This is a genomic window from Promicromonospora sp. MEB111 (genome assembly GCF_030209445.1).
GTDB lineage: Bacteria > Actinomycetota > Actinomycetes > Actinomycetales > Cellulomonadaceae > Promicromonospora.
In genome coordinates this window covers 1-113,191 of the sequence record NZ_JARVSD010000012.1, presented here as the reverse complement: position 1 = coordinate 113,191, position 113,191 = coordinate 1, and the positions used below count along the sequence as shown (strand labels likewise).

Annotated in this window: 101 protein-coding genes, 1 tRNA gene and 1 pseudogene (1 of these 103 cut by a window edge); 48 read left to right on the top strand and 55 right to left on the bottom strand. The window is 71.9% G+C overall.

The features are described 5' to 3' along the window. Positions 1-91, top strand: partial view of a GNAT family N-acetyltransferase gene (locus tag QRN56_RS15085; RefSeq protein ID WP_285104572.1) — the 3' end only. It extends 473 nt beyond the left edge of the window; 91 of the gene's 564 nt are visible here — the last part of the coding sequence; its start codon lies beyond the left edge, outside the window; it ends in the stop codon at positions 89-91. Between the two features lie 54 nt (positions 92-145). Here QRN56_RS15085 and QRN56_RS15080 read toward each other — a convergent pair whose 3' ends face one another. The 4 genes and pseudogenes from QRN56_RS15080 to QRN56_RS15065 all read right to left on the bottom strand — a co-directional run bounded on the left by QRN56_RS15080 (position 146) and on the right by QRN56_RS15065 (position 1,887). Further along, the gene (locus QRN56_RS15080) at positions 146-520 is read right to left on the bottom strand and encodes a GNAT family N-acetyltransferase (protein WP_285104570.1); all 375 of its coding nucleotides are present in this window, start codon (positions 518-520) and stop codon (positions 146-148) included. Between the two features lie 37 nt (positions 521-557). Beyond that, positions 558-1,103, bottom strand: a complete 546-nt coding sequence (gene msrA, locus QRN56_RS15075; RefSeq protein WP_285104568.1) for a peptide-methionine (S)-S-oxide reductase MsrA — start codon at positions 1,101-1,103, stop codon at positions 558-560. Then, the gene (gene msrB / locus QRN56_RS15070; RefSeq protein WP_285104567.1) at positions 1,100-1,573 is read right to left on the bottom strand and encodes a peptide-methionine (R)-S-oxide reductase MsrB; all 474 of its coding nucleotides are present in this window, start codon (positions 1,571-1,573) and stop codon (positions 1,100-1,102) included. Before msrB ends, msrA begins: the two co-directional genes overlap by 4 nt. 88 nt (positions 1,574-1,661) lie before the next feature. After that, positions 1,662-1,887, bottom strand: a pseudogene (locus QRN56_RS15065) (thioredoxin family protein). A 213-nt stretch (positions 1,888-2,100) separates the two neighbouring features. Here QRN56_RS15065 and QRN56_RS15060 point away from each other — a divergent pair. Then, positions 2,101-3,018 (top strand): NADP-dependent oxidoreductase, encoded by a 918-nt coding sequence (locus QRN56_RS15060; RefSeq protein ID WP_285104566.1) that lies wholly within the window; start codon positions 2,101-2,103, stop codon positions 3,016-3,018. Between the two features lie 87 nt (positions 3,019-3,105). Here QRN56_RS15060 and QRN56_RS15055 read toward each other — a convergent pair whose 3' ends face one another. Continuing rightward, complete coding sequence (locus QRN56_RS15055) at positions 3,106-4,044, bottom strand: aldo/keto reductase (protein ID WP_285104564.1); 939 nt, start codon at positions 4,042-4,044, stop codon at positions 3,106-3,108. Positions 4,045-4,196: 152 nt separating this feature from the next. Here QRN56_RS15055 and QRN56_RS15050 point away from each other — a divergent pair, with 152 nt between their 5' ends. Next, positions 4,197-5,999: a galactose-binding domain-containing protein gene (locus tag QRN56_RS15050; protein ID WP_285104563.1), complete on the top strand. Its 1,803-nt coding sequence runs from the start codon at positions 4,197-4,199 to the stop codon at positions 5,997-5,999. Between the two features lie 122 nt (positions 6,000-6,121). Here the strand turns inward: QRN56_RS15050 and QRN56_RS15045 are convergent, their stop codons facing one another. The 9 genes from QRN56_RS15045 to QRN56_RS15005 form a co-directional block, all read right to left on the bottom strand. Further along, positions 6,122-7,081, bottom strand: a complete 960-nt coding sequence (locus tag QRN56_RS15045) for a 3-hydroxyacyl-CoA dehydrogenase family protein (protein WP_285104561.1) — start codon at positions 7,079-7,081, stop codon at positions 6,122-6,124. A 58-nt stretch (positions 7,082-7,139) separates the two neighbouring features. Further along, positions 7,140-7,643, bottom strand: a complete 504-nt coding sequence (locus QRN56_RS15040; RefSeq protein WP_285104559.1) for a ribose-5-phosphate isomerase — start codon at positions 7,641-7,643, stop codon at positions 7,140-7,142. Beyond that, a complete protein-coding gene (locus QRN56_RS15035) occupies positions 7,643-9,385 on the bottom strand; it encodes a dihydroxyacetone kinase family protein (RefSeq protein ID WP_285104557.1) in 1,743 nt (580 codons plus the stop codon). The genes QRN56_RS15040 and QRN56_RS15035 overlap by 1 nt, the downstream gene beginning before the upstream one ends. A gap of 45 nt (positions 9,386-9,430) precedes the next feature. Continuing rightward, positions 9,431-10,360 (bottom strand): sugar phosphate isomerase/epimerase family protein, encoded by a 930-nt coding sequence (locus QRN56_RS15030; RefSeq protein WP_285104555.1) that lies wholly within the window; start codon positions 10,358-10,360, stop codon positions 9,431-9,433. Between the two features lie 105 nt (positions 10,361-10,465). Then, positions 10,466-11,521: a LacI family DNA-binding transcriptional regulator gene (locus tag QRN56_RS15025; protein WP_285104554.1), complete on the bottom strand. Its 1,056-nt coding sequence runs from the start codon at positions 11,519-11,521 to the stop codon at positions 10,466-10,468. Between the two features lie 178 nt (positions 11,522-11,699). Continuing rightward, positions 11,700-13,334 carry a GH39 family glycosyl hydrolase gene (locus tag QRN56_RS15020; protein WP_285104553.1) on the bottom strand — a complete coding sequence of 545 codons (1,635 nt, stop codon included), beginning with the start codon at positions 13,332-13,334 and terminating at the stop codon, positions 11,700-11,702. Between the two features lie 48 nt (positions 13,335-13,382). Beyond that, entirely contained in the window at positions 13,383-14,279 is an 897-nt protein-coding gene (locus tag QRN56_RS15015) for a carbohydrate ABC transporter permease (protein ID WP_285104551.1), read from the bottom strand. A 16-nt stretch (positions 14,280-14,295) separates the two neighbouring features. Next, positions 14,296-15,246 (bottom strand): carbohydrate ABC transporter permease, encoded by a 951-nt coding sequence (locus tag QRN56_RS15010; protein WP_285104549.1) that lies wholly within the window; start codon positions 15,244-15,246, stop codon positions 14,296-14,298. 115 nt (positions 15,247-15,361) lie between these two features. After that, positions 15,362-16,681: an ABC transporter substrate-binding protein gene (locus QRN56_RS15005; protein WP_285104547.1), complete on the bottom strand. Its 1,320-nt coding sequence runs from the start codon at positions 16,679-16,681 to the stop codon at positions 15,362-15,364. A gap of 177 nt (positions 16,682-16,858) precedes the next feature. Between QRN56_RS15005 and QRN56_RS15000 the strand changes: the two genes are divergently transcribed. Together QRN56_RS15000 and QRN56_RS14995 are read left to right on the top strand one after the other, a co-directional pair. Continuing rightward, positions 16,859-17,902 (top strand): LacI family DNA-binding transcriptional regulator, encoded by a 1,044-nt coding sequence (locus tag QRN56_RS15000; protein WP_285104545.1) that lies wholly within the window; start codon positions 16,859-16,861, stop codon positions 17,900-17,902. A 66-nt stretch (positions 17,903-17,968) separates the two neighbouring features. Beyond that, a complete protein-coding gene (locus tag QRN56_RS14995) occupies positions 17,969-19,021 on the top strand; it encodes a LacI family DNA-binding transcriptional regulator (RefSeq protein ID WP_285104543.1) in 1,053 nt (350 codons plus the stop codon). A gap of 83 nt (positions 19,022-19,104) precedes the next feature. Here the strand turns inward: QRN56_RS14995 and QRN56_RS14990 are convergent, their stop codons facing one another. Then, positions 19,105-21,960, bottom strand: coding sequence for an alpha/beta hydrolase-fold protein (locus QRN56_RS14990; RefSeq protein ID WP_285104542.1), 2,856 nt, complete (start codon positions 21,958-21,960; stop codon positions 19,105-19,107). A gap of 324 nt (positions 21,961-22,284) precedes the next feature. After that, positions 22,285-23,292: a LacI family DNA-binding transcriptional regulator gene (locus QRN56_RS14985; protein WP_285104541.1), complete on the bottom strand. Its 1,008-nt coding sequence runs from the start codon at positions 23,290-23,292 to the stop codon at positions 22,285-22,287. 108 nt (positions 23,293-23,400) lie between these two features. On the opposite strand from QRN56_RS14985, the gene QRN56_RS14980 reads away from it, so the two are divergent. The 4 genes from QRN56_RS14980 (at position 23,401) to arfA (ending at position 28,171) form a co-directional block, all read left to right on the top strand. After that, the gene (locus QRN56_RS14980) at positions 23,401-24,297 is read left to right on the top strand and encodes a carbohydrate ABC transporter permease (RefSeq protein WP_285104539.1); all 897 of its coding nucleotides are present in this window, start codon (positions 23,401-23,403) and stop codon (positions 24,295-24,297) included. Continuing rightward, positions 24,297-25,190: a carbohydrate ABC transporter permease gene (locus tag QRN56_RS14975; RefSeq protein ID WP_285104537.1), complete on the top strand. Its 894-nt coding sequence runs from the start codon at positions 24,297-24,299 to the stop codon at positions 25,188-25,190. Before QRN56_RS14980 ends, QRN56_RS14975 begins: the two co-directional genes overlap by 1 nt. A gap of 27 nt (positions 25,191-25,217) precedes the next feature. Continuing rightward, a complete protein-coding gene (locus tag QRN56_RS14970) occupies positions 25,218-26,546 on the top strand; it encodes an ABC transporter substrate-binding protein (RefSeq protein ID WP_285104536.1) in 1,329 nt (442 codons plus the stop codon). Between the two features lie 113 nt (positions 26,547-26,659). Continuing rightward, a complete protein-coding gene (gene arfA, locus QRN56_RS14965; protein ID WP_285104534.1) occupies positions 26,660-28,171 on the top strand; it encodes an arabinosylfuranosidase ArfA in 1,512 nt (503 codons plus the stop codon). Positions 28,172-28,274: 103 nt separating this feature from the next. Here the strand turns inward: arfA and QRN56_RS14960 are convergent, their stop codons facing one another. Next, on the bottom strand, positions 28,275-29,456 hold the full coding sequence (locus tag QRN56_RS14960) for a glycoside hydrolase family 76 protein (RefSeq protein ID WP_285104532.1): 1,182 nt from the start codon (positions 29,454-29,456) through the stop codon (positions 28,275-28,277). Positions 29,457-29,808: 352 nt separating this feature from the next. Continuing rightward, positions 29,809-29,991 (bottom strand): hypothetical protein, encoded by a 183-nt coding sequence (locus tag QRN56_RS14955; protein ID WP_285104530.1) that lies wholly within the window; start codon positions 29,989-29,991, stop codon positions 29,809-29,811. A 532-nt stretch (positions 29,992-30,523) separates the two neighbouring features. On the opposite strand from QRN56_RS14955, the gene QRN56_RS14950 reads away from it, so the two are divergent. The 5 genes from QRN56_RS14950 to QRN56_RS14930 all read left to right on the top strand — a co-directional run bounded on the left by QRN56_RS14950 (position 30,524) and on the right by QRN56_RS14930 (position 35,372). After that, entirely contained in the window at positions 30,524-31,516 is a 993-nt protein-coding gene (locus QRN56_RS14950; protein ID WP_285104529.1) for an alpha/beta hydrolase, read from the top strand. Positions 31,517-31,663: 147 nt separating this feature from the next. Next, positions 31,664-32,893, top strand: a complete 1,230-nt coding sequence (locus QRN56_RS14945) for an ABC transporter substrate-binding protein (RefSeq protein WP_285104528.1) — start codon at positions 31,664-31,666, stop codon at positions 32,891-32,893. A 90-nt stretch (positions 32,894-32,983) separates the two neighbouring features. Next, complete coding sequence (locus QRN56_RS14940) at positions 32,984-33,883, top strand: carbohydrate ABC transporter permease (RefSeq protein ID WP_285104526.1); 900 nt, start codon at positions 32,984-32,986, stop codon at positions 33,881-33,883. A gap of 38 nt (positions 33,884-33,921) precedes the next feature. Continuing rightward, the gene (locus QRN56_RS14935) at positions 33,922-34,710 is read left to right on the top strand and encodes a carbohydrate ABC transporter permease (protein WP_350224571.1); all 789 of its coding nucleotides are present in this window, start codon (positions 33,922-33,924) and stop codon (positions 34,708-34,710) included. A 17-nt stretch (positions 34,711-34,727) separates the two neighbouring features. Continuing rightward, on the top strand, positions 34,728-35,372 hold the full coding sequence (locus QRN56_RS14930) for a TetR/AcrR family transcriptional regulator (RefSeq protein WP_285104524.1): 645 nt from the start codon (positions 34,728-34,730) through the stop codon (positions 35,370-35,372). On the opposite strand, the gene QRN56_RS14925 is transcribed toward QRN56_RS14930, so the two are convergent. From QRN56_RS14925 to QRN56_RS14905, 5 genes are all read right to left on the bottom strand, one after another. Next, on the bottom strand, positions 35,369-36,748 hold the full coding sequence (locus QRN56_RS14925) for a condensation domain-containing protein (RefSeq protein WP_285104522.1): 1,380 nt from the start codon (positions 36,746-36,748) through the stop codon (positions 35,369-35,371). The two genes, QRN56_RS14930 and QRN56_RS14925, sit on opposite strands and share 4 nt — an antisense overlap. Then, positions 36,745-38,088, bottom strand: coding sequence for a condensation domain-containing protein (locus QRN56_RS14920; protein WP_285104521.1), 1,344 nt, complete (start codon positions 38,086-38,088; stop codon positions 36,745-36,747). Before QRN56_RS14920 ends, QRN56_RS14925 begins: the two co-directional genes overlap by 4 nt. Beyond that, complete coding sequence (locus tag QRN56_RS14915) at positions 38,085-39,857, bottom strand: AMP-binding protein (RefSeq protein ID WP_285104519.1); 1,773 nt, start codon at positions 39,855-39,857, stop codon at positions 38,085-38,087. The genes QRN56_RS14920 and QRN56_RS14915 overlap by 4 nt, the downstream gene beginning before the upstream one ends. A gap of 285 nt (positions 39,858-40,142) precedes the next feature. Continuing rightward, on the bottom strand, positions 40,143-40,922 hold the full coding sequence (locus QRN56_RS14910) for a hypothetical protein (RefSeq protein ID WP_285104518.1): 780 nt from the start codon (positions 40,920-40,922) through the stop codon (positions 40,143-40,145). 75 nt (positions 40,923-40,997) lie between these two features. Further along, positions 40,998-42,011: a serine hydrolase domain-containing protein gene (locus tag QRN56_RS14905; RefSeq protein WP_285104517.1), complete on the bottom strand. Its 1,014-nt coding sequence runs from the start codon at positions 42,009-42,011 to the stop codon at positions 40,998-41,000. Between the two features lie 241 nt (positions 42,012-42,252). Between QRN56_RS14905 and QRN56_RS14900 the strand changes: the two genes are divergently transcribed. From QRN56_RS14900 to QRN56_RS14880, 5 genes are all read left to right on the top strand, one after another. Then, positions 42,253-42,846 carry a TetR/AcrR family transcriptional regulator gene (locus QRN56_RS14900; protein ID WP_285104515.1) on the top strand — a complete coding sequence of 198 codons (594 nt, stop codon included), beginning with the start codon at positions 42,253-42,255 and terminating at the stop codon, positions 42,844-42,846. A gap of 4 nt (positions 42,847-42,850) precedes the next feature. After that, positions 42,851-43,342, top strand: a complete 492-nt coding sequence (locus QRN56_RS14895; protein WP_285104513.1) for a hypothetical protein — start codon at positions 42,851-42,853, stop codon at positions 43,340-43,342. A gap of 207 nt (positions 43,343-43,549) precedes the next feature. Continuing rightward, positions 43,550-44,131: a GNAT family N-acetyltransferase gene (locus tag QRN56_RS14890; RefSeq protein ID WP_285104511.1), complete on the top strand. Its 582-nt coding sequence runs from the start codon at positions 43,550-43,552 to the stop codon at positions 44,129-44,131. A 144-nt stretch (positions 44,132-44,275) separates the two neighbouring features. Beyond that, positions 44,276-44,983 carry a 4a-hydroxytetrahydrobiopterin dehydratase gene (locus QRN56_RS14885; protein WP_285104509.1) on the top strand — a complete coding sequence of 236 codons (708 nt, stop codon included), beginning with the start codon at positions 44,276-44,278 and terminating at the stop codon, positions 44,981-44,983. A gap of 247 nt (positions 44,984-45,230) precedes the next feature. Then, positions 45,231-46,508 carry an alpha/beta hydrolase family protein gene (locus QRN56_RS14880; RefSeq protein ID WP_285104507.1) on the top strand — a complete coding sequence of 426 codons (1,278 nt, stop codon included), beginning with the start codon at positions 45,231-45,233 and terminating at the stop codon, positions 46,506-46,508. Positions 46,509-46,517: 9 nt separating this feature from the next. Here the strand turns inward: QRN56_RS14880 and QRN56_RS14875 are convergent, their stop codons facing one another. Next, on the bottom strand, positions 46,518-46,817 hold the full coding sequence (locus tag QRN56_RS14875; RefSeq protein ID WP_285104506.1) for an ABC transporter permease family protein: 300 nt from the start codon (positions 46,815-46,817) through the stop codon (positions 46,518-46,520). A gap of 19 nt (positions 46,818-46,836) precedes the next feature. Between QRN56_RS14875 and QRN56_RS14870 the strand changes: the two genes are divergently transcribed. Next, positions 46,837-47,412: a hypothetical protein gene (locus QRN56_RS14870; RefSeq protein WP_285104504.1), complete on the top strand. Its 576-nt coding sequence runs from the start codon at positions 46,837-46,839 to the stop codon at positions 47,410-47,412. Between the two features lie 56 nt (positions 47,413-47,468). Here the strand turns inward: QRN56_RS14870 and QRN56_RS14865 are convergent, their stop codons facing one another. Genes QRN56_RS14865 through QRN56_RS14855 form a run of 3 tightly spaced genes read right to left on the bottom strand, consistent with a single transcriptional unit; the run spans position 47,469 to position 48,552 of the window. Further along, positions 47,469-47,732 (bottom strand): hypothetical protein, encoded by a 264-nt coding sequence (locus tag QRN56_RS14865; RefSeq protein ID WP_285104872.1) that lies wholly within the window; start codon positions 47,730-47,732, stop codon positions 47,469-47,471. Beyond that, positions 47,729-48,127, bottom strand: coding sequence for a DUF2255 family protein (locus QRN56_RS14860; RefSeq protein ID WP_285104502.1), 399 nt, complete (start codon positions 48,125-48,127; stop codon positions 47,729-47,731). Before QRN56_RS14860 ends, QRN56_RS14865 begins: the two co-directional genes overlap by 4 nt. Continuing rightward, complete coding sequence (locus QRN56_RS14855; RefSeq protein WP_285104500.1) at positions 48,124-48,552, bottom strand: MarR family winged helix-turn-helix transcriptional regulator; 429 nt, start codon at positions 48,550-48,552, stop codon at positions 48,124-48,126. The genes QRN56_RS14860 and QRN56_RS14855 overlap by 4 nt, the downstream gene beginning before the upstream one ends. 107 nt (positions 48,553-48,659) lie before the next feature. On the opposite strand from QRN56_RS14855, the gene QRN56_RS14850 reads away from it, so the two are divergent. Beyond that, positions 48,660-49,577, top strand: coding sequence for an alpha/beta hydrolase (locus tag QRN56_RS14850; RefSeq protein ID WP_285104498.1), 918 nt, complete (start codon positions 48,660-48,662; stop codon positions 49,575-49,577). A 23-nt stretch (positions 49,578-49,600) separates the two neighbouring features. Here the strand turns inward: QRN56_RS14850 and QRN56_RS14845 are convergent, their stop codons facing one another. Beyond that, positions 49,601-50,521 carry a zinc-binding dehydrogenase gene (locus QRN56_RS14845; protein ID WP_285104496.1) on the bottom strand — a complete coding sequence of 307 codons (921 nt, stop codon included), beginning with the start codon at positions 50,519-50,521 and terminating at the stop codon, positions 49,601-49,603. A 52-nt stretch (positions 50,522-50,573) separates the two neighbouring features. Between QRN56_RS14845 and QRN56_RS14840 the strand changes: the two genes are divergently transcribed. From QRN56_RS14840 to QRN56_RS14830, 3 genes are all read left to right on the top strand, one after another. Further along, positions 50,574-51,212: a TetR/AcrR family transcriptional regulator gene (locus QRN56_RS14840; RefSeq protein ID WP_285104495.1), complete on the top strand. Its 639-nt coding sequence runs from the start codon at positions 50,574-50,576 to the stop codon at positions 51,210-51,212. 119 nt (positions 51,213-51,331) lie between these two features. After that, the gene (locus QRN56_RS14835) at positions 51,332-51,730 is read left to right on the top strand and encodes an ester cyclase (RefSeq protein ID WP_285104493.1); all 399 of its coding nucleotides are present in this window, start codon (positions 51,332-51,334) and stop codon (positions 51,728-51,730) included. Positions 51,731-51,802: 72 nt separating this feature from the next. Beyond that, positions 51,803-52,495: an NAD(P)H-binding protein gene (locus QRN56_RS14830; RefSeq protein WP_285104492.1), complete on the top strand. Its 693-nt coding sequence runs from the start codon at positions 51,803-51,805 to the stop codon at positions 52,493-52,495. A gap of 174 nt (positions 52,496-52,669) precedes the next feature. Here QRN56_RS14830 and QRN56_RS14825 read toward each other — a convergent pair. Both QRN56_RS14825 and QRN56_RS14820 read right to left on the bottom strand, forming a co-directional pair. Further along, positions 52,670-52,754: transfer RNA gene (locus tag QRN56_RS14825), tRNA-Leu, on the bottom strand. Positions 52,755-52,930: 176 nt separating this feature from the next. Next, the gene (locus QRN56_RS14820) at positions 52,931-53,857 is read right to left on the bottom strand and encodes an SDR family NAD(P)-dependent oxidoreductase (protein WP_285104490.1); all 927 of its coding nucleotides are present in this window, start codon (positions 53,855-53,857) and stop codon (positions 52,931-52,933) included. A 101-nt stretch (positions 53,858-53,958) separates the two neighbouring features. On the opposite strand from QRN56_RS14820, the gene QRN56_RS14815 reads away from it, so the two are divergent. Further along, on the top strand, positions 53,959-54,867 hold the full coding sequence (locus tag QRN56_RS14815) for a helix-turn-helix transcriptional regulator (RefSeq protein ID WP_285104489.1): 909 nt from the start codon (positions 53,959-53,961) through the stop codon (positions 54,865-54,867). On the opposite strand, the gene QRN56_RS14810 is transcribed toward QRN56_RS14815, so the two are convergent. The 3 genes from QRN56_RS14810 to QRN56_RS14800 form a co-directional block, all read right to left on the bottom strand. After that, positions 54,842-55,195, bottom strand: coding sequence for a zinc-binding dehydrogenase (locus QRN56_RS14810; protein ID WP_285104487.1), 354 nt, complete (start codon positions 55,193-55,195; stop codon positions 54,842-54,844). The two genes, QRN56_RS14815 and QRN56_RS14810, sit on opposite strands and share 26 nt — an antisense overlap. Positions 55,196-55,343: 148 nt before the next feature. After that, positions 55,344-56,090, bottom strand: a complete 747-nt coding sequence (locus tag QRN56_RS14805; RefSeq protein WP_285104485.1) for a phosphotransferase family protein — start codon at positions 56,088-56,090, stop codon at positions 55,344-55,346. 107 nt (positions 56,091-56,197) lie between these two features. Beyond that, complete coding sequence (locus tag QRN56_RS14800; protein WP_285104483.1) at positions 56,198-57,019, bottom strand: DUF427 domain-containing protein; 822 nt, start codon at positions 57,017-57,019, stop codon at positions 56,198-56,200. 145 nt (positions 57,020-57,164) lie between these two features. Between QRN56_RS14800 and QRN56_RS14795 the strand changes: the two genes are divergently transcribed. The 5 genes from QRN56_RS14795 to QRN56_RS14775 all read left to right on the top strand — a co-directional run bounded on the left by QRN56_RS14795 (position 57,165) and on the right by QRN56_RS14775 (position 63,061). Next, complete coding sequence (locus tag QRN56_RS14795; protein WP_285104481.1) at positions 57,165-57,599, top strand: hypothetical protein; 435 nt, start codon at positions 57,165-57,167, stop codon at positions 57,597-57,599. A gap of 63 nt (positions 57,600-57,662) precedes the next feature. Continuing rightward, the gene (locus QRN56_RS14790; protein ID WP_285104480.1) at positions 57,663-58,115 is read left to right on the top strand and encodes an SRPBCC family protein; all 453 of its coding nucleotides are present in this window, start codon (positions 57,663-57,665) and stop codon (positions 58,113-58,115) included. Positions 58,116-58,243: 128 nt separating this feature from the next. Continuing rightward, positions 58,244-59,410 carry an aminotransferase class I/II-fold pyridoxal phosphate-dependent enzyme gene (locus tag QRN56_RS14785; protein WP_285104479.1) on the top strand — a complete coding sequence of 389 codons (1,167 nt, stop codon included), beginning with the start codon at positions 58,244-58,246 and terminating at the stop codon, positions 59,408-59,410. Positions 59,411-59,507: 97 nt separating this feature from the next. Beyond that, positions 59,508-61,394, top strand: coding sequence for a DNA helicase RecQ (gene recQ / locus QRN56_RS14780; protein ID WP_285104478.1), 1,887 nt, complete (start codon positions 59,508-59,510; stop codon positions 61,392-61,394). Positions 61,395-61,504: 110 nt separating this feature from the next. Continuing rightward, positions 61,505-63,061, top strand: a complete 1,557-nt coding sequence (locus QRN56_RS14775) for a flavin monoamine oxidase family protein (protein ID WP_285104476.1) — start codon at positions 61,505-61,507, stop codon at positions 63,059-63,061. 45 nt (positions 63,062-63,106) lie between these two features. Here QRN56_RS14775 and dinB read toward each other — a convergent pair whose 3' ends face one another. After that, positions 63,107-64,363 carry a DNA polymerase IV gene (gene dinB, locus QRN56_RS14770; protein ID WP_285104475.1) on the bottom strand — a complete coding sequence of 419 codons (1,257 nt, stop codon included), beginning with the start codon at positions 64,361-64,363 and terminating at the stop codon, positions 63,107-63,109. A 93-nt stretch (positions 64,364-64,456) separates the two neighbouring features. On the opposite strand from dinB, the gene QRN56_RS14765 reads away from it, so the two are divergent. From QRN56_RS14765 to QRN56_RS14725, 9 genes are all read left to right on the top strand, one after another. Beyond that, positions 64,457-65,119: a GntR family transcriptional regulator gene (locus tag QRN56_RS14765; RefSeq protein WP_285104854.1), complete on the top strand. Its 663-nt coding sequence runs from the start codon at positions 64,457-64,459 to the stop codon at positions 65,117-65,119. 165 nt (positions 65,120-65,284) lie between these two features. After that, positions 65,285-66,649: an MFS transporter gene (locus QRN56_RS14760; protein WP_285104474.1), complete on the top strand. Its 1,365-nt coding sequence runs from the start codon at positions 65,285-65,287 to the stop codon at positions 66,647-66,649. After that, complete coding sequence (locus tag QRN56_RS14755; RefSeq protein WP_285104472.1) at positions 66,646-67,554, top strand: dihydrodipicolinate synthase family protein; 909 nt, start codon at positions 66,646-66,648, stop codon at positions 67,552-67,554. The genes QRN56_RS14760 and QRN56_RS14755 overlap by 4 nt, the downstream gene beginning before the upstream one ends. Beyond that, complete coding sequence (locus tag QRN56_RS14750; protein ID WP_285104470.1) at positions 67,551-68,693, top strand: mandelate racemase/muconate lactonizing enzyme family protein; 1,143 nt, start codon at positions 67,551-67,553, stop codon at positions 68,691-68,693. The genes QRN56_RS14755 and QRN56_RS14750 overlap by 4 nt, the downstream gene beginning before the upstream one ends. 20 nt (positions 68,694-68,713) lie before the next feature. Then, positions 68,714-70,246: an aldehyde dehydrogenase family protein gene (locus QRN56_RS14745; protein WP_285104469.1), complete on the top strand. Its 1,533-nt coding sequence runs from the start codon at positions 68,714-68,716 to the stop codon at positions 70,244-70,246. A 513-nt stretch (positions 70,247-70,759) separates the two neighbouring features. Further along, on the top strand, positions 70,760-72,325 hold the full coding sequence (locus tag QRN56_RS14740) for a hypothetical protein (protein ID WP_285104467.1): 1,566 nt from the start codon (positions 70,760-70,762) through the stop codon (positions 72,323-72,325). A 106-nt stretch (positions 72,326-72,431) separates the two neighbouring features. Next, a complete protein-coding gene (locus QRN56_RS14735) occupies positions 72,432-72,734 on the top strand; it encodes a hypothetical protein (protein ID WP_285104465.1) in 303 nt (100 codons plus the stop codon). Between the two features lie 49 nt (positions 72,735-72,783). After that, positions 72,784-73,425, top strand: coding sequence for a hypothetical protein (locus QRN56_RS14730; RefSeq protein ID WP_285104464.1), 642 nt, complete (start codon positions 72,784-72,786; stop codon positions 73,423-73,425). A 211-nt stretch (positions 73,426-73,636) separates the two neighbouring features. Continuing rightward, complete coding sequence (locus QRN56_RS14725; RefSeq protein WP_285104462.1) at positions 73,637-77,266, top strand: glycoside hydrolase family 97 N-terminal domain-containing protein; 3,630 nt, start codon at positions 73,637-73,639, stop codon at positions 77,264-77,266. Positions 77,267-77,323: 57 nt separating this feature from the next. Here the strand turns inward: QRN56_RS14725 and QRN56_RS14720 are convergent, their stop codons facing one another. Continuing rightward, positions 77,324-78,121, bottom strand: a complete 798-nt coding sequence (locus QRN56_RS14720; protein ID WP_285104460.1) for an SDR family NAD(P)-dependent oxidoreductase — start codon at positions 78,119-78,121, stop codon at positions 77,324-77,326. Between the two features lie 89 nt (positions 78,122-78,210). Here QRN56_RS14720 and QRN56_RS14715 point away from each other — a divergent pair, with 89 nt between their 5' ends. Continuing rightward, a complete protein-coding gene (locus tag QRN56_RS14715; protein WP_285104458.1) occupies positions 78,211-78,852 on the top strand; it encodes an RICIN domain-containing protein in 642 nt (213 codons plus the stop codon). 81 nt (positions 78,853-78,933) lie between these two features. Here QRN56_RS14715 and QRN56_RS14710 read toward each other — a convergent pair whose 3' ends face one another. From QRN56_RS14710 to QRN56_RS14700, 3 genes are all read right to left on the bottom strand, one after another. Next, entirely contained in the window at positions 78,934-79,422 is a 489-nt protein-coding gene (locus tag QRN56_RS14710) for a heme-degrading domain-containing protein (RefSeq protein WP_285104457.1), read from the bottom strand. A 53-nt stretch (positions 79,423-79,475) separates the two neighbouring features. Further along, a complete protein-coding gene (locus tag QRN56_RS14705) occupies positions 79,476-81,470 on the bottom strand; it encodes a glycoside hydrolase family 76 protein (RefSeq protein WP_285104455.1) in 1,995 nt (664 codons plus the stop codon). 279 nt (positions 81,471-81,749) lie between these two features. Next, entirely contained in the window at positions 81,750-82,298 is a 549-nt protein-coding gene (locus QRN56_RS14700) for a MarR family winged helix-turn-helix transcriptional regulator (protein ID WP_285104454.1), read from the bottom strand. 121 nt (positions 82,299-82,419) lie between these two features. Between QRN56_RS14700 and QRN56_RS14695 the strand changes: the two genes are divergently transcribed. After that, the gene (locus tag QRN56_RS14695) at positions 82,420-82,998 is read left to right on the top strand and encodes an NADPH-dependent F420 reductase (RefSeq protein ID WP_285104452.1); all 579 of its coding nucleotides are present in this window, start codon (positions 82,420-82,422) and stop codon (positions 82,996-82,998) included. A 64-nt stretch (positions 82,999-83,062) separates the two neighbouring features. After that, positions 83,063-83,992 carry a VOC family protein gene (locus QRN56_RS14690; protein ID WP_285104450.1) on the top strand — a complete coding sequence of 310 codons (930 nt, stop codon included), beginning with the start codon at positions 83,063-83,065 and terminating at the stop codon, positions 83,990-83,992. 30 nt (positions 83,993-84,022) lie between these two features. On the opposite strand, the gene QRN56_RS14685 is transcribed toward QRN56_RS14690, so the two are convergent. The 6 genes from QRN56_RS14685 to QRN56_RS14660 all read right to left on the bottom strand — a co-directional run bounded on the left by QRN56_RS14685 (position 84,023) and on the right by QRN56_RS14660 (position 90,765). Further along, positions 84,023-85,117, bottom strand: coding sequence for a GntR family transcriptional regulator (locus tag QRN56_RS14685; protein WP_285104448.1), 1,095 nt, complete (start codon positions 85,115-85,117; stop codon positions 84,023-84,025). Between the two features lie 36 nt (positions 85,118-85,153). Continuing rightward, positions 85,154-86,215: a glycoside hydrolase family 76 protein gene (locus QRN56_RS14680; RefSeq protein ID WP_285104447.1), complete on the bottom strand. Its 1,062-nt coding sequence runs from the start codon at positions 86,213-86,215 to the stop codon at positions 85,154-85,156. Between the two features lie 83 nt (positions 86,216-86,298). Beyond that, the gene (locus QRN56_RS14675; RefSeq protein WP_285104446.1) at positions 86,299-87,552 is read right to left on the bottom strand and encodes an ABC transporter substrate-binding protein; all 1,254 of its coding nucleotides are present in this window, start codon (positions 87,550-87,552) and stop codon (positions 86,299-86,301) included. A 26-nt stretch (positions 87,553-87,578) separates the two neighbouring features. Further along, a complete protein-coding gene (locus QRN56_RS14670; RefSeq protein WP_285104445.1) occupies positions 87,579-88,517 on the bottom strand; it encodes a carbohydrate ABC transporter permease in 939 nt (312 codons plus the stop codon). Then, positions 88,514-89,401, bottom strand: coding sequence for a carbohydrate ABC transporter permease (locus QRN56_RS14665; protein ID WP_285104443.1), 888 nt, complete (start codon positions 89,399-89,401; stop codon positions 88,514-88,516). The genes QRN56_RS14670 and QRN56_RS14665 overlap by 4 nt, the downstream gene beginning before the upstream one ends. Next, positions 89,398-90,765, bottom strand: coding sequence for a glycoside hydrolase family 125 protein (locus QRN56_RS14660; protein WP_285104441.1), 1,368 nt, complete (start codon positions 90,763-90,765; stop codon positions 89,398-89,400). Before QRN56_RS14660 ends, QRN56_RS14665 begins: the two co-directional genes overlap by 4 nt. 219 nt (positions 90,766-90,984) lie before the next feature. Here QRN56_RS14660 and QRN56_RS14655 point away from each other — a divergent pair, with 219 nt between their 5' ends. From QRN56_RS14655 to QRN56_RS14645, 3 genes are read left to right on the top strand one after another with little or no spacing between them, the layout of a single operon-like run. Continuing rightward, complete coding sequence (locus QRN56_RS14655) at positions 90,985-92,460, top strand: aldehyde dehydrogenase family protein (protein WP_285104439.1); 1,476 nt, start codon at positions 90,985-90,987, stop codon at positions 92,458-92,460. A 43-nt stretch (positions 92,461-92,503) separates the two neighbouring features. Next, positions 92,504-93,265, top strand: a complete 762-nt coding sequence (locus QRN56_RS14650) for an SDR family NAD(P)-dependent oxidoreductase (RefSeq protein ID WP_285104438.1) — start codon at positions 92,504-92,506, stop codon at positions 93,263-93,265. A 60-nt stretch (positions 93,266-93,325) separates the two neighbouring features. Continuing rightward, a complete protein-coding gene (locus QRN56_RS14645) occupies positions 93,326-93,763 on the top strand; it encodes a VOC family protein (protein WP_285104436.1) in 438 nt (145 codons plus the stop codon). A gap of 147 nt (positions 93,764-93,910) precedes the next feature. On the opposite strand, the gene QRN56_RS14640 is transcribed toward QRN56_RS14645, so the two are convergent. Genes QRN56_RS14640 through QRN56_RS14625 form a run of 4 tightly spaced genes read right to left on the bottom strand, consistent with a single transcriptional unit; the run spans position 93,911 to position 99,827 of the window. Then, positions 93,911-96,766 carry an alpha-L-rhamnosidase gene (locus QRN56_RS14640; protein ID WP_285104434.1) on the bottom strand — a complete coding sequence of 952 codons (2,856 nt, stop codon included), beginning with the start codon at positions 96,764-96,766 and terminating at the stop codon, positions 93,911-93,913. Positions 96,767-96,778: 12 nt separating this feature from the next. Further along, positions 96,779-97,606, bottom strand: a complete 828-nt coding sequence (locus tag QRN56_RS14635; protein ID WP_285104432.1) for a carbohydrate ABC transporter permease — start codon at positions 97,604-97,606, stop codon at positions 96,779-96,781. Beyond that, positions 97,603-98,523 carry a carbohydrate ABC transporter permease gene (locus QRN56_RS14630; protein ID WP_502928806.1) on the bottom strand — a complete coding sequence of 307 codons (921 nt, stop codon included), beginning with the start codon at positions 98,521-98,523 and terminating at the stop codon, positions 97,603-97,605. The genes QRN56_RS14635 and QRN56_RS14630 overlap by 4 nt, the downstream gene beginning before the upstream one ends. Further along, positions 98,523-99,827 (bottom strand): ABC transporter substrate-binding protein, encoded by a 1,305-nt coding sequence (locus tag QRN56_RS14625; RefSeq protein WP_285104428.1) that lies wholly within the window; start codon positions 99,825-99,827, stop codon positions 98,523-98,525. The genes QRN56_RS14630 and QRN56_RS14625 overlap by 1 nt, the downstream gene beginning before the upstream one ends. Before the next feature lie 131 nt (positions 99,828-99,958). On the opposite strand from QRN56_RS14625, the gene QRN56_RS14620 reads away from it, so the two are divergent. Beyond that, on the top strand, positions 99,959-101,071 hold the full coding sequence (locus tag QRN56_RS14620; protein WP_285104425.1) for a LacI family DNA-binding transcriptional regulator: 1,113 nt from the start codon (positions 99,959-99,961) through the stop codon (positions 101,069-101,071). Positions 101,072-101,204: 133 nt separating this feature from the next. On the opposite strand, the gene QRN56_RS14615 is transcribed toward QRN56_RS14620, so the two are convergent. The 3 genes from QRN56_RS14615 to QRN56_RS14605 all read right to left on the bottom strand — a co-directional run bounded on the left by QRN56_RS14615 (position 101,205) and on the right by QRN56_RS14605 (position 103,881). After that, on the bottom strand, positions 101,205-101,714 hold the full coding sequence (locus QRN56_RS14615; RefSeq protein ID WP_285104423.1) for a MerR family transcriptional regulator: 510 nt from the start codon (positions 101,712-101,714) through the stop codon (positions 101,205-101,207). A 34-nt stretch (positions 101,715-101,748) separates the two neighbouring features. Further along, a complete protein-coding gene (locus QRN56_RS14610; protein ID WP_285104421.1) occupies positions 101,749-102,672 on the bottom strand; it encodes an SDR family NAD(P)-dependent oxidoreductase in 924 nt (307 codons plus the stop codon). A gap of 162 nt (positions 102,673-102,834) precedes the next feature. After that, positions 102,835-103,881: a sigma-70 family RNA polymerase sigma factor gene (locus QRN56_RS14605; RefSeq protein WP_285104419.1), complete on the bottom strand. Its 1,047-nt coding sequence runs from the start codon at positions 103,879-103,881 to the stop codon at positions 102,835-102,837. Positions 103,882-103,996: 115 nt separating this feature from the next. Here QRN56_RS14605 and QRN56_RS14600 point away from each other — a divergent pair, with 115 nt between their 5' ends. After that, on the top strand, positions 103,997-104,527 hold the full coding sequence (locus QRN56_RS14600) for a DoxX family protein (RefSeq protein ID WP_285104417.1): 531 nt from the start codon (positions 103,997-103,999) through the stop codon (positions 104,525-104,527). Between the two features lie 159 nt (positions 104,528-104,686). After that, positions 104,687-105,427 carry a GNAT family N-acetyltransferase gene (locus QRN56_RS14595; RefSeq protein WP_502928805.1) on the top strand — a complete coding sequence of 247 codons (741 nt, stop codon included), beginning with the start codon at positions 104,687-104,689 and terminating at the stop codon, positions 105,425-105,427. A gap of 19 nt (positions 105,428-105,446) precedes the next feature. Here the strand turns inward: QRN56_RS14595 and QRN56_RS14590 are convergent, their stop codons facing one another. The 4 genes from QRN56_RS14590 to QRN56_RS14575 all read right to left on the bottom strand — a co-directional run. After that, positions 105,447-106,394 (bottom strand): DUF808 domain-containing protein, encoded by a 948-nt coding sequence (locus QRN56_RS14590; protein WP_285104415.1) that lies wholly within the window; start codon positions 106,392-106,394, stop codon positions 105,447-105,449. Between the two features lie 151 nt (positions 106,395-106,545). Beyond that, positions 106,546-108,024, bottom strand: coding sequence for a glycerophosphodiester phosphodiesterase family protein (locus QRN56_RS14585; protein ID WP_285104413.1), 1,479 nt, complete (start codon positions 108,022-108,024; stop codon positions 106,546-106,548). Between the two features lie 74 nt (positions 108,025-108,098). Continuing rightward, complete coding sequence (locus QRN56_RS14580; RefSeq protein ID WP_285104411.1) at positions 108,099-110,780, bottom strand: NPCBM/NEW2 domain-containing protein; 2,682 nt, start codon at positions 110,778-110,780, stop codon at positions 108,099-108,101. A gap of 227 nt (positions 110,781-111,007) precedes the next feature. Next, positions 111,008-113,191, bottom strand: a 2,184-nt coding sequence (locus QRN56_RS14575) for a heavy metal translocating P-type ATPase (RefSeq protein ID WP_502928804.1), incomplete at its 5' end; no start/stop codon positions are given.

Sequence of the window (113,191 nt, the reverse complement as noted above, 5' to 3'; positions counted from 1 at the left end):
GGAATGGGTCGGTGAGACGACGAAGTACTACGACCTGAGGCTTCAGGTCTTCAGACTGCGCAAGGGCGATCTCGACGTGCCCGGCCGGTAGCGGACAGCGCCGTCTCCACCGGGGTCTACCCGGTGGAGACGGCGCTGTCCCGTCTCACTCGCTGATCGTGCCGTCCCCACGTTCGGCCGCCGCGCGGTTCGGGTACCCGGGGTGGCTCGGATCGACGAGGTCCTTGTACTGCTCGGTGCCGGCCAGGTACTCCGCGACGTACGGGCAGATCGCGGTGACGGTCCCCTGTCGTGATCTGACCTCGTCCAGCACGGCCTCGACGACGATCCTGCCGATCCCGTGCCCTCGCTGAGCCTGGTCCACCTCGGTGTGCAGCAGCACGTACCGGTTCGGGTTGAGGTGCTTGTACTTCATCCACGCGACCGTCCGGCCGTCTCGGACGAGCTCGAACCGGTTGGCATCGACGTCGTCTCGAAGTTCGTCCGCGTCGTGTCCGGGCTCTGGGTTGACGCCGTTCATCAGGCTCCTTGTGGACTGGCTGGTTTGGTGGGCTCTCTTACCGCTCCCGCCGGGGAAGCACCCAGTTCGGGCGCGGGAAGTGGCAGGTGTAGCCGTTCGGGTAGGTGATCAGGTAACCCTGGTGCTCGGCCTCGGCCTCCCAGAAGGGTCCGGCGGGCTCGATCGTCGTCACCGCTCTTCCGGGCCAGAGGCCCGACGCGTCGACGTCGGCGATCGTGTCGCGAGCGACCATGTCCTGCTCTGGAGTGAGCGGGAAGATCGCCGAGCGGTAGCTCGTCCCGATGTCGTTGCCTTGACGGTTGAGTGTCGACGGGTCGTGGATCTGGAAGAAGAACGCCAGGATGTCGCGGTACGTCGTCACACTCGGGTCGAAGACGATCTCCAGGGCCTCGGCGTGCCCGGGGTGGTTCCGATAGGTCGCGTGCGCGTTCTGGCCGCCGGTGTAGCCGACGCGAGTGCCCACGACGCCGGGCTGCCGGCGGATGAGGTCCTCCATGCCCCAGAAGCACCCACCTGCGAGCACGGCCGTCTCGGTGCCCGGTACGCGCCTGATCTGCCCGGCATCGTCGGTTCCGCCGCTCATGAGTTCTCCGCCTTGCCGTTCGCCTCCGGGTCGAACAGCGCCAGGTACTCGCCGTAGCCCTGCGCCTCCATCTCGGCGACCGGTACGAAGCGCAGTGCCGCTGAGTTCATGCAGTACCGCTCACCTCCACGATCCGCCGGACCGTCGCCGAACAGGTGCCCCAGGTGGCTGTCCGCGGCGGTGGACCGCACCTCGGTACGCACCATCCCGAACGACCTGTCCGTCACGGCCCGGACAGTGCCTGCGCTGATCGGCCTGGTGAAGCTGGGCCAGCCGGTGCCGCTGTCGTACTTGTCGGTCGACGAGAACAGTGGCTGGCCGGAGACCACGTCGACGTAGATGCCGGACTCGTGGTTGTCCCAGTACTTGTTCATGAACGCCGGCTCGGTTCCGCCCTCCTGGGTGACACGGAACTGTGTCTTGGTCAGTCGGCGCAACGCCTCGGCTGAGGTGTTGTAGTCGTGTGCCATCGGTCGCTTTCCTTTCTGACACCAGCTGGCGGTGCCGTCATGACAGATAACACCGTGATCCCCGGTTGTGGTCCCGGCGTCCAAGGGGTCAGCTGTCCTGCGCGATCCGGTTGCCCTGCGCTGCGAGGTCCCTGCGCACCTCGTCCATGTCGAGGTTCTTGACCACGTCGACGACCTCGGCGAGGGCCGTGGCGGGAAGAGCACCGGCCTGGTTGAGGACCGCCGCACCACGAAGCCCAGAAGTCCACCAGGACGATGTCGTTGTCCTGGATCGTGCTCGCGAAGTTGCTGTCGGTGAGCTCGATGGTCGTCATGGTCTCCCTCTCCTCGAACGGTGGGCGCGACCGCGTCCCTCGACTGGTGGGTGTCACCGTCTCTCGTCGTCTTACCGGGCCGGCACCCGCCACGCTTCCCGCCACGACTGAGCTCCGGCACGCTCCACTGGTAAGACGCCGGGTTCTCGCGCCGCTAACTCCGGTGAACCGAAATACGGTTGAAGGCACGCGAGCAACACAGGGAGGCGCCCGATGAGAGCCATCGTGGTGACGGACCAGGCCGCGGGAGCGGCCGGGATGACGCTGACGGACCGTCCCGAGCCGGAGGCCGCGGGGAACGACGTCGTCGTCCAGGTCTACGCGTCGGGATTCACCCCGGGTGAGCTGACCTGGCCGGGGACCTGGACCGATCGCCTGGGGCGTGACCGGACGCCGTCCATCCCTGGGCACGAGCTGGCAGGCGTGGTGAGTGCGCTCGGCTACGGCACGAGGGGGCTGTCCGTCGGCCAGAGGGTGTTCGGACTCGCGGACTGGACCCGCGACGGCACGCTCGCCGAGTACGTGGCCGTCGAGGCCCGCAACCTCGCGCCGCTCCCCGGCGACGTCGACTTCACGGTGGGGGCGAGCCTGCCGATCTCGGGCCTGACCGCGTGGCAGGGCCTGTTCGTCCACGGTCGGTTCGCGGTCGGGCAGAGTGTCCTCGTGCACGGCGCCGCCGGCGGCGTCGGGTCGATGGTGGCGCAGCTCGCTCGTGCGGCGGGTGCCTACGTGATCGGCACCGGGCGAACCGCAGACCGGCAGGCCGCGCTCGACTTCGGGGCGCAGGAGTTCGTCGACCTCGGCGACGACTCGCTCGAGCAGGTCGGTGCGGTCGATCTCGTCTTCGACATGATCGGTGGCGACATCCAGCGACGTTCAGCAGCCTTGGTTCGCGCCGGAGGGACGCTGGTGAGCATCGCCGGCCCGCCCGAAGCACGGCCGACCGACGGGATCGCGGTCGACTTCGTGGTCGAGGCGGACCGTGCGCAGCTGAGCGAGATCGCCCAGCGAGTCCGCGACGGGCGGCTGCGGACGAACATCGCGAACGTGGCGACCCTCGACGATGCGGTCGCCGCGTTCAACCCGTCGGAGCGGGTCAAGGGCAAGACGATCATCCGCGTTCGTCCTTGACGCTCGCCCGCCGGCACCATCAGCGAGGTCGAGGTCACCTGGTCGAGGAGCTCGGCTCGCGTCCTGTCCTGCCCCTGCCTGCCGCGATCAGGCGTAGGCGCTGTCGTCCACCGGCGACGGCGCCGGCCCGAGCGCTTCGAGCTCGTCCCACAGCTCGTCGGGGACATGGGTCGCGACGAGCTCGTCGAGCTGTGCCCGACGACCCGGTGACACCACCCCCACCACGGTCGAGTCGACCAGCGGTGACCGCAGCGAGTAGTGCAGGGCGACGGCAGCCAGGGGCACACCGTGGGCCTGGCACGTCTCCTGGAGCCGTCGCGTCCATGCCAGCAGGTCGGCACCCGCGGGCCGGTAGTTGTAGACCGCGCCCTCGTGCGGGCCCTTGGCGAGCAGGCCCGAGCCGAACGGCGCCGCGTTGAACACCGTCATCCCCCGCGACTTCGCCTCCGCGAACACCGGCGCCGCCGACTGGTCGATGACCGTGAAGCGGTTGTGGATCAGCACGGCGTCGAACAGGCCGGTGCCGACGTACCTGGCCATGAGCGGCACCGGCGCGGCGGCGACGCCGATCGCGTCGACGCGACCCGACTCGCGCAGCTCGACGAGCCCTTCGACGGCCCCGCCCGGTCCGACCGCTTCCTCGAACGTCACCGAGTACGGGTCGTGCAGGTGCAGCAAGGGCAGACGCTCGACGCCGAGCCGCGCCGTCGTCTCGTCGAACGAGCGCAGCACGCGGTCGCGATCGAACGCCCGCGTCTCAGGATCCTGGTCGACCTTCGAGACGACGCGGGCGGCGGCATCCTGGCCGAGGCGCGCGACGGCCAGACCGAGCACGGACTCCGACCGGCCCCCGGAGTAGTTGTTGGACGTGTCCACGAAGGTATGGCCGCTGCTGAACAGATCGAGCGCGACCTCGACCGCGGCGGTCTCGCCCGCAGACCCCGGCTCGGTGCCTCCACCCAGTCCTGACGTGCCGAGCGTGACCGGGCTGGCCTTGATCGTGCTGGTGCGTGTCGTTCGTGTCATGGACCTCTCCTCAGTGCCGACTCGTCAGGGAACCCTATGACGCCCTGTCCTTGACACAACATCGGCCGACCGCAATGCTACTTTTGCACGTATAGCGACAAAAGTCGCATGGCCGTCGCTATCAATCGACAGAGTCGTCAATCGGAGCATCCATGCAGATCTCGCTACATTCGCCTCGCGCGCGCCGCCTCACCACGGCGCTGACAGGTGGCGCGCTCCTCGCGGGCACGCTCGCCGGGGCCCCGGCCGTCGCCGCTCCTTCCACCCTCGCAGCCCCTACGTCGACCACCACGGCAGCAGAAGCATGCGGAGCGGACGACGGACTCCCCGACTCCAAGATCTCCATCCAGCTGTACACGCACGTCAACGAGCTCGGGTCCGGGACCCCGGCTCCCGAGACGATCGACCGCGTGCTCGGCGAGGTGGCTGACGCCGGCTTCACCAACATCGAGCCGTTCAGCCAGCCCTACTCGATGCCCGTCGACGAGTACCAGGCGATCCTCGACAGCCACGGCCTCGAGGTGTCCTCGAGCCACGGCAGCACCGACTGGGACACGTGGCCCGAGACGGTCGCGTACGCCGTCGCGCTGGGCCAGGACTACATCGGGACCGGCGGGATGGCGGGCAGCTACGGCACCTACGAGGAAGCCCTCGCGACCGCGGCGTACGTCAACCGGCTCGGCAAGTACGCGCACGAGAACGGCGCGAACAAGATCGTGCTGCACAACCACCAGAGCGAGTTCACCACGCGGTACCCCCACCCGGAGACGGGTGAGCTGGTCAGCGCCTGGCAGGTCATCGAGGCGAACACCGACCCGCGCTACGTCACGTTCCAGCTCGACGTCGGCTGGGCCGCGGACGCCGGCATCGACGTCCCGGCGTGGATCGAGGAGTACGGCGACCGCATCGAGCTCCTGCACGTCAAGGACGCCGTGAACGTGAACGCCGAGGGCGACATGAGGCAGGTCGCCCTGGGCAGCGGCGACATCGACCTGCCCGCGATCATCGCCGCGTCCGAGCCGTACGTGGAGTACTACACCTACGAGTGGGACTACGCCCCGTCGTTCGAGACCTCCGCGGAGTCCTACCGGTACCTGCGCTGCTACCTGGCCGACGGCGGGGGCGACGACCAGTGCGATGCCGACGACGGGGAGTCGCTGGCGCTGGGCCGGCCGGTGACGACCTCCAGCATCGACGACCCCACGCGCACCGGTGAGATGGCGGTGGACGGCAACGCGGGCACCCGGTGGGGCAGCCAGTGGAGCGAGCCGGAGTGGATCGCCGTGGACCTCGGCGCGAGCTACGACCTCAGCCGCGTCGTCATCGACTGGGAGACCGCGTACGCGTCGGGGTACGAGATCCAGACCTCGACGGATGGCGAGAGCTGGACCACGGTCCATACCGTCACCGACGGCGACGGCTTCTTCGACGACATCGACCTCTCGGGCACCGGCCGGCACGTGCGCCTCTACGCGACCGAGCGTGCGACGCAGTGGGGCTTCTCCGTCTATGAGCTCGAGATCTACGGCACGCCGAGCGGGGAGCAGCCGGCGCCGGAGCCCGTGGCTCGCGGCGCCGGGTACTGGACGTCGGAGTATCGGCAGGTCAGGAACCCGGACCACACGACCGACGAGCTGCTGTGCTTCCTGTCGACCACGCGTGCGCAGAGCGACGTGTTCGACGAGGCGGTCGACCTGACCACGCTGGACGACGCCGTGCGGGTGCTGTGGCCGCGCCACCACGACGAGTGGGTCGACGTCTTCGACCGGCAGCTGCTCAGCCTGTGGCTCAACGTCGCGGCGGGCGCGGTCGCCCTGGACGACCCGATCGTCGGCGGCGGCACGGTCGGCGACCTGCTGCACGCGATCGAGGCCGCGCGCCTCGACGCGGGCGCGACGCGGGCGGACCTCAGGGGCTACGAGGCGGCGCTGGAGACGGTGAACGCCCGGCACTGATCGGGTAGGTCCTCAGCCGGGGTCCGGGGTGCGCTCGTCGAGGCGCGCCCCGGCCCCCGGCGCGTTGCACGGGCTGGATGCCTGGGCGTGCCGAGCATCCGGCCCGTGCGATGGCGGCTCCGTCAGACCGGCGCGGGGCCGAGGGACCGCAGTAGCCTGCCCATCTCCCCGTATGCCTTGTTCCGGTACGCGACCAGCGCCTTGACCTGCTCCGGCGTGTAGTCCCGCGTCAGTCCCCTGCCGTTCTTCACGCCCTTGCGGTCGCCCGCGACGGCGTCCTTGATGAGGTCGGGCGTCGCCAGGCGCTCGCCGAAGTTCTCCTCGAACGTGCGGAAGCCGCCGGCGTAGACGTCAAGCCCCGCCTGGTCGGCGATGGCGAACGGCCCGAAGAACCCGAGGCGGAACCCGAACGTGGTGCGAACCACGGTGTCGATGTCCTCGGGGGACGCGATGCCCTCCTCCGCTATCGACATGGCCTCCTTGAGCAGCACGTACTGCAGGCGGTTCAGGACGAACCCCGGCACGTCGGCCACGAGCGCGCCCTGCCGGTCCGCCCGTGCCAGCAGCTCGCGCACCACCGGGACCACCTCCGGGTCCGTGCGCTCGCTGAGGACGAGCTCGACGCCGGGGATGAACGGTGCGGGGTTGGAGAAGTGCACGGTGAGGAACCGCTCGGGGTTCGTCACCGCCTCCACCAGCACCCGCGCAGGGATGGTCGAGGTGTTGCTGCCGATGATGGCGTCCGCGCGTGCGGCCCCCGAGATCCGGCCGAGCACGTCGTGCTTGACCTCGACCGACTCGAACACCGCTTCCTCGATGAAGTCGGCGTGCGCGACGGCCTCCTCGATCGACGTCGCGGTGCTCAGGTTGGCGCGGATCGTCTCGGTGGCACCGGAGTCGTAGAGACCCACGTCCTCGAACTCGCGGGCCTCCGCCAGCAGCCGGGCGTACGCGGTCTGCGTCGCCTCCGCCGAGACGTCCGCGATGACGACGGGCAGGCCCGCGAGCGCGAACGACTGCGCGATGCCCCCACCCATGTACCCGGCCCCGATGACGGCGACCGAACTGATGCTGGTGACCATGATGTCCTTCCTCACGCTGAACTGGAACGAGCTGAACTGAAACGTTTACCAACAGCAGTCAGCCGCAGGATGCCGGGTTCGGCGCCGGGTGCCTCCCCGCGGCCCCGTCCTCGATCTCCCCGATGGCCATGACCTTGGGCGCGGACGGCGACTCCGGGTCGAACCGGTAGCCGAGCCACTCGCGGGTCAGCCGGCGGGCCAGCTCGATGCCCACGACACGTTGGCCGAAGCAGAGGACCTGGGCGTCGTTGGAGAGCACCGCGCGCTCGACCGAGAAGGAGTCGTGCGCGGTCACCGCGCGCACGCCGGGCACCTTGTTGGCCGCGATCGCCACGCCGAGCCCTGTGCCGCAGACGAGCAGTGCCCGGTCCGCCTCGCCGGCTCCGACCAGACGAGCCGCCGCGGCGCCGACATAGGGGTAGGCCGTGTGCTCGTCGCTGCCCACGCCGACATCGACCACCGAGGCGACCCGGTCGTCCGCCTCCAGGTCCCGCTTCAGGATCTCCTTGTACTCGTACCCGGCGTCGTCGCAGCCGATCACCAGGCGTAGTCCGTCCACCATCACGATTCCACCTTCGAGCTCGGGGGCGTGGGGATGCCGACCTCGGCACCCGCCGCGCTCAGCAGGAGGGCGAGGGAGGTCGCCCCCGGGTCCGGGACGCCCAGGCTCTTGTCCCCGAGCACCCGCGCACGGCCCCGGCGGGCCGCGATGTTCTCGGTCGAGGCGGCGCCCTCGCGGGCTGCCTCGACCGTGGCGCGCCAGGCGTCGGCGGGGCCGGCGCCCGCTCCGACGGCCGCGGCGAGCGCCTCGACCGCCGGGTGCAGCGCGTCCACCATCGTCTTGTCGCCGACGCGCGCGCCGCCGACCTCCTGCACCTGGTCCCGAGCGGCGGTGATCCCCGCCGCGAGGTGGCCGAGGGTGACGGGGGCGTCCGCCGGAAGCTCGCCGGCCAGCGCGAGCAGGCCCACACCCCACAGCGCACCCGACGTCCCGCCGCCCTTGTCCGCCCACGCGTCGGCCGCGCGGCGCAGCACGGACGGCGCGTCGCCCCCGGCTGCGAGGGCGGCGTCGGCCGCGCCCACGGCGGCGTCGATCCCCCGGCACATGCCCCGGCCGTGGTCGCCGTCCGCCGCCACCGCGTCGAGGTCGCCGAGCATCCGCTCGGCGTCGTGCAGCGCGCCCTGGGCCCGGCGCAGGACGCCCGCCACCGTGCCCGCGGCGGCGATGCCCTCCGGCGTCGCGGCGCGCACCAGCTCGGTCTCCGGTTCCGTGGTGAGCGCCGCCGTCACCGGGGCCTGCGCGGGGCGCCAGCCGCCGTGGTGAAAGCCGGGGGTGTCGGCGGGGGCGAGCCAGAGGCGTTCGAGCTCGTCGTCGAGCCACGTGACCGTCAGGGAGCAGCCGGCCATGTCGAGGCTGGTCACGTACTCCCCCACCAGCGGGGCGACGATCGTGACGCCGCGCTCCACGAGCAGGTCGTGCACGCTGTCCCACAGGACGAACAGCTCCTCGTACTTGACGTTGCCGAGGCCGTTGAGCAGCACCGCGGCCCGGCCGTCCGCGTCGCCGGGGCGTTCGGCGAGCACCCGGTCGACGAGCTCGGCGGCGAGGGCGGCCGCCGTCGGCCGGGCCTCCTCCCCGACCCCGGGCTCGCCGTGGATACCGAGTCCCCAGCCGGCGGTTCCCGGCTCCAGGCTGAACAGCGGGTGGTCGTGGCCCGGCAGCGTGCACCCGTCGAAGGCCACCCCGAAGGACTGCGTTCGCTCGTTGCCACGGGCGGCGAGCCGGTTCACCTCCGTCAGGTCTGCGCCCTCCTCGGCGGCTGCCCCGGCGAGCTTGAACACGACGAGGTCGCCGGCGACACCGCGCCGCTCGTGAGCACGGTCCGCGGGCGCGGACGCGACGTCGTCGGTCACCAGGAGGATGGTGACCTCGGTGCCCTGTGCCCGCAGGCGGCTGGCCGCGGCGCCGAAGTTGAGCACGTCGCCCGCGTAGTTGCCGAAGGTGACGAGCACGCCGGCGCCGGCGTCGGCGGCGCGGCACACGTCGAGCACCTGGCGGGTCGACGGTGACGTGAAGATGTCGCCGCACACGGCGGCGTCGGCGAGGCCGTCGCCGACCAGCCCGGCGAAGGCCGGGTAGTGGCCCGATCCCCCGCCGACGACGACGGCGACCTTGCCGGGGCGGGTGCCCTCCGCGCGGGCGACACCACCGGGGACCTGGCGGATCCGGCCCGGGTGGGCCTTGACGAGGCCGCGGAGCGCCTCGGGGACGAAGTCTTCCGGTCTGTTGTGGACGTAGGTCATCTCACCTGCACCTTTGCTCGGGGACCTGGTTGCTGCTGACGAGGGTCACCGCCCGGCGCCCCGGAGCACGTCACGGATGTACTCCCGGTTGATGGCGGCGACGCCGAGGCTGTCCGACCCGTAGTGCTCGCACACGAAGACGCCCTCGAACCCCAGCTCGAGGGCCCGGCGGATCACGGCGCGGTAGTTCACGACGCCCTGGACGAGCGGCGTCGGGTGCGTGGCGTACGAGCCCGTCGCCGGGTCCTCGTCACGCGTGTAGTTCTTGATGTGCCAGAAGTTGGTCAGGGGCAGGACCTTCTCGAACATCGTCGGGATGTCCTCGACCGGGCGGTGCAGGCGCACCAGGTTGCCGAGGTCGGGGTTGATGCCGACGTTGTCGCGGTCGACGTCGTGCACGAACCGCACCGCGAGGTCCGGGGTGCCGATGTACGTGTCCTCGTACATCTCGAGGCTGATCTGCACCCCGAGGTCGCGCGCGTGGTCCGCGAGCTCGCGGATGCGACGCACCGCGAGGTCGTAGGTGTCCTTGTCGTCAAGGTCGTCGTGGTGCCCCTCGGCGAGCCAGAACCACAGCGCGCGCTCCTGCGCGGGCTTCAGCGCCTGCATGAACCCGAAGTTGACGACCTCCGCCCCGAGCTCCGGGGCGCGGTCGATGATCGTGTGGCCGAAGCGCAGGTAGTCGTCGCCCCGCCCGGCGTCGATGACGCTGCGGCGGGTGGTGGACACGGACGGGACCGAAAGCCCCGTCTCCTTCAGCACGGCGAGCAGCTCGGTGAACCGGGCGTCGCTCAGCTCGCCGATCGACAGCCAGGCATCGGTGGGGTCGACGTCCGTGAAGCCCAGGTCGGCCACCTGCTGGAGCTGGGCCCGCCACGACTCGGCCGGTGCGTCGACGTTCGGGGTGCCGGCCGCCGTCGTCGACCCGAAGGACAGCATGTTGGCCGCGATGGGCCAGGTGTCGGCTGTGCGCATGTGCGATCTCCGTCGATCTGCGATGCCGCGCGGCATCTCGGTTCGGCCGCCGGGCGGATCGTCCGGCGGGTGGTGCGGGTCCGCCGGAGCGAGGCCGGCGGCGGTTCAGCCCCGCGTCTCGCGGAGCCGCTCGGTCCGGGGCGCGGCGGTCGAGTCCCGGACGACGAACGTGGTGGCGATCTCGATGTGGTGGGAGTCGACGGGCTTGCCCTCGTGCAGCTGCTGCACGGTCATCAGGGCACGCCGGCCGATCTCCTCCAGCGGCTGCCGGACGGCGGTCAGCGGTGGGTTGGCCCACGACGCGAGCGGCGTGTCGTCGTAGGCCACGAGGCTGACGTCCTCCGGTACCCGGAGACCGGCCCGCCGGGCCGCCTCCAGCACCCCCATCGCCTGCGCGTCGCTGCCCGCGAAGATCGCGGTGGGCGGGTCCGGACGCTGGAACCACCGCTCCGCGACCTGGACGGCCTGGTCGTGGTCGAAGCGGATCGGCCGAACCATCCCGGGGTCGATCTCCACGCCCTTCTGCCGGCAGTACGTGAGAAAGCCGTCCAGGCGCGCCACGGCACTGAGGGACTCCGACGGCCCAGCCACCACCGCGATGTGCCGGTGCCCGAGACCCACCAGGTGCTCCGCCGCGCTCCGTCCGCCGAGCCAGTTCGTGGACCCCACGGAGACCACGCCCTCCTCGGTGACGTCGAGCGGGTCGATCACCACGAGGGGGACGCGGGCGCGGGCGAGGCTCGCGTAGACGTCCGGGCCGAGCCCGGAGGTCAGCACGATCGCACCCACCCGGTCGGCGGCGGCGAGCCGCTGGGCCCAGGCGGCGCTCGACTCCGGCACCCCGCTCGCGGACCTGCGGCGCACCCGCCCGACGACGACCTCCAGGTCCGCCTCCTCCGCCGCGAGCACCACGCCGCGCAGGACCTGCGACGCATAGGTGGTGTCCAGGGTGTCGACCATGAGCTCGACGGTGTGTGCCGTACTCGTCCGGGAAGGCCCTCGGTACCCGAGCGCGGTGATCGCCGTCTCGACCCGTTCCCGGGTGTCCTCGGCGACGTCCGGCCGCCCGTTCACGACCTTGGAGGCCGTGGCGGTCGACACGCCCGCGTGTGCGGCCACGGCCGAGAGGTTGGGGCGTGCCGGCCCGGTCTTCTTCGTCAAGGCTGCCTCCTCATCCCGACCGTTTTATCGCTTGCTTCCGAAAAGTACAAGGTGCATCTGCCCACGTTCCGGTTCTGAACGGACAGGGGCCGCACCCTCTGTCCCCGGAAATCCGGGCCTGGCGCGACGGAGAACCCCTGTGCCGCTCCGAAAGTTTTCGACGTCCCGATCCGCGCCGTCAGCCCCGGACCGGGGCGATCGACAGCACCGACCACGCCGGCAGCTCGAGGTCGATGTGGAGCGCACCGTCCCCGGACACGGTGAACGTCGTGACCCGCAGCGCGTCGGCGCTCTCCCTCAGCCGGGCCGTCTGGGCCGGGGTGAGGTTGAGCGGCTCACCCATCCGGTGCCAGTCCTCGGCGACGTTGCCGTGGTCCCAGTCGATCGACTCGACCGTGAACACGGCGCCGGGCGGGAGCCCTTCGACCGTGTGCCGGATGCGCCGGGCGGGACCCAGTTCCGCGAGACCGCGGGTGGCCGCGTAGGTGAGCTCGGACCCGACCCCGTTGCGGCCCATGTCGTCCGGGTAGTTGAAGAACACGGCGGAGACCTCGTGCGTCGCCGAGTCCTGCGTGATCGTCCCGTACGGCAGGGCGGCGAGGACCGTGTCGCCGAGCCGCGACAGCATCTCGAACGCGTGGTACGTCGGCTTGTGCAGGCCCTGCTCGTTGACCAGGCCGAACCCCCCGTGGAACGGGCCGATGCCCGCGCCTCCCTCCTCGAACACGTCGGTGAACGTCCAGTACGAGACCGAGTCCGCGAGCGCCGCGCACCGCAGGTAGGCACGGGTGATGTAGGTGGCGGCGAACAGGGTGTCGTGGATCGCGTCGCGGCTGGACGGCGAGCTCGACCACTCGGTGATGTGCAGCTCGGCGTCGGGGAACGGGCTGCCGGCGATGAGCTTGCGGAGGGCGACCAGGTCGTCGTAGGTCGCGTCGACGTGGCGGCGGATGTGGCGGACCTGTCCGTTGGCCCCGAACGCCACGTCGGTCGGGTACAGGTGGGTCGAGAGGAAGTCGATCGGGACCTCACGCGCGGCGCACCAGTCGATGAGCTCCTCGATCCAGACGGGGCGCCAGTCGAGGGCGTCGACGTCCTCGGCCTCGGCGGTGGCGTGCTCGACGGACCGGTCCTCCCACTCGCCCCGGTAGCGGTCGTCGGGCACGAACACGCTCGTGGACGGTCCGCCCACCTTGAGCTCCTGGTCGATCTCCTTGATCGCCAGGGCCGTGGCCTCGTAGAGCTCGAAGTACTGGGTGCGCGTCCCGGTCCAGAAGTGGGGTACGAGGTTGGGTTCGTTCCACACCTCGAACCGCCACTGCCGCACCTCGTCGAGGCCGTACCGGTCGATCCAGTGCGTGACGGTCGCGGTGACCAGCTCGACCCACCGGGCCATGTCCGTGGGCGGGCTGCAGTGGGCCTTCCACCAGAACAGCGTCTCGGTCTCGGTGGCCAGCTCGCGCGGCATGAAGCCGAGCTCGACGAACGGGCGCGCGCCGGTCTCGAGGATGAAGTCGAACACCTTGTCGACGTAGCTGAACGTATGCACCGGGGTGTCGAGCGCGACGGGCGGGCCGAAGCCGCCGCCGTCACTGGCGCGGTAGACGAACATGTCGTCGTGGAACAGTCCGTGGAAGCGCACGAACCGTGCCCCCAGCCGGGTGACCGCCTCGCGGAAGTGGGCCTGCCAGTCGGCGCGCAGCGCCTCGTTGGCCCGGCCCGCGCCGACGCACTCGTTCCAGATGTGCCGCAGCGGGACGGCGGTGGTCGCCTCGCCGTCGATCGTCAGGCCGGGGGTGGTTGGGGTCTGCACAGTTCTCCTCTGTTTCCTTGCGTGGGTGCTCGTGGGCCTCGAGCGGGTTCAGCCCTTGACGGCGCCGAGGCTCAGGCCGGACTGCCAGAAGCGCTGCAGCGAGATGAACGCGATGATCAGCGGGATGATCGTCAGCAGCGACGACGTCACGACGAGGTTCTGGAGCAGCTCGCCGTTGCCGGCCGTGGAGGCCAGCTTGTTCCACTGGTTGATGCCGACGGTCAGCGGGTACCAGTCGGGGTCCTTGAGCATGATCAAGGGCAGGAAGTAGTTGTTCCAGATCGACACGAACGAGAACAGCAGCACGGTCACGGTCGCCGGGACGAGCATGGGCAGCGCGATCTGCCAGAACGTGCGGAACTCCCCCGCGCCGTCGATCTTCGCCGCCTCCAGCAGTCCGGTGGGGACGGCCTCCGCGGCGAACACCCACATGAGGTACAGCCCGAACGGGTTGAGGAACGACGGGATCAGCACCGCCCACGGCGTGTTCGTCAGGCCGAGCTGCGCGAACAGCAGGAACTGCGGGATGGCCAGGGCGATGCCCGGGACCGAGATGGCGCCGAGCACCACGAACAGGAAGACCCGCTTGCCGGTGAACTCCAGCTTGGCGAGCGCGTATCCACCCAGCGCGGCGAGGAACGTCGAGACGACGGCCCCGACGACCACGTAGAGCACCGTGTTGAGCAGCCACCGGGTGAAGATGCCGCCGTCGTAGGTGAAGACCTCGACGATGTTGTCGAACAGCGCGAACCGCCGGCCGAAGGAGAAGCCGAAGCTGGAGACGAAGTCGGCCTGGGACTTGGTGGAGTTGATCGTGAGCCAGATCAGCGGCACCAGGCAGTAGAGCGTGAACAGCCCCGTCAGGAAGGTCAGCGTGCCGCTCTTGCGGGGGTTGGCGAGGGTGTGCAGGCGCCCGCGGCGCCGCACGTCGGCAGTGGTCGTCATGAGAGGTCTCCGGCTGCTACTGGTCGAGGGCATCTCGCATGCCCCGGATCTGGACCGCGTACGCGATGGCGATGGTGAACGCGGCCATGACGAGGGCGAGGGCGGCCGCGTAGCCCTGCTGCGAGCCCGTGAACGCGAGGTTGAACGCGTAGAGGTTGGGCGTGTAGTAGGTGGTGATCCCGCTGTTGGCCACCATCGACGGGAGGATCTGCGGCTCGTTGAAGATCTGGAACGTCCCGATGATCGAGAAGATGACGGTGATCACGAGCGAGCCGCGCAGCGCGGGCAGCTTGATCGCCCGGATCACCCGCAGCTCCCCCGCGCCGTCGATCGCGGCCGCCTCGTACAGCTCCTGCGGGACCGCCTTCAGCACGCTGTCGAAGATCAGCATGTTGTACCCGGTGAAGGCCCAGGTGACCATGATCCCGATCGAGATCAGCGTCGTGCTCGGCCGGAACGGGTCGATGTCGGTACCGAGCCAGCCGTTGATGCTCCCGAAGAGCCCGTAGCGGACGCCGAGCATGAAGCCCCACATCAGGGTGGAGACGATGGCCGGCACGGCGTAGGGCAGAAAGATGGCGACCCGCATGAACCGCATGCCGCGCAGCCGCATCGAGTCCATCGCGAGCGCCAGCACCAGGGCCAGCACCAGCATGATCGGCACCTGGATCAGCGTGAACGAGACGACCCGGGAGACGCCGTCCCAGAACTGTGCGTCGCCGAACAGCTTGGTGTAGTTGTCCAGGCCGACGAAGGACGGCCCGCCCACCATCCGGTCCTGGAAGAGGCTGAGGTAGGCGGCGTAGGTGATCGGCACGATGAACACCAGGGCGAACAGGACGCCGAAGGGCGCCACGAACGCCCAGCCGATCTGTCGCGTGCGTCGCCGCCGGTACTGCTGCGGCTCCCCGGCGGGCAGGAGCGTGCTCGCCGCCGCGGGGCGTGTCATGCGCTCCGTTGCGCTCATGACTGGTCCTTTCTCGTGTGTCGGTGCGGTCGTCCGGCGGGCGTCCCACGCCGGGTGCGCTCGCGCCGAGTGCTCTCGCACCGAGCGCGCTCGCGCGCGACGCCCGCCGGGGCGGTCAGTCGACCTGGAAGCCCTGCTCGTTGCCGTACTCGACCGAGCGCTGCTCCCAGGTCTGCAGGACCTCTTCGAGCGAGCCCTCACCCGAGGTGTAGAACGGCGTGGCGATGTCGGCGTAGGTGCTCCGTGCCCACTCGAAGAACGGCGGGTACTGCCAGCCGACGGCGGCGATGTTCGAGGCCTCCGCGAGCACCTCGCCGGTCTTCTGGTCGCCGAAGTAGGGGTTCTTCACGTCCTGGAACTCCGGGCTGTCCAGCACCGACGTGTTCGGCACGAACGCGCCGGCGTCGACGCGGGGCTGCAGTCCCTCGCCGTGCGTGAAGTACTCGAGGAACGTGTAGGCCGCCTCCTTGTTGGCCGCGGCCTCCGGGATCCCGAACGAGGAGCCACCGTTCTCGGCGCCGACCCTCTCGCCCTTCTCCCACTGGGGCATGAGGGCGACCCGGAAGTCGCCGGCGGCGTCCGGCGCGCGTTCGGGCAGGGTCGAGGTGAGCCAGCCGCCCATGTTCTGCGAGGCGAGCGTGCCGTCGTTGAGCGCGCGGTTCCAGTCGTCGGACCAGGCACTGATCTTCGTGTTGACGAGGTCCTCGTCGATCATCTTCTGCCAGAACGCGACCGCCTTCTGGGTCTCCGGGGCGGAGAAGTCGATGTGCACGGTGGTCCCGTCGACCTCGAACGGGCGCCCGCCGGCCTGCCAGATCAGCGAGAGCAGGAAGAAGAGGTCGTTGGTGTCCTGGGTGATGTAGTAGTCGTCGCCCAGTGCCCGGATCCTCTTGGCGTCCTCGTAGTACTCGTCCCAGGTCGCCGGCGCCTCGTCGATCCCCGCCTTGGCGAAGGTCGCCTCGTTCCAGAACATGACTGCCGGTCCGAAGTCCGAGGGCAGGGCGTAGACGCCGTCGCCGATGGTGACGTTGTTCCAGGCCGACGGGACGTAGTCGTCCGCAAGCTCGGCCGCGCCGAGCGGACCGAGGTCGGCGAGCTTGCCGGGGACCGCGAAGTACGGGACCGCGAAGTACTCGAACATCACCAGGTCCGGGACACCGGATCCGGCCTGGATCGCGTTGTCGAGCGCCTGGTACTCGTCGGAAGACGAGCCGGCGTTCACGACCTCGACCTCGATGCCGGGGTTGGCCTTCTCGAAGCCCGGGACCGCGAGCTCCACCGTGCCGTCCCAGCTCCACACCGTCAGCTTCACCGGCTCGTCGGCGCTGCCACCCCCGGCACCCCCGGTCGTCCCGCCCGCACCCGAGCACGCGGCGAGCGCGCCCGCGGTCACGAGCGCGACGCCGACCGTCCACGCCTTGGTAAGAAGCCTCATCACCCTGTCCCTCCTCGTTGAGAGGTTGCGAAATAGTTTCGCAACTTTATCGATCAAGCACGGACTGTAGCGGCGACTCCGCCGAGGCGTCAACGTCACCAATCCGAGAATTTTCGGGTTTGACGTCGCCTCAGGCGATCAATAGACTTCGAAATAGTTTCGACGAGGGGAAAGACCATGGTTGGCCGGCCATCGAGGGAGCGGGCGACGCTCGCTGACGTCGCACGACACGCCGGTGTCTCCACGAGCACCGCGTCCAAGGCGCTCAACGGGCGCCACGACATCGCACAGGACACACGCGCGCGCGTCCTGGAGGCCGTCGGGGCGCTCGGCTACCGCCCGACCACCCAGTGGGAGACACCGCCCACGCGCACCATCGCCGCGGTGTTCGACGCCCTGGCCTCGCCCTACGTGGCCAACGTGCTGGACGGCGTGCTCGCCGCGGCCACGAGCGCCCGGGTCAACCTCCTGGTGCGCTCCGCGCCCGACCGCGCGGTGCGCGCCACCAGAGCCGCCGCCCGGGCCTGGGTGGCGGAGCAGAAGGAGTCCGGAGTCCTGGGCATCGTCGGCATCACCCTCGCTCGGCCCAACGCCGTGCTGCAGGCCGCGAAGGAGGTGCGCATGCCGTTCGTCATGATCGACCCCGTCGACGTGGAGGCGCCGGGGACGGTCAGCGTCGGCTCGGCCAACTGGGCCGGCGGGCGCACCGCCACGGAGCACCTCCTGGAGCTCGGCCACCGTCGTATCGGGTGGATCGGCGGCCCGTCCGCGTCGGCCGCCGCCCGGGAACGCCTCCACGGCTACCGGGCGGCACTGGACTCCGCGGGGATCGGCCTGGAGGAGGCCCTGGTGCGCAGCGACTCGTTCTCCATCGACACGGGCCTCGTGCACGGCCGGGCGCTGCTCGCTCTGCCCGAGCCGCCGACGGCGATCGTCACCGGCGACGACGAGATCGCCGTCGGCGTGCTGGCCGCGGCACGGGAGTTGGCCGTGCCGGTGCCCGAGCAGCTCAGCGTCGTGGGCTTCGACGACACGCCCCAGGCCGGCTGGACCACGCCGCAGCTCACCTCGGTGCACCAGCCGCTGGCCGGGATGGGCAGGATGGCCGTCGAGACGCTGCTGGCCATGGCGGACGGCGTCCAGCCCGCGTCACGTCACGTCCAGCTCGCCACCAGCCTCACCGTCCGCGACTCGACCGCGCCGCCGCCGGACCGCCGGTAGGATGCGGTCCGACCTGGTGTGTCACCTGGTGCGTCATGGCCGACGCGCAGAGCAAGGGGGCGGTCCGTGAGCGTGACGTTGCAGGATGTCGCTCGCCTCGCCGGCGTCTCGACCAAGACCGTGTCCAACGTGGTGCACGACTTCCCGCGCGTCCGTGACGAGACACGACGCCGCGTGCAGTGGGCGATCGAGGAGCTCGGCTACCGCCCGAACCTGTCCGCACGGGGCCTGAGGTCCGGCCGGACGGGCGTCATCGAGCTGTCCGTCCCCGAGCTGCGCCAGAACTACTTCGCGGAGCTCGCCGACGAGGTCATCCGGGCCGCCGAGCGGCGGGGCCTCGGCGTCCTGGTGGAGCAGACCGGAGGTGACCGGCAGCGCGAGATCGACGTCGTGACGCGCCGTCGGCCGTACCTGACCGACGGGCTGCTCTACGCCCCGGAGCGGCTCGGCACCGGGGACAAGGACCTCCTCGCCGGGACGTTCCCCACCGTCCTGCTCGGCGAGCGGATCTTCGGCGGGCCCACCGACCACGTCACGATGCACAACACGAGCGCGGCGAAGGCCGCCGTGGGTCACCTGCTCGAGGTAGGGCGCCGGCGCATCGCCGTCATCGGCGCGCACCCGGACGGCCAGGTGCAGATGCGCGCGGCCGACCTGCGCGTCGCCGGTTACCGGGAGGCGCTGGAGGAGGCCGGGCTGATCGTCGACCCCGACCTCGTCCGGGTGGCCGCCCCGTGGTTCCAGTGGAACGGGGCGGAGGCGGCGCGCGAGCTGCTCCTCGCCGGGGTGCCGTTCGACGGCCTCTTCTGCCTCAACGACGGCCTGGCGCTGGGCGCCCTGCGCGAGCTGGCCGCGGCGGGCGTGCGGGTGCCCGACGACGTCGCGGTGATCGGCTTCGACAACATCGACGAGAGCAGGTTCTCCGTCCCGTCCCTGACGACGGTCGACGCCGGTCGCGCCGAGATCGCCCGTGTCGCCGTCGACCTGCTCGTCGAACGGATCGACGAGCAGGAGGACCGGCAGCCGGCCCGCCTGGTCAAGCCGCCGTTCCGCATCGTGCGGCGGGAGTCCACGGGGTTCGACGACAAGGACGTCCCCGAGAGCGACGGCGCGGCGTAGCGAGCCGGTGGGGTCGGCGAGCTCGCGCTCACCGACCCCATCGACCCGGGGCCGCGCCGGCGTTCCGCCGGGCGGTGTGCCGGCTACCGCACCCTCAGCTCCTGATGGTCCGCGGCCTGCGGTGCGTAGGCGGGGTCACCCGAGTAGGCGACGTGCACCCGGTACTTCCCGCGAGGCAGGTCCGTCGTGGCCAGGCTGACCTCGGCCTTGCCACGGACCAGTGGCACGACCTGCACGGTGCCGCCGAAGGTGACGGCTACCTCACCGGTCGGTGTCGGCCCAGCGTGAGACGGCCCAGCGTGAGACGGCCCAGCGTGAGACGGCCCAGCGTGAGACGGCCCCGCGTGCGGCCGGTGTGCCGGGTCCACGGAGACGTGGAGCTGGAAGGTGCCGCCGGCGGGCACCGACGCCGGTGTCGCCCTCGCCTTCACCGTGGCCGCCGCCGCGCCCGTCGGCGCCAGGCCGACCTCGGCCGTCCCCGACCGGGTCGGGTCGAACACCGACGTCGCGACCACCCGGAGCGACGACGCGGTCTCGTCCGCGCCGACGGTGAGCAGCCCGTCGTCGGAGATGGTCGTACCGGACGACGACTCCCCCTCGACGGACCAGGTCACGGCCGAGCTGGCCCCGTGGGTGGACGCCACCTCGGCTGCGAACCGCTCGGTCCAGCCGACCGTGACCGTCGGCTCGGCCGGTGTCACCGACACGGAACCGACGTGCTGGAACAGCCGCGGTGCGAAGTCGATCAGGTTCAGCTGCCACGCGTCCCAGTTGTGGCCGTGCGCGGTGTAACCGTTGAACTCGTGGTCGACGCCGATCGCGTCCATCGTGGCGTTCCCGCTCACCACGCTGTTGTACGTCGTGTCGGTGACGTTGCCCGAGTAGAAGCGCAGCAGGTTCGTGCGCTCGTTGATGGCCTGCACGGTCGCGGCGTCCACCGCTCCGCCGAAGCCCGCGGCGAACACACCCACGTAGCCGAACGTGCCGGGCCGCGCCTTGAGCGCGCTCACCGTCTGACCGCCGCCCATCGACAGCCCGGCGTGCGCCATCTCGTCCTTGGCGGTGGAGACGTTGAACTGCTCCCGGGAGGCCGGGACGATCCGCTGCAGCAGCTCGTCGGTGAAGTTCACCCCGTTGCCGTTGGCCATCACGACCACCATCGGGACGGTGGCCCCGTCCAGCCGCAGGTTGTCCATGATCTGCCCGGCCCGGCCCATCTCGACCCAGTCCGTCCAGGACTGCCCGCTGCCGTGCTGCAGGTACAGCACCGGGTACGGCACCTCGCGGTCGGCGTCGTACCCCGGGGGCGTCCAGACCCAGGCGCTGCGGGTCGGGTTGCCCGAGGCCGAGCTGGGGTAGCTCATCACCTGGAGCTCCCCGCCCTCACCGGCCGGTGCGTCAGCCAGGAGCCGTGCGGAGTCGCCGGGCACGTAGAAGGTGCTCCAGGTCGGCTCCGTGGTGACCGTGCTCGGGTTGCTCGTGTCCTTCCTCTGCACGCGGTCGACGTGCAGCCGGTAGTAGTAGAAGCCGGGCTCGAGCTGACCGACGGTGGCCCGCCACCGGCCGGCCGAGCGGGACATCTCCATGCGGACCCAGCGCTTGGACGGGCCGAAGTTGCCCCACACGGTGATCGTCTGCGCGGAGCTGTACTCGGCGGGCGCCTCGAACGTCGCGAACCCGTCGTCGGTCAGGTAGGGGGTCGGCGTCGTGCCGGCGGGCGGCGGCGTGAACGTGCCCTCCACCGGGAGGTGGCCCGGGCTCATCCCGTGATCGTCGATCTCGCTCGGGTCGCGGAAGATCCGCCGGGAGAAGTCCTGGAGGGACTCCTGCCAGTGGTTCCAGTTGTGGCCGTAGTCCGGGTTGATCCCGTCGAACTCGTGGTCGATGCCCGCCGTCTCCAGAGCCGGGACCGAGCTGACGACGGAGTTGTACGCGAGGTCGGTCTTGTTGCCGGTGTAGAGCCGCAGGAGGGTGGTCCCGTCGTTGATCGCGTCGACGTCCACGCCGCTCGTGCTGCCGAATCCGGCCCCGAACGTCCCGACGTACCCGAACACCCCGGGGCGGGTCTTCAGCACCGTCATGGACTGGCCGCCGCCCATCGACAGGCCGGCGAGCGCCATCCCGGCCGGGTCGTCGGAGACGTTGAAGTGCTCCCGGGACGCCGGGACGATCCGCTGCAGGAGCTCGTCGGTGAAGCTCACCCCGTTGCCGTTCCCCATCACGACCACGGCAGGAATCATGTCCCCGTCCAGCACGAGGTTGTCGAAGATCTGCCGGGCCCGGCCGAGCTCGGTCCAGTCCCGGTAGCTCTGACCGCTGCCGTGCTGCAGGTAGAAGACCGGGTACGGCTCGGCTCGTCCGGCGTCGTATCCCGGCGGGGTGTAGACCACCGCGGTCCGGTCCTGCCCCCCGGCGGTGCTCTCGTACGACATGTCCTGCAAGGTGCCGCCGGCCCCTTCGGGCACGTCGTTCAGGAAGAAGCCGTCGGGGCCCGGGACGTAGAACCAGCGCCACGTGGGCTGGGCCTCGTTGGTGTTCGGGTTGGTCGGGTCGCCGAAGTGCTTCGTGTCGTCGGCCGTCAGCTGGTAGTGGTAGAGCCCCGGCTCGAGCGGGCCGATCACGTCGGTCCAGCTCGACCCGCTGCGGGACAGGTTGACCTGCGCCCAGTTGTCCGACGGTCCGAAGCTTCCTCGCGCCACGACCTGGGACACCGGCCCGCCGGCCGCCTCCTCCACGGCGGCGTTCGGCACCGTCCACCGCGCGAACACGCCCTGCCCCTGGATCTCCTGGATCGTGAGCCAGGGTGTCTCCTCGGCCGCCGCCGGAGCGCCGGTCGTCGCCGCCCCGGCGAACGCCAGGGCTCCGGCGACCGCCAGGGCGGTCCACCGGCGCAGCAGGTGCCGCCATGGCCTTCCTCGGTCCTGAGTGGTGATCGTCATTGATTCCCTCCCGTGTGACACCTGCCCCGCGGAGGGCGGCTCCCTCCACGCAGGCAGAGCGAGATCGAGACCCTGCGACGGCCGGTGGCCTCCGGCGTGCGTTACAACGTCGTAACGGCTCGATCGGGGCACATGCTCGCGCGCCTGGATCATCAGTGTCAATGGGTCGAGTGGCCCGAGTTACGACGTTGAAACGCCGGAGGCCGGGCAAGCTGCCGAACGTGGAACCGTCCCGTTGACACCCGGGGCGATGACCCCCTACTTTATCGATAAATATCACCGAGGTGACAGGCTGCTCGAGGAAGAGAACCAGTGACCGATCGACTAGGCAGACGTGCGGGCGAGCGTCGACTCACGCACGACGATCCGGGCCGACATGACGGCCTCCACGACGTCGCCGGCGACGGCCGTGCCCGCCTCGACCCGCCGCAGGAGCAGCTCCATGATGCGTTCCGCCATCGAGTCGTTGTCGGGGTCCGTCGTGGTCAGGCGCGGGATGAGGTACTCCCCCTCCGCGTCGTTGTCGAAGCCGACCACCTGGACGTCCTCCGGGACGCGCAGCCCGATGTCGGCCAGCGCACGCAGCGCACCCATCGCCGCGGCGTCGGTGAGCGCGAAGGCGCCGTCGAACGGGATGCCGCCGTGGTGGAGCCGCATGACCGCCTCGTAGCCGTCCTTCGTGGTGAACGAGGCGGCGTCGACCACGAGGCGCTCGTCCACCGGCACGCCCGCCGCGGCGTGGGCGCTGCGGTAGCCACGGCTGCGCAGGGTCGCCATGCTGTCGACGCCGCTGTCCGGGCGGCCACCGATCAGGGCGATGCGCCGCGCGCCGTGCTCCAGCAGGTGCGACACGGCGAGCTCGGCGCCGCCCACGTTGTCCATCATCACGTGGTCGAACGCGCCGGCCAGCCGTCGCTCGCCGAGCAGGACCACCGGGACCTCGATGCCGGCCGCCGTCACGTCCGCGGTGTCGATCTGCACCGGGCTGAACACCACGCCCTCGTAGGGCCGCACGCGCTCGGGCGAGATCGCGTCGAGCTCGCCCTCCCTGCTGGCACCGGTCCGCTCGATGATGACGTGGTACCCCCGCGATCGCGCCAGGGTGTCCAGCCGAGCCGCGAGGTGGGAGTAGTAGGGACCGTCCAGGTGCGGTACCAGCAGCCCGATGGCACCGCTCCGGCCCACGCGCAGCTGCCGTGCGGTGGCGTTCATCCGGTAGCCGAGCCGGGCCACCGCGTCGAGCACGCGGGCGCGGGTGTCCTCACTAGCTCCCGGCCGCCCGTTGATGACATTCGAGACCGTCATCGTCGAGACGCCTGCTTCATGTGCCACATCGCTCATCTTCACCACGCCGACCATCATGACACCCCGCGATCGACGGCCTCGTCCGACCGCGCCGGCGTCACCCCGTGGCTCTGATCAAGGAGGATCCGGACCGCCGTGAAGCAGCTCCTGTACTCGAAGAGGCTTGCGCCCTACCTTTTCATCCTTCCCTTTCTCGTCACCCTCGCCGTCTTCTGGGTCGTCCCCCTGGGCCGATCGTTCGTGATGAGCACCCAGGAGGTGCTCTACGGCCAGGCGACCTTCATCGGGCTCGACAACTACACGCGGCTCTGGCAGGACCGCATCTTCTGGCAGGCCCTGTTCAACAGCCTGCGCTACATGGTCCTGACGCTCGTGCTGCTCATCCCGATCCCGCTGGCGCTGGCGGCGCTGATCAACTCGGGCATCGGCAGCGCCCGCATCAAGGCGTTCTTCAAGGCCTCGATGTTCGTTCCCGCGCTGACCTCCGTCGTGGTGGCCGGCATCGTGTTCCGCCTCATCTTCGCGGAGTCCGACACAGCGATCATGAACCAGGTCGCGGAGTTCTTCGGCTTCGGCCCGGTCCGCTGGCTGCGCGGCGACGTCACGGGGCTCGTGGCCCTGCTGGCCATCGCCCTGTGGCGGTGGACCGGGGTGAACATGATGTATTTCCTGGCCGGCATGCAGGCGATCCCGACCGAGTACTACGAGGCGGCGTCGATCGACGGGGCGAGCAGGTTCCGCCAGTTCGTCCACATCACCGTCCCGAACCTCCGGCCGACCATCGTCTACGTCGTCACGATCAGCGTCTACGGCGGCCTGGCGATGTTCCTCGAGAGCTTCATGCTCTACGCCGGCAACAACTCGCCCAACAACCAGGGCCTCACGGTCGTCGGATACCTCTACCGCAAGGGCATCGAGGAGAACGACCTGGGCTTCGCCTCTGCCGTCGGCGTGGTGCTGCTCGTCATCGTGATGACGATCAACATCTCCTATCTCGTCGCCAGCGGCACCTTCAAGAAGGAGGCCGCGTGATGGCCGCTCTCCAGGAACAGGACCGGGTGACGACCGCTCCTGCCACCGCCGTCCGACGTCGCCGCGGGCCGTCCGCCGCGGCGTGGGTCCAGTCCGTCTTTCTCGTCGTCATGGCGCTGATCTCCCTCGTCCCGCTCCTCGCCATCCTCGTGGGCACGTTCCAGGACGGGAACGAGGTGATCCGGCGAGGCATGACCTTCGACGTCGACCTCGCCGCGCTGAGCCTGGACAACTACGTCCTGCTGTTCACGGACTCGGGGCCGTACTTCCGGTGGTTCGCGAACACGCTCCTGCTGACGATCGGGCAGGTCGCCGGGACCCTGCTGGTGAGCGCGTTCGTCGCCTACGGCTTCGCGATGTACGAGTTCAGGACCAAGACGCTGTGGTTCGTCATGGTCCTGCTGGTCATGACCGTCCCGTTCGAGATGCTCATGCTCCCCCTGTACGTCCAGGTCAACGACATGGGGCTGGCGGACACCTACGTCGTGATCGCGCTCCCGTTCCTCGCCTCGGCCGTGACGATCTTCTTCTTCCGCCAGTACTTCCTGGGGATACCCAAGGAGATCCTCGAGGCCGGACGGGTCGACGGCGTGAGCGAGTTCGGCATCTTCTTCCGGCTGGTGCTGCCGATCACCAAGCCGGCGATGGCCGCCATGGCGATCCTCAACGGGATGCTCTGCTGGAACAACTTCCTCTGGCCGCTGCTGGTGCTGCGCAGCCCCGAGAAGTTCACGCTGCCGATCGGCCTGAACACGCTCCTGACGCCCTACGGCAACAACTACGAGCTGCTGATCATCGGGGCCTTCTTCTCGCTGATCCCCATCCTCATCCTCTTCCTCGCATTCCAGCGCTTCTTCATCGAAGGAATCACCGCAGGAGCGGTCAAAGGCTGACCGCTCCCTGATCGAACGGAGAAAGACATGACAAGGCTACGGACGACGGTGTCCATGCTGGCCGCCGCACTCGCGGTGGGCGCACTCACCGCGTGCGGCGGTGGTCAGCCCTCGGCACCCGTCAAGAACGCCGACGGTTCCACGACGCTGAACATGTGGACGTTCGCCGACGTGCACGCCGCGTACTACGAGGAGATGGCCGAGCAGTGGAACGAGGCCAACCCCGACAAGGAGATCCAGCTCGAGGTCACGGTCTACCCGTACGAGGACATGCACAACAAGCTGCAGCTCGCGGTGAACTCCGGTGAGGGCCTGCCGGACGTGGTCGACATCGAGGTCAACAAGTTCGCCAACTTCGTCAAGGGCGACAACCCGCCCCTGCTCGACCTGACCGAGGCCGCGGCCCCGTACAAGGACGACATCGTCCAGGCGCAGCTCGACCTGTACAGCCGCGACGGGAAGATGTACGGCTACCCGACCCACGTGGGCGCGTTCACCACCTTCTACAACACGGAGGCGCTCGAGGGCGCCGGCATCGACTACACGACCATCAAGACCTGGGACGACTTCCAGGAGGCCGGGGTCAAGTACCACGAGGAGACCGGCAAGGCGTTCGGCGTGGCCAGCACCGGCGTCATGTTCCTGGAGCCGCTCATCACGGCGCAGCTCGGCGGGCAGTACATCGACGCCGAGGGCAACGTGCAGGTGAACAGCCCCGAGGTCGTCGAGACCCTCTCGATGATCAAGGACATGCAGGACGCCGGGGCGGTCTCCACGATCCCGGGCGGGAGCCCCGACTCCGAGGAGGCGTACGGCGCGATCAACAACGGCGACTTCGCCGCGATCGTCTACCCGGCCTGGTACACGTCCCGGTTCGTCGACTACATGCCCGACCTCGCCGGCAAGGTGGCCATCGCCCCGGCGCCGGCCCCCGAGGGCGCGGAGGTGCAGACCATCGGTGGTGGCGGCACCGGCACGGCGATCCCCGTCGTCTCGCCGAACAAGGATCTCGCCGCCGAATGGCTCGCCTTCGCCAAGCTCTCCCCCGAGGCGAACGTCGCCGTGTGGGAGGTGCTGGGCTTCGACCCCGTGAACATGGCCATGTGGGAGGACGAGGCCGTCACCAAGAACCCGGAGAACAAGTTCAACAAGTACTTCCAGACCAACCTGTTCGACGTGCTGGGCGAGGTGAAGGACGGCATCGGGAACTTCGAGTCGTTCGCCGACCCGAACTGGCCCACCGTCGACGACACGTTCCGCACCGTCACGCTGAACGAGATCTACGAGAACGACGTGCCCGTCCAGGAGGCCCTCGACCAGACACAGGCCGACCTGCAGAACCAGCTGGGGCAGTAGGCCCCGACCGTCTGATCGCGCAGGCGGGGCGGCCACAGCGGCCGTCGGCGACGGCAGCCGCCCCGCCTGCGCGAAGCATGCCCTCAAGCACCGACCACCGAGGAGTACCACCCATGCTGTCCGCATCCGTCACCATCGACCCGGCGTTCGTCGTCGGACCGGTGCGTCCCCGTACGTTCGGCTCGTTCGTCGAGCACCTGGGCCGCAGCGTCTACACGGGGCTGCACGAGCCCGGCCACCCGACGGCGGACGCCGACGGGTTCCGGGGCGACGTCGTCGAGCTCACCCGGGAGCTGGGCGTCTCGACGGTGCGCTACCCCGGCGGCAACTTCGTCTCGGGCTACCGCTGGGAGGACGGGATCGGCCCGGTCGAGCAGCGCCCCCGCCGTCTGGACCTCGCCTGGCACTCGACCGACCCCAACCTCGTGGGTGTCGACGAGTTCATGCGGTGGTGCGCCCGGACCGGCGTCGAGCCGATGATGGCGGTCAACCTCGGGACGCGCGGCGTCCAGGAGGCCCTCGACCTGCTGGAGTACTGCAACGTGCCGGGCGGCACCACCTGGAGCGACCTGCGGCGGGCGAACGGGGCCGAGGACCCGTACCGGATCAAGATGTGGTGCCTGGGCAACGAGATGGACGGCCCGTGGCAGATCGGCCACAAGACGGCGCAGGAGTACGGGCGTCTCGCGGCCGAGACCGCGCGGGCGATGCGGATGGTCGACCCCGACCTCGAGCTCGTGGCGTGCGGCTCGTCGGGCTCGCAGATGCCCACCTTCGGCGAGTGGGAGCACACGGTGCTCACCGAGGCCTACGAGCACGTCGACCACATCTCGGCGCACGCCTACTACTGGGAGGAAAACGGCGACCTCGCCTCCTTCCTGGCCTCGGCGGTGAACATGGACCACTTCGTCGACTCCGTCGCCGCGACCGCCGACGCCGTGCGCGCGGCGGGCAAGCACACCAAGCACATCCACGTCTCGTTCGACGAGTGGAACGTCTGGTACCAGAAGCGCGCGGAGTCGCGCCCGCCGTCGGGCGACGACTGGCCCGTGGCCCCGGTGCTGCTGGAGGACCGCTACAACGTGGCCGACGCCGTCGTGGTCGGCAACCTCCTGATCTCGCTGCTGCGGCACACCGACCGCGTGCACGCCGCATCGCTGGCGCAGCTCGTCAACGTCATCGCGCCGATCATGACCGAGCCGGGCGGCCGGTCGTGGCGGCAGACGACGTTCCACCCCTTCGCGCTCACCGCACGGCACGCCGCCGGCGAGGTGCTGCGCCTGGCGGTGGACGCACCGGTACAGGAGACGGCGAAGTTCGGCCCGGTCCCGGTGCTCGACGCGGTCGCCACCCACGACACGGAGACCGGCGGCGTCGTCGTGCTCGCGGTCAACCGGTCGCTCACCGAGGACGTGGCGCTCGACGTGGACCTGCGCGGCTTCCCCGGGCTCCGGGTGGTCGAGGCGCTCACGCTGTCGAACCCCGACCACACGTGGTCCGCGACGGCCGACGACGCCACCTCGGTGCTGCCGCGCGCGAACACCACGGCCAAGGTCTCCGACGACCGCGCGCACGTCGACCTGCCGCCCGTCTCCTGGTCGATGCTCCGGCTCGAACGGATCTGACCGGGCCGCGCCGAGGAGAGCGCCCTCTCGTCCGCGCTCACACGGACGAGAGGGCGCTCCACCCTGGGCCCTGGTCGACGGCGAGGCCGCTTGCCGCCAGGGCTCAGTACAGGATGGAGGCCTGCTCGCGGGGCCACGCCAGGGTGGCATAGATCTGGACCATCGCCGCCTGCTCCAGCAGCTCGGTGTGCTCGTCCCCCGCGTTGAACAGCCCGCTCGCGCGATCGCGCTCGGTGCGCCACTGATCGTCGGCGTAGTCCGCCATGGCGTTCCGGTACGTCGTGCCGCCGGTCACGGACTCCAGAAGGAGGAGGTTCTTGAACCAGATGGAGTTGAAGAACATCGGCTGGTCCGCCAGCCGCCCCTCGGTGACGTAGTAACGGTAGGAGGCCGCCGCGATCGCCTTCGCCTTGGCCAGGTACCGCTTGTCGCCCGTCGCCTCGTACAGCAGGGTGTAGGTGCCCAACGGGACGCCCTGGTTGTACGACCACTGCGTGCGGTCGATGGACCCGTCGAGCTTGATGTTGTCCCAGTAGAGGCCGTTCGGCGCGAGCAGGTGCTCGTCGGTCCACCCCACCATCCGCTGTGCCCAGTCGAGGTAGCCTCGCTCCCCGGTGATCATGTACAGGCGTGTGGCGAGCTGCGCGCCGGGCATCGTGGAGACGGTGTTGCGGTCGGTGCTCCAGGTCGCCTGGGTCCAGAACACGCCGCCGGGCGCCGGGTGCGACGGGTCGGTGTCCCACCCGGAGACCACGAGCTCGAAGATCTCCTCGGCGCGCCTCAGCGCCGCCTCGTCGCCGGTTGCCAGATACTGCTGCACCTTGGCGAGCGCGACCCACTCGTTGTCGTCGTAGAACATGTCACCGCCACCGCCGTACGGGGCGCGCGGGTACGAGTCGTAGCCGGGCAGCCCGGTGGTGCCGCCGTCGGCATTCCAGAAGTGCTCCTGCCCGTGGGCGACGTCGGCGAGGTCGTCCTCGAAGGACCGCCCCGCGGCCCCGGGCAGCCCGGTGAGGTCGAGCGTCGCGACGTGCGCCTGGGAGTGCGGCCACTCGAACGAGTAGGTGCGGTCCTCGGCCCCGCTCGGGTACCGCTCGCGGTAGAGGCCGGAACCGTCGCTCGCGGCCATGTGCTCCTGCATCGCGTCGTACGACGCGACCGCCCGCTGCACCTGCGTGCGCTGCGACACCGCGGGGGCGCCGCCGTGCTGCGCCTCGGCGGGGGCCGCCGCCCCCAGCGCGCAGGCCAGTGCGACGACCGTGGCGGCAGCTCTGGTGAACCTCATCGTTCGCTCCTTCGTTCGGTGGTGCTCGGTCAGTCGACGGAGGCCGATGTCAGCGCTGTCATCCCCGCGATCAAGAACCTGGGCAACATCCGCGATGTCCCTTCGTCACGCCCTGCGACCGAGGCCTCGACGATCGCGCCCGCGAGGTGCTCGACCGTGGACGGTGGGGTGGTCAGACCCAGCCTCGCGAAGTCTCCTTTGACTCGGACAGGTCCTGAACGGCCGGCGGCCAGGCTAGGGGATACGGACCTCACCGGTCAACGACGCGATCCCGCCACGAGCCCGTGCCTCGACGAGAGTCGAGGCAGTTCGGACCCGATCGAGGATCTGGTCCGTCGTTCACGCCATCGGCTCAGAACCGGGGCCCGTCAGCCCCTGCCTCGCAGGCAAGACAGAGCAGCGTCGACTCGACGACTTCGCGACGCACGAAACGCTGACCCAGCTCGACGGCAACCTCGTCGCACTCCGGACACGCCCAAGGGCCGCCGGCACCCTCCCGCACCGAGCTGATGATGTCCTGCCATCCGCTGCTCACGGAGAGGACTCTATCCGGGCACCCGGTGAGCGGAGGCAGTCAAGGTCCTGATCGAAGCGGTCGATCTCGAACAGCTCGCCGAGGCCTTCCAGGCCGAAGCCCACGGGATCACGAATCGGTTACACCACATCCGCCGGCTTGGACACACGACCGAGCGCGAGCTACATTCAAAAGCACAGAACAGACTGACTACTCAGTCGGTATTGGGTGGTGACGCACGCGGGACGTGGTCACTCCTACGTGTCCAGCTCAAGGAGGAGCTCCATGACGACATCGACCAGCCCCGTGCCCAGCACGCGGGCGCACAGGTAGCTCGAGCCTCTCGAGCCCAGGTGAACCGGACGGTCGCGAGCGGCCGGCAGCCTGCTCACCCGGCCGCAGCGGTACCGCACACCATGACCGCGTACCGCCAGGTTCCCGACCAGCGGTGACCGACCGCAGACCCCACATCGATGCCGAAAGACCACGACGGAGTGGTCACTCTTGCCTGCCTGCTGACACCGCAGGCCCGCCCAGCTCAAGGAGGAGCTCAATGGCGACACCCATCAGCCCCGCGCCCAGCGCGCAGGTGCAGAGATACCTCGAGTCCCTCGCACCCCAGGTGAACTACTGGGGTCGCGACGTCCTCGCGCTGCGGAAGCAGGCCCGCGACCACGTACTGGCGTTCCGCGGTCCGCTGGAGCCCGTGGTCTCCGCGGAGACCATCGAGGCCGGCGGCGTCCCCTCCAGGCTCTACCGGCCGCGGGGCGACGAGGAGGACGTCCTGGTCTGGATCCACGGCGGCGGCTGGATGCTCGGCGACCTGGACTGTTGCGAGGGCGTCGCGCGAGCGATCGCGAACCGTGCCGCGTGCGCCGTCCTCGCGATCGACTACCGGCTCGCTCCCGAGCACCCGTTCCCCGCCGCGCTCGACGACACGTGGGCCGCCGTCAGCTGGGCCCGGCGGCAGTTCTCCAGGGTCGCGGTCGGGGGCGACAGCGCCGGCGGGAACCTCGCGGCTGCGGCCGCGCTCCGGGCGACGGACTCCCAGGTCGACCTGGCGCTGCAGCTGCTGGTGTACCCGGTTCTGGACAGCACCATGGACACCACGAGCAAACGTCGGTTCGTGGAGTCGTACTCGGACTTCGCGGGGCTGGCCGGCTACGGCAGAACCGCCTTCGAGCGGATCGGATACCTGTGGGACGCCTACGTCCCCGACCGGCTGATGCGACGATCGCCGGTGGTCTCGCCGCTGCATGCCGAGACGTTGCGCGGCGTCTCCCCCGCCGTCGTCATCACCGCCGAGCACGACATCCTTCGTTCAGAGGCCGTCGAGTACGCCGAGCGGTTGCGTGGCGACCAGGTCCCGGTCGAGGTCCACGACTACGTGGGCCAGATCCACGGGTTCATCGAGTATCTCGGCGTCATGACGGACGCGACGGACGCGATGGACAAGGCCGGCTCGGCACTACGGCGAGCGTTCGCCGACCGAGAACCGGACCGCGCAGGTCGCGCGATCAGCACACCGTCCGAAATTCACTCCTGAGGAGTTGTCATGCGTACCAACAACACTCTGCCTCGGCGGAGCCGGCGACCGAGCTGGCCCACCGCGCTGCCAGTCGTCCTTACCGCACTCCTGGCATCGTGCGGCGCCCCGGGCGCGCAAAGCCCTCTGTCCGACACGCCGACGAGCGTGAGCACGAGCATCGGCGACGCGCCGGTCACTCTCGAGGTGCTCGTGTCCACACCTGACGTGGCGCTCTACGAGGAGCTCGGCGAAGCCTTCCAGGACAAGCATCCCAACGTCACCGTGCAGGTGACCGGCGAGGACTTCAACAGCCTGACGACGAACGTCCCTCGCCTGATATCGGGCACGGAGGTGCCCGACCTGGTCCGGCTCGCATCCTTCGGGAACCTGGTCGAGGACCGGCTCCTGACCAACCTCGACCCGTACGCCGAGGCGTACGGGTGGACCGAGTGGCCGCAGTCGCAGTTCGCCTCCACCCGCGTCGACGACGACGGGCGACAGCGTGGCACCGGGCACCTGTACGGCGCCGGACCAGGGTTCGGGCTGACGGGCATGTACTACAACAAGTCGCTCGCGGCTCAGATCGGCATGACCGAGCCGCCGGCCACGCTCGACGCCTTCGAGGAGAGCCTGGAGAAGGCGAAGGACGCCGGCCTGCTACCGCTGATGGTCAACGGCAAGGACGGAGGACTGGCGTATCCGCTGCAGAACCTCCAGATGAACTACGCCGGCAGCACCCAGGTGGTCCAGGACTGGAACTACAACAAGCCGGGCGCGAACATCGACACGCCCGCGCTGGTGGATGCCGCCACGACGCTCCAGAGCTGGAGCGAAGAGGGATATCTGCCGGCGGACGTCAACAGCATCGATCAGACCCAGGCTCCCGCCAGGTTCGCCGAAGGTGAGGGCGTCTTCTTCCCGAGCGGCAACTGGCAGGCACCCACGCTCCAGGACGCAGGCGGAGGCGAGATCGGGTTCTTCCTCTTCCCGCCCGAGGAGACCGGTGACCCGTTCACCGCGATGACCGCCCCCGGCGTGCTCGCGATCCCCACCAAGTCCTCCCAGAGTGACGTGGCCGCCGCATTCCTGGACTTCATCCAGACCGACACCGGTGCCCGACAGAGCACGCTCGACCTTCTCGGCCTGCCACCCGCCGGACCGTCGGACGCGTCCTTGCCGGACTCCGAGCCCGGATCCCTCGTCTCCGGCACCGTCGAGTCGTTCCAGTTGCTGCTGGAGAGCGACGGTCTCGTCGACTTCATGTCGAACTCGACCGCATCGATGCACGCGAACACCCTGATCCCGCAGACCCAGCTTCTCGTCGCCGGGAAGACGTCGCCGGCCGAGTTCTCCGCGGCGGTCCAGAAGGACTACGAGGACGAGGCGGAGAAGTAGATGCCCGGGGGCGAGACCATGACACAGAACGCAGGCACTGAACCACCAGGCCACTTGGTGACGAGTTCGACCGCGGTCAAGCCGGGTCCCGTGTCGTCACCACGCCCGCGTCCCGCTCGACGACGTCGTCCGGCACGGCGGTGGGGAGCACTGCTCTGGGTGGCGCCCGCGCTCGTCATGTACGGCGTGTTCGTCCTGTACCCGCTGGGCCAGTCCGTGCAGTTCTCGTTCTACGAGTGGGACGGCATCGGGCCGGCGACACCGGCGGGCCTGGACAACTGGAGAGCGATCTTCACCGAGCCCGAGCTGCTCGGGTCGGTCATCCACGCGTTCGTCCTCATCTTCTTCTACACCGTCCTCCCGGTCGGTCTGGGACTCGTCGCGGCCAGCCTCATCCGAGAGCTCCGGGTCGGGACGTTCAACACCACGGCACGGGTCGTGCTGTTCATCCCCCAGGTGCTGCCGCCGGTGGCGGCCGGCATCGCGTGGACGTGGATGTTCTCCACCGACGGGCTCGTCAACCAGGCGCTCGGAGCGGTCGGCCTGGAGTCCCTGACGCGCGCCTGGCTCGGCGACTTCACGTTCGCGCTGCCGGCCGTCGGCGTCATCGGCTTCTGGCTGTCGTTCGGCTTCTGCACGGTGCTCCTGCTGTCCGGCATCGGCAAGATCGACCCGTCGCTCTACGAGGCTGCCCGTCTGGACGGAGCGGGCCGCGTCGCCGAGTTCTTCGCGGTCACGCTTCCCGGGCTCCGCGGGGAGATCGCGGTTTGCGCGACCATCGGCACGATCGCAGCCCTGGCCAGCTTCGACGTCGTCCAGATCGCGACCCAGGGCGGCCCGGGATACCAGACGATGGTGCCCGGCGTGGAGATCTACCGGCTCACCTTCCTGGAACAGCGGATCGGCCAGGCCTCGGCCCTCGCCGTCCTCCTCGCGGCTCTCGTCCTGCTCGTCATCTGGCCCATCCAGCGACTCGGGAGGCACGAATGAACACCGCTTCGTCGACCCGCCACGGCCTCGTCTCGCGTGTGGTCATCCTGGTGGCGCTCATGGCGTTCGCGATCCTGCCCCTGCTCAGCATGCTCACGGCCGCGCTCGCACCGCAGAACAGCACGCCGCCGGGGCTCGCCTGGCCCGAGGACCCGCAGTGGCAGAACTTCGCCGACGCGTGGACCGCGGCGAACTTCCTCGCGCTCTTCCAGTCGAGCGTCCTGATCGTGCTCGGCGTCGTGCCGGCCGCCGTCGCCATGGCCACCGCGGCCGGATACGGGCTCGCGCAGCTCGACGTACCCGGCGGCAGGTTCGTCAACGCGCTCCTGCTCGTCGGGCTGACCCTGCCGTTCGAGGCGCTCATCACGCCGCTCTACTACAACCTTCGCGACATGGGGCTGCTCGGGACCCGGTGGGCCGTCATCCTGCCGCTCATCGGGCTGCTCATGCCCTTCGGCGTGTTCTGGATGCGAGCGAGCTTCCTCAAGGTGGAGACGGCCCTCACCGAGGCTGCCGAGCTCGACGGCGCCACGCCGTGGCAGATCTTCCGCCAGGTCCAGCTGCCGCTCGCGGTACCCGCCTTGTCGGCACTCACGATCCTGTTCTTTCTCGCGACCTGGAACCAGTACCTGCTGCCGCTCGTGCTCATCGATGATCCGACCATGCGTACCGTTGCCGGCGGCCTGGGTGCATTCCAGGGTGAGCACGGTACGAACATCGCTTTGTTGTGCGCCGGTTCATTGCTGATCATTGCCCCCTCCCTGCTGGTGTTCCTCTTTTTCCAGCGCCACTTCGTGAAAGCCCTGCTTCAGGGCGCTGTCAAATAGGGCGATAGGATACGTATATGGCACGGCAATACGATCTCCGGGCGGCACGGGGTACCGGCGGCGTCAAGAAGACCGAATCGGCAAAGGGCAAGGCCCGGAAGGAGCTGATCGTCGACGCCGCGACTCGCCTCGTGGCACGCAACGGATCGCGCGGCACCAATCTCGCGGAGATCGCCGCCGAGGCCGGGGTCTCGCAGAGCGGGCTTCTCTATCACTACCCGACCAAGGAGGCGCTGCTCAACGCGGTGCTGGATCGGCGCGACGAGGCCGAGGACAAGATCCTGTGGCGCGACGCCGACGTCGGTCTCGGCATCCTCGACGTCATCGCCCACAACGTCACCCGCTGGGCCAGCCACTCCCAGACGGTCGGCATGCACACCGTTCTTGTCGTCGAGAACCTCGGCGAGGACGGCGCTCTCCACCCCCGGCTGGCCAGCCGGTATCACGCGACCGTCGACCGGGTCGGCTCGGTCCTGGCCGCCGCACAGGATCGCGGCGAGATCCGCGCGGACGTCGACACCCGCCTCAAGGCCATCGAGATCATCGCCTTCATCAATGGTCTGGAGACCGCCTGGCTGCTCGATCCCGAGGTCCAGGTGGCCGTGACCGCGAAGGCGTGGGCAGCTCAGCAGCGGCTCGCGATGGCGGCTTCGCCGGGCTAGTCCGCCGCCCTCCCCCGGACTGCCAGGTCCCGGATCCCCCGCCCAGGCGAGGCGAGCACCTCGCGTGCCGCACGGCCGAGATTCCCCGTCAGCTCGTCGAGCGTCCGCGTGCTGAACGCGGGGCGATGCGCCCACAGATCGCCGGAGACATGTCCTTCGTGCGAGTGGCGGAGCTGAAAGCCGAGGCGCACGGCCCCGCTGAACGACGACGCCATCCGCGGCCGGAGCGCGTCGGTCGGCAGCGGACGGAGGAGCATGCCGATGCTGCTGCCGTCCGCTGCCGTGATCGTGACGGCCCTGGCCGGGGCGTGCGGCATGTAGTTGATCGATATGTCGAACAACGAGCCGTCCCCCCGGACCGCCCCGGGCAGCTCGTGACGCAGCACTCCGACCGGGACCCGGTGCACGTGCGCTTGTCTCGTCGCCTCGTGGACGCGGCCGGCAAGCTCCCCGAACGACGGGTTGTCCCGCAGGTCGACCCGCACGGGCACGTGATCGCTGACGAGACCGATGGTGTGCGTCAGCCCGGAGGCGTCCCGGTTGGCCGTGACACACCCGATCATCACGTCGTCGCCGAGAAAGGGCGCGAGCGACGCCAGGACCAGGGCGCGCAGGGCACTGGCCGGCTTGGCGCCGCGCTGCGCGCCGAGCTGGAGCAGCGAGCCGGCCGCGTCCCCCGCCACGAGCGGAAGCGGGTGTGCCTGCAGCCACAGGGGATCGTCCGGTCCGGTGCGTTCCAGGGGAAGGCGCGGCGGGTCGGCCGGGAACTGCTCGCCCCAGAACCCGGCGTTCGCCCCGAGCCCGAGGGTGCGCTCGTAGGCGGCGTAGTCACCGGCCTGGACCCTTGGCGCGGGCGGCGGCGGGTACCCGGGGTCGAGCCGGGCACGATAGAGCTGGTGGAGATCGCGGAACAGCACCGCGTTGGACCATCCGTCGAAGACCGCGTGGTGCCAGACGGTCAGCAGGACGTGGCGCTCAGGGGCCATCCGGACCACGACCGCCGACCAGAGCGGCGGGGAGAACAGGTCGATCGGCTGCTCGCAGCGCTGGACCGCGAGCTCCTCGAGCGCGGCACGCTGCGCCGGTCGCGGCCGGCGCGACAGGTCCTCGAACCCCAGCTCCGGGCGGAACGGCGCGACGACCTGCTGGGCGATCCCGGCCTCGGTGCGGACGAAGGCCGTGCGCATGGTCTCGTGTCGTTCCACCAGCGCCGCCAGCACCGCGGACAGATCACCGAGGTCCACGGGTCCGGTGATCTCGATCGCGTGCGGGATGTTGTGGTTGGACTCGGGTCCACCGACCGCCGCGACCCATTCCTGCTGGAGGTAGGTGGCCGGCAGGACGACGGTCCCGGCGTCGGCCGCGAGCGCGCTCACCGGGCCTCCTCCTTCGCCGCGCCGAGATCACTGAGGCGATCCCCGGGGCGATCGGCGAACCTGCGCAGCGCGGCGCTGAAACGCTCGGCGAAACCGGCCACCTCCGGGTCGCCCAGCACGTTGGCGTCCGCCACGAGGACACCCGAGAGTCTCCCGGCCGGATCAGATCTGACCTGGAAGTCCAGCAGCGAGGCGCCGTCCCACCAGGGGTGGTCGGTGGGCTCCTCGTGCGCGAGGTCGAACTGCGAGAACGCGATTCCCGCACCCGTGACCACCGCGTCGGCCTGATGCGGTCCGTGGCTGTAGTTGAGCGACACGTCGAACAGGGGCCCACGGCCCGCGTCGGGCAGCGCCCCGCGGAGCACGCCGACCGGTGCCGGGCGCGAGATCGCCCGGTCATAGGCGTCGGCCGTGCGCCCGACAAGGGTCGCGCACGTCGGGTCCCCGGACAGGTCCACCGTGACCGGCACGTGCCCGGCGAGGAACCCGACCGTGCCGCGGACGTCACGCTGCTGGCGGTTCGACCGCATGACGCCGAACGTGATCCGCTCGTTCGTCGCATGACGGCTCAGGGACGCCGCGAGGGCGGCCAGCAGGACGGCGGTCGTGCTCGCCCGTTCCTCGACCATGAGCGGGTGCAACGCACCCAGGGTCAGACCGTGGTCGAGCGGGAGCGGACGAGGCGTGGTGCGGGCGACAGCCCCGACGTCCGAGACGTCCTCCGGGAAGGTGAGGCGGGGACTGGCGTCGGCCAGGGCGGCCCGCCAGTGCCGCTGTGTCGCGGGGTCGTCGGCCAGCTCGGCCTCCCACCCGGCGTAGTCGGCGAGATGGAGCGCGGGCGGCGCAAGCGTGGCGCCCGTGCCGTGCTCGTACAGGTGCGGGAGCTCGTCGCGGATCACACCGGCGGACCAGCCGTCCATGATCGCGTGGTGCGCGATCACGGCGAACACCCGGTCGTCGTCGGCGAGGGTCACGAGCACGGCCCGGGCGAGGGGACTGTCCTCCAGCACGAACGGCCGCCGCAGCTCCTCCTGCAGGAGCGCGGCGCAGGCCGACTCCCGCTGCTGCTCGTCGACCTCGGCGACGCTGACCTCGCGCAGGTCCGACGGAGCGTGGTTGCCGATGACCTGATGGGCGGCACCGCCGGAGTCCTGACGTGTCAGGGTGGTGCGCAGGGCCTCGTGCCGGGCGGTCAGCGCGTCCAGCGCGCCGCGGACGCGGCCGGGGTCGGCGCGACCGCGCATCCGGACGGCCGCGCCGATGTTGACGCCGGACGCCCGCCCGCCGGTCGCGTCGAAGAGGGAACGCTGATAGTGCGTCGCCGCGTGCAGCGTGCTCATCCGCCAACCCCCCGGGTAGCGCGACCCAGGGGCCGCAGCCGCACCTGGTCCGCCGGCGGCGCCTGGTCGACCGCCGCAGCGTAGGCCCGCAGGGTCGGGTTCGTGTGCAGCACCCGCTCGGGCACGTCCCGCCCGAGCTCGTCGCCGACGAGCAGCGCGACCTCGGCCGCCTCGAGCGACGATCCGCCGAGCGACAGCCACTCGGCGTCCGGGCCGATCGCGGCGGGACCGACGTCCAGGGCCCGCCCCCAGATGGCAGCCACCGCGCGTTCCGTGTCGCTCGCCGCCTCGCCGTGCCCGGCATCTCGCGCGATCAGCCCGGAGACGGTCTCGATCAGCTCACGCTTGACGACCTTGCCCAGGGCGTTGCGAGGGAAGTGCCCGACCCGGACGACCCGCTTGGGTGCGTCGGCCTCCCCCAGCCGCGCGGCCGCGAAGGAGCGAACCTGGTCGGGGTCGAGGCTGTCGGAACCGATCACGGTCGCGACCAGGTACTGCCCGAGCGTCGGGTGCGGCACGCCGAACGCCGCCGCCTCTTCCACGTCGGGATGGTCCTCGAGGACACCCTCCGCGGCGAGCGTGGACACGTTCCGCCCGCCGACGTTCACCGTGTCGGCGCTGCGGTCCTCGAGGTAGAAGTACCCCGCTTCGTCCAGGCGGCCGACGTCGCCGGTGCTCACCCACAGGTCCGACCGGAAGACGCCGGCGCTCGCCTCCGGGTCGTTCCAGTAGCGGCGCGGACGCACGCCGTCCGTCCGGAGCTGCACCGACCCCGACACGCCCGTGACCACCGGCTCGCCGGACCCGTCGACGATGCGCACCTCGCTCCGGCCGTGCGCCCGCCCGAGCGAGAACGGTCGGCCCGGGTCGAAGTGCATCCGCAGGCGCGCGGGCCAGCTCTCGGTCGAGGTGTACATGTTGACGACGCTCGCGGTCGGGAACAGCTCGGCGAGCCTGGCCAGCGTCGCGGCAGAGATCGGCGCGCTCGTGGTCCGCACCTGCCGTACACCGCTCAGGTCGAACCGCGTGCCGACCCGCAGGAGCGCGAGCGCGTAGGCGGGGACCAGCACCACGTCGTCCGGCCTGAACCTCTGGACGGCACCCAACAGACGGTCGGCGTCGAACTTCTCGAGCACGATCATGGTGTGCGGCACCGCGCTCAGTGTCTGCATCATGAGGCTCTGACCCGCGTTCGTGGCGGGCGGCAGTGCATGCAGGACCCTGCGCACCGGCTCGTCCGCTGTCTCCTCCCCCGTCGGCGCGCCGTCACCGGGGGGCCGGACCGCGTACGTGAGGTTGTCGTGCGTGGACACGACGCCCTTCGGCCGTCCGGTCGTCCCGGAGGTGAAGAGGATCTCGGCGTCGTCCGCCCCGCTCACTTCGACCCCGGTCGAGCCGGTCGGCTGGGCCGCCTCGATCTGACGGACCGTCCGGGACCAGCCTGGGCACCCGGCCACGGGAACGTCACCGATGACACCGACCGCCCCGGCCTCCACGCAGACGCGAGCGATGTGTTCGTCGCTGCTGGACGCGAGTACCGGCACGGCGATCGCCCCGGCGGTCTGCACCCCGACGTATGCGATCGCGAACGCGATCCAGTCACCGGAAGCACGCACGACCACCCGGTCACCAGGCTGGACGCCCCTGGCCGCGAGGCCGTGACCGACCGCGCGCGAGCGTTCGTTCCACGCCGAATAACTGAGCCGCCCCGCGCCGACGAGCTCTATCGCGGTCGCGTCCGGCCTCTCTTCCGCCCTGGCCGCGAGCATGCCAGTCACGGTGACAATGGGCTGATTATTCACGATGACCCCTCGGATTCTTTCGCGGTGAATGACTTTCATCATGCCGAGAAAAAATCGAGCAGTTCAAGCGGGTCGACCACTGTTCACAGGCCGGTCACGTCCAGGAAACGGATTCAATCGGTCCACATACAGATTCGATCCTTCAGCATTGGAATATAACCCGCCCGGGATAGTTTTCACCCACTCGCGCGCCTTTTCAATCCTTCCACATTCAAATGGCACGTCGGAATGCCGGCCCGAACGGCGATGGTCCTACCGACCGGTCCACCCGCGTACACGGTGCACGACGGCGGCCTTCGGGTAGTGGCCACCGGGCGGGCCGGTCTCGAAGAGGTCGACCATCAGGAAGAGTGGGTAGTCCGGGCTCTGCCGGATGTGCCGCAGCACCCTGCCCTGACAGCCGATCACCGTCTCGCCCTGCCCCCACACGGCCGTCCAGGTGTGCGGCGTCGTCGCGTCGAAGGGCAGCCGGACCTCGCTCATGTCGGTCGCCAGCTCTGGGTCGTGGTGCGCCTTGATCCCCGTGCGCGCCGTGGTGGTGGCGCTGATCGCCGCCGCGTCGATCTCGAAGACGCAGATCTCGCCGGCTGCGGTCGCGTCGTCCTGCTCGGTGCCGACCAACCAGGCGGCAAGCATGCATCCAGGGTCGCGGGTCGCGCTCACGGTGAGCTCGATCCGGCCGGCCGAGGGCGCCCAGAGAAGGCGTGACGGCGTCGCCGTGCGGACGACGAGGCCGTCGGTCCGGTGCCGGTGGGTCCCCCGTCGCGAGCCGGCCGGGCCGGAGTACGTGCCGGTCTGCAGGTTGGAGACGCGCAGTGGCGCGTCCTCGGGCCGCCAGTCCGGTTGATCGGCCTCGACGAGCAGCTCCAGGCCGCTCGCCGTCTCCCGGTAGCGAGCCGCGGACCGGTCGGGCGTGGTCCAGTGCGGCAGGTAGTGCGGTACCCAGAGCCCTGGGTTCGGCCCCGTGGCGAAGTCGTCCTCGACGTCCGGAGCGCGGTTCGGCGCTGGGGGCAGCTCGGCGCTCGGGTTCACCTGATCCATCGTTCCGCCACCCCTACACGCGCGTGTCTTCGTTCTCACCGTCCACGCGGCACCACACGACGAAGATCACGTCGTCGTCAGCCGATCAGGCCAGGACGCTCGAAGCAGGTCCAGGACGGGTTGCGAGCCCGTGCTGCAGTTGCTCAGCACGGTCGCCGTCGTGCAGGTCACGGGATCGTGCGTCGACCTGAACTCCACACCCGCGTCGCTGCCGAGGATCACGACCGCGGGATCGACCGGGTGGGGCCAGAACCCGAGGCCGTACCGCGGCCCCTCCGGCACGATGACGTGCGGACGCGTCATCTCGGTGGCCACCTCATGGGGCACGATCGCGCCGTCGTGCAACGCGCGCCAGAACCGGTGCAGGTCGGCGGCGCTCGTGTAGGCGCCGCCGTCGCCGTTGCCGCGAACCGGCAGGTGCAGCACGTTGCTGCGATCACCATCCGAGTCCAGATAGCCCAGGGCGACGTCGCCGGGCAGCTCGTCCGAGCGAAGGTATGCCGTGCTCGTCATGCCGGCAGGTCGGAACACGTCGGTCTCCACGACGTCCTGGAACCGTCGTCCGGTGACCCGCTCGAGCACGATCGCCAGCACGATGTAACCACCGTTGCAGTACGTGAACCGCGCACCGGGCGGATGCTTGTGCGGCAGGCCGCCCAGGATCGGAAGAAACGACTCCGCCGTCTCGAGGGTATGCACCGGGACGGACAGGACGTAGTCCGCGGGGTCCCAGTCGTCGTCCTCGTCGAGGTAGTCGCCGATGCCCGAGGTGTGCGTCAGCAGCTGCTCGATCGTGACGTCGTCGTCGATCAAGGGGAGATCGGCGCCGAGGTAGCGCCGCACCGGGTCGCTCAGGGCCAGCGTCCCGGAGGCGACCTGCTGCATGATCGCGAGGGCGGTGAAGCTCTTGCTGCCGCTCGCGATCGCGAACCGCGTACCCGGGGTGTTCGGTACGCGCAGCGCGCGATGGGCGAACCCGTAGCAGTGCTCCACGACCCGGCGATCACCGACGTCGATGGTCACGACCCCGCTGAACGATCGTGCCGACGCCGCGGCATCCAGCTCGTCGAGGTCGATCATGAGGGTGCCCTCCCGTTGCGGTAACCGGACCATAACAAGGTCGGGCCCCGGCGCCGCAGGGATTTACCGTGGCACGTCGTGGGCACCAGGGACGCTTACCGCCGCAAGATCTCCTGATCCACATACGCCGACGAGGCCCCCTTCCGTCTCACGGAGGACAAAAGGGGGCCTCGTCGGCTCGGAGCGCAGGTCGCGCGCCGGTGCTATTTACAATACAGAGCTGTACTGTATTGTAAGTGGCATGGGAACCGCCGACCGCACCCCCGGCCGCCCGCGCAGCAGCGAGGCCGACGCAGCCATCCTGACCGCCGCGCTCGACCTGTTGATCGAACGCGGCGCGGACGCGACCAGCGTCGAGCAGGTGGCCCGGCGTGCGGGGGTCACCCGGGCCACGGTGTACCGGCGCTTTCCGGACAAGACCCGACTCCTGCTGGCCGCGTTCGAGGCCGCCAACGGGAATCCGTCGGCGACGCCGGAGATCCGCGACGTCGAGCACCTGCTGACCGGCTGGGCATCCGTCCTCGCCGACACCCGCCAGCGCCGCCTCCTGCGTCGGCTCTACAGCGCGTTCGAGGACTACCCCGAGATCGCGCGCGCCTACCAGAGCCAGTTCGGGGACCAGCGCAGCGATACCCGCACGAAGGTCTTCGAGCGGGCCAGGGACCGCGGGGAGCTGCCGGCAGGCACCGACCCGCAGGTCCTGCTGGATCTGCTCTCCGGGGCGGGCTGGCAGCACCTGGTCACGTACCCGGACACCTGCACGGCGCAGGACACCGAGCGTTACCTGCGCGCCGTCCTCCATCAGGTCGGCTACCGCCCCAAGGAGAGGAAGTAAGACCATGCGAGCTGCCAGCATCGAGGCACAGCTGCGAACCCGAGCGTTCGCCCGCGTCATCGGTCCCTACGTCGCCGCCTTCACCACCATCTATGCGATCCGGCTGCCCGACGGGATGGAGGGCATCGGTGACCTGTTCGCCCAGCCGATCCTGGTCCTGATGCTCGGCGCCATGATGCTGCTGGGCGGCCTGATCATCATCGGCGGGCACCGGAGCTGGCGCGGCCCGCTCGCGATCACCGTGTCATTGTTCGGCTGGTTCGTGGCTCTCCGCGGGTTCGCCCTGATCGTCACGCCCGACGCGATGCAGACCGGTGTCGACGCCACGATGGACTCGCCGGCCGCGACGATCGCGGCCCGGATCTTCTTCGCCGCGCTGGCCGTCATGGGGCTGCTGCTGACCTACGGAGGGTGGTTCACGAAGCCGACCGCTCCGGGGCCGACCGCTCCGGGGCGGTCCGCGACGGAGGCCGCGACAGCCGGAGGCGGTGCCTAGGCACGTCTTCAGATGTCGCTGGTGGTGGGGACGACCTTGCCGGCGGAGCGGCGTGACCTCTACAACGCTCTTGACCTGCGCGCCCGAAAGGCAGCTCGGCGCCGTACTGCTCGCCTGCCGGTCGTCCGCGATGGAGGTCCCAGCCCACACATGTGGTTCCTCAGCGGTACATCAGGCGCTCTTCCGGTCGGAGCCTACGATCGGTGCATGGTGACCGACGGACACTCGATCCAGCCGTTGACCGCTCGGACGTGGGACGCGTTCGCCGGTCTGGTCGAACGGCACAACGGGATCTTCGGTGGGTGCTGGTGTACCTACTTCCACCCCGAATGCGCCGAACGGGAACCGGGATACGAGGGCAGCCGTGCGCTGAAGAAGCGGCTCGTCGAGGCCGGACAGGCTCATGCGGCGCTGGTGCTGATCGGCGATGAAGCGATCGCGTGGGCCGAGTACGGCACCCCGGACGAGCTGCCGAACATCCATCACCGCAAGCAATATCTCGCCGAGGCTGACGTCACGCCGGACTACCGCATCACCTGCATCTTCGTCGACAAGCGGTACCGCAGGCATGGCTACGCCAAGGTGGCTCTGGCCGGGGCGCTCGACCAGATCGCCGCGCAGGGTGGCGGTGTGGTCGAGGGGTACCCGCACGAGATCGGCGAGAAGCGGATGAACAACTCGTTCGTCTACAACGGAACACGCACGATGTACGAGCAAGCCGGCTTCGAGTTCGTCCGCTCGAAGGGGCTGAGGAACACCGTCATGCGTCGTACGATCCGGCCTGCCTGAGCCTGCCCGGACGCCGCCGTACCCCGCCCCCGATCACCAGTTCTCGCTCTCGGGTCGGCGACTCGCCAGAGCGCCTTCAACTCATCGAGCGGCAGGCGGTCATCTGGTGCCGCTGCGGCACCGTCAGAGCTAGAGTCACCGTTCATGGACATGCTGACGGGCGACCAGATCGCGGCAGCCGACCTGACCGACTGGCGCAAGCTGGCCCAGGGATTGCATGCCCGCTACGTGGTTGACGACTTCGGCACCGGCGCACGGTTCGTCGCCGCGACGGGCGAGGCGGGCGACGCACTGGGCCACCACCCGCGCGTATCGATCGGTCATGGGTACGTCGACTTCACGTTGATCAGCGACGACGCCATCTACCGCGACGGCGAGGGCACCGAACACGTCGTCGAATGGGTGACCCAGCAGGACGTCGACCTCGCGCGACGGATCACCGAGATCGCCGCCGACCACAAGATCGACGCCGAGCCGGTCTCGGTCAGCCATATCGAGCTCGGCCTCGACACGGCGCACTCCGCGACCATCGCCCCGGTCTGGGCCGCGCTGCTGACCGGAAGCGCCGACTCCCAGGGCCGCGGGTCCCCCGGCGACGAGATCCGGGACGCCACGGGACGGGTACCGAACCTGTGGTTCGGGGACGCCGACAAGCAGAAGCCCTCGCGTCAGCGGTTCCACATCGAGGTCTATGTGGCGCCCGAGGTTGCCGAGCAACGGATCGCCGCCGCCGTCGCAGCAGGCGGGACCATCGTCGACGACAGCAACGCGCCCATGCTCACCGTGATTGCCGACCAGGACGGCAACGAGGGAATCGTATGCGTCGACGTGTCCGCTGCGAAGAAGGACTGAACCGCCGACTCGGTTGACCCGGCGAAGACGCCGATGAACGGCAGCAGACTGCCGGATTTTCGGTGTGCGGTCGTCGGAGTTCGAGGCGGCCGGCCGAGGCGGAGGCGTTGGCGAGCGGGTGAGACTGCCCGGAGCGGGAGCGCCGGGCCAAGCCGCGACCTAGTCTGCAATCAGGCCGGCCCATCGGCCCGTCCGCCCAGCCGGTCTCCAGCCCATCGTTCAAGAGCCCATCAAGGGGAACGAGTTCATGGCCGTCTCCGACACCACCGAAGCGCTCGCCGTCGACCACCTGGACCGGCACGGCACCCGCTCGCACGAGGTCTACACCGCAGGTTTCTACGAGGGCGGGTGGGACTACGAGGTCCGCTCGATCCTCGGCAGAGCCGCCCGCGGCGGCTCCGAGCCGGGCGAGGTGCTCGCGACGATCGCCCGGGTCAAACCCAAGGATCACCGCGGGTGGTTCGCCGCGTGGGAGGCACTGGGGCGCGACGTGGCCCGGCAGGCCCAGCGGTGCGCCGACACCGGCCACACCGTCAGCGCGGCGCGCGCGTTCCTGCGCGCGGCGAACTACCTGGCCGTCGCCGTCGAGGCGATCGACGGGCTCGACGACGACACCGCAGACCACCTACCCACCTTCCGGGCGCACCGGGCAGCCTGGGAGGGTTTCGTCGCGCACGGCCGGTGGCCGGCGCAGGCCGTCACCATCCCCTACGACGGATCGAGCATGCCCGGGTGGTTCTTCCGACCCGACCTCTCCGGGGAACCGCGGCCGGTGCTGGTGATGAACAACGGCAGCGACGGGTCGGTCAGCGGTCTGTGGTGCCAGGGCGCCGAGGGCGCGCTGGAGCGCGGGTACGCCGTGCTGCTGTTCGACGGGCCGGGCCAGCAGTCGATGCTCTTCGAGCGCGGCGTCCCGTTCCGTCCCGACTGGGAGAACGTGCTCACCCCCGTCGTCGACCACCTGGCCACCCGCGACGACGTCGACCAGGACAGGGTGGCCGTCTACGGCGTCAGCCAGGGCGGGTACTGGGTCCCGCGGGCCCTGGCGTTCGAGCACCGGTTCGCGGCGGCGGTCGCCGACGGCGGCGTCGTCGACGTCGGCCGGTCCTGGCTGTCCAACATCCCGCATGCCGTGCTCGACGAGTACCGGAAGGGCCACAAGGAGAAGTTCGACCGCGACATGCGCCTGGGCATGCGGCTGCCGGGCGGCCGGGCCGCGCGGGAGACCTGGGCCTTCCGCGCCCGTCCGTACGGGGTCGAGGGCTACTCCGCCGTGCTCGACGAGGTCTCCCGGTACGCGCTCACGCCCGAGCTCGGCGCCCGCATCACGACGCCGCTGCTGGTCACAGACCCCGACGGCGACCAGTTCTTCCCCCAGTCGGCGGAGCTGGCGAAGCTGGTGCCCGGCGCCACGCTCGCCCGCTTCACCCAGGACGAGGGGGCCGCCTCCCACTGCCAGCCGCTCGCCCGTGAGCTGACCGAGCAGCGCATGTTCGACTGGCTGGACGAGCGGCTCCACCTCTGAGCCCCCGGCTCACCCCTTGAGGCCTCCGGCCAGCAGGTCGGCGCGCCAGAACCGCTGGAGCAGCAGCACCATCACGATCAGCGGCACCACCGACACGGCCGAGCCCGTGATCACCAGCGGGTATAGGTCCGAATCCCCCGCGCCTCGGGACAGGGACGTGTACAGCCCGAGGGTGATCGGGTAGAGCCGCTGGTCGGAGAGCATGATGAACGGCAGCAGGAAGTTGTTCCAGATGCCGACGAACTGCAGCAGGAATCGATCAGCTCGGTGGTCAGCGCGTGCCCGCTCCGGGCGCCGCCCGGTTCGCACCCGGGAGTACGATCAAAGTGTGGGTGAGAGCGAAAGCGGCCCGCACGAGGCCGCTCGAGACGCTTCGTCGACACAGCAGAAGACTCCGGCTCCCGACGAGGACGCCTCGAGAGCGCAGTGGGACGACGACGGCGGATTCGAGCCGGACATCCCGCGCAGCACCAAGGCTCCTGACACCGAACCCGCAAGAAGTGGGCTCTTCTTGCGCGGCGTGCTGGATTCCGCTCTTCCGCATGAGCTGGGTACGGACGACGAGCCGGAACGGTACCTGGTCACGGCCGTCTTCTCCCGTCAGGTCTCCGCTGAGGAGCGCGCCCTGATCGAGGCTCCGAGCGTCACGGCGATGCTCGCCGAACGCGGCTACCAGGGCGTATCCCTGAAAGTCGCGGACCGCCGGCTGGAGATCGCGCACACGAACCTGGCGATGCTGGTCGGCGGACTCGCCACCGAGATCGCCAGGGTCCTCCGTGAGATCGATCAGCAGGTCGTCGCGGAGCGCGAGCGGCGCGACGACGAGCGTCTTCGATGGGGCCAGGCCGAAGCGGCACGTGCGGCCAGGGTGAAGGCCGAGGCAGAGCGCGTCCGCTTCGAGTGAGCATCCGGGCCGGCGAGAACCGCGGGCCTCGGTGCTCTGGCCGGACGACGAGCAGTTCAGCCGCTACGACGAATCCGTTGGCGAATGATCCCAATGATCAACGTGCCCACGAACAGAATGAGTCCGACCACGGCCAGCCACAAGAGTCCTTCGAAGACGAACCCGACGACGGCCAGCACCGCCCAGATCACCAGCAGAATCACAATTGCGGTCCACACACCAATATGGTATGTCGCGCCCGGCGTATGCGCCGATCGAGCTTGGCGGCACCCCAAGGCGGCGTCCACCGATCGCGGCAGACCTTTCGGTGCGAGGTTCACACGCCGGTTCTCAGCGGGACCACCCGCAGAGTCGCGTCGCGTGCCGGCGAGCGTGTCATCCGGCGGACGCCGGCGTCGTCGCCGTAGCGGGAGCGCAGCGCTTGGTCGACGTCCGCCTCACGCCCGTGGTCGGGCAGGAACGCGACCGCGACGCGTAGGCCACCGATCTCGATCTCGCCTCGGCCGGAGGCCACCGCAGCTCGGTACCAGGCACCGCTGGTGCCGTGGAGCGAGCGGATGAGCTCGTCCTGGCCGAGGCGGACGTGCCCGACGGTCACGAGGGGCCGCAGCGTTCCGTCCGCACGGGCCGCTGCGACGCGGATCAGCTCCGAGTCGTCGAGCTGAGCCAGTTCGTGCTCGGTCCACGGCCCGGACGGCAGCGGGACGTCGCTCACGAGGTCGCCTCCGGGGCCGGCTCGAGCAGCGCGAGCAGGATCCGCTGCAGCTCGGCACGGTCCTGGGGCGCGATCGCCGCCAACCTCCGGTCGAACGCCCTCGCCAGCGCCGCGAAGGCGCGGTCCCGCGCGGCCACGCCGTCGTCCGTGAGCACGAGGCGGTGCCGCCGCAGGTCCGTGTCGTCGATCTCGCGGCGCATGAACCCCTTGGCGACGAGATTGCGCACGTAGACCGTCACGCTCGCCTTGGGGATCACCAGCCTCGCCGCCAGCTCGGCCGGGTACGGGGACGCGGCCACCTCGGCGAGCACGAAGAACTCCTTCGCCTCCAGGCCGAGCTCGGCCAGCTCGGCGCTGCAGGCGTCGAGCACGACGGTGAGCAGGCGGTGGTTCAGCGTCCAGAGCTGCGCGGCGTCGACCGGCATACGACCTCCTGATCGGGTGCTACCGTGGAATTAGTTCCATACTGTACTACCTGTCACTTCGGACTAAAACATCATGGAACGAAACCGACGCGAGAGGTTCTCCACCGATGCTTCAGCACCTCACGATCCCCCGCGGGCCGATCGAGCTCGCGGCCGATCTCTACCTCCCCGACAGCCTCCCGGCCGAGGGGTCCGCCCTGCGCGCCGTCGTGCTCTCGACGCCGGGCAGCAGCGTCAAGGAACAGATCGGCGCGAACTACGCCGCCCGGCTGGCCGCCCGGGGCATCGCAGCGCTCGTGTTCGACCCCGCCCACCAGGGGCAGAGCGGCGGCGAGCCGCGCGACCTCGAGGACCCCTACCGCCGTGGCGAGGACATCTCCTACGCGATCGACACGCTCGGCACGCTGCCCGGCATCGACCCGCAGCGCATCGGCGTGCTCGGCATCTGCGCCGGCGGCGGCTACGCGGTGCACACCGCTCGCACCGACCACCGCATCAAGGCCGTCGGCACGGTCGTCCCCGGCAACATGGGCACGTCGTTCCGCGGCTTCCAGCCGGACGGCCCGGCGGCCGGCCTCGACGCGATGGCCGAAGCTCGCACCGAGGAGAACCGCACCGGCGAGCTGACCCGCGAGAACTGGCTGCCCGACACCCTGGAGGACGCCGCGGCGGCCGGCGTCACCGATCTCGACACGACCCAGGCGATCACGTACTACCGCACCGAACGGGGCGGCAGCGAGCATGCGACGAACCGTCGCCTCTCGCGCGGCGACGCCCTGCTCCTGGGCTATGACGCGTTCCATCTGGTCGATCAGCTCATGACGCAGCCGCTGCAGGTCGTCCTCGCCGGGCGCATCGGCAACACCGGCTCCTACGAGTCCGGCATGCAGCTCTGGAAGCTGGCACCCAACCCCGTGGACCTCATGGTCGTCGAAGGCGCCGGCCACTACGAGATGTACGACGTACCCGAGTACGTCGACGCCGCCGTCGACCGCCTGGCCGGCTTCTACACGGACCACCTGTAGGTAGGAAGCGGACGGCGTCTGCCTCAGCCCACGGTCAGGACGACCTTGCCGTGCGTCCGCCCCGCGCCGGCGGCGAAAGCGTCCGGCAGCTCCTGCCACGGTCGGACGGCCGCGACCACGGGGTCGAGGCGGCCCTCGTGGATCTCGGTCGCGAGCCACGCCATGTCGGGGCCGAGATCGGTCTCGGCCCCGAGGAAGAACGTCGTCAGGGACCGGTCGTGGCGGCCGGCGTCACCGAACAGGGCCCCGTACCCGAAGCGCTCCTCCTGCCCGGCCGCGTGCCCCAGCGCGACGAGCGTGCCGCCCGGTGCCAGCCGGGCGAACGCCTCCACCAGGTGGGAGCCGCCCAACAGGTCGAGCACACCGGACACGTCCTGGCCCAGGTCGGACGGCGCGGCGATCACCTCACGCGCACCGAGCTCGACCAGCCGGCGCCGCGCGGCGCGGTTCCGCGTGGTAGCGACGACCTCGGCACCGCTGCGGGCGGCGAGCTGGACGGCGAACAGCCCCACAGCGCTGGTCCCGCCGAGCACCAGCACACGGCGGCCGAGGAGCGGGCCGAGGCGGCGCAGCCCGCGCAGTGCACTGGTGGCCGCGACGGGCACGACACTGGTGAGGTTCGGGTCGGCGCCGTCGGGGGCGACTCCCACGGACTCTGCGGTCACAAGCCGACGCTGCGCCCAGGCGCTGTCCACCCCCAGCGATGCCACCACCTGGCCGAGGCGCGGGCCCGTCCCGTCGAGCGCCTCGGCCACGACGACGCCCGCCGCGTCCCAGCCGGGGATCATGCCGTCCGGCAGGCCCGGCAGCGCCTCGAGGTCGCCGTGGTTCGGCGCAAAGGCGAGCACCTGGATGACGGCGTCGTGCGGTCCGGGTACCGGGTCGGGCACCTCGCGCAGGCTGAGGTGGCTGGGTGACGAGTGGTCGACCGTCCATGCGAGCATGCCGCAACTGTATGCCAACTGCCACTGAGTGCCAGTTCGCTATGATGGCCCGATGACGACGCAGCCCGGCACAGGCACGCTCCGCAGCAGGCGCATCGCGCGGAGCCGGCAGCGCCTGGTGGAGATCGCACTGCCGGCCTTCGCCGAGCGTGGGTACGACGCGGTGACCGTCGACTGGCTGTGCGACCAGGCCGAGGTGTCCAAGCGGAGCTTCTTCCGCTACTTCGCGGGCAAGGAAGACCTCGCACTGACCCCGCTGAACGACGTCTGGCGCACCCTGATCGACGGTCTCGACGAGGTGCTCGCCCGCAGCGGGCCGCTGCTGGAGGTCCTGGGTGACGCGCTCGTCGAGCGCGTCGAGCGGATGCCACCCGGGTGGGAACGCCTCGCGGTGCTCAGCGCCCGTCTGAGCGGCACCCACCCGGCGATCGACGCCGCGGGCATGCTGGTGTGCGAGCGCCTGACACAGCAGGTGGTCGACGCGATCACGGCGCGGCTGGCCGACGCGCCCGGAGCGGACCTCTCGGCCCGCTTCGTGTGCGCCGTCGCGATCGCCGGCCACCGAGCCGCCGTCGACACCTGGCGGTCGTCACCCGACGCCGAGGCGACGGCGACCCGGGCGGAGCTCTGCACCCTGATCCGGGCATCACTCACCGCCGCGCCGGACGCACTGACGATCAGGCTCCCCTGACGATCGCCCTGGACGATATGTAAAGAACTCTGCGTCATGGATCTTACGACCGCACTCCGGCAGCATCGACGGCGCAGGCGAAACACACAGGGCCCGGACACCGGGCAGGAAAGGCAGTCATGTCCGACTTCAACATCCGCGAGTTCTACGACCGCTACACCGAGGCGCTCAACGCCCACGAGTTCGACCGCATGGACGAGTTCGTCGCCGAGACGATCATCTCGCACGGCCAGCCCGCCACCCGGGCGGACGTCGTCGCGGCGCTCAAGGGCATCGCCGACGCGGTTCCCGACATTAACTGGGAGATCAAGGAAGTCGTGATCGACGCGGACGGCGGGACCCTGTCCTGCCATTCCGTCAACCACGGCACACCCACCAAGGAATGGCTCGGTGTGGCTCCCACAGGTGCTCGGATCGAGATCGACGAGATCGCCATGTACAAGGTCCGCGACGGAAAGTTCGTGCAGATGTCCAACGTCCACGACGTCGAGGCCCTGAAGAAGCAGCTCGCGGTCTGACCGGTCGGGCTCGGCACGGCGGTACCCGCCAGGTCGCCGAGCCCGGCCGTCAGGCCGGACAAGAGGGTTCGGATGCCCGTCAGCGGGCACCAGGCGGAGGGAAGTGAGCTGGCGGTGAACGTGTTCGTCATCGGGATCGCGGGCAGGACCGGAACGCTGCTCGCCAGTGCGCTGCAGCATCGGGGCGATCAGGTGCGTGGCCTCGTGCGCCGGGGTGGGCAGCGGGATGCTCTCGCTGCCCAGGGGATCGAGACGGTCGTCGGTGACATCGCACGGATGACCTCGGCGGAGCTCGCGTCCACGTTCGCGGACGCCGAGGCCGTCCTGTTCGCAGCGGGATCCAACGGCGGCGCCGCCGAGGTGACCCGCGCCGTCGACGGTGACGGGGTCGACAAGACGATCGAGGCGATGCGCCGCGCCGGCCTGCGGCGCCTGGCGCTGGTGTCGGTGCTCCCGGAGTCGTGGCGGGAGCGCAGCCTCAGCGACGAGGAGGAGTACTACTTCGCCGTGAAGAAGCAGGCGGACGTCGCGGTTGCCCGCAGCGACCTGGACTGGCTGATCCTGCGCCCGTCCCTGCTCACCGACGAGCCCGGAACGGGCAGGGTGTCACTCGGCCCGGCGGAGCTGCACGGCCAGATTCCCCGGGCGGACGTCGCCGAGACGTTGGCCGCGCTGGTGCACGAGCCGCGGATCGGCCGGCAGATCCTCGAGCTCAACGGCGGAGACACCCCGATCCCGGAGGCAGTGCGTCGCAGCATCCGCTGACCCGGGGTGACCATCGTCGGCGAGCGCAGCCCCTCGAGGTGCTGCGACGCGCCACGGACAAGAAACGCCGAGGCCTCGACGAGGCGCTCGGCGTTCGGGTCGACTTCGACGCCGCGGCGTCGAAGATCGTGCTCGGCATGTCACCCCTGGCCACACCAGGGAGTGAATAGTGAGTGTCCGGAGGGGGACTTGAACCCCCACGCCCGATAAAGGGCACTAGCACCTCAAGCTAGCGCGTCTGCCATTCCGCCACCCGGACAGGTGGACCGTTCCTGGCGTTTCCGCCTTCCCGGTGCGTGGAAAAACATAGCACGCAGAACGGGTCGGGTCCGAATCGAAAAGCGTGTGACCTGGGCCGCTCTGCGGACGGGCGGCCCAGGTCCAGCCCGAACACCGGCGCGGGGCAGCCCGGACCGGGCGCCGGCGCCCGGCGCATCAGCCCAGGAGCTGCTCCGTCGCCTCCCACAGCCGCTCCTCGCGCTCCCGGTCCCGCGCGAACGGTTCGACCTCGCGCTCGGCGGTCTTGACCACGAACGCGCCGTCGCGCAGGTGCGCCCAGCGCTCGTCGAGGGCCACGGCCGCCAGCAGGGGCCCCGACCGCTCCGGGGTGGAGACGCCGGGGATGCGCCCGATCGCGCGTCCGACCCGCTGCAGCGCGGGCCCGTGCCCCCGCGAGAGGCCGCTGCCGGGCATGAATCCCGGCTCGAACACCGACACGGCCACGCCGTCGGGCAGGCGCCGCTGCAGCTCGTGCGCGTAGTAGAGGATCGCGAGCTTCGAGTTCGAGTAGGCGATGCCCGCGTCGCGGGTGCCGGGCTCAGAACCGGCGTCCGCCGGCCGCGCGAGGTCCAGCGGGTCGCGCCACATTGCGGGCGGCACGCCGAGCAGACGGCGCGGGGTGTTCAGGTAGTACGTGTTGGACCCGAGCAGCACGATCCGGGCCGGAGCCGCGAGCGCACCCGCCAGGTCGCGCACGAGCTGGGCGTGCGCCAGGTGGTTGACGGCGAAGGTCAGCTCGTAACCGTCCACGGAGGCGGTGCGGGTGTCCACCACGGACACCCCGGCGTTGCCGATGACCGCGTGCAGCGGCCGCACCTCGCCGTCGTCCAGGAGGCTCCTTGCGGTCTTCCCGGCCGCGCGCACGTCGGCCAGGCTCGCCAGGTCGGCCCCGATGGCATGGGCGGTGGCGCCCGCTGCCCGCGCCTCGGCGGTGATCGAGTCGAGCCGCGGGCCGGGCCGCCCCACCAGGAGCAGGTCGGGACGGCGTTGCGGGCTGCGGTTCGCCATGGCCTGCACGGCGGAACGGCCGAGGCCGCTGGTCGGTCCGGTGATGAGCACGGTTCCGGTGGTCGAGATCGTCATGCCGTCATCGTGGGTCGGCAGGGCGGCGCGGGGCAGTCGTCGGGTTGTCGTAGGACCGGCAGGGCCACCACAAGTACGCGGGCGGAGCGCAGACTGGAGCGATGGAGCTCGGACCTGCGATACGACACTGGCGCGACCGCGTGTCGCCCGACGCGGCCGGGATACCGGTCGGCGCCCGGCGGCGCGCCGCGGGGCTGCGCCGCGAGGAGCTGGCCCAGCTCGCCGGCATCTCCGTCGACTACCTCACGCGGCTGGAGCAGGGGCGGGCCACCGCGCCGTCGGACCAGGTCGTGGAGGCGCTCGCCCGGGGCCTGCGGCTCAGCGAGCCCGAGCGCGAGCTGCTGTTCCGGCTCGCCGGGCTGACCGCGCCGGGGCGCGGCCTGGTCTCCACCCGCATCACCCCCAGCGTGCAGCGGCTGCTCGACCGGTTCGACGGGCACCCCGTGGTGATCTTCGACGCCATGTGGAACCTCGTGACCGCCAACGCCGCCTACGACGCCCTCATGGGCCGAACCACCGCGTGGCGCGGGCCGGAGCGCAACGCGGTCTGGCGGCACCTGCTCGGGCCTGCCTCACGCGTGGTCCACTCGCCGCAGGAGGAGGCAGACCTGGTGGCGAACCTCGTGGCCGACCTGCGGCTGACGGCGACGCGATACCCCGGGGACCCACGCATCCGCCGCCTCGTGGCGGAGCTCCGGACGCGCAGCACCGAGTTCGTGCGGCTCTGGGAGGCGATCGACCTGACCGCGCAGGAGGCACCGGCGAAGCTGAAGACGGTCGACCACCCCGAGGTCGGACGCATCCGGATCGACTGCGACACCCTCGTGGTCGCCGGGGACGACCTGCGGATCATGGTCTACTCCTGCGAGCCCGGCACCGAGGACGCGGAGCGGCTCGCGCTCGCGATCGTCCTCGGTAACCAGGCGATGCGCGATCAGGCACCGAGCGATCGGGCACCGAGCCGCCGGGAGGCCGACGGCGCCGTCACTCCCCCTCGGCGACCTCGATGATCGTCTTGCCAGGTACGCGCCGTCCGGCGAACGCGGCCGCCGTCTCGGACAGCGGCCGCACGACCCCGACCACGGGCTTGAGGCGGCCGGCGCGGACCCGTTCGGCGAGGTCGACCAGCCGGGCGCGGTCGGGTTCGACGACGAAGAAGATCGCCCGTCCGTCCCTCGGGTGGACGGTGGGCGGCGCCGCAATGGTGACGACGGTGCCGCCCGGGCGCACCAGCCCGGTCGAGCGTTCCAGCACCTCGCCGCCGATGACGTCGAGCACCAGGTCCACGTCGCCCGCCTGATCCAGCTCCCCGGCGCCCAGGTCGAGGAACGTGTGCACCCCCAGGTCCGCCGCGAGGTCCCGGTCCCCGGCGCGGCCAGCGGGTCTCAGGTACTGCGGTGTCCATGCTGCCCAGGGGTCGACGGTCCGCGCCGCCCGAGTCCGGCCAGGACCCCCCGATTTCCGGACCGGACCTCCCGTGCCGGCCCTACGGTTCCCGCATCCGGGACCTGAGCACGTCGAACTCGCACCCCGGCGCGTCCGGGTCGAAGCCGTGCTCGACCAGCCAGCGCGCCGCCGTCAGGCTGCGCAGCGACCACCAGGCGCGGATCACGTCGCGGTCGGCGCCGGGGCCGTAGCCGGCGAGCAGGTCGTCCAGGCGTTCCTCGTGCCCGAGCGTCAGGATGGCGAGGTCGAACATGGCGTCGCCCGGCGCGGCCTCGGACCAGTCGATGACGCCGGTGACCTCGTCGCCGTCGACGAACACGTGCGTGATCTGCAGGTCGCCGTGGACGAACGCCGGCCGCCACGGGCGGAGCGCCAGCTGCGCGATCTCGCGGTTGCGCCGGACCACCTCGGCGGGCAGGACGGCGTTGTCGAGCAGCCAGGCGCACTCGCGCTCCAGCTCCGCCGCGACGTCGGCCGGCCTGCGGCCCGGCCACGGCGGCAGCGGCGCGTCGTGCAGCCTCCGGATCGCGGCACCCGCCGCGGCCCACGCCGCCGACGACGCGGCGGACGGCTCGCCGAGGACGCCGAGCGCCGTGCCCCGCACCGCGGCGATCGCGAGCACGGGCGGCTCGTGCCAGAGGATCGCCGGGGTCGGTACCGGCGCCATCGCCATCGCCCGCACCTCGACGTCCGCGTGCGCCGGATCGCCGTCGACCTTCAGGAACACGTCGCCCACGCGCAGCGTCGCGCGCTGGCTGTGGGCGACGACGACCTCCACCTCGTCCATGCCGGCCATCCTGACGGAACGGACCGCCGATCTCGCCGGTTTTTCCGCGGCGGCCCTGCGGCGATGCTGCGGCGACCCTGCCGCGCCCCCTGCCAGAGCCGAGCGGCCTAGGACCGGCCGACCCGCTCGCCGTCGACCCAGACCTCCAGGTCCGGGTTCTTCTCCTGCCAGAAGCAGACCATCCCGGCGATCCGCAGCCCCTCGCGCAGCGGGGTGTCGTAGCCCCAGACGACGTCGCGCAGCCGCAGGTCGCCGACGCGGACCGTCCAGTAGGCGGCCGTGCCCTTGTACGCGCAGTAGCTCACCGTGTCGGTGGGCGTGAGCAGGTCCATCCGCACGTCGACCTGCGGCAGGTAGTACCGCGGCGGCTGCCCGGACTGGACCAGGACGACCGGCCGGCGCGACTCGGCGACCACCTCACCGCCCGCAACCACCCGGACGTGCCGGTTCGACGGCATCGCGTCCACCCGCACGTACGGGTCGCGCGCGTGGGTGTGGATCACCTCCTCCTCGGCGAGCCAGGTGTCGAGGGCCGACCAGTCCAGCGTCACCGCGTCCCGCAGGGCCGCGAGCGGGGCCTGCGGGTAGCGCTGGGCGGCGCCGGGCAGCACCCGCTCCCCCGCCGCGCCGTCCGGCACGACGACGTCGAACAGCTCGCTGGGCCCGAGGCTTCGGGACCGGCGACCGGGGCCCGCAGGACGCAGCCCGGCCCTCAGCTCGGCGGGGGCGAAGAAGTACTGGGGGTAGAAGCGGTGCTCCCAGACCAGCAGCGGCGGGTCGGCGTCCGCGACGAGCACGCCCCCGCTGTAGGCGCGCACGCGGACCGAGCCTGGCTCGGCCGTTCCCGGCTGGATCGCGACTGCCCTGGGTGCGATCTCTCCCCGCGCCGCGTCCCTGCGCACGGTCTCCCGCTGCACGATGTCGCTCATCCTGTCCGCCACCCTTCGTCGTCCGTCGCGATCCGCCGCGCGCCGGGGGATCTCGCGCTTCACTCCTACCCACCTGACCGGCGAGCTCCCCGATGCGTGACCGTCCCGTCGGACGAGTGTCAGCGGTCGGGTGTTTCCTGGACCCATGAACAGATCGGACCGGGACGACACGAGCCGGAGGACGCGGTTCGCGATCGACGCCGTCACCGCGGTACGCCTGGTGCGCGAGGACCCCGCGGCGGGCGCCCACGTGCCGCTGGTCGCGCCGGCGGCGCTGCGCAGCCATGCCATGTCGATCCTCTATCGCGACACCGACGCGGGGCTGCTGGACGAGAAGACGGCGCGGGCGCTGCTCGAACGGGTCGCCACGCTCAAGGTCCGGTTGCTCGGCGACCGGGTCTCGCGCGCGACCGCGTGGAAGGTCGCCCGGCAGCTCGGCTGGCACGACACCGGCCAGGCCGAGTACCTCGCGGTGGCCACGCTGCAGGCCGACGTCCTGGTGGCGGGCGACCGCGACATCGCGGCGGCCGCGGCGGGGCTGGTGCCCCTGGCCACCTACGACGACCTGCGCCGGGCGTGACGGGTCGCGTCCGACGGGTCGGCGCCCGACCGGCCCCGGACGCTCGTGCGCCACAATCCTCGCGTGACCACCCTCAGGTTCGAGCTCACCGCCTCCGTCCCCGTCGACCCGCACGCCGCGATCGACTTCCTGGCCGACCTCACCCGGCATCGCGGCCTGCACCCCTACCTGGTGTCCGCCGACGTCGTCGCGAGCGGCGCCGGCCCGGACGGGCCGTGGCAGGACTGGCACGTCGTCGAGCGGCCCCGGCTCGGTCCGCTGCGGTACACGATCCGCTTCCCGGCCCGCATGGTGCGTGCCGAAGACGATGTGCTGACGTCGTCCGTGCGCGCCGCGCCGGGCTGCACGCTGCGCACGGTCACCCGGGCGACGGCGTCGGGCGACGGCGCCCTGCTCACGGAGACGACCGAGGTGACGGCCCCCTGGCCGGTAGCCGGGTACATGACCCGCCACGCCCGCGCCGCGCACGAGCGGACGTTCGCGCTGCTGCCCGGGGAGCTGGGCCGGCTCCGGTAGACAGGACGGGGTCGGCAAGGCTCGCCACGCCGCACGACACGCCGAGCGGCCCACCGTGTGTGCCCGGCGGTTCGGGGGCATCATGAGGAACATCGGGGGCGGCCGCATCTCGCGAGAGGAGCCGCGGCATGGAGCTGTCCGACCGGGCCAGAGCGACGCAGGACGCCATCGAGCCCGTCACGTCCTTCTTCGTCTCGCTGCGCGCGATGGACGGCCAGCGCGACGTCGTCGACCTGACGTTCGGCGACCCGCACGAGATGCCGCTGCGAGGCCTCGTCGACGCCCTGCGCACCAACCTCGAGCCCCGCGCCGTGGACTGGTTCGCCTACAAGACCAGCCTGGCCCCCGCGCGGGAGACGATCGCGGAGGGGCTGCGCGGCGAGCTCGGCCTCCCCTTCGACTCGGACGACGTGGCCATGACGCAGGGCGCGTTCGGCGCCATCGCGCTGGCGTTCCGGCTCGTGGCCGACGCCGGGGACGAGGTGGTGATCCCCGAGCCCGGCTGGTTCTACGCCCCGATGCTGCAAGCGGCCAACCTGGTGCCGGTCCGGGCGCCGCTGAGCGCAGACGGGTTCGACCTGGACGTCGAGGCCGTCGCCCGGGCGATCACGCCGCGCACCCGCGTCGTCGTCGTGAACTCCCCCGCCAACCCGACCGGCCGCGTCTACGCCCGGGACCGGCTGGTCGAGCTCGCGAGCGTGCTCGACGCCGCGTCGGCGCGCGCCGGCCGCCGGATCTGGCTGTTGTCCGACGAGCCGTACCGCAGGATCCGGTTCGACGGCGTGGGCTTCACGAGCCCGGCCGAGTGCTACCCGTGGACCCTGGTCGACTACAGCTACGGCAAGGTCCTGCTCGCGCCCGGACAGCGCCTCGGCTACCTCGCGCTCTCGCCCCTGATCCCCGACGACGTGCGCATCGAGCTGCGCGCCGCTCTGCTCCCCCTGCAGATGGGGCTCGGCTGGGGCTTCCCCGACGCCCTCATGCAGTACGCGGTGCCGGCCCTGGAGACCGTCTCGATCGACGTCGGCGAGCTGCAGCGGCGCCGCGACCTCATGGTCGCCGCGCTCGGCGCGGCGGGCTACGACCTCACCGTGCCCGAGGGCACGTTCTACCTGTGGAGCGCCGCGCCGGGCGGCGACGCGCCGGGCTTCGTCACCGCGCTCGCCGGGCGCGGCGTGTTCGTGCTGCCCGGCACCGTCTTCGACCGGGCCGGGCACTTCCGGATCAGCCTGACCGCGACCACCGCCATGCTGCAGCGGGCGCTGCCGGCCCTGCGCGAGCTCGCGCCGCGCTGACAGGTCGGGCCGCCGGGCCGCCGCGGTCCGGCCGCGTGACGGGCCACGCCGTCCGCCCGTCCCGCCCGTGTCAGCGTCCCCTGGCACACTGGCGGCCATGACTTACCCGGACGCCGCCTCGCCCGAGCTCGACGTGACAGGACCCGCGCTCGACCTGGCGCCGACGCCGCTCGACGTGCTGCGTTCCGTCTTCGGCTACGACGCCTTCCGCGGCGAACAGCAGGAGATCATCGAGACGGTGACGAACGGCGGCGACGCCCTCGTGCTCATGCCCACCGGCGGCGGCAAGTCGCTGTGCTACCAGATCCCGGCCCTGGTCCGGCAGGGCACCGGCGTGGTGATCTCGCCGCTGATCGCGCTGATGCAGGACCAGGTGGACGCCCTGGAGGCGCTCGGGGTGCGCGCCGGCTTCCTCAACTCGACCCAGGACGCGGACCAGCGCCGCCAGGTGGAGCAGGCCTACCGGTCGGGCGAGCTGGACCTGCTCTACCTCGCGCCGGAACGCCTCGGGGTCGAGTCCACGGCCCGGCTGCTCGACCAGGGCACCATCGCGCTGTTCGCGATCGACGAGGCGCACTGCGTGTCCCAGTGGGGCCACGACTTCCGCCCCGACTACCTGCGCCTCGGCGCGCTGGCCGAGCGGTGGCCCGGCGTCCCTCGCATCGCGCTGACCGCGACGGCCACCCAGCACACCCGCGAGGAGATCGCGGACCGCCTGGGCCTGACAGAGGCCAGGCACTTCGTGGCCAGCTTCGACCGGCCCAACATCACCTACCGCGTCGCGCCCAAGGACAGCCCGCTCAGGCAGCTGCTGAACCTGGTGCGCACCGAGCACCCCGGCGAGGCCGGGATCGTGTACTGCCTGTCACGCGCGTCGGTCGAGAAGACCGCCCAGCAGCTCACCGACCAGGGCATCCGCGCCCTGCCGTACCACGCGGGCCTGCCCGCGGCGGTGCGCGCGGCCAACCAGGCGACGTTCCTGCGCGAGGACGGCGTGGTCATGGTCGCGACCATCGCGTTCGGCATGGGCATCGACAAGCCCGACGTGCGGTTCGTGGCGCACCTCGACCTGCCCAAGTCCGTCGAGGGCTACTACCAGGAGACGGGCCGCGCGGGGCGCGACGGCCTGCCGTCGACGGCGTGGCTCGCATACGGCCTGGCCGACGTGGTCCAGCAGCGCAAGATGATCGCCGAGTCCGAGGGCGACCTCGCGCACCGCCGCCGGCTGTCGTCCCATCTCGACGCCATGCTGGCGCTCTGCGAGACCGTGGAGTGCCGCCGCGCCCAGCTCCTGCGCTACTTCGGTCAGCAGCACCCCGGGGACTGCGGGGCGTGCGACACCTGTCAGAACCCGCCCGAGGCCTGGGACGGCACCGTCGCCGCCCAGAAGCTCCTGTCCGCCGTGTTCCGGCTGGACCGCGAGCGCAACCAGCGTTTCGGCGTGGGCCATGTGGTCGACATCCTGCGGGGCAAGGCCACGCCCAAGATCACGCAGTGGGGGCACGACGGCCTCACGGTGTTCGGCGTGGGCGAGGACCTGTCGGACGGCGAGTGGCGGTCCGTGGCGCGCCAGCTCCTGGCGCAGGGCCTGCTGGAGGTGGACTCGAACCACGGCACGCTGCTGCTCACCGAGACCAGCGGCGACGTCCTGGGCCGGCGGCGCGAGGTGCGGCTGCGGCGCGACCCTGCCCCGGCGGCGGGCGCGGCGCGCCGGTCGTCCCGGTCCGGGGGCGCGAAGGCGGACGCGGTGGCGCTGTCCGACGCCGACCAGGAGGTGTTCGAGCGGCTGCGCGCCTGGCGGGCTGCGGCGGCCAAGGAGCAGGGCGTGCCCGCCTACGTGGTGTTCCACGACGCGACGCTGCGCACGGTGGCGACGGAGCGGCCGGGCGACCTGGACGCGCTGAGCGGGATCAGCGGCGTGGGCCAGGCCAAGCTGGACCGCTACGGCGAGGGGATCCTGGCAGCGCTGCACGCCCAGGAGTGAGCAGCGGTCGCGGTCGACGGCGGAGACGGTTTTGCACACTGCGAAACCGACGTCGTGCCGGGGCCGGGCCGGTCGTACGCTCATCCGTGAGCTGACGGAGGTATGCGGCGATGCGAACTCCTCTTCACCTGGCCCTGCGCAGGTTGGTGCGGGACGTCGGGATCGACGCGCACGGACGCGCGCCGAAGGCCGGCGGGCTCACCCGGCGCCAGTTCCTGGGCGGGTCCCTGGCGACCGGTGCCGGACTCGGGTTCGCCGCGACGGCGCCCGGGGTCGCGGCAGCGGCCGGACCCGGCAGGCGGCACCCGCGGATCGTCGTCGTCGGCGCCGGCCTGGCCGGCCTGACCGCGGCGTACCGGCTGAGGCAGGCCGGCTACGGCGCGACCGTCTACGAGGCGGCCGACCGGATCGGTGGCCGCTGCTGGTCGAACCGCCGCTGGCGCGACGGCCAGGTCTCCGAGCACGGTGGGGAGCTCATCGACACCGGGCACAACGCGATCCTCGACCTGGTCGACGAGCTCGGCCTGGACGTCGAGAACCGGGCGGAGGCGACCCCGCCGGGCACGGAGCCGTTCTACTTCTTCGACGACGTGCCGTACCTGGTCGACGAGGTCCGTGACGACCTGCGGGAGATCCTGCCGCAGGCCCAGAGCGATGCCGAGGCCGCCGGCTTCCCGATCCTGTACCACGACCACACCGCCCGGGCCCGCGAGCTGGACCTGATGTCGATCCGGCAGTGGATCGACGCCTATGTGCCCGGCGGCCCGTCCTCCAGGCTCGGCCGGCTGCTCGACGTGGCCTACACGATCGAGTACGGCGCAGAGATCGACCGTCAGTCGTCGCTCAACCTGATCAACCTCTTCGGCTACTCCACGGCCGAGGACCCGCAGCTGTTCGGCGAGTCCGACGAGGTGTTCCACGTGGCCGGCGGGAACGACCAGGTCGTCACCCGCCTGGCCGAGGCCCTGCCCGGCCAGATCGTGACCGGCACCGCCCTCACCGCGCTGGAGCGGGACGACCGCGGCCGCTACGCGCTGAGCCTGACCCGCCACGGGAGGAGCACCACGGTGGTCGCCGACCGGCTCCTGCTCGCCCTGCCGTTCTCGCTGCTGCGCCGCGTCGACCTGCGCGGGGCCAGGTTTCCGGAGCTCAAGCGCACGGCCATCGCGGACCTGCCGATGGGGCAGAACACCAAGCTCGTGCTGCAGTTCGACCGGCGCGCCTGGCAGGAGGCCGGCTGCGACGGGGACACGTTCGCCGACACCGGCTACCAGGCCACCTGGGACACCACGCTCGGCCAGCGCGGTGTCCGGGGCATCCTCACGAACTTCACCGGCGGACGCGTGGCGCTCGACTTCGCGGACGCCTCGGCCACCCGGTACGCCCGCCGGTTCCTGGGGCAGCTCACGCCGGTGCTGCCGGAGGTCCCACCCACGTGGACCGGAGCGGCGTCCCTGGACTACTGGCCGGGCTACCGCTGGACCCGCGGTTCGTACGCCTACTACGCCGTCGGGCAGTACACGACCTTCGCCGGCGTCGAGGCCGAACCGGTCGGCACGTGTCACTTCGCCGGCGAGCACACCTCGATCGAGAGCCAGGGCTACCTCAACGGCGCCGTCGAGTCCGGCGAACGGGCTGCGCGGGAGATGCTCGACGCGCTCCGGTAGCCGCGCGACGGCACGCTCGTCCCGGTGGTCCAGGACGAGACGTGCTCACAGGTCGTGCTCGGCGAGCTCGCGGAACTCGTCCGGCACGGCGCCGGCCCGGCGCAGCACCACGGGGAGGTAGCCGACGGCGTCCCCGCCGAACCGCGTCCGGATCGCGTCCATCGACTCGTCGACGGCGCTCCGTGCCGCGCCCGGCGCGGAGCCGGGGCGCCACGGGTCGGGCGGTTGCAGGTCGAGCTCGAGCTGGACCGCCCCCTGGTCCGCGATGTTCGAGACGGAGACGCCGAGCAGGGTGATCTCGCACGGCGCGGCGTCCTCGATGGCGGACCAGGCCAGCCGCACCGCGACCTCGGTGAGGGTGAGCGTGGCGGACATCGGCACCGGCAGCGTGAGGGACCGCGTCGCCCGGTGCATGCCCGCGAACCGCACCGCGACCGTCACCGTGCGCCCCGCGCGCCCCTTGGCCCGCAGCCGGCGCGAGACCCGGTCGGACAGGTGCGCCAGGACCGCCCGGACGTCGTCGGGCTCCGGACGGCGTCGGCTCAGGGCCGACTGCGCCCCCACGGAGCGCGCGCGGCGGCTGGTGACGACCCGGCGCGGGTCCTCGTCCTGCGCCATCGCGCTGAGCTTGTGCCCGACGGCGTGCCCGAGGATGTGCTCGACCGCGGACGACGGGGTACGCGCCAGCTCACCGATCGTCCGGATGCCGAGGTCGGCCAGCCGCTGCTCGTTCACGGGGCCCACGCCCCAGATCAGGCGGACGGGCAGCGGGTCGAGGAAGGTCCGCTCGGCGCCGGGGTCGACGACGACCAGGCCGTCCGGCTTGGCCACCTGGGAGGCGATCTTCGCGAGGTGCTTGGTGCGCGCGGCGCCGACCGAGATGGGTAGTCCTACCTCGGCACGGACGCGTTCGCGGATCCGCGCCCCGATCGCCGCGGGCGGGCCGAACAGGTGTGTCGCACCGGACACGTCGAGGAACGCCTCGTCGATCGAGATCCGTTCGACCGTCGGCGTGACGTCCGCCAGGACGGCCATCACGGCATCGCCGAGCCGCTGGTACTCCCGGAAATGACCCCGGACGAACACGAGGTCGGGGCAGAGCCCGGCTGCGCGCCAGCCGGGCATCCCGCCCTGCACCCCGTGGACCTTGGCCTCGTACGAGGCCGCGAGCACGACTCCCCCGCGCGGTCCGCCGCCGACGGCGATCGGCCGTCCGCGCAGGCCAGGGTCCAGCAGCTGCTCGACCGACGCGTAGAACGCGTCGAGGTCGGCGTGCAGGATCGTGGCCTCGCGGACGGACATGACAACATTCTACTCGAACACGTGTTCTATGCCTCCGGCCCCGGCCGGCACCTCCCTGGTTCGGGTTCCAGGCACACCTGAGCGTCATATATGATGTACGACGTGCCGACGACGCCCCCCGCCCCGATCGCCCTTCCCTCCCGGACGGAGCACGCGCTCGCGACCATCAAGGAGGGCATCCTCAGCGGCCGGCTCGCCGCCGGGCAGGCGCTCGTCGAGGCGGAGCTCGCCCAGGAGCTGGCGATGTCCAAGACCCCGGTCCGCGAGGCGCTCAAGACCCTGGAGATGAGCGGGCTTGTCGTCGTGCGGCCCTACGTCGGGGTGCGTGTGCGGGAGCTGACGCAGGCCGACGCCGTCGCCATCTACGAGACCCGGCTGCTGCTCGAACCCGAGGCGACCCGGCGCAGCGTGCTGCGCGGCATGGACACCGCCGCCGCGCGCGCGGCGCTGGAACGGGCCGCCGAGGTGACCGAGCCGGCGCAGCGCAGCCTCGCCAACCGCGCGTTCCACGCGGCGCTCTGGGCGGCGGCCGACAACACGATCCTGACCGGCATGCTGGAGGGGCTGCGGGACCAGACGGCGCTCGCCGCCGTCACCACCTGGGCCAAGCAGCCGAGCTGGCGCGACGAGGCGCAGGAGCACGCACAGATCCTTGCCGCCGCCGAGGCCGGCGACGCCGACCTCGCGGCGGACCTGACCCGCCGGCACATCGCCGGCTTCCTCGACCGGCTCCGCCTGGGAGGTGCGACCGCCTGACCCGCAGGACCCGCGCCGCGAGCGCCGGCGGGCCTGAGGGCCTGGCGTCGGCACGCGCGGCGACGCAAGCGAGGTGCAGCCCGTTCACCGCCAAGTTCCCGGGCCGCACCTCTGGAACGAGTGCTCCATGGCGGAGCACGCACGTCACTCGATGAAGGAGCAACGATGCTCAATAGTACAAAGCAGCCTGCGCCCGTCGCAGCCCGGGCGCGACGCAGCCAGATGCGCTGGACGATCGTCGCGTTCTCGGCGCTCGGGCTCACGATCGCCTACCTCGACCGCGCCGCCCTCAGCGTCGCGCTGCCGTTCATCTCGGAGGACTTCCACATCAGCCCTGCCGTGCAGGGTGTGCTGCTGTCGTCGTTCTTCTGGACCTACGCGCTGTTCCAGGTGCCGTCGGGCTGGCTCCTGGACAAGTTCGGCCCGCGCGTCATCTACCCGATCGCCGTGGGCTGGTGGTCGGTCTGGACGGCGCTGACCGCCTTCGCGACCGGCGTCACGAGCCTGATCGTCTTCCGGCTGGGCCTCGGGATCGGCGAGGCGCCCGTGCAGCCCGCGAACATCAAGGTGGTCTCCACCTGGTTCCCGCGCCGCGAGCGGGCCTTCGCGTCCAGCCTGTTCGACATGGGCCAGCAGATCGGCTCGGCCCTCTCGATCCCGATCGTCACGTCGATCGCCGTCTTCGCCGGGTGGCGCTGGACCTTCATCCTGATCGGCGCCGTGGGGCTGGTGTGGATCGTCGGCTGGCTCGCCATCTACCGCGCGCCGCAGAACCACAGGCGGGTCAGCGCGGAGGAGCTGGAGCACATCCGCTCCGACCAGGCCGAGATGGTGCGGCACAGCGGGGAGCCGGTGCGCTGGAGCGCGCTGCTGCGCGACAACCAGACCTGGGCGCTGATGCTCGGCTACGTCTTCCGGTCGCTCGCCGGGGCGTTCTTCCTCACGTGGTACCCCAGCTACCTGCTCAACGAGCGCGGGTTCACCGAGGCGGAGTTCGGCATGGTCGGGGCCCTGCCCGCGGTCATCGGCATCGGTTCCACGGTGCTGGGCGGGATCGTCTCCGACCGCATGCTCGCCTCCGGACTCTCGCCGAACGTCGCGCGCAAGGTGCCGATCATCTCGGGCCTCGTGCTCAGCGCGTGCATCGGCTTCAGCCCGTTCGTGGAGAGCAACGTGGTGCTCATGGTGATCCTCACCGTCTCCAGCGCCGCGCACTCCTTCGCCGGGGCCGCGATCCTCAGCCTGCCGGCCGAGGTCTCCCCCAGCCCCGAGCGCGTCGGCTCGCTGGCGGGCTTCCAGAACTTCGGCTCGCAGCTCGGCAACCTCATCAGCCCCATCGCGATCGGCCTGGCTCTGACGGCGTCCGGCGGCTCCTACCTCTGGCCGCTCGTCCTCGCCGCGATCAGCTGCCTCGTGAGCGCCGCCATCTACGGCCTGTGGGTGCGCATCAAGCCGGTCGAGCAGCAGGCCGACGCCCTGCAGTACGCCGGCCCCGAGCAGAACAGTCCCCAGCAGAACGGAGCATCATGACCGGGCACCACGACGTCGTCGAACGCCTGCGGACGGTCGTCGGCATCCCCGTCGTCCCCTACGCCCCCGACGGCGGCGTCGACCTCGCCCTGACCGGGCAGCTCGCCGACCGCCTGATCACCTCGGGGCTCGGCGCAATCACCCCGAACGGCAACACCGGCGAGTTCTACGCCCTGACGCCGCGCGAGCGCGCCGATGTCGCCCGCACCGTCACCGAGGTGGCCCGCGACCGCGCGGTCGTCATCGTGGGCGTGGGGCTGGACCCCGCCACGGCGCGGGCCGAGGCCGAGGCGGCCGCCGAGCTCGGCGCGCACGCGGTCATGGTGCACCAGCCGGTGCTCCCCTACATGTCGCGCCGGGGCTGGGTCGAGTACGTGGCAGCCGTCGCGCACGCGGTGCCCGGCCTCGCCGTCCTGCCGTACGTCAGCTCCCCGGCCGTCCGGGGGGCGGACGTCGCGGCGCTCGCGCACCAGGCGGGCAACGTCGTGGGGGTCAAGTACTCCGTGCCGGACCCCGTCGCCTTCGCCGAGACGGTGCAGGACACCGACGCCGACCTGCTCTGGATCGCCGGGCTCGCCGAGTCGTACGCGCCGTCGGCGTGGCAGGCGGGTGCGCGCGCGTTCACCTCGGGCCTGGTCAACGTGGCGCCCGACGTCTCGTTCGACCTGCTGGACGCGCTCCGGCAGGACGACGCCGCCCGCGCGGCCGCCGTCTGGCGCCGCATCCGGGAGTTCGAGCAGCTGCGGGCCCGCGACCGGTCCGCCGACAACGTCTCCGTGGTCAAGGAGGCAATGCACCAGATGGGGCTGTGCGACCGGTCCGTCCGGCCGCCCAGCACCACCCTGGCCGAGCCCGACCGCGCCGCCATCACGCGGATCCTCGACGACTGGAAGGTTGCGGCATGACCGGCACGACGATCGCCCGGCTCACCACCTACCTGCAGCGGGTCGGGAACCGGCCCCGCGTGCTGCTGCGGATCACGACCGACGACGGCATCGACGGCTGGGCCGAGATCTACAACCACGGCCCCGACCTCGCCTACCCCGCGATCATCGAGTACATCGCGGACCAGATCGCGGGCATCGACGCGTCCCGCGTCGCGTACGTGAACCAGCTCCTGCACCAGTCGGCCCGGTTCCCGCAGGGGGCGCTGGGGCTGGCGGCCATCGCCGCGGTGGACCACGCCCTGTGGGACATCGCCGCCAAGCGGCTCGGCGTGCCCGTCTATCAGCTCCTCGGCGGCGCCGTGCGCGACCGCGTGCGCGTCTACGCGGGCCTCTACGACGCACCTGACGTGCCCGAGCTGCGCGACCGCACGGCAGCGCTGCACGAGAACCACGGCGTGGACGCCTTCAAGCTGAGCCCCTACCGCCGCGACCTGGGGTCCCGGTTCGGGCTGGTCGCCCGCGAGCTCGGCCGCTGGTTCGGCGAGATCCGGGCGAGCCATCCCGAGGAGTGGGAGTTCGCGTTCGACGCCCACGGCTGCCTCTGGGAGCCGCGCCAGGCCGTGGACCTGGCCGCGGCGCTCGCCCCGGACGAGCCGATGTTCCTGGAGGAGCCGATCCGCCCGGAGTACCTGCCCGCCTGGGGCCGGATCCGCGCGGAGATGACGGTGCCGCTCGCCACGGGTGAGTCGCTCTACTCCCCGAACGAGTTCCTCGGCCTGCTGAACGTGCAGGGCGCCGACATCGTCCAGCCCGACATCTGCGTGGTGGGCGGGCTCACCCAGATGCGCAAGATCGCCACGCTCGCCGAGGCGCACGACGTCCCCGTCGCACCCCACAACCCGCTGGGGCCGCTCGCGACGGCGGCCAACGTGCACTTCGCGGCCGCGACGTGGAACTTCTCGATCCTGGAGTACAAGTTCGACGAGGTCTCCTGGTGCCACGACCCGTACGTACCGGTCGACGGGCACCTGGAGCTGCGGCCGGACCGGCCCGGCTGGGGCATCGAGATCGACGAGTCGGCGCTGGCGCACGACGACTGGGTGCACTGGGAGCGCAGGGTCCCGGTGCGGAGGGACGGGTCGACGGGATGGATGTGACGACACCGAGTGCTAGCCCCGTGACCAGCAGGGACGCCCGGACCAGCGCGATCCGGGAGCTCGCCGTCCGGGAGACCACCCCGGACGGACTTGACGCCGTCGCCCGCCGCGCCGCCCAGGCGGCCGGCGCGCTCGCCGGGTGGCCGCGCGAGCGGCGCGCAGGGCTCCTGGAGGCGCTCGCCGACGCGCTCGACGCCGACCGGGACGGGCTCGTGGCCGAGGCCGACCGCGAGACCGCCCTCGGCCCCGACCGGCTCGGCGGCGAGCTCACCCGCACGGCGTACCAGCTCCGGACGTTCGCCCGCGTGGTGCGCGACGGCGCCTACCTCGAGGCCACGATCGACCACGCCGGCCCCACCCCCATGGGCCCGCGCCCCGACCTGCGCCGCATGCTGGTGTCCCTCGGCCCGGTCGCGGTCTACGCGGCGAGCAACTTCCCGTTCGCGTTCTCGGTGCTGGGCGGCGACACGGCCTCGGCGCTCGCCGCGGGCAACCCCGTCGTCGTCAAGGCGCACCCGGGACACTCCGCCACGTCGGAGCGCGTGGCTCGGCTCGCCGAGCGGGCCGTCGCGGCGTCGGGCGCGCCCGAGGGCACGTTCGCCCTGGTGCACGGCTTCGACGCGGGCGTAGCCCTCGTGTCCCACCCCGCGATCCGCGCGGCCGGGTTCACGGGATCGCTCGCCGGCGGGCGTGCGCTGGCCGACGCCGCGGCGGCCCGTCCCGCGCCGATCCCGTTCTACGGGGAGCTCAGCAGCATCAACCCGGTGCTCGTCACGCCGACCGCCGCGCGAGACAGGGCGGACGAGTACGGGGCGGGGCTCGCCGCCTCGGTGCTCCAGGGCGGCGGGCAGTTCTGCACCAAGCCCGGGCTCGTCCTGGTACCCGCGGGAGCGGACGGCGACCGGGTGGTCGATTCGGTGGCGCGGGCGATCGACGCGGCGCCCGCGCTGCCCGCCCTGACGGCGGGCATGGCGGACGCGTACAGGCGGGGGCTGACGGCGCGGGCCGCCGACGCCGTCGTCCGGGCGCAGGGTGCGGCCCGTGCATCGACCGATCCGGGGACCGGGGCGCCCGACGGGACGGGGACGACGACGCGGCCGGCGCTGCTCGAGGTCCCGGCCGCAGAGCTGACGGCCGAGCTCGTCGAGGAGTGCTTCGGGCCGCTGGCCGTCGTCGTGCGGTACGCGGACGAGGCCGAGGCCGTGGACGTCGTCGAGCGGGTGGAAGGGTCGCTCACCGCGAGCATCCTCACGGGCGACGCCACCGACCTGGACCTGCCCGCCGCGCGGGCCGCGCTCGCGGCGCGCGCCGGGCGGGTGCTGTACGACGGCTACCCGACCGGTGTGGCCGTGAGCTGGGCCCAGCACCACGGCGGTCCGTGGCCGTCGACCAACTCGCTGCACACGTCCGTCGGCGCCTCCGCGATCCGCCGGTTCCTGCGTCCGCTCGCATGGCAGCAGGCGCCGGAGCACGCTCTGCCGGCGGAGCTGCGGGACGGGGCACCGGTCGTCCCGGTCCGCGTCGACGGGGAGCTGGTGCTGCCGCAGGGGTGAGGAAAACAAGCGGCCCCGCGGCTGTGGATGCCGCGGGGCCGCTCGATCCGCTGTCTCATTCGGATCCCGCCGGCGCTCTCGCGCCGGAAGCCTGCCCCGAGTCTAGCCGATCCACCCGTCCGCGCCGGGCGGGTGAATCCCGTCCCTTCGGGCGCGGCGTCGGATACATCGGCGTATCGTCGCAGGTGCCACAGCACCGGGCAGTGCGGCAGTGCCCGTCCGGCGGTTCAGCCACGGTCGGCCCGACCCGCGTACCCCGGTCCGTTCCCGCGGGAGGCTCCGCGGCCGGACGCAGGACCACCGGCCGTGCGGTGGGCTCCGTGGAACGCCCGCGCGTATCGCGCCCGGGCGTGACTGTCGCACAACTCGACCGCGAGCGGCGCACGGTCTCCGACCCGCCATGCGATCGCCGGACTCCCGCGATCTGCGAGCCACCGACGCCCGGTACCGGCATGCCGGTACGGCGTGAGGTCCCACCGGCGGCGCCCCTCGCGCGGCTGGAAGGAGAGCGGGATGTCCACCCCGAACGGCCGGAACACGAAGCACGAGAACAAGTACCACCACAACACGAAGCACCCGGACAAGGAGCATGGTTCCAAGAACCGGTCCGTGGACCGCGCGCCGCACGGCCTGAGCTATCAGGCCTGTGCGGTGATCGTCGCCGTCGCCGGGATGTGCGCCTGGGTGGCGCACGACGTCCTGGGCGGTGCCGTCCGGACCACCCCCGTGGCGGCGCCGGCAGCAGCGACGAGCCCCGCGCAGGCGGGCGACGTGTACGTGACCACGCCACAGGCGGCCGCGCCGCCGGTGGTGCTCATGGTCGCCCCGGACGGTTCGGGCGCGACGGAGGTACCCGGGACGACGGCGGGGGCGCACCCGTCGGCGGCGGGCGGTACCGCAGCGCCCGGCACGGCGGACGGTGCGTCGGCTCCTGTTGCCGCCGCATCCGCCGCGTCCGTTCCCGGGACCGGCGCCGCCGTCCAGGCAGTGCCCGGTGCCACGCCGACGACGCCGGGGCAGGCGGCCGCCGCCGGCGGACCGGCGGCCCGCGTGGTCGTGGTGCCGACCGGGCGGCAACCCGGTTCGGCGGCACTGCCGGAGGGCCGACAAGACCAGCAGGGTCAGGCGGGCCGGCAGGCTCCGCAGGACCGACGGGTCAGCTATCAGGTGCTTGCCGCCGACGGCTCGATCGTCTACGTGGGGGCCGACGGGCAGCTCGTGGCGAACACGGGCGCCGTCTCCTCCAGTGGCGTGCTCGCGCTCGGTTCCGACGGCTCGGGGCTGCGCTCCGGCGCGTCGAGCGTCACGGCACCGCCCACCGCTGCGGCTCCGGCGTCGTCTCCGGCGTCGTCGGCAGCGCAGGGCGGAACCACGGCGAGCACGCACCAGAACGACTCGTTCGGCGGCATGCTCCTGGGGTACGGGCAGGGCAGCTCCATGGCGATCAGCGGCTTCGAGGACCACTCGGTGAGCGTCGTCGGCAGCGGCCAGATCGTCACGTACGACGACTCGAACGTGTTCCTCGGCCGGGACGGCCGGATCAACGCGAACACCGGCGACACCGACTCCAGCGGCCTCAACGCGGTCGACGTGACCGGGTCCGTGGTCCGGTCGGGCAACTCGGGTGACGCCGAGGACACGGAGGACGAGGAGGAAGGCGAGGAAGAGGACAGCGAGGACGAGGACGGCGAGGACGAGGAGGACGAGGAGCCCCAGGACGGCGCCGACGAGCAGGGCGCCGGCGAACAAGGCCCCGCGGCGTCGCCCGCCGGGCCGGCCGCACCCGCCACGACCGGGCCCACCACCACGGGCCAGGCCACCGTGACGGACGAGGGCGAGTCGTCGGCCACCGGCAACGGCGCCCTCGTCATCGGCGCCGACGGGTTCGACGACGTCTCGATCCGGAGCCGGGGCGACCGCAACGTGGTCACCTACGACGACTCGAACGTCGTGATCGGCGGCACCGGACCGGTCAACACCCAGATCGGTGACAGCGACACCGGGGGCGCCGTCGTGATGGGCGTGCACGGCTCGGACGTGCGGGCGGGGTGCGAGGGCGACCTCTGCTACTCCGACTGACCCGGAGCGGGGCAGGAATCCGCGGGGCCGGGATAGCCGTCCCGGTCCCGCGGACCTACGCTGGACAGGTACCCCTTCCGCGACGACGACGTGGCGGTGACACCCCATGGGCTGGACCTTCCTGACCCGCCAGAAGCCGGCACCCGACCCGCTGGTGACCCTGCGGCTGCAGTCCCGGCTGGGCCAGCTCGCGGCCGAGCTGCGCCACGTCGAGGAGGATCCCGGCCTGTACGCCCGCGCCCACCACTGGTTCGCGGTGCAGAACGCCTACGACGCGCTCCTGCGCGAGGCGTGCCGCCTCGCGGACCTGCCCACCGACGCGGACCCGTTGCGCGCGAGCGAGCGCTCGGCCGCGGACGAACGGCTGCGGGAGGAGCTGGAGCTCAGCTCGCGCGGCTGGTCCTGGTGAGAGCCCGGTGAGGACGGCCGCGCCGTCCGCGCCCGCCTAGAGTCAGGGCATGTTCCCCTGGCTCGAGATCGCCGGCTGGGTCGGCTCGGTGCTCGTCGTCCTGTCCCTCACGCAGGCGCGGGTGTTCCGCTTCCGCTGGCTCAACCTGACCGGCTCCCTGATCGCCACCGCGTACAACGCGGTCCTCGGAATCTGGCCGTTCTTCGCGATGAACGCCGCGATCAGCCTCATCAACGTCTACTGGCTGCTGCGCCTGAACCGCGAGCGCCACGACGCCGCGGTGTACGAGGTGGTGGAGGTGGCGCCGGACGACGCGTACCTGCTGCACGTGCTGCGTACGCACGCGGCCGACATCGCGACCTTCGCCCCGGACTTCGTGGCGCAGCCGGAGCCGGGTGAGGAGCGTTCGGCGTTCCTGGTGCAGCGCGGCGACGAGACGGTGGGCGTGGTGGAGGTGCGCGACGCCGGGGACGGTGCCGGCGTGGTGGAGCTCGACTGGGTGTCCAGGCGGTTCCGCGACCTGACGCCCGGCGAGTTCGTGTACCGGCGCAGCGGGATCTTCGCGGCCAAGGGGTTCGACCGCGTCGTCGTGCCGCAGGCCGCGCCGGGCGAGCACGCGTACCTGCGCGGCGTGGGCTTCCGCCCGGAGGGTGACGCCTGGGTGCGGGAGGTCGTGGCCGACGGCGGGTGAAAGCTGCCGGGGCCGCCTTGACAGCGCAGGGGACGGCTGGGAAAACTCTTTCCTGCCGCTGGTCTGCATCGAGGCAATCCGGCGCCGCCGACACCGACGTCCGGGAGAGAACGTGCACCTGCCCTCAGGCAACCGAACCAGCGGCAGACCGGGAGGCAGGCGCAGGCTCCGCCGGTCCCAGGCCGCGGCGGCCACCGCGCTGGCGCTCCTCGTGCCCGCGACCCTCGCACCCACGGCGCTCGCCGCCACCCCGGCGCCCGCCACCCCGGCGCCCGCCGCCCCCGCAGCGACACAGGAGACGACTCAGGAGCCGGCGGGTGTGCTCGACGGCTGGACGGTGTCGTCGCCGGACCGGTCGATCGAGGCCACCGTGGACGTCGTCGACGGGACCCTCACGTACGAGGTCGTGCGGGACGGGACCACCACCGTCGTCGCGCCGTCGGGCCTCGGCCTGACGCTGCGGGAGCCCGCCGTGGACCTGACGACGGGGCTGACCGTCGAGTCCACCGAGCGCGCCGTCGTCGACGAGACCTGGACCCCGGCCTGGGGCAACGACGCCCGGGTGCGCAACCACGCGAACGAGCTGACGGTGCACGCCGTGCACGAGGCCTCCGGCGTCGAGCTGGACGTGGTCCTCCGCGTCTTCGACGACGGCGTGGGCTTCCGCTACACCTTCCCGGAGCAGGACGCGCTCGGCGACGGCGTGGTGGTGTCCGGCGAGGCGACGCAGTTCGCGCTGCCCGCCGACCTCACGGCGTACTCCATCCCGGCGGGCACGCGCTGGAGCGCGGACGAGCAGCACTACCGCACGCAGCCGCTGCCCGACGTCGCCTCCGCGCAGACGCCGATCACGCTGTCCCGCGCGGACGGGCTGTTCCTGGCCGTGCACGAGGCGGCCCTGATCGACTTCCCGAGCATGACGGTGGTGCGCGGCACGATCCCGGGCACGCTCGTCTCGGACCTGATCGCGCTGCCGAACGGTGACAAGGCGGTGATCGACGTGGACACCGACGGCTTCAGCACGCCGTGGCGCACGCTCACCGTGGGCAGGAGCGCGGGCGACCTCGCCGCCTCCCACCTCATCGAGAACCTCAACGCCCCGTGCGCCATCTGCGACGTCGACTCCGACGACGACGGCGCGGCGGACACCACCGACTGGATCGACCCGGGCACGTACGTCGGGGTGTGGTGGGAGCTGCAGCGGCGTGACACCACCTGGAACGCCGGACCCAAGCACGGCGCCACCACGGCCCGCATCAAGGAGTACGTGGACCTCGCCGTCGAGGCCGGGGCCAGGTACGTGCTGGCCGAGGGCTGGAACCAGAACGCGGGCGGCGAGTGGAAGGGGCAGGACTTCGTGACGCCCCAGGCCGACGTCGACATCGACGAGGTGCTGGCCTATGCGAAGGCGAACGGCGTCGGGTTCATGGCGCACAACGAGACGCGCGGCTACGTCGACTACTACGACGCGCACATGGACGAGATCTTCGACCAGTACCAGGAGTGGGGCATCCACGCCCTGAAGACCGGGTACGCCACGCGGTTCGAGCTGGGCGGCGTCAACCGCAGCCACTACGACCAGGAGGCGGTCAAGCACTACCAGCGGGTCATCGAGTCCGCGGCCCGGCACGAGATCTCGGTCAACGCGCACGAGTCCATCAAGCCGACCGGGCTGTCGCGCACCTACCCGAACATGATGACGGGCGAGGGCGTGGCCGGCATGGAGCAGCACAACTACATGGGCGCGAGCGGCAACCCGCCCGAGCAGGCCACGATCCTGCCGTTCACCCGGTGGATGGGCGGGCCCGCGGACTACACGCCCGGCGTCCTGGCCGTGACGTGGGACCCGGCGAACCTCAGGACCCGGGTGCAGACCACGACGACGGCGCAGCTCGCGCTCTACGCGACGTTCTCCAGCCCGCTGCAGATGCTGGCCGACACCCCGGAGAACTACGCCGAGCACGCCGAGGCCTTCGCCTACCTCACGGACATGCCGACGGTCTGGGACGAGTCGCACGTGCTCGACGCCGCGCTCGGCGACCACACCGTGACCGCCCGGCGCAGCGGGTCCACCTGGTACCTGGGGTCGGTCACCGACGAGCAGGACCGCACGGTCCGGGTTCCCCTCACCTTCCTGGACGCGGACACCACGTACGTGGCCGACGTCTACGCCGACGCCGGGGACGCGTCCTGGAAGGGCAACCCGACCGCCGTCGAGGTGACGCACTCGCTGGTGGACGCCGCGGACACGATCGACGCCTCCATGGTCGGCGGCGGCGGGCACGCCGTGAAGCTGCGGCCCGCCACGCCGCAGGACCTCGCGGAGCTGGACGACTACACCCCGCCGACGTTCACCCTGGCCGGCACGCCGGAGGTCGCCTACGACCCGACCGCCTCCGCCGTGACCGTCACCGCGACCGTCCGCAACGACGGCACCACGGCCGCGCAGGCCCGCGTCGCCGTGGACGGCACGACGGTCGACGGCGCCGCCGGCCGGGTGGGCGGCGGCCAGACCCGCACGTTCACGTTCGACGTCGCGGCCGACGACGTCGGCTACCGGGCGGCGAACCAGCTCGCCGTCGTCGGCGCCGACGGGACGCCCGGGCGCCCCGTCGCCGTGACGCTCCTGCCGCGGCCGGACCAGACCCTGACCGACCTGATCGACGACGAGGCGGAGCACCTCGCCCCGGCCCGGGCCGCGCTCCTGACCGAGCGCGCCGAGGCGGCCCTGGACGCGGCGCGGGAGAACGACTTCCCGGCCGTCCGCCGGACGATGCAGGCGGTCCGCCACGCCGTGCTCACCTCCTCCGCCGAGGCGGTGCCGCCGGACGTCGCGGACCAGATCGACGCGATCGTGGAGCCGTACCTCGGCACCGCGGCCGGGCTGTTCGGCATCCTGGACCTGATCCGCGACGCCGAGGGCACCTCCGCGATCGACGGGCCGACCGCCACCGCCCTGCGGCAGCCCGCAGCTCAGGCCGTGGCGCACGCCCGGGCCGGCGACACCGCGGCCACGACCGAGGCCCTGGGGGTGCTGGCCGAGCGGATCGCCGACGCCAAGGGTGACGACGCGGCCCTGGCCACGCTGCTCGCCGCCGTCGAGGCACAGCACGGCGAGCAGGTCAGCGAGGCGGAGACGGCCACCCTCCTGGGCGGCGCACGCACCAACGCCGAGCACCCCGGCTACACGGGCACCGGGTTCGTCCGGGACCTGACCAAGGTCGGGGCGGGCGTGCGGTTCACCTACGAGGCCGCGGCGCCCGTCACGGTCGAGCTGTCGTTCCGGTACGCCAACGGGATGGTCGTCGCGCCGCTCGACCGCCGGCTCTCCGTCTCCGTGGACGGCGGCGCGGCACAGCCGGTCGCGTTCCCGAACCTCGGCCAGGGCGCCGACCGGTGGCGCATCTGGGACCACTCCCCCGGCGTGCCGGTCACGCTGGCGGCCGGGCGGCACGAGATCCTGCTGCACCACACCGCCACCGACACGGGCAACGTCAACCTGGACCACCTGCGGGTCACGGCGCGGCCCGGGGTCCTGACCGAGCCCGAGACCGCCGTCTGGGCGGCCCGGACCATCTACACCACCGGCGACCGTGTCTCGCACCAGGGCTCGCTCTGGCAGGCCTCGTGGTGGACCCAGAACCAGACGCCCGGCCAGTCCGCCTACGGGCCGTGGCAGGAGGTCACCGAGACCTGGGACGGCACCGCTGTCTGGACGCCGTCGCGGATCTTCGACAGCGGCGAGTTCGTGGAGCACGACGGCACCCTCTACGAGGCGAAGTGGTGGACCCGCAACCAGGAGCCGGGCGACCGGCACGGGCCGTGGCGGGAGATCGGCTGACGGTCTCCGGTTCGACGGCGCCGCTGCACGGCGGCGCCGTCGGCCACGCGCGCGGCGTCAGGTGGCCTCCGGATCGGCCCCCTGCGCCGCGCGTCCGCCGTCGACGGGCAGGACCGCCCCGTTGACGAACCCGGCGGCGTCCGACAGGAGGAAGGCGACCACCTCCGCAACCTCCCCGCCCGTGCCGACCCGGCCCAGCGGGTGCAGGGCGGCCATCTGCCGGTCGACGCCGGGGTGGTCCCGCCGGTACTCCTCGTAGCGCGCCGTCGTCACGGACCCGAGGGCCACCGCGTTGGTGCGGATGCCGTCGGGCCCGTGGTCGACGGCGACGGCCCGGGTCAGCGCCTCGACCGCACCCTTCGCGGTGGCGTACGGCAGCGCGCCGCGCACCGGCCGCTGCGCCTGGTGCGACGAGACGTTGACGATCGCGCCGGGCCGCCCGTGCCGCAGGAGGTGCCCGACGGCGGTGTGGCAGCCCGTGACCGCGAGGGCCAGGTTCGCCGTGACGAGCCCGAGCACGTCGGACGGCGGCGCGGTGATCGGCGCGTCCCGGAAGACCGCGGCGTTGTTGACCCAGCCGGCCAGCGGTGCCGCCGCCTCCGCGGCGTCGGCGGCCCGACGGGCGACGTCGGGATCCGCCGCGTCGCCGCTGACGAGCGCGACGCGGGGATGCTCCCAGCCGAGCGGCCCGGCGAGGTCCAGCACCACGACGTGGCCCTCGGCGGCGAGCCGCAGCGCGATCGCGCGGCCCACGCCCTGCCCGCCGCCGGTCACGACGTACGAGTGTGGGGCGGTGCGGCCCGTGGGTCCAGGCTCGTGGACGGTGCGGCTGGTCGGTTCCGTGTGCGCGGCCATCCCCCGATCCTGCACCCGGCAGGCGGCGCGGACCGAGTAGGGTGCGGCGCGGACGCACGCGAGCGGACCGACCGAGAAGGAGCACCAGGGTGTACGACCACGTCACGGCGCGTCGGCGCCCGCCCGTCAGCCTGCTCGTGTGGGTGCTCGCCGCCCTGCTGGCGTTCGGTGCGGTGATGGGCACGATCTGGGTGCTGGGCCAGGACGTGTCCGGGCAGGACGCCGCCGGGCAGGCCACGGCAGGCGCCTCCGCGAGCGCGGTGCCGAGCCCCACCGGGGCGAGCCCGGTCAGCGCCCCGGCGAGCCCGGAGCCGTCGCCCACCCCGAGCGCCCCGCCGCCCGAGCCGGCGCCCGTCACGCTGCAGGGCGTGGCGTCCGGCCGCTGCCTCGACGTGCCCGGCGGCGTCGCCGCGGACGGCGCGGCGCTGCAGATCTACGACTGCAACGGGTCGCCGGCCCAGCAGTGGACGGCGTCGGCCGCCGGGGAGCTGCGCGTGCTCGGGACGCTGTGCCTGGACGACCCGAGCGGTGGCCAGCAGGGCACCGCCGCCCAGGTCTGGACGTGCCACGGCGGCGCCAACCAGCAGTGGGCCCCGCAGGCGGACGGCACGGTGCGCAACGCCGCGACCGGGCTGTGCCTGGACGTGTCGAACGCGCTCACGGACAACGGCACGCCCGCGATCGTTTACGGCTGCCACGCCGGGGACAACCAGCGCTGGACGGTCTCCTGACCGGTCGCCGCCGACCTGTCCCGGCGCGGCCGACCGCGCGGCACGGCCAACCGCCTGGCGCGGCCGGTGCCCGCCCGGGCCTCAGACCCGCGGCGGAGCCTCGACCAGCTCGCGCAGGGCCTCGACCGCGAGGGCGTGGTCGTCCTGCTGCGCCAGCCCGGACACGGTGACGACGCCGACGATGCCCACGCCCGCGACGCGGACCGGGAAGGCCCCGCCGTGTGCCGAGTACTCCTGGAACAGCAGCCCGTGGTCGGCGTTGAAGTCGGTGCCCTTGGCCTTGGCCCTCAGGCCCACGAGGTACGACGACGCCCCGAACCGGTAGACCACCCGTACCTTGCGCTTGATCCACGAGTCGTTGTCGGGCGTCGTGCCGGGCCGCGCCGCGTGGAAGACCTGCTGCGTGCCCTTACGGATGTCGATCGTCACGGGCAGGTCGCGCTCCACCGCGAGCTCGACGAGCAGGCTGCCGAGCCGCCAGGCGTCGTCGTTCGTGAACGTGGGCAGGACCAGCTCGGCCTCCTGGGCCTCGACCTCGGTGATGATCGCGGTGACATCGGATTCGCTCATGGACCCATCCTGCCCTGTCGGTGCGGCCGCGCCGACAGGGCAGGGAGGCCGGGTCAGCTCGTCTCGTAGGCCGCCGAGACGTGGTAGACGCCGCCGCCCCAGCCGTCGGCCGGGAACGCGTCGGACACGCGGATGTAGGCGGCCTTGTCCGCGCCGAGGTGCTCGGTCAGGTCGAGGGTGTGGTCGGCCCGGTTGGAGCCGTCCCGGATCTGCTCGTCCTCGGCCAGCACCGTGGTCCAGCTCTCGCCGTCCGGGCTCACCTCGACGACGTACTGGTTGTCGATCGTCAGCGTCGCCTGCGCCGACGTCGTCCCCGCGGGGAACGGGAACCGGTAGACGAAGGCGCTCTCGCCGTCGGCGTACCGGCTGCCACCGCCGCTGAAGCCGGAGCCGCCGGCGTCGAACAGCCAGGGGATCTCCTCGGGCGACCCGGCCGCGAAGTCGACGACGGCCGCGACCAGCACCTCCGCCCGCGCGGTGTAGGTCAGGCCCGACCGCGCGGTGACGGTCACGCTCACCGGGTAGCTGCCGTCGGCGGCGCCGGCCGGGATCCGCACGTCCACCGGCACGGTGGCCCGCGCGGGGTCGGCGTGGCCGGACGGGTGCAGCCGGAGCGTCGGGTCCGCGGTGACCTTCCAGCCGCGCGGCCCGGTGGTCCGCACGGTCACGGGCAGCGCCTCGGGCCGGGCGGACGTCGCGGCCACGTCGACCTCGAGACCCACCCGCGTGGCGGCGCCGGGGCTCGGCATCACCGCCACGACCGCGGGCGAGGCGGCGGCCGAGAGGGTGCGTCGCGGCTGCTCCCGCGGGACGTCGGCGATCAGCGCGCTCAGCGCGCTGGCCTGGGTGCGCCAGTCGAACACGTTGGGCTGCTCGGCGGTACCGCCGGCCCAGCGCAGGCCCAGCCGGCCCGCGACGTCGCGGTCGTTCGCCCAGACGGAGGCCGCCTGGTCCGCGACGAACTGCGTGTACGCCGGCTCGCCCGTGGCGTCGGCGAGCTCCATGAGGTACCGCTGGAAGATGCCCTTGAACTGCTTCTGGTTGTCGTCGCAGCTCCGGCCGGCGGCCTCGCACCACTCGGTCAGCACGCCGTCCTTGACCAGCACGTCGGACTCCAGGGCGGAGTCGGCGAGGTACTTCGCGGTGTCGAGCAGCTCCGGGTCACCCGTGGCCCGCCACAGCTCCAGCGCCGCGCCGATGCCGAGGCCCTGGTTGTACGTCCACACCGTGTCCTCGTTGCTGGAGCAGTCGTCGCGCAGCCCGTCGTTGACCAGGCCGTCGGCGTTGATCATGCCGCTGCCCACGTACCAGTCCCAGGCCTCCTGGGAGCGGTCCAGCCAGAGCGTGTCGCCGGGGAGGCGGTTGTGCAGCTCGGCGGTCAGGCGCACCCACTGGCCGTTGGTCACGGCGTTCTTGTAGGTGCGCTCCTCGTTCCACCAGATGCCGCCGCCGCACGTGCTCGTGTCCCAGAACTCGTTCATGAACTCGCCGATGGTGACGGCCATGTCGAGGTACTTCTCGTCGCCGGTCAGGTCGTACGCGGTGACCCAGTTGAGCCCCCACCACCCGGAGTCGTCGATGGCGCGGCTGGTGAAGTTGCCGTAGATCTCGTCGGTGGACCGCTCGCCCGCCGGGAACGGGCCCTTGTTGGTCTCGAAGCTGTGGTCGAGCTCGGCCAGGTAGCGCCGGTCGCCCGTGCGCGCCATGTAGTCGCCGATGGTCTGCAGCGCGACGGCGGAGTTCCACCAGCTCGACGCGAACCACGCCTTCTGCTGGTCGTAGGAGTCCATCAGCACGTCGGCGGAGACCCGGGCGTCCGCGACGGCGGTCGCGGCGTCGACGTCGTCGGTGCCCGCTTGCACGGCCGCAGCCGGCACTGCGGCGGATGCCGCGGTGGCGTCGGCCAACCCGGCGACGTCGGCCGCCGCGGCGGCGGATGCCGCGGGTTCGGTGGGTGGCGGTCCGGCGTGCGCCAGGGCGACCGGTTGCAGGCCGGCGATCACAGCGATGGCCAGCAGGACACGTCGGGTGCGACGCAACATCGACATCGATGGGCTCCTCCCCCTGGGCGCGACGTTGCCCCCAGGCGCTCGTGATTTCACCCAAAACCTACAGGACAATAGGATGAAATACACCTATTTGATGACAGCGGTGTCGGATGCGGCGCCCACGGGAGCACACGGGCGCGCGAGCAACCGCCGAGCCCGACGACCCACCCCGACCGGGGACGCCCAGGGGAAGTGCGCTTCTACCCAGTCATTTGGCCCGAAATCAGGCCGATTCCGGGCCCGATGACTGGGTAGAAGCGCACCTCGGCTCGGGCCGGGCTACGGGCGCGACGGGGCCGGGTCCGCCGGGCACTCGTCCACCGACACGTCCGACTCCGGCACCTCCGGCGTCGGCACCGACGTGACCGCCAGCCTCCGGTCGGGGTCCAACCGGGTCAGGATCGCGAACGCGAGCCGGGCCAGGGCGTCGACGTCGCCCTCGGTGAGCCCGTCCAGGATCATGCTGGACACCGCGTCGGCGTACAGCGGCGTGCCGTCCCGGTAGACCTCACGGCCCCGGTCGGTGAGCACCGCGTTGGTCGCCCGCGCGTCCTCGGGGCACGGCGCGCGGCGCACGAGCCCCTTGCGCTCCAGCCCTGTGACCACGCGCGACAGCCGTGCGAGCGTGGCGTTGGTGCGCGACGCGAGCGCGCTGAGCCGCAGCTTGCCGCCGTCCGCCTCCGACAGCGCCTCCAGCAGCGTGAACTCGAACGACGTCAGCCCCGCGGGCTGCATGCGCTTGTCCAGCGCCGTGGGCAACAGCTCCAGCAGGGCGTGCAGGCGCGCGACCGCCACCCGCTCGGGGTACCTCAGCTCGCGCTCGTCCATGTCGCCATCCTACCAGTTAGTTGCACCTACAACTAAAGCGGTCTATGGTCAGTGCTTGTAGATACAACCAACCGCCCGAGGCCCCAGATCCAGGCCCGGGCAGATCCAAGGGAGCAGCACCATGGCCAGCATCACGATCATCGGCACGGGCACGATGGCCAACGCGATCGGCGGCGTCTTCGCCGAGGGCGGGCACGACGTCGCCCACGTCGCCAAGGCCGAGGTCGGCACCGCGCCGATCACCGGCGACATCGTGGTCCTCGCGGTCCCCTACGCCGCGCTCGACGGCATCGCGTCCGCCTACGGCGAGCAGCTCGCCGGCAAGACCGTCGTGGACATCACCAACCCGCTGAACTTCGAGACCTTCGACTCGCTGGTCGTGCCGGCCGGCAGCTCCGCCGCCGCCGAGCTCCAGGCCAAGCTGCCCGCCAGCCACGTGCTCAAGGCGTTCAACACCACGTTCGCCGCGACGCTCGGCGCCAAGCAGGTGGGCGGCCTGCCCACCACGGTCCTGGTCGCCGGGAACGACGCCGCCGCCAAGCAGGCCCTGATCTCGGCCGTCACGTCCTCGGGCCTCGGCGCCGTCGACGCCGGCTCGCTGGAGCGTGCGCACGAGCTGGAGGCGATCGGCTTCCTGCAGCTCACCCTCGCCGTCGGCGAGCAGGTCGGCTGGACCGGCGGCCTCGCCCTCGCCCGCTGACCCGCAGCGCCACACCAGCCCACCCCGCACCCCGCCCCACCCCGCCCCGGACCAGGAGCACGTCATGAACAGCCCGACCGACCCGCCCGCCGTGGACGACCGGATCATCTCCCCCGCCCTGGCGATGGACGCCGTCACGCTGCGCGTGGGCGACCTCGACACGATGGCCGCCTACTACGGCTCGGCGTTCGCGCTCGAACCGCTCCAGGAGCGCGGCAGCGGCCGGGAGGTGCACCGGGTCCTGGGGCTGGGCGCCACGCCGCTGCTGCGGCTCGTGCACACGCCCGGCCTGCCCACGGGCGACCACCGGCAGGCCGGGCTGTTCCACACGGCCTTCCTGTTCGACGACGCCGCGGCGCTGGCCGCCACCGTCTACCGCGCGGCGCAGGACGCCCGCGGCACCTTCACCGGCTCCAGCGACCACCTGGTCAGCGAGGCGTTCTACTTCACCGACCCCGAGGGCAACGGTGTGGAGCTCTACACGGACCGGCCACGTGAGCAGTGGGTGCGTGACCGGGGCCAGATCAAGATGGACACCGTGTGGCTGGACCCGAACGCCTACCTGCGCTCGCACCTGACCGAGGCGGAGCTGGGCGCCGCGCCCAGCCGGTCCGGCCGCGTGGGCCACGTGCACCTGCAGGTGGGCGACGTCGCCACGGCCCGGTCGTTCTACGTGGACGCGCTGGGCCTGGAGACCACGCTCACCGACATCCCCGGCGCGCTGTTCGCCTCGGCGGGCGGATACCACCACCACATCGCGATGAACACCTGGAACAGCGCGGGCGCGGGGCCGCGCGCCGCGAGTCTCGGGCTGGGCGACGTCGCGATCACCGTCCCCGGCCGCGAGGACCTCGACGCGCTCGTGGCCCGGCTGCGGGCCGCGTCGGTCCCGTTCGCCGACGACGGCCGCTCCGTCACCGTCGCCGACCCGTGGGACACCCAGGTGACCGTCGCCGTGCCCGGTGCGTCCGCCGAGGACCTGCTGACCCGGTAGGGCACCGAGCGGCCGCCGGGAGGCCCGCCCTCAGCGCGTCGAGCTGCCCGGCACCAGCTCGGTCGGCAGCGACAGCTTGCTGACCTGCCCGGGGTCGCGGAGCTGGTCCAGCACGAGCCGGACCGCCTCCGCCCCCATGCGCGCCTCGTCCTGCCGGATGTGCGTGAACCGGTAGCGCGCCTGGTCGTAGAAGGCGTCCGGGTGGTCGAAGCAGACGATGCCGAGGTCGCCGGGCACGTCCCGCCCGGCGCGGTGGGCGGCCTCCCGGAGCAGGACGGCGATGTTGTACTCGGTGGCCACCAGCCCGGTCAGCCCGGGGTTGTCGGCCAGGAACTTCTCCAGGGCCGCGATGTCGTCGTCGGGCGCCACGCCGCTGCCCGGGACCGTAGAGCGGACCTGCCGGAACTGGTGCGCGGGGTCGAACGGCACGTGCCGGGTCGCGTGGGCGTCGACCACGCCGTCGAGCCGGTCCTGCACCGTGGAGACCGTGCTCGTCGCCGAGACGAGGCCCACGTGGTCGTACCCGGCGGCGAAGAGCGTCTCCGCGGCCTGGCGGCCCGCCGAGACGTTGTCGGAGCAGACCGACGACACCGGGACGCCGTCGAACACCCGGTCCAGGATGGCCACCGGGAACGACTGCGTGATGAGCTCCAGCACGGCCGGGGGCACGTACTGCGACGAGCTCGGCTCCAGGATCAGCCCCTGGACGCCGTCCGCCACGAGCGAGCGGACCAGGTCGCCCTCCGCCTCGCCGTCCCCCAGGCTCCGCTTCATGACGAGGTTGGCGGTGGTGCCCGACGCGTCGAGCAGCCCCGCCAGGACGCGCGTGCCGAAGGTGTCGTCGAAGTCGGTCAGCACGCACCCGATCAGCGGGCTGGGCCCGCCGCCGGGGCCGACGGCGTTCGTGGCGGTCTCGCTCACCACGACGGTGCCGAGCCGCGGGCGGCGCGTGATGTAGCCGTCGTCGCGCAGCAGGTCCATCGCGCGCTTGAGCGTGATCGCGCTGACCCCGAGCTGCTTGGTCAGCTCGGCCTCGGCGGGCATCCGGTCGCCCACGCGGTACGTGCCGGCATGGATCGCGTCGCGGAGCTTCTCGTACACCTCGAGGTAGAGCGGCTGGCTCACTGATGCCCCTTCACCGAATGGATATGACCGATGAATCTACCGTGACCAGCCCGCCGGACCTGCCTCCAACGCGGCACGCAGCTCCAGCGCCATGATCGCGCTGACCTGCGTCGAGTAGTGGACGGGCGGCCGCGCGGGCAGGCGCCAGTCGTCCCCCGCCAGCAGCGACCCGTCGCGCTGCCCCGTGGACCACAGCGCGTCGGTGCTCGTGCGCACGAGGTCCACGAGCGGCGCGGCGTCGGGCGAGCCCGGGCCGAGGCGGCCGAGCAGCGTGCCCAGGTACCGGTAGAACACCCCCTTGAACAGGCCCTCGTCGCCGCCGGCGCCCTCGCTGCCGACCACGCCGTCCGGCGCGAGCTCGGCGATCGCCGTCGTCGCGGTCCGCACGGCCGCGGCCACCAGCTCCGGCCGGTGCAGGACGGCGTCGAGCGCGACCGCCGCACCGACGTACAGGCCCTGGTTGTAGGTGAACCGCCACTGGGTGTCGATCCGGCCGTCGCCCTCGCGGTTGATGCCGTCCTCGACGAACCCGTCGGGGCCCACGAGCGTGGCCGTGATCCAGTCGAAGGCGACGGTGCCGTGGTCCAGGTACCTCGGGTCCGGGTCGTGCCCGTGCAGGCGCGCGGACAGGATGGCGAACGGCCCGTTGGCGGGCGTGTTCTTGTAGTACGGCTGCTGCTTGCGCCAGGCGACGCTCGCGCCGTGCGTCTCGTTCCACCCGTGCTCGACGACGTGCGCCCAGATGGCCCGGGCGTCGTCCAGCGGCTCCTCGTTCCCGGTGGCCCGCGCCAGCCGCTCCAGGGCCAGCGCGTACCAGAGCATGTCGTCGAAGTAGTCGTTGAACAGGGAGCCGTCGTTCCGCGAGCGCAGGTTCGCGCTCGTCGCCTCGGCCGCCGTCAGCCACTCCTGCTCCCCCGTGCGCTCGAACGCGTCGAGCCGCGCGTCGATCACGTGCGCGAGCCACCAGTAGTTGAACGTCGAGTTGTCCCCGACCGGGTAGGTGTTGTCCAGCAGCTGCGGCTCCGGGGCGCCGAAGAAGTGGTCGAGGCCGCGCTGGGCCAGGTCGGCGCGGGCGGGCCAGGGGTTCGAGGCGTTCACAGGTCTCCTAGGTCGGTGCGCGGGGACGCGCACGGGGTGGCGCGTGCCGCGCGCCCGATTCGGACGCGCGGCACGCGGCGTGGTCACTGCGCGTTGTCGGCCAGGATCCGGTCGCCCAGCTCCTGCGCCTCCTGCAGCGCGGTGGCGGCGTCGGTCTCGCCGCCCAGGAAGCGCTCCAGGGCGGGGATCAGGGCCTTGCCCTCGACGTCGGACGCGCCGGGGATGTCGGAGCGGACCTGGGCGTACTCCATCGTCTCGATGAAGGCCTGGTAGCGGTCGTCCTCGGTGAAGTACGGGTCGTTGGCGGCCTCGATGTTGGCGGGGATCCAGCCGGAGATCCTGGCGAAGTCCACGCCGTTCGCGGGCTGCGTGGTCCACCACTTCATGAACTCCCAGGCGCCGTCCGGGTTCTGCGCCCCGCTCGGGATGACCAGGCCGAACCCGCCCATGCCCGCGCCCTGGTCGCCGTCGGGACCGACGGGCGGCTGCACGATGCCGTAGTCCACCTCGGCCTCGTCCAGCGCGGTCAGCGCCCACGGGCCGTCGTACTTGATGGCGGTGGAACCCTCCGCGAACGAGTCGACGCCCTCGCCGAAACCTGGCTCGTACACACCGGCGTCCAGCAGTCCCTGCCAGAACTCCAGCACCTCCAGGCCCTCGGGGCTGTTGAAGGCGGTCGCGGTGCCGTCCTCGCTGAACATCTGGCCGCCGGCCTGCCGCAGCCAGATGTTGAACAGGCCCGGGTCGTCCAGGGCGAAGCCCGCGACGGACAGCTTGCCGCCGGCGCGCTCGGTGACCGCCTCGGCGGCCGACCTCAGCGAGTCCCAGTCGGTCGGCGGCTCGACGCCGGCGTCCGCCAGGAGCTCGGTGTTGTAGAAGAGCGACCGGTTGTCCACGAGCAGCGGCAGCCCGTAGGTCTCCCCCTCGACCACGAGCTCGCCCATGGCCTGCTCGTAGAACTGGGCGGTGTCGACGCCGTCCGCCGCGATGTACTCGTCGAGCGGCGCCAGGGCGTTCTTGGGCACGTACAGCGGGGTGTTGTACCGGTCCCAGAGGACGACGTCGGGCACGCTGCCCGAGGCGAGCGCCGTGAGCAGCTTCTCCTCCACGAGCTCCTGCCCCACGTACGTCACCTCGTACTCGTCCTGAGCCTCGTTGAAGGCGTCGGCCTGGGCCTGAAGCTGCTTGGCCTGGGCGCCCGACCAGGAGCCCCAGAAGGTGACCTCCTCGGGCCCGCCGGCGGAGCCGCCGTCCGACGCGCTCCCGCAGGCGCCCAGGGCGCCCACCATGACTGCTGCCGCGGCGAGGGCCCCGGTGATCCGTGCTGCAGACCTCATGACTCTGCTCCTTTGCAGGGTGCTGGTCACTTCGTCCCCGAGTGGGCGAAGTTCTCGATGATGTAGCGCTGGGCGACCACGAAGACCAGCAGGACCGGCAGGCTCGCCAGGATCGTGCCGGCCAGCAGCGGCCCGTACTGCGTCTGGTACTCGTTGACATACCCGGCCAGGCCCACCTGCACGGTGAGCATCTCCGGGTCGTTCAGGGCGATCAGGGGCCAGAGAAAGCTGTTCCAGCCGGCCTGGAAGGTGAGCACGCCCAGTACCGCGAGGCCCGCGCGGGCCAGCGGCAGGTAGATGTTCCAGAAGATCCGGAACTCGCTCGCGCCGTCGATGCGCGCGGCGTCGCCGAGCTCGTCGGGCAGCGCCTGGAAGAACTGCCGCATGAAGAACACGGCGAACGGCCCGGCGGCGAACGGGACGAGTACCGCGCCGTAGCTGTTGATCAGGCCCGCCCCGCCCTCGCCGAACAGGTCGTTGCCGCCCGCCAGCGGGAAGTGCCGCAGCACCAGGAACGTGGGGACCATCGTGATGATGCCCGGCACCATCATGGAGCCGAGGAACAGCGAGAAGACCACGCCGCGGCCGCGGAAGCTCAGCTTGGCCAGCGCGTACCCGGCCAGCCCCCCGAAGAACAGGTTGGTCACGACGCCGCCGAGCGCGATGACCGCCGAGTTGGCCAGGTACCGGCCGAACGGGCCGTCGGCGAACAGCGCCACGTAGTTGGCGAGGGTCGGGTTGTCCGGCACGAGCTGGAGGTAGGACGAGAGGATCTCGCCCTCGGGCTTGAGCGACGTGGACAGCGTCCAGACCAGGGGCATCACCGTGGTGACGCTGATCAGCACCACGGCCAGCGTCCAGACGACCTTCCCGGTCAGCGCGCGGGCGGTCAGCGGCCGGGACGTGGTGAGCTGCTGCGGGGCGGGCGCCGGGGCGCTCGCGGGGGCGGTCGCCAGGGCGGTCATCGGTCGTTCTCCCGTCCGGTGGCGCGGGCGTTGGCGACCGAGAAGACGAGGATCACCAGGAACAGCACGAAGGACAGCGCCGAGGCGTAGCCCATCTCCAGCCGCCCGAAGCCCCGGTCGTAGATGTAGTAGACGAGGGTCAGCGTCGAGTTGCCCGGGCCGCCCTTGGTCAGCACGTACGCCTGGTCGAACACCTGGAACGCGGCGATCAGCAGCAGCGTGAGGATGAGGAACGTCGCCCGCGCGATGGAGGGCCGGGTCACGTGCCAGAACACCCGGAACGCCCCGGCGCCGTCGACCCGGGCCGCGTCCACGAGCTCGCCGGGCACGCCCTGCAGGGCGCCCAGGTAGATGATCATGTTGGCGCCGAAGCCGGCCCAGACGCTCATCAGGACGATGGCGATCATGGCCCAGCGGGACTCGTACAGCCACGCCGGCCCGTCGATGCCGAACCAGCCGAGTGCCGCGTTGAGCAGGCCGTACTGCGGGTTGAGCAGCCAGAACCAGATGGCCGCCGTCGCCACGGTCGAGGACACGACCGGGATGTAGAACAGGGTGCGGAACACCCGGGCGGTGCGCGTGCTGCGGTTGAGCAGCAGCGCGGTGCCGAGCGCGACCAGCAGCCCGGCCGGCACGTACAGCACCGTGTAGAGCGCGGTGTTGCGCACGGCGACCCAGAAGATGGGGTCGCCCGCGATGCGCGCGTAGTTGTCCAGGCCCACCCACTCGAAGTCGCCGATGACGGCGTAGTCGGTCAGGCTCAGGCCGATCGCCATGACCACCGGCAGCAGCAGGAAGATCACGAACAGCACGACCGGGACGGCCAGGAAGATCCAGGCGCTGATGGTCTGCTGGCGCCGGGTGGCGCTCACCGCGGCGCTCACGGTGCTGGCTCCGGGGCCGGACGGCGGTGGGTGCGCAGTCCCGCCGTCTCCAGCGCCAGCTCGCAGAACATGGCGTTCGCCCACGAGAACCACTCGCGGGTCCAGGTGCCCGGGTCGTCCACGTGGAACGACTCGTGCACCGCGCCCGTACCGTCGTCGGTCGCCAGGATCAGGTCCAGCAGGGCGCGGCGCTCCGCCGGGTCCGTGGTGGTCAGGCCCTGGATCGCCAGCGCGATGGGCCACACGTGCCCCTCGGGCGTGTGCGGGCTGCCGATGCCCGACGCCGCCGAGCCGCTGTAGTAGTACGGGTTGGCCGGGCTCAGCACCAGGTCGCGGGTCGCGGTGTAGAGCGGGTCGTCCGCGCGGCACCAGCCCGTCAGGGGCAGCGCGAGCAGGCTCGGCGTGTTGGCGTCGTCGGCCAGCAGCACGCCGCCGCGGCCGTCGACCTCGTACGCGTACGCCGGCGCGCCGTCCGGGCCGGTGACCACGCCGTGCTCGCGGATGCCGCGCTCGATCTCGCCGCGCAGGTCGTTCGCCCGGGCGGCGAGGTCGGCGTCGTGCAGCACCTCGGTGGCGAGCTCGGCGAGCTGACCCAGCGCCGTCGCCGCGAGCGCGTTGCCCGGGACGTTGTAGCCGTAGGTGCACGCGTCGTCGCTCGGGCGGAAGCCCGCCCAGGTCATGCCCGTGTACGACACCTCGGGCCCGCGACCGCCGCGCACGAGCGTGTCGGTGGGCGGGCAGTCGGTCCGCTCGAAGGTGTACGACGACGCCTCCTGGTGCCGCTGCTCGGTGCGCCACAGGTCGACGACCGTGCGCCCCACCCGGCCGAGGTCGGCGAGGTGGTCGGTGCGGCCGGTCGCGCGCCACAGGTCGTGGGCGAGCTGCAGCGGGTAGGCCAGGGAGTCGATCTCGTACTTGCGCTCCCAGACCCACGGCGACTGCTCCGCCTCCGGACCGTCCGCGCCCGGCCGGCCCGTGCGGTCGCGGTGCCCCGCGCCGGTAGGCCCGTCGTTGAACGCGTTGGCGTACGGGTCGCGCAGGATCGAGGCCTGCTGCCGCCGCGAGACGGCCGCGATCGTGTCCGCGAGGCGCTCGTCGCGGGCGACCAGGTGCAGGAACGGCGCGAGCTGCGTCGTGGAGTCCCGCAGCCACATCGCCGGGATGTCGCCGGTGATCACGAAGGCGGTGCCGTCCGGGTGCGGCGTGATGGTCCGCGCCAGGGTGTCCGCCATGCAGCGCCCCACGGCGTCCGCCACCGCGGTACCGAGCCGTTCGCCCACTCGCGCGACCAGGTCCGCCAGGACGTCCGGGTCGTAGAGCGCGGTACCGGACACCGGTGCCGCGCTGCCTGTCACGTAGCTCATTCGAACCCCATCGTTCGGTCTGCTTCGTTCGCCGTGCTTCGTTCGAACTGCCGGCCGGAACCCACGCCGGCCCGGCCTGCCGTGAACAGTAGGAGCGAATAACTTCTATGTCAACGTTTGCATTAGGGGTAATAGCAGAAGACGTCCGCGGGCGGTCGCGGAATACTCGTTGGTGCCCGCCCTCGACGAGGAGGGCGGCCGTCTCGACGAGGAGCAGCCATGCCAGAGCGCGACACCTCCCCCGGCCCCACCGCCGACCTGTTCATCGGCGGGCAGCACGTGCCCGCGGAGGGCGGCCGCTACACCGACTTCGTCCGTGCCCTGACGGGCGAGCCGATCGCCCGGATCGCCGCCGCCTCCGTCGCGGACGCGAACCGCGCGGCCGACGCCGCCGCCGCGGCCCTGGAGGGCTGGTCAGGCCTGCCGCCGGCCGCACGGCGCGAGGTGCTGCAGCGGGCTGCGGGCCTGCTCGCCGAGCGGGCGGACGAGATCGCCGCGGTGATGGGCCAGGAGATGGGCGCCACGCGGCCGTGGTGCGCGTTCAACGTGCACGTGGCCACCGGCATGCTGGCCGAGGCGGCGGCGCAGGCCTACTCGGCGGTGGGCGAGATCATCCCGTCCGACGTCCCGGGGCTGACCGCATACGGAGTGCGGCAGCCCGCGGGTGTCGTCGTGGGCATCGCCCCGTGGAACGCCCCGCTGATCCTGGGCGTGCGGGCCGTCGCGATGCCGCTCGTGCTCGGCAACACCGTGGTGCTCAAGGCCTCCGAGCAGACGCCGCGCACCCAGGCCGCGATCGTCGACGTGCTGCACGACGCCGGGGCGCCCGCCGGCGCGGTCAACCTGATCAGCAACGCGCCCCAGGACGCGCCCGCGGTCGTCGAGGCCCTCGTGGCGCACCGCGCCGTGCGCCGCGTCAACTTCACCGGCTCGACCCGGGTGGGCCGCGTGATCGGCGAGCTCGGCGGCCGGCACCTGACCCGGGTGCTGCTGGAGCTCGGCGGCAAGGCGCCGCTGGTCGTGCTCCCCGACGCCGACCTCGCCGAGGCGGCGGCCGCCGCGAGCTTCGGCGCGTTCATGAACCAGGGCGAGATCTGCATGTCGACCGAGCGCGTGATCGTCGACCGTTCGGTCGCGGACGACCTCGCCGCGCGGCTCGCCGCCCGGGCCGCGGCCCTGGCGGTGGGCGCCCCGGACGACCCGGAGGCGCAGGTGGGGCCGATGGTGCACGCCGCCGCGCGGGACCACGTGCTCGACCTGATCGCCGACGCCCAGCAGCAGGGCGCCGAGGTGATCGCCGGCGGCACGGCCGACGGGCTGTACCTGCGGCCCACCGTCGTCCGGGGCGTGCGGCCCGGCATGCGGATCTACGGCGAGGAGTCGTTCGGCCCGGTCGTGTCGATCATCGAGGCCGACGGCGCCGACGACGCGGTCCGCATCGCGAACGACACGGAGTACGGCCTGTCGGCCGCGGTGTTCAGCCGCGACGTGAGCGGCGCGCTCGACGTCGCGCGCCGCATCCGGTCCGGGATCTGCCACGTCAACGGCGCCACGGTGCACGACGAGCCGCAGATGCCGTTCGGCGGGGTGGGCGCCAGCGGGTGGGGGCGGTTCGGCTCGCGGGCCGCGATCGAGGAGTTCACCGAGCTGCGCTGGATCACGGTCCAGGCCGGGTCGCGGCCGTACCCGATCTGACGGGTAGCCTGCGGCGGTACGCCCCCGACGAAAGGCCCTGGTCATGACGCGTGAGCTCCCCCCGGACGGTCGCACCGCCGTCGTCACCGGCGCCGCCCGGGGCATCGGCGAGGCGACCTCCCGGCGCCTGGCCGAGGACGGCGCCGGCGTCTTCCTCGTTGACGTCTCCCCCACCGTGCTCGACCTGCGGGACGAGCTGCGCGCCGCCGGGTACCGGGCGGCGGCGTCCGTCATGGACGTGGCCGACGAGGCCGCCTGGGCCGACGCAGTCACCGCCTGCCGGGCGGAGCTCGGCCGCCCGCAGATCCTGGTGAACAACGCGTACGCGACCCGCGTCGCGTCGCTGGAGGACACGCCGCCGGAGAGCTGGGAGCACCAGATCCGGGTCACGCTCACAGGTGCCTACCTGGCCACGCGCGCGCTCCTGCCCGACCTGTCGGCGTCGGGCAACGGAGCGGTGGTCATGGTGTCCTCCGTGCACGCGCACTTCGGGCTGCCCGGCCGGGCAGCCTACGCCTCGGCCAAGGCCGGGATGACGGGGCTGGCCCGGCAGCTCGCCGCCGAGTACGGGCCCGCCGTGCGCGTGAACAGCGTGCTGCCCGGGCCCGTGCTCACGCCGCACTGGGACGGCGTGGGCGAGGCCGAGCGCGCGAGCGCCGCGGCGGCGACGGCACTGGGCCGCCTGGGCGAGGCGTCCGAGGTGGCCGACGCGATCGCCTGGCTGTGCTCCGACCGGGCGTCGTTCGTCACGGGCGTCGAGCTGAACGTCGACGGCGGCTGGAGCATCACCAAGGAATCGGTGTGAGGGAACCGGTGTGAGGGAATCAGAGTGATCGGCGGCCCGCCGCCGTCCTAGGGTGTGCCCATGACGACCGTGCAGCCTGTCCAGATCACCTTCGACTGTGCCAGTCCCGAGCGCGTGGGCCGGTTCTGGTGCGAGGCGCTGGGATACATTCCCCCGGACCCGACGGAGGACGGCTTCGACACCTGGGAGGAGTACAGCCTCTCGCTGCCCGCCGAGAAGCGGGACTCGTGGTTCGCCGCGAGCGACCCGAACGGCGTGGGCCCGCGGCTGTTCTTCCAGCGCGTGCCCGAGGGCAAGGTCGTCAAGAACCGGGTGCACCTCGACGTCAAGGTCGGCAGGGGCCTGGTGGGCGAGGAGCGCCTGGCCGTCCTGGAGTCCGAGGCCGTCCGCCTGGAGGCGATCGGCGCGACGCGCGGGGTGCTGCTGCTGGCCGACGGCGAGAACGAGTCGTGCCAGAACATGCAGGACATCGAGGGCAACGAGTTCTGCCTCGACTGAGGCCGGCGCCCGCCGGCTTCAGCCCCCGCCCCCGCCAGCGAGGCCGGCACTCCGGGTGGGAGGTCGGCAGCTTGCATCGAGGTCGGCACATCGCTGTGCCGGCCTCGATGCAGACTGCCGACTCTGCGGCGCAGACTGCCGACCCCGCTACCCCGCCACGACCGCACCGCGCCGGGCGTTGAGCTCGTCGAGCGCGGTCCGCACCTGGTCGAGCGCCCCCGACGGCAGCCGCACCAGCTCCTCCTCCAGGGTGCGCTGGTCGGTCCACTCCTTGAGCGAGCGCAGGGCACCGGTCTGCCCGGTGTCCGCGGCCTCGACGGCGGCCAGCACCGTCGCGAACGCCTCCGGGTCGTCGGCGACGGCGCCGAGCGTCGAGTCCAGCGTGACCGGCGGCGGGACGGACCGGTCGCGCGGGTCGGGCACGATCCACTCGTGCCGCCCGGCGCCCACCCCGATCTCGTCGGAGCCGCCCGGCAGCACCACCACCGCCGACGCGTTCGGCGGCACCACCGCGTGCACCACGATCTGCCCGTCCCGCGCCGCCCAGCCCGCCTCCGCGAGGCCGTAGGGCGTCTCGAACCGCGTCGCGGCGTGGTCCAGGCCCGCGATCGGCACGGGCGCGATCCGCAGCCGCCGGTAGCCGGGCGAGTCCGGGGCGAGCCCCGCCATGGTGCGGTGCAGCCAGTCCGCCACGGCCCCGAAGGCGTAGTGGTTGAACGACGTCATCTCCCCGGGGTTGATGCTGCCGTCCGGCAGCATGCTGTCCCACCGCTCCCAGACCGTGGTGGCGCCCATCGTCACCGCGTACAGCCAGGACGGGACGCCGGTCTGGAGCAGCAGCCGGGCGGCGACATCGGCGTGCCCGGTGACCGTGAGCGCGTCCTGGATGATCGGCGTGCCCACGAACCCGGTGCCGATGCGGTAGCCGGCCCGGCGCACGAGCCAGGCCAGCCGGTCGCCCATCACGGCCCGGGTCGCGCCGTCCACGAGGTCGAAGACGACGGCCAGCGCGTACGCGGTCTGGGCGTCGGAGACGATCCGGCCGGCCGGCGTCGTGTACTCGGCCACCCAGGCCTGCCGCGCCCGCTCGGCGAGGTCGCCGTACCGCTCGGCGCCCTCGGTGTCGCCCAGCTCCTCCGCCGCCGCGGTGACGAGCTGCAGCGAGCGCACGAGGTACGCGCTGGCCACGATGTCGGGATCCGTCTTGGCGCCCGCCGGGTCGTCCGGCGGCGCGTCCGGGTCGAGCCAGTCGCCGAACTGGAACATGCCCTCCCAGAGCAGCCGCTCCCCGGACAGGTCCAGCAGCACGTCGGCCCACGCCCGCATGGACGGGTACTGCTCCACGAGCGCCCGCCGGTCGGCGAACCGTTCGAGCAGGGTCGTGGGCACCACCGTGGCGGCGTCGCCCCAGGCGGCGGCGGGCTTGGACCCGAAGGGCAGCACGAACGGCACGACGACGGGGCAGACGCCGCCGCGGTCGGCCTGCTCGGCGGCGACGTCGCGCAGCCAGGAGGCCAGGAAGGCATCGCTGTCGAAGAGGTAGCTCGCGGTGGGCCCGAAGACCTGGATGTCGCCGGTCCAGCCGAGGCGCTCGTCGCGCTGGGGGCAGTCGGTGGGCAGGGAGACGAAGTTGCCGCGCATGCCCTGCACGACGTTCTCGTGCAGCCGGTTCACGCGCTCGTCGGAGCTCTCGAACCATCCGGTGCGGCGCATGTCGCTGCTGATCACGATGGCGGTGATCGCCGCGCGGGCGGTGTCGGCGTCGAGCTCGCCGGGCCAACCGTCCACCTCGGCGTACCGGAAGCCGTGGAAGGTGAACTCGGGCTCGAAGGCGTCCTCGCCGCCGGAGAGCACGAGATGGTCGGTGGCCGCGGCGTGGCGCAGCGGGCGGACGCCGAGCTCGCCGTGCTCCAGCACCTCGGCGTGCCGGAGCGTGATCACCTGCCCCGGCTCCCCCGTCACGCGCACGCGGAGGCGGCCGACGAGGTTCTGCCCGAAGTCGAGCACCGTGCGCCCCGAGGGCGTGGTGATCACGTCGCGGACCGCCACCTCGTCGACCCGCCGCACGGGTTCGGCGATCGCGGGTTCGGGCACGACGTCGGACGTGTCCACGCGCACCGGCGCCCACGCCGTGTCGTCGAAGCCGGGCAGGCTCCAGCCGGGGACGGCGCGGCCGGCGTCGACCCGCTCGCCCGCGTAGATGCCGCTGGCCACGACCGGCCCGGCCGCCGCCCCGCGCCAGTCCGGCCCGGTGGTCAGCACCCGGGTGGTCCCGTCGGCGAGCTCGACGTGGAGCTGCACGGCCGCGGCGGGCTGCTCGCCGTAGAAGGTCCGGGCGGCGCCGTGGAAGCCGTAGTGCTCGGTCCACCACCCGCCGGCCAACCGGATGCCGACGGCGTTGGCGCCGGTCCGCAGCAGCGCGGTGACGTCGGTGGCCTCGTGCACCAGGCGGTGCTGGTAGGCGGTCCAGCCGGGCTTGAGCACGGCGTCGTCCACGTCCTGGCCGTTGATCTCGACCTGGTAGACGCCGTGCGCGGACGCGTGGAGGGTGGCGCGGACGACGTCGCCGGGCAGGTCGAGCTCGGTGCGCAGGAGGCCGGGCGTGGCGTCGTCGGGTGGATCGGCGAGGCCGACGAAGGCGGCCGCCCACTCGCCGTCGGCCAGGAAGACGCTGCGCACGGTGACGGGCTCGCTCCACGGCGAGGTACCGCCGTCCGTGCCGGTGACCCGCACCTCCAGCGTGTGCCGCGCGTGCGGCGCCAGCGGGTCGAACGGCCAGGGCACGAACCGCGACTCGTCGGTCTCCAGGGTGCGCACCTGGTCGCCGTCGAGCCGCAGCTCGGCGCCCGCCTGCCGCCAGCCGGGCACGTCGGACCCGACGGTCCAGCTCAGGCGCGGGGTCGGGGTGTCGGCGTAGGCGCCGTCGGTCCGGCGCTCGATCCGCACCTCGCGGACGCGGGTCGCGCCGCCGGCGGTCGGGGTATCGGTGTGGTGGGTCTCCATCGGTGGCCCCTTTCAGCCCTTGACCGCGCCGGACGTCATGCCGGCCACGATCTGGCGGTTGAAGAAGATGTACATGACCAGCGGCGGCACCGTGATCAGCAGGATGTCCATGAACAGCAGGTTGAACTGGCTGACCATCTGGCTCTGGAAGTTGTAGAGCGTGAGCTGCACGGTCGCGTTCTCGTCCCCCGGCAGGAAGTACAGGGGGTTGGTGAAGTCGTTGAACACGTTGACCGCCTGCACCACGACGATCGTGATGATCACGGGCCGCAGCAGCGGCAGGATGACGGCGAAGAACAGCCGCAGGGGCCCGGCGCCGTCGATGACCGCCGCCTCGTCGAGCTCGCGGGGGATGGTCGCGACGAACGCGCGGAACAGCAGGATGCAGAACGAGAGGCCGAACGTCGCCTCGACGAGGATCAGGCCGGGCATGGTCTTGAACAGCCCGATCCCCTGCAGCACCCAGATCGTCGGCACCACGGCGGGCGGCACGATGAGTCCCGCCAGCACGAAGAAGTTGACCACCGGGTTGAGGCGTGACTGCCGCCGTTGCAGCAGGTAGCCGACCATCGCCGCGAGGATCACCATGATCGCGACGCTGACAACGGTCAGGACCGTGCTGTTGACGAAGGCTCGCACCACGATGCCGTCGCGCGTGGCGAGCACCTCGCTCAGGTTCTCGACGAACGCCCAGTCCTCCGGCAGGGAGAACTCCAGCCGCGAGGCGGACGACGCGTCCTTCGACGCCGTGAGGAAGATGAACACGAACGGCACGAGGAACACCACCGCCGACACGGCGACGGCCGCGATGCCCGTGGCCCAGGACCCGGCGCGCCTCATCGCTCGACCTCCTTGCGGTTGAGCAGCATCGAGAGCGGCACCATGATCGCCGTCACAACGAGGAACAGGATGACGTTCCCCGCGGTGGACAGCCCGTAGAAACCGGCCTGGTACTGCTTGTAGATGACGGACGCGATGACGTCGCTGGTGAACCCGGGGCCGCCGCCCGTGGTCGCCCAGATCAGGTCGAACGACCGCAGGCCGCCGATGAGCGACAGGATGATGACGGTCGCCGTGGCCGGCTGGACCAGGGGCAGCGTGATGGAACGGAACTGCTGCCAGCGGCCCGCGCCGTCGACCCGCGCGGCCTCGTAGTACTCCTGCGGGATGGCGACGATGCCGGCGATGTAGATGAGCGTGGCGATGCCGAGCCCCTTCCAGACGTCCACGGCCGCGATCGTCAGCAGAGCCGTGCTCGGGTCGGTGAACCATCCGGGCCCCTCGATCCCGAACGCGGCGAGCACGGTGTTGACCACCCCGTCGAACGGGTCGAGCAGGGCGGTGAAGGTGATGCCGACGCCGATCGTGGAGACCAGCACCGGGAAGAACACCACGGAGCGCAGGTAGCCACGGCCCACGAGCTGCGAGGTGAGCAGCACCGCCAGCGCCAGCCCGAGCACCACCTTGGCGCCCGAGGTCACGAACCCGTAGACGAGCGTGTTCACGAACCCCCGCGAGAGCTGGGGCTCCGAGAAGAACTGGATGTAGTTCTCCAGGCCGATGAACTCGGTGTCGAACAGGGTCCAGCGCGTGAGGCTGAACCAGAACGACGCGAACGTGGGCACCGCGAAGAAGATCAGGTAGAGCACGCCGGCCGGCAGGTAGAACCACGACGGGTAGGTGGCGCGCTGGGTCAGGGAGGTGCGGGCCGTCGTCCGACGTCGTCCGGCGGCCCGCACCTCGGTGGTGGCGGACATCACCAACCCTCGAGGCCCAGCTGCTTGGCCTGCTTCTCGACGTCCTGGTCGTAGAAGGCGGCGGCGTCCTCCGCGGTGCGGATGCCCGAACCCACCTCGACGGTGGCCTGCTCCAGGTTCGGCCCCTTGACGGGCGAGATGAACTCCAGGGCGTTGGCGGTCTTCCCGGCGTCGAAGTACGCCTGGATGTCGTCGAGCAGCGCTGGGGCGGAGTCCAGCACCTCGCAGGTGCCCGCGTACGGCCCGGCGGGCGGGAGCAGCTCGTTCTGGATGTCGCACCCGGCGTCGCTGTTGACGAACGCGACGAACTCCTTGGCCGCCTCGAGCTCGGCGCCCTCCGTGGACCGGGGGATGTAGACGGCGTTCGGCTGCCAGATCGTCGCCTGGGTGTTCTCCGCGTCCGTCGCGGGGAGCGCGAAGAAGCCGATGTCGTCCACCGCGTCCGGCGTGTTCTGCAGGATCGTCTGGATCACGTTCGACAGCATCGGGTAGTGCGCGCCCTCGCCCTCGGCGACCATCCGGGCGCCGTCCGGGAACGTCGCGGACGGGAAGTCCTCGTTGAAGAAGCCCTCCTCCGCCACCTCCTGCTGGTGCTGGAACCCCAGCAGCGCGGGCTCGTCGGCGTAGAACCGCTGGTGCGCCGTGTACTGCTCGGCCCACTCGGGGTCGACGGCGGTCACGTTGGCGAAGTCGCCGAGCACGAAGAGCTGGCTGGTCCAGGTCTCGCCGTAGGTCTGGATGACCGGGGCCACACCGTCGCCCTCGGCGGCGATCGTCTCGTTGTTCGCCATGAACTCGTCCCAGGTCTCGGGGACGGTGAGCCCGAGGTCTTCGTAGACCCGCTTGTTGTAGACGACGCCGCCCGCGAACGAGGCGCCCAGGGGCGCGCCGTAGATCCCGTTGTCGGTGCTCACGACGGGGACGAACTCCTCGGTGAGCGAGCCGACCCACTCCTGGTCGCCCAGCTCGACCAGCGTCGAGTCCGGGTTGAGCGCCTGCAGCAGGGAGCCCGAGTTGTAGAAGAAGACGTCGGCCATCTCCCCCGTCGACAGCCGGGTCTTGATCAGGTTGTCGCCCTCGGTGCCGCCCGGCCGGATCTCGACGCTGACCGAGATGTCGGGGTGCTCGGCCTCGAAGGCCTCGATCAGGGCGTCCGCGGTCTCGGGGTTCGGCGCGTCGTTGGTCGTGAGGAACGTGATCTCGGTGGTTCCGCCGTCGTCGCCGGACGACGAGCAGCCGGCCAGGGCCAGCAGCGGGACAGCCGCTGCGGCCACCGCCACGCGATGACGAGTTGCTCGGGACATCTCTCTACCTCCTTGTAGAGCGAAAGGATCGTAGAGCGATCTACACTCCCTCGAATGAATCCTTTCAGCGGGTTCACGCTAGCGAGGGCCCTGTAGAGTGTCAACCGATCTACAGAATCGGGAACACAGTCGTGACCTCAGCAGAGACCAGGCCGGACGCCGCACCGTCTCCGGCACCGCCGCCGCCCTCCCCGGCGGTGGGGCCCACCGCGGAGCCCGGACCCCGCCCCTCGACGATCCAGGACGTCGCCCGTGAGGCCGGCGTCTCCCGGGCCGCGGTCTCCAAGGTGATCCGGAACGCCTACGGCGTCAGCGAGCACATGCGGGCCCAGGTCACCGCCGCCATCGAGCGGCTGGAGTACCGACCGCGCGTCGCCGCGCGGGCCATGCGCGGGGCGAGCTTCACGCTCGGGTTCGAGATCCCCCAGGTGGGCAACGACTTCCTGACGATGATCGTCGACGGCGCGACGGAGGCGCTCGCGGACACCCCGTACCAGATGATCATCGCCCCGCTCGGGCGGGACCAGAAGGGCGACGTGGCGATCAACAGCCTCGCCGACCGCCAGGTCGACGGCATCGTGGCCATCGCGCCCCGGGTGGACCCCGCGTGGCTGGAACGGGTCGCCGAGCGCACGCCGCTGGTGATGATCGGGCGGCACGACCGGTCCGACCGCTACGACACGATCACCGGCGACGACCGCGCCGGCGCCGAGCAGGTCATGTCGCACCTGTTCGACCTCGGCCACCGGCGCATCGTGCACCTGACCATCCACCCGTCCCGGCCGGAGCCGCCGTGGGCGGGCCAGGCCGGCGCCGAGCCCCACGTGGTGCGCACCGCCGTCTACCGCGAGCGCATGACCGCCGCCGGGCTGGAGCCGCAGGTGATCCACACGATGTTCGACGGCTCGGAGGCCCATGCGGCCACCCGCGCGCTCCTGGACTCCCCCGACCGCCCGACCGCGATCTTCGCGGGCAACGACACCCTGGCCGTCGGCGTGCTGAGCGCGGTCGCGGAGGCCGGGCTCGACGCGCGCGACGTGTCGGTGGTCGGTTACGACGACGTGCCGATCGCGCGACACCCCCTCGTCTCGCTCACCAGCGTGGACCAGAGCGGCATCACCCTCGGTCGCGAGGCGGTGCGGCTGCTGCTGGAACGGCTGGCGGGGCGCACGGAGTCGGTGCGGTACGAGTCGCCGGCGGTGCTCCGGGCCCGCCGGTCGAGCGCGGAGCCGCGGCAGGCCTGACGGGCGGCCGGACGGCCAGGCCCGCCGGGCATTCGCTTTGAGGCCCGGGTTTCTTCGCTTTGGGACCGTTCAAAGCGAAGAAACCCGGGCCTCAAAGGGGATCGCGGCGACGGGTGGGCCGCTCGTGACCGAGCTAGTCGTCCTGGACGTCCGGGTCCGTGACGTCCGGGTCCGTGACGTCCGGACCCGTGGCACCGCCGTAGGTGGCGATCTTGTACTCCGTGGCCGCCAGCGAGAGGTTCAGCTCCCGGATCCGGCGCCGGATGGTGTCGCGGTGCTCCAGCAGGAGGTCGAGGCGCTCCGGCTCGGTCTCCTTGCCGGCGTCCGCGAGGGCGATGTAGTGCTGCACGTCGCGCATCGGCATGCCCGACAGCCGCATCCGGGTGACGAAGACGAGGCGGCGCAGCGCCGCGGCGTCGTACAGGCGGTACCCGGCGGCGTCCCGGCCCACCTCGACCAGGCCCGCGCGCTCGTAGTACCGCAGCGTGTGCGGCGAGACGTCGAGGTAGGCGGCGGCCTCGGCGATCGGCAGGGGTCCGGGCACCGCGTCCGCGTCCGCGAGGGCGTGGATGACGTCGGCCGACGGCGCGCCGTCCTCCCCCAGCGCCGCCAGGGCCCGCGACATCAGGTCGTCCGTCGCCATGCCCACCAGCCTAGGCGGCCCGGGGTGCGGGTCATCAGAAGGCTCGCACGGCCGGGGGCACGCCCGGGAAGTCCGCGGACTCGGACGCACCGGCCCACTTCTCGACGTCGTCCGCCGCGTAGGCGTACGCGCGCCGCAGGTTGCGGACCGCCTCCGCGCCGAGCGGCAGGCGCAGCGGCGCGTCCGCGGCGTCCAGCACCTGGCGGACGACGGCGGCGGCGCGGGCCGGGTCGCCCTCCTGACTGCCGTGAGCCTCGGCCATGTTCGCGCGGACCGCGCCGGCCACGTCGTCATAGGCGGGGTCGGCGGCCGCGGTGCGGAGCACGCCGGCCGCGTTGAACGCCGTCCGGAACCGGCTGGGCTCCACGATCAGCACGCGGACGCCGAACGGGGCGACCTCGCCGGCGAGCGCCTCGGACCAGCCCTCCAGCGCGAACTTCCCGGCCGAGTAGCTGCCCACCGCGGGGAACGACATGCGCCCGCCCTGGCTGCTCATCTGCACGATCGCGCCCGTGCCGCGCGCCCGCAGGTGCGGCAGGACCGCCCGCACGTAGGCCGCCGGACCGAACAGGTGCTGGTCGAGCATGTCGCGCAGGGCGGCGTCGCCAATCTCCTCGGCTGTCCCCACCTGTCCCGCGCCGGCGTTGTTGACCAGCACGTCGATCCGCCCGAACGCGTCCAGGGCCCGGTCCACGACCGCGGCGGCCCCCGCCGTGTCCCGCACGTCGTGCTCCACCGCGAGCAGCCGCTCGCCGTACCGCGCCCGCAGCGCGCCGAACCGGCCGGCCCGGCGCGCCGTGCCGACCACCCGCTCCCCGGCCTGGAGCGCGGCCTCCGCCAGGGCGAGGCCGAGGCCGGAGCTCGCGCCGGTGATGAGCCAGGTCCTGGTGTCGGCGGTGGCCCCGCTGGTGACCGTGGTGGTGGTTGTGCTGGTCGTCGTCGCACTGTCTGTCGTCATGGCGGCGACGTTAGGGATTCGAGCGCGCTCGAACGCAAGGCGAGGTCTCCTGGTGCTGAGGTCGGCAGTCTGCCCCCGAGGTCGGCACTCTGCACCGAGATCGGCACATCCCTGTGCCGACCTCGGTGCAGACTGCCGACTCCGCTGGTCGAACTGCCGACCTCAGGGCAGCAGGACCGTGCGGATCGCCGTGATCAGGCCGTCCACGACGAGCACGCGGATCAGGGCGACGGGCGCGCCGTCCCGCGTCGCGACGAGCGCCATCCCGTCGTCCAGGAGCAGGGGCGCCAGGGTCCAGCCCGACGTCGGCCCCAGGTAGTGCAGGGACCCGGCGGCCACCCGCTCGGCGCCGACGTCGAACCCGACGCGCTCGCCGCGCAGGGTCGCCCAGCCCGAGACCTCGGGGTGCAGGATCCGCACCAGGGCCGCGAGGTCTCCCCCGGCGCAGGCCGCGATGAAGGTGTCGACCACACGCTGCAGCTGAGGGTCGGCGCGGTGCCCGGCCGGTGCGGTCGGCGCCGGACCGATCGACGTGTGCGCGGCCGACGTCGGACCGCCGGATGCCGATGCTGCCGACGTCGACCCGGCGGACCCGGACGCCGTCGGCTGCGACGCCCGGATCGCCCTCCGGGCCCGGCTGGCGAGCTGGCGGCACGCGGCCGGGGTGCGGCCGACCGTCTCCGCGACGCTCTCGAAGGGGATCCCGAACACGTCGTGCAGCAGGAACGCGGCGCGCTCGCCCGCCGTCAGCCGGTCGAGCACGACGGACAGGGCGCGCCGGATCTCGTCGTCCAGGGTGATCCGGTCTGCCGGGTCCGGTGACGCACCCAGGCTCAGGCCCGGCACCCCCGTGCCGGACCCGAAGTTCCAGGCCGCCGGGTCCTGCGGCGCGGACAGGCGCCGGTGCGCCGACCCGATCCGGTCCAGCGCGAGCCGCCGCACCGCCACGACGAGCCAGCCGCGCAGGTCGCGGATGCCGCCGACGTCCTGGGTCGCCAGCCGCGCGAACGCGTCCTGCACCACGTCCTCGGCCTCGGCGGGGTCGGCCAGGATGCGCCGTGCGACGGCCAGCAGGTAGGCACGGTCGTCCCGCGACGCCGCGGCGACCCGCTCGGCGTCGGGTCCGGCCGCGCGACCACGGGCATCCCCGGACGCACCGCCCGCATCAGGTTCCCGCCCGCGCGCGGGCTCGCGTCCAGCTTCGCTCATGCCCCGCACGACGATCGGGCACCCCGCGATGTGACGGCGTCACACACCCGACCGCCCGTTCGTCCTGTCCGCACCCGGCCGGCAGACCGCCGTCCGACGAACCTGAAGGAGCATCATGCTCACCACCACCCTGTGGGCGGCACAGATCGTCCTCGCCCTGTTCTTCCTGTTCGCGGCGCTGCCCAAGATCGCAGGCCGCGGCATCGACCGCTGGGCGGGGTTCGACGACCTGCCCCGTTCGATCGTCGTCCTGACCGGCGTGGCGGAGCTCGTGGCGCCGTTCGCGCTCGTCCTGCCCCTGCTCCTGGGCGCTTTCGAGTGGACGACGCCGCTGGCCGCGGCCGGGCTCGCCGTCGTCACGCTCATGGCCAGCGGGTTCCACGTCCGGGCCGGCGAGTGGCTGCCCGCCCTGGAGACGGCGCTGTGGGCGGCGCTCGCCGGGGCCATCGCCGTCGGCCGCTGGGGTCTCCTGGCCACCGGGCCGCACCTGGACGCCGACCTGCTGGTCCCCGTGATCGGGCTGGTCACGGTCGCGCTCACGATCAACCTCGTCGCGATCTTCCGGGGCCCGGCGCCGTCCCGCTCCGCACAGACCGAGCCGGCCCCGGCCCAGCCGGCCCAGCCGTCCGCGCCGGCCGCACGCTGAGCCGCCCCGCCGCGGCACCCCCGTCGCCCCCCTTCGAGACCCACGTTTTCTCCGCTTTGAGCGGCGTCAAAGAGGAGAAACTCGGGCCTCGAAGGGGAGGGCGGCCGCGGTCGGCGTCGGGCCGGAATGCGCACGGCCGGACACCAGTTGGTGATTGACGTGAGCCTCCTGACCGACGCCGCCTCCGGCGGCACCGCACCCGACCCCTCGGCACCCGACTACTCCGCGCTCGACAACGCCGCCTGGTCGTCGCTCGCCGGGGAGCACGCCCACCTCGCCGAGGGCGGGGACCTCGTCCGCCGCTACCCCGTGGACGTCTCGCCGTTCGCCGCCGTCCGCACCTGGGACGACCCGGACGTCTGGGCCGCGATCGTCGACCTGGTCGGGTATGACGCCGACTTCCCCGCCCCGCCCGAGTCCGTCGCCCTGCCGGCCGGCTGGGTGCGCGGCGACGTGTTCGGCGGCGTGCAGCTCGTCGAGACCGAGCGCGTCCAGGGCAGGCCCGACGCCGAGGCCGTGGTCCTGGGCGCCGCCGACGTCCCCGAGATGATGGACCTCGTGTCCCGTGCGAAGCCCGGGCCGTTCCTGCCCCGCACCCACGAGATGGGCCGGTACGTCGGCATCCGGCGTGACGGCGAGCTCGCGGCCATGGCCGGCGAGCGGCTGCGGCCCGCCGGCTGGACCGAGATCAGCGCGGTCGCCACGGACGAGCGGTTCCGCGGCCAGGGTCTGGCCACGCGGCTGGTGCTCGACGTCGTGCACGCCGTCCGCGAGCGCGGCGCGCGGGCCATGCTGCACGCCGCGGCGGGCAACACGAACGCGATCCGGCTCTACGAGAGCCTCGGGTTCGTGCTGCGTCGCCGCAACGAGTTCGGGATGGTACGCACCCCGGCCGCCTGAGCCCGGTGCGCCCCTGACGTCAGTGCGCCGCCGGGGCGTCCGCCGTCTTCTTCCGGGACGGCAGCAGGTGCAGCACGGCCACCACGACGGCGCCGACCACGAGGCCGACCACGGCCGAGCAGAGGGTGTTGAACAGCCAGCCGAGGGTGCCGCCGAGCGCCCCGGCGCCGTCGTGGATGACCACCTCGAGGTGGTGCACCCACTCGTAGGGCCAGGGGATCCAGCCCGTGCCGTCCGCACCGAGGTTGACGAGCAGGATGTGCCCGCCCACCCAGAGCATCGCGACGGTGCCGACCACGGAGATGACGGCGAGCACGCGCGGCATCGCCTTGACCAGGCCGCGGCCCAGGGACTGGGAGAACCCGGAGTCGCGCTCGGCGAGCCGCAGCCCGACGTCGTCCATCTTCACGATCGCCGCGACGACGCCGTAGACGATGATCGTGATGACGAACGCGACCACGACGAGGATGAGGAGCCGGGACCAGAAGGTCTCGTCGGCCACCTCGTCCAGGGCGATCACCATGATCTCGGCCGACAGGATCAGGTCGGTGCGGATGGCGCCGGCAACCAGCTTCTTCTCGGCCTCCGGGCTGACCTCCGTGGCGAGCACCGTCTCCTTGCTGTGGCCGGAGATCTTGTGCCAGATCTTCTCGGCGCCCTCGTAGGCGAGGTACGTGCCGCCGATCATCAGCACGATCGGCAGCAGCCACGGCAGGAACTGGCTGAGCAGCAGCGCGGCCGGGAGGATGAAGATCAGCTTGTTGCGGATCGAGCCGATCGCGATCTTCTTGACGATCGGCAGCTCGCGCTGCGCCGCGACGCTGCGCAGGTACTGCGGGGTCACGGCGGTGTCGTCCACGACGACGCCCGCCGCCTTGGCGGTCGCACGGCCCGTGGCTGCGCCGACGTCGTCGATGGACGCCGCCGCGAGCTTTGCCAGCGCGGCGATGTCGTCCAGCAGTCCCATCAGGCCACCCACGGCGCACCCCGCTCCGGTCGATGTGTCGTCATGTCCGAAGCCTATGCAATCCGACGGCCCGCCCGAGCACCGCGCCGCACGTGTCAGACGTACAGGTCCCTCTGGTGACGTGTACGTCTGACACGTGGGGGGTTTCGCGTCAGCGCGAGACCGGGGTGAGCTCGATGCGGTCCAGGTTCCAGTTCTGGTACGCGTCCTCAGGCAGGGCGATGCGCAGCGTGTGCGTGCCCTTCGTGAGGCGCTGCGTGACGCCACTGGGCTGGAGCACCTGCTTCGCGTGGCTGGTCGTGTTCCGGACGTCGACCCGGGCGCTCGGCGCGCCGTCGTCGAACGACACGGTGTACGTCCCGGCGGGCGAGTACGGCGACGACGCGCGCACCGCGACCTCGTACTCGCCGGTCCTCGGCACCTCGACGGAGTAGGTGAGCCACTCGCCGCCGCGCATCCAGCCGAGGCTGACGGCCCCGTCCAGGTCCTGGATGTCCACACCCTCGCCCGGGCGCATCTGCAGGTTGCTGCGGTTGGCGGGCTCCAGGTCGTGGTAACCGACGCCCTCGCCGGGCAGGAAGTCCTCCGCCTGGACGCGGACGGCGCCGCGCGGCAGCGGGTCGCCCTCGCCCGTGCGCAGCCAGCGCTCCAGCTTCTCGACGTCGTCCGTCTGGAAGATCGTCGTGTGGTAACCCTCGACCAGCGCCTGCCAGCCGCGCAGCGGGTCGATCAGCGACGCCTCGTCGGTCATCCGCTCGGACAGCCCGTTCCACATCGTGTTGCTCCAGACGCGGCTCCCGCTCGCGACGCGGTCCAGGAACGGGCGGCGGGCGACGGCGTCGGCCGTGCTGTCGAAGTTGACCTCGTAGGCCACGGGCTGGTCGTCGCCGAACTTCTCGACGTCCGCAAGGTTCGCGTCCGTGACCATGTGCATGTAGACGGCGCCGCGGTGCGTGGCCCGGAACTCCTGGACCTGGTCCACGGGCGCGTCCGACTTGAACAGGCCGTTGCGGACCGTGCCCGTCTCGACCAGCACGTCCCAGATCTCCGCGCGGAACGGCCAGCCCTTGTCGAGGTTGACCAGGCCGCGGTCCTTCGCGAGCCGCATCGCCTGCTCCAGCGTGGGGACCCGCTCGTCGGTGAGCGCGGCCTGCGCGCCGCCGAGGCCCTCGCGCAGCCGCAGGCCCTCGATCTGCTCCAGCGTGAGGCTGTCCACGCGGCCGGTCCCGTTCGTGGTGCGGTCCACGGTCGTGTCGTGCATGAGTACGGGGACGCCGTCGGCGGTGAGCTGGACGTCCAGCTCGACGATCTCCGCGCCGTCTGCGAACGCGGCCAGGATCGCGGGGGCGCTGTTCTCGGGGGCCGCGCGCCACTGCGCGCGGTGGGCCGCGGTGAGGACCTTGGCGTCCGGGCCGTGGTCCAGCAGGTCGCGGTAGGCGCGTTCGGCGGGGGTGCCGCCGCCGTGGCCCGCGCCGCCGAACGCGGCCGGAGCGGCCGACGCCGCAACGGAGCCCGCCTGGAGGTCGGCCTGGGACTCGGCCTGCGCGCCGGCCACGGCGACGGCCCCGGACAGCACCAGCGCGGCCGTGGTGACGACGGCCCCGACGCGGGTACGGATGCGTGAGTTCATGGACCCGACTCTGGTGGTGCGGCCGGCCGCCGGGGCGAAGCGCACACGGCGGCCGGCTGAACACTCGCTGAACGTCAGCCCTGCCCGCACTCGACGCGGGCGTCGGCCCAGTCGGCGTGGTCGAAGTTCTTGCCGTCCGGCCCCTCGTCGGCGACCAGGCGCAGGCGGCGCACGCCGGTGACGTCGACGTCGAGCGGCACACCGCCGTCGTCGTTGGACAGGACCGGCGTCTCGGTGAGCAGCACACCGTCGCCGTAGACGGCGAACCGCACGGAGCCGACGCCGGTGTCACCGGGCTTGTCGAGCACCTCGTCGTCGATCCCGACCACGGCCGTCAACGCCGTGCAGGCGCCGCCGAGCCACCCGGTCACCGACCCGGTCGCGTGCATGCCGATGCCCTTGGCGTAGGTGGTGCCCGCTATCCGCAGCGGCGCGCCGTCACCGCCTGCGGCCTCGCCGTTGGACCGATCGCGCTCGACCGGGCCGTAGCCGTTGCTCTGCTCGGTCCAGTCGAGGTCGGAGACGTAAGGGTTCCCCGCCGGGGCGGGCGGCGTGACCCACAGGGTGGCCTGGTTCGCGGCGACGTGGTCGCCGCCGCCGGCCCGGTAGTCGACGTCGACCGGCACCTCGAACGTGCCCGTCGCGCCGTCGGCGGGCACCCGGACCTGCCAGGTGAAGCGCGCGGTCTGCCCGGCGGCGAGCCGCGCCACGGTGCGGGTGCCCTGGTCCGCGGACCAGCCCGTGGGCAGGTCGGGCGTCAGGCGCACGCGCGTGACGTCGCGGTCCGCCACCGCGAACGCGGCCGTCACGGCCACGGTGCTGCCGGGCTCGACGTCGGCCTGCTCCGGGTCGACCGTGATCGTGGCGTCCGGCCGCGCCTCGACCGGGTCCAGGCACGACTCCCGGCCCCCGGTCGCCGCGCACACGACGGCCACGAAGCCGCCGTTGTCCGCCGTCGGGATCCGCAGCGTGTCCGCGGCCGTGGTGCGCACCGTGGAGTGCACGGTGGCCGACCCGTTCGCGCCGTCGTCCGTCAGCAGGTCGACGACCACCTTGGACCCCCGCGCCAGGCCCGCCAGCGGGAGCAGCAGCGGGTCGCCGGAGCCCGCGCGCATGCCGCCCACGAACCACCGGTCCCCGGAGCGGCGTGCGAGCACCGCGTCCCGCCCGGGCGTGCCGCTGAGCAGCCGCACCTCGTCCCAGGTCGTGGGGAGGTCCCGCAGGAACGGCAGCGCGTTCGGCTCGTCGTCGTACCCCTCGGGCTTGTCCGAGATGTGCTGCCAGCCCGACTCGTAGACGACCGCCATCGCGGCCTGCTGCGCCTTGGACGTCCTGTCGTTGTCGCGGGAGAACACCACGGGCGTGAAGTCCATCGACGCCAGCACGTTGCGCGTGAACGGCACGATGAGGCTGCGCTCGGGGCTGATCCCGTTCTCCATGCCGCGCACGGCCTCGTAGCTCATGATGTGCGGCCAGGTGCGCTGCATGCCGGTGGGCAGCGCGGCGCCGTGGAAGTTGACCATCAGCTCGTACCGGGCGGTGTCGCGCGCCACGTCGTCGTACCACTGGTGGATCTCCTGCGAGTCGGAGTCCATGAAGTCCACCTTGATGCCGCTCACGCCCCACGACCTCAGCCGCGGCAGCCACTCGTCGCGCTGCTCCTGCGTGCGCAGGTCCCGGCTGTGGAACCAGACGATCACGTCGACGCCGCGGGTGTGCGCGTAGCGGACCGTGCGCGGCACCCAGCTCGCGTCCCAGCCCTCGTCGAGCAGCACGTACTCCCAGCCGTTGCGCGCGGACAGGTCGACGAAGTCCCGCTGGCGCGCCTCGTCCCGCGGGCTGCTCCCGTCGGTCAGCCAGCTCCAGCTCGACCGGCCGGGCCGGATCCAGTCCGCGCCCGGGTCCAGGGCGGCGGGTGTGGCGAGGTCGTCCACCAGCGTGGAGCCGACGACGCCGGCCAGGTCACCGACGATCGCGACCCGCCACGGGGTGGACAGGTCGCCGGTCGTGGTGACGGGGCGCCCCTCGAAGAGGTCGACGCCGTAGCGCAGCGAGCCGGCCTCGTGCGTCAGGTGCGAGCCCGAGTAGTCGCCGTGCAGGTCGGCCTCCGTGACCAGCACGTCCCGGTCGCCCTGCCCGAACAGCACCGGGTACCCGACGCTGCCGGAACCGTTGCCCGCCGCGGCGGTCGTGGTGCTCCACTCCGCCTCGTAGTTGACGGCGTAGGAGCGCTGCATCCACGCCGGGCCGTCCGCGGCCGGCTCCCACGCGCCGGACTCGTCGTCGACCCGGTGCTCGCCCGGCCCGTCCAGCAGGTAGCGGTAGGCGACGCCGTCGTCGGACACGCGGACCGCGATCCGCAGCCGTGCGCCCACCGGGTCGGCGAACGTGAAGACCGACTCCCGGTGGGTGTAGCCGCGGCGCTCGCGCTTGCCGGTGCTCATGGAGTAGGTGTCCGAGACCGTGCGGTCCTGCCGACCGGCGAACGTCAGGCCGGTGGTCAGGTCGCCGTCGCTGCCCCGCAGGCCCAGCCGCGTGGCCGAGAGCACCGTGTCGCCGTCGGCGAGCACGTCGAGCGCCACCTGCCCGGCGGCGTCCAGGCGCAGCAGCCCGTCCAGGTGCGAGCCGCGCGGGCCCTCCACCCGCCAGCTCGACGCCGTCCCGCCCGTCGGGTCCGGGCCGGTACCGCCCGCCGGGGCGGCGGTCGCGCTGCCGGCGACGACGAGGCCGCTCGCGACGAGGGCAACGGCTGACACCGCTGTCACCAGATGGAGAGCAGGACGGAACGCTGGTACGAGCTTCACGAGGTCTCCCTTGACTTCGATCGGGTGCCGACGTCGATCCGGTGCCGGGTCCGGCCCGGTGCCGACGTCGGTCCGGTGCCGGGTCCGGCCCGGTGCCGACGTCGGTCCGGTGCGCCGCCCAGAAGGCTAGGCGGCGCACCGGACCAGGTCAACAGGCGTTCTCGCAGCTCCCGCCGCTGCTACTGCCGTCCCGGACGGAGGTCGAGGCGGCGCAGGAGCTGGGCGTTGAGCGCCACGACCACGGTCGACAGCGACATCAGCACGGCGCCCGCGGACATCGGCATCACGAAGCCGATCGGCGCCAGCACGCCCGCGGCCAGGGGCACCGAGATCAGGTTGTACCCGGCCGCCCACCACAGGTTCTGCTTCATCTTGCGGTAGCTGGCCCGCGACAGCTCGATCACGGACAGCACGGACCGGGGGTCGTCGCTGGCGAGGATCACGCCCGCGGACGCGATGGCCACGTCGGTGCCGGCACCGATCGCGATGCCGACGTCGGCCTGGGCGAGCGCCGGGGCGTCGTTCACGCCGTCGCCGACCATCGCGACCTTGCGGCCCTCGGCCTGGAGCTGCGCCACCTTGGCGGACTTGTCCTCCGGCCGGACGCCGGCGAAGAACCGGTCCACACCGAGCTCGTCGGCCACCGAACGGGCCACGGCCTCGGCGTCGCCGGTGATCATGACCACCTGGACGCCCCGGTCGTGCAGGGCACGGACGGCGTCCGCGGACTCGGCCCGCACCTCGTCGGCGAGCTTGATCGCGCCGGCCACCACGCCGTCGCGCAGCACGTGCAGGATGATCGCGCCGTCCTTGCGCCAGGCGTGCGCCACCGCCAGCTCGTCCTGCCGGTTCTCCTCCAGCAGGCGCGGCCCGCCGACGCGGACCTCGTGGCCGTCCACGGTCGCCGTCACACCCACGGCGGGCGACGACGCGAACCCGGTGGCACGCGGGACCGTGAGACCCCGCTCCTGCGCCGCCCGCACGATCGCCCGGGCCAGCGGGTGCTCGCTGTCCGACTCGGCGGCCGCTGCGAGCGCCAGCAGCGTGCCGGCGTCGAGGCTGCCCTGGCCGGGCTCGCCGGGCTCACCGGACTCGCCGGCGGGCTGGATGTCGGCCGGCTGGACGTCGGCGACCGTGGGCTCGCCCTTGGTCAGCGTGCCGGTCTTGTCGAACAGCACGGTGTCGACGGTGCGCATGCTCTCCAGCGCCAGTCGGTCCTTGACGAGCACGCCGCCGCGGGCGGCGCGCTCGGTGGCGATCGACACGACGAGCGGGATCGCGAGGCCCAGGGCGTGGGGGCAGGCGATGACGAGCACGGTCACGGTGCGGATCACGGCGTCGTCGGGCAGCCCGGCGAGCGACCAGACGACGGCGGTGACCGCCGCGGCGCCCAGCGCGAACCAGAACAGCCAGCCCGCGGCGGTGTCGGCGAGGCGCTGCGCGCGCGAGGACGAGGCCTGGGCCTCGGCGACCAGCCGCTGGATGCCGGCCAGGGCTGTGTCGTCGCCGGTGGCGGTCACCTCGATGCGCAGGCCGGAGTCGGTGGCGACCGTGCCGGCGGTCACCGGTTCGCCGGGGCCGCGCGGGACGGTGCGTGACTCCCCCGTCACCATGGACTCGTCCATCTCCGCCCGGCCGTCGACGACGCGGCCGTCGGCGGGGACGCTCCCGCCCGGCCGCACCACGACGACGTCGCCGACCACCAGGTCGCCCGGCGCGACCTTGACGACCTGGTCACCGTCGACCCGCTCGGCCTCGTCCGGCAGCAGCGCCGCCAGCGAGTCCAGGGCCGACGTCGTCTGCGCGAGCGAGCGCATCTCGATCCAGTGGCCCAGCAGCATGATCACGATGAGGAGCGCCAGCTCCCACCAGAAGTCGAGCTGGTGGTCGAGCAGCCCCAGGCTGGCGCCCAGCGACGCGACGAACGCGACCGTGATCGCGAGGCCGATCAGCAGCATCATCCCGGGCTTGCGGGAGCGCAGCTCGGAGACGGCGCCGGTGAGGAACGGCGAGCCGCCCCAGACGTACATGACGGTGCCGAGCACCGGCGGGATCGCCGTGACCCAGGCGGCGTCGGGCAGCTCGTAGCCCAGGATCATCGCGAACATGCCGGAGAACGCGACGACCGGCACCGCCAGCACGAGCATGATCCAGAACAGCCGCCGGAACTGGCCGACGTGGTCGCCGTGACCGGCGTGGCCCATGTGGCCGGAGTGCTCGTCGTGGCCGGCGTGCACGTCGCGGCCGGAGTGCTGGTCGTGACCGGAGTGCTGGTCATGACCGGCGTGCTCTTCGGTGTGGGCGTGCTCTTCGGTGTGGGCGTGCTCTTCGGTGTGGGCGTGCTCTTCGGTGTGGGCGTGCTC

Bases quoted from the DNA above. Each gene is read 5' to 3' on its own strand.
- QRN56_RS14975 (WP_285104537.1), top strand. From the start codon at position 24,297: ATGGCCGCTCTCCAGGAACAGGACCGGGTGACGACCGCTCCTGCCACC.
- QRN56_RS14755 (WP_285104472.1), top strand. From the start codon at position 66,646: ATGACCGGGCACCACGACGTCGTCGAACGCCTGCGGACGGTCGTCGGC.
- QRN56_RS14675 (WP_285104446.1), bottom strand. From the start codon at position 87,552: ATGAGGTCTGCAGCACGGATCACCGGGGCCCTCGCCGCGGCAGCAGTC.
- QRN56_RS14915 (WP_285104519.1), bottom strand. From the start codon at position 39,857: ATGCTCGCGGCCAGGGCGGAAGAGAGGCCGGACGCGACCGCGATAGAG.
- QRN56_RS14705 (WP_285104455.1), bottom strand. From the start codon at position 81,470: ATGTCGATGTTGCGTCGCACCCGACGTGTCCTGCTGGCCATCGCTGTG.
- QRN56_RS15000 (WP_285104545.1), top strand. From the start codon at position 16,859: ATGGTTGGCCGGCCATCGAGGGAGCGGGCGACGCTCGCTGACGTCGCA.
- QRN56_RS14990 (WP_285104542.1), bottom strand. From the start codon at position 21,960: ATGACGATCACCACTCAGGACCGAGGAAGGCCATGGCGGCACCTGCTG.
- QRN56_RS14820 (WP_285104490.1), bottom strand. From the start codon at position 53,857: ATGACGATCTCGACCACCGGAACCGTGCTCATCACCGGACCGACCAGC.
- QRN56_RS14895 (WP_285104513.1), top strand. From the start codon at position 42,851: ATGCGAGCTGCCAGCATCGAGGCACAGCTGCGAACCCGAGCGTTCGCC.
- arfA (WP_285104534.1), top strand. From the start codon at position 26,660: ATGCTGTCCGCATCCGTCACCATCGACCCGGCGTTCGTCGTCGGACCG.
- QRN56_RS14650 (WP_285104438.1), top strand. From the start codon at position 92,504: ATGACGCGTGAGCTCCCCCCGGACGGTCGCACCGCCGTCGTCACCGGC.
- QRN56_RS14585 (WP_285104413.1), bottom strand. From the start codon at position 108,024: ATGAACTCACGCATCCGTACCCGCGTCGGGGCCGTCGTCACCACGGCC.
- QRN56_RS14750 (WP_285104470.1), top strand. From the start codon at position 67,551: ATGACCGGCACGACGATCGCCCGGCTCACCACCTACCTGCAGCGGGTC.
- QRN56_RS14800 (WP_285104483.1), bottom strand. From the start codon at position 57,019: ATGAGCGACATCGTGCAGCGGGAGACCGTGCGCAGGGACGCGGCGCGG.
- QRN56_RS14890 (WP_285104511.1), top strand. From the start codon at position 43,550: ATGGTGACCGACGGACACTCGATCCAGCCGTTGACCGCTCGGACGTGG.
- QRN56_RS14645 (WP_285104436.1), top strand. From the start codon at position 93,326: ATGACGACCGTGCAGCCTGTCCAGATCACCTTCGACTGTGCCAGTCCC.
- QRN56_RS14625 (WP_285104428.1), bottom strand. From the start codon at position 99,827: ATGTCCCGAGCAACTCGTCATCGCGTGGCGGTGGCCGCAGCGGCTGTC.
- dinB (WP_285104475.1), bottom strand. From the start codon at position 64,363: ATGTCCGTCCGCGAGGCCACGATCCTGCACGCCGACCTCGACGCGTTC.
- QRN56_RS14855 (WP_285104500.1), bottom strand. From the start codon at position 48,552: ATGCCGGTCGACGCCGCGCAGCTCTGGACGCTGAACCACCGCCTGCTC.
- msrA (WP_285104568.1), bottom strand. From the start codon at position 1,103: ATGAGCGGCGGAACCGACGATGCCGGGCAGATCAGGCGCGTACCGGGC.
- QRN56_RS14905 (WP_285104517.1), bottom strand. From the start codon at position 42,011: ATGATCGACCTCGACGAGCTGGATGCCGCGGCGTCGGCACGATCGTTC.
- QRN56_RS14900 (WP_285104515.1), top strand. From the start codon at position 42,253: ATGGGAACCGCCGACCGCACCCCCGGCCGCCCGCGCAGCAGCGAGGCC.
- QRN56_RS14805 (WP_285104485.1), bottom strand. From the start codon at position 56,090: ATGGACGAGGTGGAGGTCGTCGTCGCCCACAGCCAGCGCGCGACGCTG.
- QRN56_RS14735 (WP_285104465.1), top strand. From the start codon at position 72,432: ATGGGCTGGACCTTCCTGACCCGCCAGAAGCCGGCACCCGACCCGCTG.
- QRN56_RS14850 (WP_285104498.1), top strand. From the start codon at position 48,660: ATGCTTCAGCACCTCACGATCCCCCGCGGGCCGATCGAGCTCGCGGCC.
- QRN56_RS14690 (WP_285104450.1), top strand. From the start codon at position 83,063: ATGAACAGCCCGACCGACCCGCCCGCCGTGGACGACCGGATCATCTCC.
- QRN56_RS14795 (WP_285104481.1), top strand. From the start codon at position 57,165: ATGAACAGATCGGACCGGGACGACACGAGCCGGAGGACGCGGTTCGCG.
- QRN56_RS15010 (WP_285104549.1), bottom strand. From the start codon at position 15,246: ATGAGCGCAACGGAGCGCATGACACGCCCCGCGGCGGCGAGCACGCTC.
- QRN56_RS14760 (WP_285104474.1), top strand. From the start codon at position 65,285: ATGCTCAATAGTACAAAGCAGCCTGCGCCCGTCGCAGCCCGGGCGCGA.
- QRN56_RS14615 (WP_285104423.1), bottom strand. From the start codon at position 101,714: ATGGCGACGGACGACCTGATGTCGCGGGCCCTGGCGGCGCTGGGGGAG.
- QRN56_RS14775 (WP_285104476.1), top strand. From the start codon at position 61,505: ATGCGAACTCCTCTTCACCTGGCCCTGCGCAGGTTGGTGCGGGACGTC.
- QRN56_RS14740 (WP_285104467.1), top strand. From the start codon at position 70,760: ATGTCCACCCCGAACGGCCGGAACACGAAGCACGAGAACAAGTACCAC.
- QRN56_RS15005 (WP_285104547.1), bottom strand. From the start codon at position 16,681: ATGAGGCTTCTTACCAAGGCGTGGACGGTCGGCGTCGCGCTCGTGACC.
- QRN56_RS14960 (WP_285104532.1), bottom strand. From the start codon at position 29,456: ATGAGGTTCACCAGAGCTGCCGCCACGGTCGTCGCACTGGCCTGCGCG.
- QRN56_RS14630 (WP_502928806.1), bottom strand. From the start codon at position 98,523: ATGTCCGCCACCACCGAGGTGCGGGCCGCCGGACGACGTCGGACGACG.
- QRN56_RS14950 (WP_285104529.1), top strand. From the start codon at position 30,524: ATGGCGACACCCATCAGCCCCGCGCCCAGCGCGCAGGTGCAGAGATAC.
- QRN56_RS14700 (WP_285104454.1), bottom strand. From the start codon at position 82,298: ATGGACGAGCGCGAGCTGAGGTACCCCGAGCGGGTGGCGGTCGCGCGC.
- recQ (WP_285104478.1), top strand. From the start codon at position 59,508: ATGACTTACCCGGACGCCGCCTCGCCCGAGCTCGACGTGACAGGACCC.
- QRN56_RS14720 (WP_285104460.1), bottom strand. From the start codon at position 78,121: ATGGCCGCGCACACGGAACCGACCAGCCGCACCGTCCACGAGCCTGGA.
- QRN56_RS15030 (WP_285104555.1), bottom strand. From the start codon at position 10,360: ATGCGCACAGCCGACACCTGGCCCATCGCGGCCAACATGCTGTCCTTC.
- QRN56_RS14655 (WP_285104439.1), top strand. From the start codon at position 90,985: ATGCCAGAGCGCGACACCTCCCCCGGCCCCACCGCCGACCTGTTCATC.
- QRN56_RS14835 (WP_285104493.1), top strand. From the start codon at position 51,332: ATGTCCGACTTCAACATCCGCGAGTTCTACGACCGCTACACCGAGGCG.
- QRN56_RS14920 (WP_285104521.1), bottom strand. From the start codon at position 38,088: ATGAGCACGCTGCACGCGGCGACGCACTATCAGCGTTCCCTCTTCGAC.
- QRN56_RS14660 (WP_285104441.1), bottom strand. From the start codon at position 90,765: ATGAGCTACGTGACAGGCAGCGCGGCACCGGTGTCCGGTACCGCGCTC.
- QRN56_RS14610 (WP_285104421.1), bottom strand. From the start codon at position 102,672: ATGACGACAGACAGTGCGACGACGACCAGCACAACCACCACCACGGTC.
- QRN56_RS14830 (WP_285104492.1), top strand. From the start codon at position 51,803: ATGCCCGTCAGCGGGCACCAGGCGGAGGGAAGTGAGCTGGCGGTGAAC.
- QRN56_RS14765 (WP_285104854.1), top strand. From the start codon at position 64,457: ATGTACGACGTGCCGACGACGCCCCCCGCCCCGATCGCCCTTCCCTCC.
- QRN56_RS14640 (WP_285104434.1), bottom strand. From the start codon at position 96,766: ATGGAGACCCACCACACCGATACCCCGACCGCCGGCGGCGCGACCCGC.
- QRN56_RS14670 (WP_285104445.1), bottom strand. From the start codon at position 88,517: ATGACCGCCCTGGCGACCGCCCCCGCGAGCGCCCCGGCGCCCGCCCCG.
- QRN56_RS15080 (WP_285104570.1), bottom strand. From the start codon at position 520: ATGAACGGCGTCAACCCAGAGCCCGGACACGACGCGGACGAACTTCGA.
- QRN56_RS14815 (WP_285104489.1), top strand. From the start codon at position 53,959: ATGGAGCTCGGACCTGCGATACGACACTGGCGCGACCGCGTGTCGCCC.
- QRN56_RS15035 (WP_285104557.1), bottom strand. From the start codon at position 9,385: ATGACCTACGTCCACAACAGACCGGAAGACTTCGTCCCCGAGGCGCTC.
- QRN56_RS14590 (WP_285104415.1), bottom strand. From the start codon at position 106,394: ATGGGACTGCTGGACGACATCGCCGCGCTGGCAAAGCTCGCGGCGGCG.
- QRN56_RS14730 (WP_285104464.1), top strand. From the start codon at position 72,784: ATGTTCCCCTGGCTCGAGATCGCCGGCTGGGTCGGCTCGGTGCTCGTC.
- QRN56_RS14695 (WP_285104452.1), top strand. From the start codon at position 82,420: ATGGCCAGCATCACGATCATCGGCACGGGCACGATGGCCAACGCGATC.
- QRN56_RS14970 (WP_285104536.1), top strand. From the start codon at position 25,218: ATGACAAGGCTACGGACGACGGTGTCCATGCTGGCCGCCGCACTCGCG.
- QRN56_RS14710 (WP_285104457.1), bottom strand. From the start codon at position 79,422: ATGAGCGAATCCGATGTCACCGCGATCATCACCGAGGTCGAGGCCCAG.
- QRN56_RS15015 (WP_285104551.1), bottom strand. From the start codon at position 14,279: ATGACGACCACTGCCGACGTGCGGCGCCGCGGGCGCCTGCACACCCTC.
- QRN56_RS14845 (WP_285104496.1), bottom strand. From the start codon at position 50,521: ATGCTCGCATGGACGGTCGACCACTCGTCACCCAGCCACCTCAGCCTG.
- QRN56_RS14605 (WP_285104419.1), bottom strand. From the start codon at position 103,881: ATGAGCGAAGCTGGACGCGAGCCCGCGCGCGGGCGGGAACCTGATGCG.
- QRN56_RS14930 (WP_285104524.1), top strand. From the start codon at position 34,728: ATGGCACGGCAATACGATCTCCGGGCGGCACGGGGTACCGGCGGCGTC.
- QRN56_RS15050 (WP_285104563.1), top strand. From the start codon at position 4,197: ATGCAGATCTCGCTACATTCGCCTCGCGCGCGCCGCCTCACCACGGCG.
- QRN56_RS15040 (WP_285104559.1), bottom strand. From the start codon at position 7,643: ATGGTGGACGGACTACGCCTGGTGATCGGCTGCGACGACGCCGGGTAC.
- QRN56_RS14785 (WP_285104479.1), top strand. From the start codon at position 58,244: ATGGAGCTGTCCGACCGGGCCAGAGCGACGCAGGACGCCATCGAGCCC.
- QRN56_RS15045 (WP_285104561.1), bottom strand. From the start codon at position 7,081: ATGGTCACCAGCATCAGTTCGGTCGCCGTCATCGGGGCCGGGTACATG.
- QRN56_RS15060 (WP_285104566.1), top strand. From the start codon at position 2,101: ATGAGAGCCATCGTGGTGACGGACCAGGCCGCGGGAGCGGCCGGGATG.
- QRN56_RS15055 (WP_285104564.1), bottom strand. From the start codon at position 4,044: ATGACACGAACGACACGCACCAGCACGATCAAGGCCAGCCCGGTCACG.
- QRN56_RS14600 (WP_285104417.1), top strand. From the start codon at position 103,997: ATGCTCACCACCACCCTGTGGGCGGCACAGATCGTCCTCGCCCTGTTC.
- QRN56_RS14840 (WP_285104495.1), top strand. From the start codon at position 50,574: ATGACGACGCAGCCCGGCACAGGCACGCTCCGCAGCAGGCGCATCGCG.
- QRN56_RS14635 (WP_285104432.1), bottom strand. From the start codon at position 97,606: ATGAGGCGCGCCGGGTCCTGGGCCACGGGCATCGCGGCCGTCGCCGTG.
- msrB (WP_285104567.1), bottom strand. From the start codon at position 1,573: ATGGCACACGACTACAACACCTCAGCCGAGGCGTTGCGCCGACTGACC.
- QRN56_RS14880 (WP_285104507.1), top strand. From the start codon at position 45,231: ATGGCCGTCTCCGACACCACCGAAGCGCTCGCCGTCGACCACCTGGAC.
- QRN56_RS14885 (WP_285104509.1), top strand. From the start codon at position 44,276: ATGGACATGCTGACGGGCGACCAGATCGCGGCAGCCGACCTGACCGAC.